The sequence below is a fragment of the Flavivirga sp. 57AJ16 genome (assembly GCF_028736925.1).
Lineage (GTDB): Bacteria > Bacteroidota > Bacteroidia > Flavobacteriales > Flavobacteriaceae > Flavivirga.
This window is the reverse complement of sequence record NZ_JAQZAT010000005.1, coordinates 173,015-287,072: the sequence shown is the minus strand read 5'-3', so window position 1 is coordinate 287,072 and position 114,058 is coordinate 173,015. Positions and strand designations below refer to the sequence as shown.

Sequence of the window (114,058 nt, the reverse complement as noted above, 5' to 3'; positions counted from 1 at the left end):
TCGTAATCTTCCTGAAGGGGAAAAAAGAGAAAGACGACCCTGTAAGTCAGAAATTCTTTGTACTTTCATAATTATCGAAGATAAAAACCCCGTTTTTGTGCCTTTTTGGCCTTTTTCGGGGTTTATTTATACATCAATATACAACAAAACCCTCGTTTTCACAAGGGCTTTCGTGTTTTGCGAATGTGCCCCGAAAAACAGATATTAAAAAATCCAATTCATAATTGAATTGGATTTTTTTATGAAATGAAGTGATTTAAGCTTTGTCAATAGGTTTTCTAAAAGTACAGCGTCTTTTATTAATAACGGGCTTAAAGTTTTTCCATATTTGTTGTATGGCAACGTTGTCATCCAATTCAGGGCCTCTTACACATAATTCAATACCCTTTTCTGTAAATGTTTTATGGAATTCATCAAAAATAATAGCAGTAACCCCTTTATTTTGATATTCAGGTAAAACACCAATTAGGTAAAAAGTCACTGTTTTGGCATGTTTCTTTGCGTGTAATAAATGCTTTAAGCCAAAAGGAAATAACTTGCCCTTCATTTTTTGTAAAGCTTTTGCGTAAGACGGGGTCACAATCCCAAAAGCAATTAGTTTATCATCTTTATCTAAGACAAATTTCACATATTCCGGATTAAGAAAACCAATAAATTTTTTCTTAAAATACTCCCGCTGTTCATCATTTATTTCAACAAATGTGGAAAGGACAGCATGTGATTTGGAAAAGACATCAAACATCTCATTGGTGTAAGGAAGAATATCTTTATTTTTAGTAAAGTTTAAAGCTCTTAGTTGGTAGCGCTTTTTTATTAACCCCTGCATTCTTGAGAAATATTCTGGGTGAATATTTTTAAACTCCATGATGTTCTCAGAATATGTTTTAGCAATATCGTAGCCTAATTTTTTAAAATGGGTCGCGTAATAGGGTAGGTTGTGCCATGTAATCATACTTCCAATTTGGTCAAAACCTTCTGTTACTACACCTACTTTATCAAGATTGGAAAAACCAACAGGGCCTTCGATAAATTCAAGATCGTTTTCCTTTCCAATTTCTATGACCTTATCAAGTAAGGCCTTTGAAACATTCACATCATCGATAACATCAAACCAACCAAAACGCATTTTTTTTAAAGTTTGCTCCTTGACTTCCAGCCAATTGATTATAGCGGCTATACGGCCAACAATTTCCCCGTTTTTATAAGCTAGGAATAATCTGGCTTCAGCATTATTAAATACCGGGTTTTCTTTTTTGTTAAAAGTTTTGATTTCTTCACTAATAATTGGGGGGACCCAATATTTGGAATTTTTATTAATCTTAAAAGGAAGTTTAACAAAAGCCTTTAAATCCTTCTTTTTATGTATTTCTTTGAGTGTTATCATATGTTATGATAGCTATTTTGATTCTTAATTGAAAAGTATTCCTAGAGGGGCTGTCTCGAAGAAAGTTCGTTTCAAGGAAATTATTTTAGTTGTTGTCAAAGTCTATATCGTTTCGTTTTCGCTTTTTATCTTCATCAGCAGTATTATTTTTGTTTTTATTGCGTCTGGATCTTCTTTTTCCTTCTTCTTTAGCCGAGGTACCATTATTTATATCTTTATCCTTGAGCTCTTTGTCTTTATGGAAATCCAATCTGTACGATACCCCAAAGTTTACACTAAAAACAGACGGGGTGTCCTTTGTGTTAAGGGTTAGTGCAGTATCTAATTGAAGATCTCGTTTCAATAAGTAAGCGCCCCCAAATCTAAAAAGATTATCAGCATAAAAATCACTTTGTATCCCTTGAGTTTCGCCAAATATAACCCACTTAGGGTTGAAAGAGTGTGTTAATGTTAAAATATATTGAAAATCTGATTGGTCGGATCCAATTCTGTCCTTTATGAAATTCATAACAAATACCCATCCTCCGGGGAAGTTGTTTTGGGTTGCGATCATAACTTTAGGGCTAAACCCTTCAATGCCCGGGGCTATATACGGATTGTCTTTTGTGTCAAAATTAGCCCCTAAATAAACTGAAACAGCAGGGATTAACGAACTCCATCTAAAGCGATGATTTGCTCTCCAACTGTACAGGTCAGGTTGCTTTTCTTCTGATTTTTTATAAGGATCGTACACCAGGTACTTCGCGCCCAATGTGAGCGTTTTAAAGTTAGAGCGTTTTTCTTCGATAGATGAATTTAAAGGGTACGTTTTTTTGTCGTTTTGGTAGGTGCCTTCAATATTTAATTCCAGTTCCTCGAATAATAGCCCATATCGCGCAGCAAAATCAACGCCAAACCCAGATATTTCATAGGCCGTAGCAGGCGTCCTTTTTTCTTTTGTAATATAGGGACCTATTTCAAATTGAGCTACATTGGTGCCTACGGAAAAAGCACTTCGGGACACACCGGGTCTGTTTGAGTTAATGACATCGGTATATTGGCTATAGGCCTGAATTGAAATTAGGGTTAGTATAAAACATAAGATAGATTTCATTGGGTTCATAATTAAGGTTTTAGTATACAACTAGTAATACATTGATAATGCACTGCTATTATTTTTAGGTTCAAAGACTTTTTCAAATATAGATATTTTATACTTTTTTTATCATTTTTGAGCGTTTTTTAAGCATATAGAATTGTATTTTTGTTAAAAATAATTTTTATGCTACAATTTGCATCTGTAACAGGTTTTGTTAGAATGATATTAATCATTCTTCTTATTTACTTTGGAATAAAAATTTTATCACGCTTATTTGCTCCGTTTATTTTTAAATACATTACTAAAAAAGCGGAACAGCGTTTTGGTGGCCAGTTTGGAAAACAGCAACAAGAAAAACCGAAAAAAGAAGGAGAAGTCATTATAGATAAAATACCAAAAACTAAAACTTCAAATAAAAATGTAGGTGATTATGTCGATTACGAAGAAATTGATTAATTTTCACAAACATTGTTCTTAATATACTTTCATGCAATTTTCAGTTAAAAGAATAGGTCCTCATTTATTAATTTTGGTAGGATTTGTAATGCTTTCATTGGCTTATTTTAGCCCTGTTTTAAAAGGGGAAAGGATATATCAAAGCGATATCGTGCAATACATAGGCATGAGCAAGCAGCAAAAGGATTTTAAAGCAGAAACTGGAAAAGAAACATATTGGACAAATAGTGCGTTTGCTGGGATGCCTACGTACCAGTTGGGAGCAAAGTACCCGCATAATTATATTAAAAAATTAGATTTGACCCTTAGGTTTTTGCCTCGACCAGCAGATTATCTGTTTTTATATCTGTTAAGTTTTTATATACTGATGTTGGTCTTAAAGGTCGACTTTAAACTAGCTGCGCTTGGAGCTATCGCTTTTGGGTTTTCAACTTATTTAATAATTATTTTAGGAGTAGGACACAATAGCAAGGCGCATGCTATAGCTTATATGCCGTTGGTTTTAAGTGGAATTTTCCTTGTTTTTCAAAAAAAATATATCCCAGGGTTCTTGTTAACTACTGTTGCTATGGGCTTGGAGCTTGTGGCTAATCATTTTCAGATGACTTATTATCTATTGCTATTGGTTATTGTTTTAGGTGTTGTATACCTAGTTGACGCCTATAGAAAAAAAATACTGCCTCATTATTTTAAATCTGTAGGGATCATGGTTGCCGCCGTCGTTCTATCCATAGCTTTGAACGCAACAAACGTCTTGGCAACACAAGAATATGTAAAAGAGAGCACCCGGGGAAAAAGCGAGTTAACTATAAACCCTGATGGTTCGCCAAAAACAATGACCTCTGGTTTGGATAGGGATTATATCACACAGTTTAGTTATGGCATTGTGGAAACTTTTAATCTTTATATTCCCAGATTTATGGGAGGAGGAAATGGTGAGAATGTAGGCAAGGATTCTTCAACTTATGAGGCTTACAGGAAATTGGGGGCTAGCACCACACAAGCATTAGAAGCGTCGAAGCGCGCCCCTATGTATTGGGGAGAACAGCCCATTGTTGAAGCACCGGCATATATTGGCGCCGTGGTTTTGTTTTTATTTGTTTTTGCACTATTTCTTGTGAAAGGACGGTTAAAATGGTGGCTCGTAGGAGGGACTTTATTGTCGCTATTATTGTCTTACGGGAAAAATTTAGGGTTTTTAACGGACTTCTTTATTGATTATGTGCCGCTTTACAACAAGTTTAGAGCGGTGAGTTCTATTCAGGTCATTTTAGAACTGTGTATTCCCGTATTGGCGATTTTCGGGTTGACAAGGTTGTTCAATGACTTTGAAAAGAAGGAAGATAAGTTTAAAGCTTTAAAATACACCAGTATCATCACAGGTGGTATTGCTGTGGTGTTTTTACTGTTTAAGTCGTCGTTATTTGATTTTGTCGGTGCTAATGATGGTCAATATATGCAGGCCTATGGACCGGATTTTATAAGAGCTATTAAAGAGGATAGAGAAGCTATTTTTACTCAGGATACATTGCGGACATTTGTTTTGGTCGTGTTATCTGCTGGTGCTATCTTTATGTTTTTGCGTGATAAACTAAAAGAAAAGTGGGTGATCGTGGTGTTTTGTGCGCTCGTTCTTTTTGATTTAGTTGGGGTTGATAGACGCTATGTGAATAATGCCGATTTTGTATCTGCAATTAGGATGGACAAACCGTTTCAGGCCAATGAGGTAGATCAGGAAATCTTAAAGGATACCACGCATTTTAAGGTGTTTGATTTAGTTTCGGGGCCATCAAAACCTTCGTACTTCCATAATTCGTTAAATGGTTATAATGCTGCAGAATTAAAGCGCTATAGGGAAGTGTTTGATTTTTATGTAACGAAAAACAATATCAATGTGCTTAATATGCTTAATACCAAGTATATTATAGCTCAGGATGAAAAAGACGGGATGTTCTCTTATAAAAATGACGAGGCCAATGGTAATGTCTGGTTTGTTCAGCGCTTGCAAAAAGTGGTGTCGGCAGATGAGGAAATGAAGCAGTTGGATAGCTTGCCCAATAAATCCATAGCTATTTATTCTACGCATAAAGCTTTGGAAAACTTAAAAAATGTGAAGCCAAACTATGAAGTAGATTCGTTGGCATCCATTAATTTGGTTGAAGTGAAACCGAATTACTTAAAGTATAAATCCAGAAACTCAAATGAAGGGTTTGCTGTTTTTTCAGAGGTGTATTATGGTAATGGGTGGAAAACTTTTATCGATGGAGAAGAGCGTTCCCATATACGTGTTAATTATACGTTGCGTGGTATGCAGGTACCAGCAGGAAACCATACCATAGAATTTAAGTTTGACCCAGATGTTGTTAAAACGGGTAGTCATATTGCTTTGGCTAGCTCGATTTTGTTTGGGGTATTGTTGCTGGGCGGACTGTTATACGAGTTTAAGAAAAAATAGTTTGCCATACCTGTATAAACAGGCGTTGTTATTAATCTAGTTTCAATTTTTAAGATTCCTGATGTAGTTTATCTTGAGCGAAGACGAAAGGCAGGAATGACAGAATGAAAAAAAAAGTACTTATTATAACTTATTATTGGCCTCCTGCAGGAGGGCCCGGAGTACAGCGCTGGTTGAAATTTGTTAAATATTTGCCGGAATTTAATATAGATCCTATTGTTTATATTCCGGATAACCCTAATTATCCTTTGCTGGACGAAAGTTTATCTTCTGAAGTTTCAGACGAGATCACCATTTTAAAGTACCCAATAAAAGAGCCTTATAAGTTAGCGGGGGTGTTTTCAAAAAAATCATCGAAAACCATAAGTAAAGGGATTATTTCAGATCATAAAAAACAAAGTTTTATCGAAAAAGTGATGCTCTATATTAGGGGGAACTTTTTTGTTCCCGATGCGAGAATAGCTTGGGTAAAACCTTCTGTAGGGTATCTTTCAAAATATATTTCGGAAAAAAATATTAAAACGATAATAACTACAGGGCCTCCGCATAGCTTGCATCTTATTGGCTTACGGTTAAAGGAAGAATTAGGGGTGAAGTGGTTGGCCGATTTTAGGGATCCATGGACAACCATTGGTTATCATAAACAATTAAAGTTAACAAAAGCTTCAAAAGAAAAACATATAACTTTAGAAAAGCAGGTTTTAAATACTGCCGATCAGGTCATTGTGACCAGTTTTACAACTAAAAAAGAGTTTTCAAAAATAACAAGCCGACCTATAGAGGTTATAACTAATGGCTATGATTACGAACCTGCTGGTGAGTTGGAGCTAGACTCCAAGTTTTCAATATCCCATATAGGCTCTTTATTGTCTAAACGAAATCCAGAAGTTTTATGGGACGTCCTAAGTGACCTAGTTAATGAAAACAATGGTTTTTCTAAAGATTTTCAACTTAACTTTATTGGGGCGATTAGTGAAAATGTATTAGGATCGATCAAGAACAAAGGGTTAAGTAATTATGTTAATAAAGTAGGTTATGTTTCGCATAAAGAAGCAGTTGTGTTTCAAAAAAAATCACAGGTATTGTTGTTGATTGAAATAGATTCTGAAGACACAAAATGCATTATACCTGGAAAACTATTTGAATATATGGTTTCAAACAGGCCCATTATCGCCATAGGTCCCAAAGATTCGGATGTTGGGAAAATCATTAAGGAGACGAATACGGGTAGCTACTTTAATTACGATGCTTATGAGTCACTAAAAACGACTATATTGGCATGCTATAAAGCATTTCGGAATAAGAATTTGCAATCGTTTCCAATTGGTTTGCAAAAGTATAGCAGAAAACAATTAACCCAACAGTTAATAGAGGTGATCGAGAAATGAAAATCCGAAAAGGTCTAAGCTCTAAATTATTTCAAAGAGTAACGTTTTTAGGATTTAATTATAAATATTTTAAGAATTAATGGGAATAGTCGCTTCGCAGTCTTTTAAAAATGTTATCTCAACATATTTGGGCTTTTTTATTGGAGCCATTAATACGTTATTTCTTTACACAGAATTCCTTAGTGATGAATTTTACGGCATGGTAGGGTATATGCTGTCTTTGGCATATGTAATTATGCCTTTGATGGCCTTTGGGGCACACAATACATTGGTTAAGTTTTACTCGTCCTTTAAAACGCGTATCTCATTAAACAGCTTTTTGACACTGATGCTGTTTTTGCCATTTATAATAGCCATTCCTTTATGTTTTTTTAGTTATGCGTGTTATGATGTGATTGGTGGTGTTTTGTCCAAAAAGAACGATATTATAAGAGGTTATTTGTGGCATACCATGATCATAGCTTTTGCACTCGCTTATTTTGAAATATTCTTTGCCTGGGCCAAGGTGCAAATGCAAACCGTATTTGGGAACTTTATGAAAGAAGTTTTTCATCGGATAGCAACTATGATACTGTTATTTTTATTGCACTTTAAAGTTGTTGATGTGGAGTGGTTTATGATAGGTTTGGTGTGCGTGTATGTTTTAAGAATGCTCATTATGAGTGTATATGCGTTTAGTATTAAGCTTCCTGTTGTTACATTTAAGAGAATTAATGGCTTAAAAAATATTTTTAAATATTCGTTTTTAATAATTATAGCGGGTTCCATAGCTACTGTTCTTTTAGATGTAGATAAAGTCATGCTGGGGCATTATATCCAGATCGAAGAAATAGCATATTACAATGTTGCTATTTTTATAGCAGCGGTTATTGCTGTGCCTCAACGATCTATGCATCAAATACTGTTGCCTTTATCGGCTAAGTTTTTGAACGAAAAAAAAATGGATGCTCTGGAAGACCTGTGCAAAAAGAGCTCGTTAAACTTGTTTATAATAAGCGGATTTATATTTCTTTTGATTGTCTTGAATATTAATCAGTTGTACCATATCATTCCAGAGGAGTTTGGTGGTGGGCTTTTTGTGGTACTCATAATTAGTGTCACCAAATTATATGATGCTTTTTTGGGAGCTAACAATGCTATTTTATTTAATAGCGATTACTATAGGGCCGTGTTGTTCTTAGGGGTAGTTTTGGTTATACTAATGATTATTTTAAACATGGTCTTTATTCCTCTGTACGGTATTAACGGTGCTGCTTTAGCAACTTCGCTGGCTATTTTCATGTATAACTCCGTAAAACTGCTTTTTGTATACATGAAGTTTAAGATCCATCCTTTTACGACTGATATATTTAGGATAGCGGGTTTCATATTTTTAAGTGTTTTGCTATTGTATTTTTGGGAATTTCCTTTTAATCCTATAGTCAATATTGCTTTAAAATCAACTTTAATTACGGTGCTGTATGTATTTGTAGTTTATAGGTTTAAGTTTTCTGAAGATATTTCAATACTTATTGAGCGTTATTTTGGGGTTAAATAAAAACCATAACGGGAAGGGTTATTTACTGTTTTGTACCTACCCTCGCTCCGCAAAGTCTCCCGACCTTCCGGAGAGAGGGATCAAAATTCATTTTTTTTAATGGTATTGTGCAACGGTAACCGTTGTCGGCAATAGTTATTCGATGCTTATTTGATTCCAAATTCCAGTTTCACTGGTTTTTTGAGCATATTCCGAAAATGTTTTTGCTTTTCTGCCCAGAACTCGTTCAATATCATTAACTACCAGTTGATTTTTTGGATTGGTTAAAACATGACTAAATAAATACTCAATTAACCACACAACATCATTAGGTATTTGCATTTGCTTCATACCATTTATATACTGCTCTAGCGTGATGTCGTAAAAATTCAAATTTCTTTTACTGGTCTTTGAAATGATGTTGACAATATCCTTAAAAGTGATTAGTTCTGGACCCGTTACCTCAATAATTTCACCATTATAAGCATCATCTATTAATACAGTTGCTGCTACTTCTGCAATATCATTTGCATCTACAAATGGAATTAAAACATCAGACATTGGTAATGCCACTTCTCCTGAAAGAATAGGGTCTAAAAAGAAACTTTCGCTCCAATTTTGGTTAAACCACGAGGCTCGAACGATTGTGTAATTTATGCCGGAATCCATAACAATTTTTTCGCAGGCTTCAGCTTCAGTTTCACCTTTTCCTGAAAGCAAAACCATTTTGTTTACCCCTAATTCTATAGCTAAATAAGTTAAACTCTCTATGGCTTCTTTAGCTCCTGGAACAGCTAGGTCAGGATAATAAGTAACATACATTTTTTCGATGCCGTTTAAGGCATCTACCCAAGTATCTTTATTGTCCCAATCAAAGCTTGGTGATGAATTTCTTGAACCAATTCTTGGCTCAATTCCTTTGTTTTGTAATTGCTCGACTACTCGGTGACCAGTTTTTCCGGTTCCTCCGATAACTAAAATGTTTGTTTTCATAATAAATGATTTTAAAATGTTTTTTGAATAAATATTGATATAAGTAATAGAATGAATGAAACCATGTTTGAAATGGTTCTTATACCATGGAAATGATTCCAAGCGCTTTCATAATAGGTTCTAAAATCCTTTAGCTCTATTAAGTTAAGCTTGGTAATATTTAATACTTCTAGTTCATTGTTTAAGGGGACATTTCCAAAGGCTGTAACTCCAAAAGTACCAATTAGATATATGATTGTTGACGCCAACACTAACACAAATACAGTTTTGTTGTTGAACTGTAAATAAGTAGTTATCACCAATGCAATTAAGCTTCCAAAGAACACAATGAAGAACACCGGATTCAAGATTTCTCTATTAATGTTTTGCATTGTTTCCAAATACGTTAAATGACCTGTTTTTTTTGTTCCCAATATGACTGAAATAGACCAAGCGAAGAAAAAACCTGTGGAAAGTGCATTCAATAAAACCGTTATAAAAAAAACAATAGTTTTCATGCTTTGATTTTTTTATTGTTTAAATGATTTCCGAAATAGAATACAATGAAGTAAAACTCAACTACAATTGTATAAAACATTGGATCTCCGAAAAATTCTGAATAGCTTCCTCCATTTGGAATTATAAATACTGGAACTGTGATTATTACATCTAGAAGCGTAGCTACAATAACGAATGTAAGCCCCAATGCAGATGGTTTTATGTAACTTTTCTTATAGAACAAATATGTTCCTAAACATGCGCTGGGTACGATGCCTAAAACCAATACGACATTAGATTGTAGTTCAGGATTATCTAAAATGGGGACATAAAATGATAAGAGGTAAAAGCTAACGCCTAAAATCCAAACGAACATGCCACATACAATGCTAAATAAACTTTTACTAATCATAATCTTTGCTTTTTGAATTATGATACAAATCTATAGCAGCTGTCTTCCAGCGACTTATTCCGAAAGAATTATGATTTATTCGAAAAGAATTTTACACTTGGCTAGGTCTGTAGCCAAACTTTTTTTCAAAAGCGTTAGAGAAAGAACCTAAACTATCGTAACCTACTGCCCAAGCGGCTTCTTGAATTGTTTTTTGTTCGTTTTTAATTAAACTGTAGGCTTTTTTTAAACGTTCGTTTTGTAAGTATTTGAAAACAGGAACGCCAAACTGCGCTTTAAATTCTATTTTAAGCTTATTAGTGTTGGTGCCAATTCTGTTGGCCAATTCTGTTAAGGAAGGTGGATTTTCTAAATTAGATAATAAAATTTCTTGAGCTAGATTGATTTTTTCTATTTGCGAAGTATCAAGTTTTGTGCTTTGTTGTTTTGCCAATTGTCCAAAATAATGAGAAAGTAAAGCTGTGATATGGCTTTTATAAAACATCATTTTAATTTCGCCCTCGTAAGTATTGCTAAAGAACTGTTCAACTAATTGAAACATTTCTGGGCTCATATTAAATACCGGACCTTCAACATAATGATCTTTTGGGTGAATTAATTGATATAAAAATTGTTCCAAGAATTGACCTTCACCATTAGGCAATTTGTCTATATTTCTTATTGTTGTAGCGATTACAAGGCATTGTAGCGATTTTAGTTTGGAAACATGGTGTTCAAACTCTACCATATTATCTGCATAAAATGATAGTACCATGCCTTTAGTGTGATGGAATTCTTTGGTTTTTCCATCGAATTTTACGTTAAGACCAACATCACCTGCACCATAAAAGGCGATAGCTATTACAGGCTCGTCAAAAAAGCATGAATCTATTAAATTATTATCGGTAGAAGCCTCTTCCAACAAGATTGTGTAATCATTTATATCTATTATTTCACGATTCATTCTTATGAGTTATATCAATCGAGTTTAATTATTGCTAATGTCTCGTATAAGAAACGTAGGGCAGGTGATAAGCGATACGTTTCGGGTTGGTACTAAGCCAAATATAAATATTTTGCTTTTATCTTTTTTCTTGTAAACACCAAATTTTATACTTGGCGACTTTGACAATAAACATATACCTTTCGATTAAGCCCAAAAGCCCTATGTTTTCTTATATCTTGTTGGCAACTGGCTTCTTTCACTATTGTTAAAACACATTAAACTCATTTAATCTATCACATAGTCTAATATGCTTATTCAATAAATCTTCATATGTTACTAAGCTCACATCTGTAAAATTGAAATCATTTTTTAATTCTTCTACAAGATTTTCATTATACCTTGCTTCTTCAGAAGAACCCATCAACAGGGTATATTCATATTGACTATAAGCTAAAAGTCGGATTATCTCGTGAAAAATCGTGAAATTCTTTTTCTAGATACTTTGCTGGCTTTGTTTGTCTTTTTCTATTAGGTTGTTGGTCAGGAAATCTTTTGCTTTTGATAAAGATTTAAAATGGTGAAAATCCTTTTCTTCTGTATATGGCTGAAATAACTTTAAGGCTTCTTCTTTTGTAAAATGAGTTTGATTTGAAATAAAAAGAATTGTCATTTAGTATTTCAGAGGTTATTTTTAGCTTGTTGCCAACATATGGATAACCGTATTCATACGGTCATACCACATATATTGATATGTGCTAATCTAGCGAATTTCCAATTAATTTTTTAGTTTTTTTAAATACCCGAAGGACATTGCAAAAAAACTCCATTCGGATAATGAATCTCAATAGAAACCTTATTAAAAAATGTTTTTTCTTGGAAAGGAGTAGAGGAGTAGAAGCTTCTACATAAATAAAAAACAGTTTTTTTTAAACCGTTTACTGGGCTTCGGAAAATCAACCCTAAACTGCCTATTAAAGTATCTCATAATCTTATAATTGCTACCATACTTAGACATATTCTTTTAAACTTAAAGAGCTTTTTACAGTTCTTTAAATAGAATACACTTTCTGGTGGTTGTTTCTTAATATAAACTAAAACTCAAATACAAGCAGAACAACATGCAGCTTATCGAACGCTTACTATTTAAATGTGGAAAAATATAAAAACAGAAACCCCTACGATGTTGCTTTGAGGCAAACATGTCGCAGGGGTTTCAAAACTAACCAACCAAAATTGTTATGATCGTCTTCTACTAGTCGATCTTATATTTTTATTACTAGATGTACTTCTGCTCTGTACAGCTCTTGGTTTGCTGCTTTGAGAAGACCTGTTAACTGTTTTTCGTTGTGTTACTCTAGGTTTACTTTGAGTAGTACGTGTTACCTGTCTTGTTTTTCTAGCATTATTATTGTCTCTATTATATGTACGCGTATTTTGCGTTCTTGGTTTTTGAGTAACTACATTTTTACGTTCACGGGTTACTTTATTTGTATTTACATTGTTATTGGATCTAGGTCTAACTGTTCTATTAACGCTTTCCCCAGTTCTTTTAGTATGATTAGCTGTTTGGGCATAATTTCTAGTGCTTCTGGTATCATTATTACGTGTAACGGTATTGTTGTTTCTTGTATTTATGTTTATATTAGAGGTGTTACGTCTAATCGTGTTTTTATTTCCTGTTGAATAGTTTCTTCCAGAATTTCTGTTAATAGTACTGTTGCGTTTTGTTATATTAGTTGTTTGAGCAACACTTCTTCTAGAGTTTGCATGTTTATTTATTCGTGTCACGTTTCTGCTGCTTCTATTTACGGTAGCATAGCTTCTATTTCTTGCTATAACGTTGCCACGTCTGCTTGCAATAGCTGTTCTAGGTCTGTAGTTATTATAAAACGGTCTGTTATAAACATAACGCACTGGCGTATAATGACGTCTGTAAGGTCTGTTATAGACTACACAATGGTCGTAAGACGGAATGCTGTAATAACGATGCCAAGGTCTGTAAACATACTGTCTGTTATACACATTTATAAAACCTGAGCAATGTGAAAAACGATTATATCTGTTATAATGAACGTATAGACCACCTACACGGTTTACATAACCAAAGCTGTTATAGTAGATATTGACATTACCTACCTGGCTAACACGACCATAGTAATCATAATATATAGGCGTATTTTCTATTTGAATGATGGCGCCGTATTCATCATATTGTACATAAGCATTGTAATCGTACCCTGAATTAAAGCTAAAATTAATATTAGGGGTTCCTATTGAGACATTTACATTGGTACCGCTATAGCGCTGTATGTTAAAATCAAATTGTCCGTCGCGGAATACTGAAAACTCTATGCCGTTTTCAACAAATATGAAAGAGTTGCCATAACCTCTGTTATAAGTTGTACTTGCTTCTGTATTGGTTGTGGTTGCGTTAACAGTAAAACCGGTAAGGATTAAACTAGCTACTAAGAATAAAAACTTTTTCATAATAATTTATTTTAATGGATGAATACAGTTTGATAATTACAAACAGCGTGCCAAAAAACAATAACAACCAGTAAGTTGTTGTAAATCAGTAAGTAAATAGTTTTTTTTATAAGCAAAAAAATACTAATTTAATCTGAGAGCGGGGAAACCTTTAATAGCAACTACTGTGAGTACACAAAAAAAGATTGGACACGAATGACACAAATTTTCACTAATTATTCTGTCTATTGACTGGTTTCAAGCCTATATAGTCTAGGGATTCTTATTCATGTTGTGTCCAATCTATTCCATAATGTATTGGATTCGTGTGAATTTGTACCATTCGTGTCTTTTTTAAAGATGCGTACTACGGTAGTTAATAAAAAGAGAGAGGCTTGTTGCTGAGTAATTATGTTGTAGAGCTCATTAAAGTTTTGGAATTATCGTAGAACTCATCTGGACTTTTACTATTTCCTAAAACCTGCCTGCGGTAGCTACGGTGTACCCCACAAATACAAATAATCACTCCATAGTTAATCTTTATTAGATTTATGGCATACAGAAAACCACCGCCTTAGGCGGTGGTTTTCTGTATGCAAAATGAAGCACTATTAATTAATTGTACTGGTCGTAAGTATGAATGGATTTCATTATTTCTTCGTAAAACAAAACAGCAGAGACCAAATTGCCTTTATCGGAATATGGTAAAATCACTTTTTGAAACTCGATGGTGTTTTTTACATAGCTATCTGTGTTTTCATGTTGAGCCTCAAGAGCTTTTCTGTTATCATTGCTATTCGGAATGCCAAGAGTAGACATAGTCGTACCGGGTTTTGTTGCAAATGCTATGTAGGGCAATATGTTAGTTAGAACTTCAATTCTTTCCACATATAAGTTTAATAATTGACCTTTTTGCATGTGTTCTAGCTCTTCACCATCGTGATACTTTTTTATGCCTACATGTTTGTTTATGATGCTTTTAGGCGTGTCCTTTTTTTGAGCAAAACTATAGGCGGTAATTAAAAAAAGGCAAATGCTCAATAGGGTAATTTTTATTTTCATGATTATGGGGTTAAATTTTTGCCTACTCTTTTAGCTTTTCGGCTTTCGCTGTTGTTTAATTGTTTTCAATTTGCGTGCCAAAAATGTAATTTACTGTATGTTAGTGTTTTATGTTTTTTATATCGGAAATATTGGCACCCCTGACTAATGAGGTTACATGATTTGAATAGGGAGATGCCTCAATGATGTGTTATGTATAGCTAAATCCATATAAAATAACATGGACCTTCAGAGTAAAAAACCGAATTTCTTCGTTATAAATACTCACTGTAACTAAGCTATGCCTACGCTTTTTACCTTGAACTTTAATTTTTTATTTCTAAATATTCTATGCCATTTTATGTCGACTTAACTAATAGGTAGTAGCTTCGGGTCTGATTTTACATTTTAAGTTATTTAGGATACGGAGAGAAATAACATAGTTCAACAAAAAAATCTTATTTTTATAAAAACCAATCATTTTAATGAAAACCGAACTGGAAATTTGTAAAAACTGTGAAAATAAGTTTGAACAAGCGTTTAGGTTTTGTCCGCATTGTGGGCAGCAAACCAAAGAAGAGCTCACTGTTGGTGTCTTGTTTTATAACACGATAAGTAATTATTTTTCTTTTGATGCGCGTTTTTTTAAAAGCTTTTTACCTTTACTGTTTAAGCCTGGGTATTTAGCTGAAAAATTTATAGAAGGCAAACGTTTACTGTATTTGCATCCTGCTCAATTGTATTTGTTTGTTTCGGTAGTCTTTTTCTTTTTATTGACCACCATAATAGTAAGGGATCAAATTCAGGGTTTAGATGCGACTCTTAAAAAAACACTCGACACACCTTTAATTTCTGATAGCACAAGAACGAAAGCACAACAAGCTTTGGATTCTATAAAACTAGATAGTATTTTGCTGCCTTTAAAGGAGAGTGGTATTCCTGGGATGAAAGCGGAACAGATTAAGGTTTTGGATTCTTTGGAAAAAGACAATGGCAAAAGAACGGTCAACAAGACATTAACTTTTGATTTTGATGAAAAAAAGGTGGATTCTTTAATGGCTATTAATGCTTCTGGGACAGAAATTTACAAAGCTATGGGGATGAGTGATGGTGCTGGTTATATTACAAGGAAATTTTACGCACAGGTACTTAAGTTTTATAAACAGCGCAATGGCGGACAAGTTTTACAAGCGGTCTATGATACAATCCCTATCTCGTTATTTGTTTTGTTGCCAATTTTCGCTTTTATATTAAAGCTGTTGTTCTATAAACGAGGTACCTATGCACATCATTTGGTTTTTAGCTTTTATTTTTTCTCATTTTTATTCACTCTTTTTAGTCTGATTTTAATAGTTAACAGCTTTTTTAAAGTTCCGGATTGGATAGATTGGTTGTTTGTCATATCAACTTTTTTCTATTTATTTGTCGCTATTAAGCGATTTTATAATCATGGATGGCTTTTAAGCTTTATAAAAACAGGAATTGCGAGTTTTATCTATTTAATGTTTGTAATCCCTATTGCAATTATAATAGTTGCCTTAATTGGTTTTTTCTTTTATTAATATAGATCGCCTAAACAATGCCTTTTTATTTCTTGTTTAAAATTATTACAAAGGAAAATAGGGAGCCCCTTTTGTAGAACGCTACCCTGTATACACGTTTTTAAGACATGAATGACAAAAATTCACATGAATCTAACATTTTACCGTAGTGTTGGGCAATACATGAATATGGATCCCTAACCTGTAAAGGCTTGAAACTTGAAATTTAGAGTTTGTCTTTTAAATATTTTCCCGTTTCTGATGCTTCGGTACTTGCAATATCTTCAGGAGTTCCTACAGCAACTAAGTTACCGCCTTTTTCTCCACCTTCAGGTCCTAGATCTATGACATAATCCGCACACTTAATGAGTTCTAGATTATGTTCTACAACTATAATGGAATGGTCATTTTCAATAAGCGCATTAAAGGATTTTAAAAGCTTTTGGATGTCATGAAAATGTAGTCCGGTGGTAGGTTCGTCAAAAATAAAAAGTGCTTTGTCCTTATTGTTGCCTTTCCCTAGAAAGGATGCTAATTTTATACGTTGAGCTTCACCTCCAGAAAGGGTAGAAGAGCTTTGTCCTAAAGTGACATATCCCAAGCCAACATCCTGTAAAGGTTGGAGTTTGTTTTTAATTTTAGTTTGCTTCTGGTTATCAAAAAATTCGATGGCATTATCTATCGTTAAGTTTAAGATATCATCAATATTTTTATCTCCAAATGTAACCTCTAGTACTTCTTTTTTAAAGCGTTTTCCTTTACAGGTTTCACATTCTAAATGTACATCGGCCATAAATTGCATTTCAATAGTAACTTCACCTTCACCTTTACAAGTTTCACAGCGTCCGCCATCTACATTAAAAGAAAAATGTTTTGCTTGGTAATTTCTTATGGTGCTTAATTTCTGTTTTGAAAATAGGGCTCTTATATCGTCATAAGCCTTTATATAAGTTACAGGATTGGAACGTGAAGACCGGCCGATGGGGTTTTGATCAACAAACTCAATCTGTTTAATATTGCTAAAATGACCTTCTAAACTTGTATACTGACCTGGTTTATCGCCAAAATCAGTCAGTTTTTTTTGTAACGAAGGGTATAGTATTTTTTTTATCAATGTGCTTTTTCCACTACCGGAAACTCCAGTGATAACAGTTAGCATACCAAGGGGGAAGCGAACGTCAATATTTTTTAGATTATTTTCACGAGCTCCTTTAATATCTACATAGTATTTTGAGGTTCTACGCTTTTTGGGCACCTCGATTTTCAGCGATTCATTTAAATATTGGGCTGTTAAGGAATTTGAAGCGAGAATATCTGCATAATTACCATTAGCAACTACATGGCCACCAAAGGTTCCTGCTTCAGGGCCAATATCTATAATACTATCGGCAGCAATCATGATATCTTCATCATGTTCGACTACAATGACCGTATTTCCCAAATCACGAAGTGATTTTAATACGGAAATTAATCGTTCAGTATCTTTAGGGTGTAAACCAATACTGGGCTCGTCTAAAATATACATAGAACCGACCAGGCTACTACCCAATGAGGTTGCCAGATTGATACGCTGACTTTCACCACCGGATAAGGTATTCGATTTTCTATTAAGTGTTAGATAGCTAAGGCCTACATTGGCAAGAAACGATAACCTATTATTGATTTCTTTTAAAAGTCTATTGGCAATTTGTGTGTCATAATCATTCAATTCTAACTGCTTAAAGAAGTTTGCTAGTTTATCCAAGGGCATTTCAACCAAATCTGTAATAGTAGCACCACCAATTTTTATGTAATTTGCTTCTATACGTAAACGTTTGCCGTTACATGCTTTACATTTGGTTTTTCCGCGATAACGTGATAACATAACGCGATTTTGGATTTTATACGCTTTGGATTCTAATTCTGAAAAGAAAGCATTCAATCCTTCAAAATATTGATTTCCATCCCAAATAAGTTGTTTTTGGGCAGCGCTTAACTCGAAATATGGTTTATGAATGGGGAAATCGAATTTATGGGAATTATTTACCAATTGATCCCTATACCAACTCATGGTATCTCCACGCCATGGAAAAATAGCGTTTTCATAAATAGAAAGCCCCGTGTTTGGAATCACTAAATCGTCATCAATGCCAATAATATCACCATAACCTTCACATTTTGGACAAGCACCGTATGGGTTGTTGAAGCTGAATAAGTGTACATTAGGTTCTAAGAAACTAATGCCATCCAATTCAAATTTATTGCTAAAAACCCGTTTTTTATTATCGCCTAAAACTTCTATGATACATTCCCCCTTGCCTTCGAAAAAAGCTGTTTGTATGGCATCGGCTAATCGGTTAAGGAAGTCTTCTTCGTTCTTAAAAATAATTCTGTCGACGACCAACAGTATGTCGTCTTCATTTGAAAGCTCTTTAATCTCATCCATACGGGTCACCGTATCGTTTATCTTGACCCTGGCATACCCTTGTTGCTGCAAGGCCTTGAGCTTATCCTGTATACTGCGGCCTTCTTCTAAATGAATAGGAGCGAGAAGCAGGAGCTTTTCTCTTTCTGGAAACGTTTTTAAATAGTTTAAAACATCTGTAACGGTGTCTTTTTTCACTTCGTTACCAGAAACAGGTGAGTAGGTTTTGCCAATTCTAGCAAATAATAATTTTAAATAATCGTAAATTTCTGTAGTGGTACCAACAGTTGAACGTGGGTTGGTTGAATTCACCTTTTGTTCAATAGCTATGGCAGGAGCAATGCCCTTTATGTAATCTACTTTTGGTTTGTTCAATCGACCTAAAAATTGACGTGCATAACTCGATAAGCTTTCCACATAACGTCTTTGCCCTTCAGCGTATAGGGTATCAAAGGCCAAACTGGACTTTCCGGATCCCGATAAACCTGTAATGACCACTAATTTGTTTCTCGGTATCACTACATCGATATTCTTCAAGTTATGCAATTTAGCACCTTTAATAATGATGTTTTCTTTGGGGCTTACTTCAGAAATATTAGTGTTCATTGGCTTTTGAAAGGAATAATTTAGCAAAGATACTACAACTATTTCAGCTTAAAAAATGCGTTGTAATACAAATAAATATTAAAAAAAATGATTAATTTTTGTTTTTTAGGAAGGATTGTTGTTATATTTGGATTCAATAAATCAACTCTCGCCTATAGCAAAACATTACTTTTAACATGTAACCCCAAGCAAAGAAGTCCTCTTCAATGCACTAAAAGTAATTATTATGCAATACGAAATTATATCTGATGCTAATCTGGTTAGCAATTATATTAAAGGAGAAGAAAGTGCTTTAGAAATTCTTATCACTAGGCACAAACAAAAAATTTATAGTTTTATTTATTCTAAAGTTTACGATAGGGATATTGCTGAAGATATCTTTCAGGATACCTTTATAAAAGTTATCCGAACGCTAAAGCGTGGCGCTTATAATGAAGAAGGAAAGTTTTTACCGTGGGTCATGCGTATTTCCCATAACCTGGTTATTGATTTTTTTAGGAAAAGCAAGAGGATGCCAAAATTTGATAATACAGGAGAGTTTAGTATTTTTTCTGTACTTAGTGACACTAGCTTAAATGCTGAAAAAAGTATCATTAAAGAGCAAGTTGAAACAGATGTAAGACGTTTGGTAGATGAGCTTCCAGAAGACCAAAAAGAAGTACTGTTAATGCGTATTTATAATGATATGAGTTTTAAAGAGATATCAGATAGGACAGGCGTTAGCATTAATACAGCTCTTGGCAGAATGCGTTATGCTCTAATCAATTTAAGAAAAATTATAGACAAGCATAATATCGTTTTAACAAATTGATGCAATAAAGTAAGTTTTGCTACGTTAATAATTCAATAATAACCCCTTAAATTGTTGAAATGGCAAAAATTTACTCTGAAAATTCTATTAAAAACTTAAACGAACAAGAACCGAAGGAAGAAACGGTTAATTTTCTTCTAAATTATTCTAAGGCTTTAAGTGTTATAAATTGTAATAAATTGAAGTTTGAAGCGCTTCTGAACTAAGTTTCCGAAAAGCCCTAATATTAATTAGGGCTTTTTAATTTATGGTATTCATTTATAACAGATTGTCGTCCAATTGTTTTTGTGATAATGTCTTTGTCTAGGTTCCAACCTCGTGCAGGGGAATATTCCCTGCCATACCAAATAATTTGAAGGTGTAAATCGTTCCATAATTCTTTTGGAAACAATCTTTTTGCATCTTTTTCTGTTTGAACAACATTTTTGCCATTACTTAAATTCCATCGGTACATCAATCTATGTATATGTGTGTCTACTGGGAAAGCAGGGATGCCAAAAGCCTGGGACATAACGACACTAGCTGTTTTGTGCCCGACGGCAGGCAATTTTTCCAGGTCTTCGAAGCTTACCGGTACTTTTCCATTGTGCTTTTCAATTAGAATTTGTGACAGTCCATGGATGCCTTTGCTTTTCATGGGTGATAATCCCACGGGTTTTATAATATCTCTTATTTCTTCTACAGAAAGTTTAACCATATCATATGGGTTATCTGCTTTTTCAAAGAGCAAAGGGGTTATTTTATTAACTCTAACATCGGTACTTTGAGCAGACATTAATACTGCTATCAATAAGGTGTACGGATCTTTATGATCTAATGGAATTGGTATTTCTGGATAAAGTTTATAAAGTGTATTAATAACAAAGTTTACTCTTTCTTGTTTGGTCATTAGGTCGTATTTTAGCGATAACAAAGTTATAAAATATGAACACATTAAAAGAAGGAAATAAGGTACCAAATTTTGAAGCTTTAGATGAGCAGGGAAACACTGTTAAATTGTCGGATTTTAAAGGTAAAAAGTTAGTGGTTTTCTTTTATCCAAAAGCAAATACCCCAACATGTACAGTAGAGGCATGCAATTTACGAGATGAATATGCTGTTTTACAGGAACAGGGTTACGAAATTTTAGGAGTTTCTGCAGATACCCAAAAAAAGCAATCGAACTTTAAAAAGAAATTTAATTTTCCATACCCTTTATTAGCTGATGTAGATAAAACCGTTATCAATGCTTTTGGTGTTTGGGGGGAGAAAAAATTTATGGGGCGTACTTTTGACGGTATTCACCGTATAACATTTGTAATTGATGAAGAAGGTGTTATTATAAAGGTAATAGATAAAGTAAAGGCCAAAATACACGCGGATCAAATTTTAGAGTCATAAAAAAGAATTCTAAAAAGTTCTCAAACGCTAGGAGTACAGTCGAGAACTTTTTGTTTTTTAGGACATCCTGACTTTACTTTTTGGCTCTTTTGTTTAAGGTTAAGGGCTTTAAAGGTTTTCTTGTGTATCCGAATAGGCGATAATCCTTGATTAAATCTGCGGTTCCTTCTGGTATCATATCTTCCCAGCCACGTTCACCCTCAGAAATCATTTGTAAAATTTCACGAGAGAATATATTCATTATACTAGTGTCGTAATCTTCAATATCGATTACTTTTCCGTTGTATTTAAAGAATTTATATAATTCTTTCATACGTGGATATACTTTTAAATTTTCACTATTGATCAATTCCCCAGTTTCTGGATCTAACATAGGGTACAGGTAAACTTTTAAATCTTTGAAGAATAATTTTCCAAATGCTTCAAGAATACCACCACTTATATGGCGATAGTATTTTTCATCAAAAATATCGACCAAATTGCTAACGCCCATAGCTAGTCCCATTCTGGCTTTTGTGTAATTTGAGAAATATTCAACAACTTTATAGTATTCCTGGAAATTGGAAATCATTACGGATTGCCCTAATGAGCACAATAAATCGGCTCTATCTATAAAATCTTGTTCATCAATCTCTCCCTCGGCTCTTAAATTAGATAATGTGATTTCAAAAACGACTACGGTTTTATCAGGATTAACCTTACTTTCCTTAATAAACATCTCATACGATTTCTCGTACATGGCCATGTTTACTTTAGTTACCGGTCTAAAGCTGCCTCGCAACGCCAATATGTTTTTTTTATAAAAAACCCTTGCAGGAAGTACATTGGTTCCATCTGGTCCAAATACGACGGCATCCGTCATGCCGTTTTTAACAAGTTGTAAACTCATTAATCGGTTATCTACATATTCAAAAGCAGGGCCAGAAAAGTTAATGGTGTCAATTTCTAGTTGATCCTTGTCTAAGTGGTCATATAAATAACGTAATAATTTTTTGGGTTCGTTATATTTATAAAATGCTCCATAAATAAGATTTGTCCCTAATACACCCAACGTTTCCTGCTGTAAACGTGCATCGGTTTCTTTAAATCGCAAGTGTAAAATAATTTCATTATAATCACCAGTAGCTTCTACTTGATATTTAATACCCACCCATCCATGGCCTTTAAATTGCTTGGCAAAGTCTATGGTAGCAACCGTATTGGCATAAGTGAAAAATATTTTATTAGGATGCTTTTCACGTGTTAACCTTGTTTCCATAAGGTCCATTTCATGACTAAGCATTTTTCTTAAACGAGCTTCTGTGACATAACGGCCATCATCTTCAGTACCATAAACGGCATCACTAAAATCTTTATCATAAGCAGACATTGCTTTCGCAATGGTACCTGAAGCACCTCCGGCTCTAAAAAAATGACGACAGGTTTCTTGTCCTGCTCCAATTTCGGCAAATGTTCCGTAAATATTTTCGTTTAGATTAATACGTAGTGCCTTTGATTTCAATGATGGAACATCATCAAATTCCTTATCGCCCTGTATGGTTATTTCCATATTGTTGAAATGCTTGTTTTGTCCTGCTACAAAGGTATTAAATATGTATAGTAAACAAAAAAATAACACTATTTTTGTGTAAAACTTAACAGGGTTTGAAAATAACTTTTCTTGGAACAGGAACATCGCAGGGCATTCCAATTATTGGAAGCAAACACCCTGTTTGTTTAAGCACAGACCCAAAAGATAAACGGTTACGGGTTTCTGTTTTGATAGCATGGGATAGTTACAAATATGTTATTGATTGCGGACCAGATTTTAGATATCAAATGTTAAGAGCGGGATGCGATAGCATTGATGGGATTGTCTTTACACATGAGCATGCCGATCATGTGATGGGATTGGATGATATAAGGCCTTTCTATTTTAAGCAAGGCGATATTCCTATTTATGCGCATAAAAGGGTGTTAAAGTCTTTACGTAAGCGGTTTGATTATATTTTATCGACTAAAAACAAATACCCGGGAGCACCAGCCGTTATTCCACATCGCATAAAAAACAAACCTTTTAAATTAAAAAACTTAGAAGTAATCCCCGTAAATGGTTTGCATGATGCGTTACAGGTTTTTGGATTTAGATTCGATGATTTGGCGTATTTAACGGATATGAAAACCGTTACCGACAAAGAGGTTGAAAAAATAAAAGGGGTAAAGGTTTTAGTGGTGAATGCATTGAGGATAGATTCGCATCGTTCGCATTTTAACTTAGAAGAGGCATTGCAATTTATTGATAAAGTCAATCCGGAAATAGCATACTTAACCCATATAAGTCATTTGCTTGGATTTCACGAGGAAGTAGAAAGGATATTGCCCGAGAATGTTTTTTTAGCTTATGATGGTTTAGAAATAACAATTTAAATTAAAGTCCATGAAACATCCATGATAAAAAGTGATACCCAAGGACCATGATTAAACGGATGTTACATCCCGCTTAAGGCTGGATAGGTGTGACAAATAAAAAAACAATTAAATGTAAACATATGAAACAAAGGATTTTTATGTATTTGTTCGTTTTTGCGGCCTTATTGATTTTATTTCAATATGTGAATTCAAAACGAGTATTTGAAGATATGAACAGTAAGTTGGCAGCTCAAAAAACAGCATTGGAAAAATACAAAGATTCCCTAGCAATTTTGCAAGATGATATTTTAGAAGCTTCTCATTTTAATCTGGAGAGGAACGAGGATGCTATTAGTTATTTTGAAGATGATGGTTATAACATATCAGAATTAATACCTTTTATAAAAGATGAGCTTTACAAATTAAATGAGGTTAAGGGCGAGCACCCCATAGTACCATATGCGGCCAGTGAGGGTAGAAAAATGCTGATTAATACTGTGAAAATGTTAAATCATAAATGGATAATTGCTGATTTTTCGGATGGAGAATATTGGGGAGAAATCTTTTTAACTTATGAAATAACAGAAGACAAACAACTTAAATTCAATTTAGTCGAGTATTTTTTATATCCGTTTGATTGAACCTATTTAATCTTATAAGCGATCCCCTTTTGTTTTTTTGTTTCACCTACATAAGAGTATTCAAAAGTATAAGAAGAATCTGTTGTGGTTAAAATTTTTAAATGAATATCTTTTTGTTCGGCCATGTTCTTAGGCTTAATTGTTTTAAAAACAACTTCGCAGTCATTGATCCAACGCAATTTGGACGAGTCGACCGTGTTATTGTAAACTTCCACCTGTAAACCTTCTGTTCTTTTGAATTTAGACGTAAATAATTCATCGTTAATAACGACTTCGCTATAAAACTCACCGGTTTTATAATCTTTGCAATTACGGGTTGTTTCGTAACAACTAACAAAGCTCAATAAAACTGCTAGAAAAAGAAATCTCATACTATAAATTTAGTTGCAAACTTACTAAAGAATTGTATCAATTCTGAAAGTTTTTAAAACTTCCGTCAGAATAAAAAATAACGATACGCTCAATTTCTTTTTCGTTTGATGTTTTCGGTTGCTGCTTTTCAGCTACAGAGAAAAGATCTGTTTCCTTTTTGGTTTCCTTAAATTTACCAGTGGATGGAAATTCCCCCTTGCCATTAAATAACCAATACAGGTCGACCTCAGGATAGGCCGAAAGAATTTTTAAGACAAAATCTAAACTAGGTTTATTTCTGCTAGATAGAATATGGGAAATGCTTGAACGCTGTACGCCAATTTTTTCTGCAAAAGAAGATGCGGATTCACCATAGTAATCCATGACCTCCTGCAACCTGATTACAAAATCCTCCATGTTTACCATTGTAAACAATTTAAAGTTAATAGTTTTACAAATGTAATGATATAATTGATAAATACCGATTATTAATGATTATTAACTCACTGTAATTTTAATTTACACTTTATATAAAGCAATTTAATATACTAATATATAGTATTTTAAGTGCAAATTAATTAGTATACAAACATTTAGTAAACAAATGTGAAATAACGACTAAAATACTGTTTATAAATGTAAACAATCTAATGATTTTATCTGTTTACATTTGTGAATTTGTAAATGTTTACATTTGTCACATAAAAAACTAACATGCATATAGAAGAAATAAAATCATTGTTTTTAAAGTATAAGGAAACCAACTTATTTCACCGTTATATAACCAATAAGCACATAGCCCCTCTTTTAAATAGATTGGGGGAAGGTGCCGTAATAGAAACTATAGGTGAATCCGTTTTAAGCAAACCTATTTATGGCATAAAAATCGGCAAAGGAAATAAACGCATTTTAATGTGGTCTCAAATGCACGGAAATGAATCTACCACCACTAAAGCGCTATTTGATCTTTTAAATACTTTTTTAGATAAAAATGAATATTCCGAGAATATTTTGAATGCTTGTACCTTATATATAATACCTATACTGAATCCGGATGGTGCTGAAGCCTATACTAGGGTAAACGCAAACAAAGTTGATTTGAATAGAGACGCCCAAAATTTGTCGCAACCAGAAAGTAAGGTGTTGAGAAGTATTTTTGAAGCCTTTAAACCTCATTTTTGTTATAACCTACATGGGCAACGTACTATTTTTAGTGCTGGCAAGACCAATAAACCTGCAACGGTATCATTTTTAGCGCCAGCCCAGGATGAAGCCTGTACGGTGACACCCAATAGAAAGATTGCCATGGCCATTATTGGAGTTATGAACGAAACCTTGCAGAAGATTATTCCTAAGCAGGTAGGCGTATATGACGACGCATTTAATTTAAATTGTGTTGGGGATACTTTTCAAAATGAGAACATTCCAACAATTTTATTTGAAGCAGGCCATTATGAGAACGACTATGGGCGTGAAGTAACACGAGAACTTATTTATACATCATATATATCTTCATTAAGCTACATTGCCAATAATAGTGTAACTGGCAGTAAATATGAAGCTTATTTTAAAATTCCAGAAAACGAAAAATGTTTTTATGATGTTATTATAAGAAATGCTAGGGTAGCAGCAAGTCATTCAAATGAAAAAATCAATGATATTGCAGTTCAATATCAAGAAAAATTAATTCATGGTCAAATAAAATTGATTCCTAAAATTGAGAAGATTGAGAAATTAGATGCTTTTTATGGGCACAAGGAAATTGATGCTAATGGTTTTGAAGTATTTGGTGTAGATAATCAATTGGTTGCTATTGATTACGAAAACGTTTTCGTAATAATAAATAATGATAAAATCGCATTATAGACGAAATAAAACATATCAATTATGCATAATTATTAGTAAAAATGTATTAATTTTGATTTTTATTTAAGAATAATTAATTATGGGGAAAATTAAATTAGACGAAATCGACCATCAAATTCTTGATATGTTAATTGATAACACAAGAATACCATTTACAGATATAGCAAAAAAATTATTAATCTCTGCAGGTACAGTTCATGTTCGTGTAAAAAAAATGGAAGAATCTGGAATTATAAAAGGTTCTTCATTAATGTTGGATTATAAAAAACTGGGTTATTCATTTATAGCATACGTAGGTGTGTATTTAAATAATACTTCTCAAACGAAGTTTGTTTTAGAACGCATTAATGAAATAGCATATGTTACTGTAGCCCATATTACTACTGGAAAGTTTAATATATTCTGTAAAATTAGAGCTAAAAGTACTGAACATGCTAAGGAGGTTATTTTTCTATTGGACGATATAGAAGGCGTTTATAGAACAGAAACCATGATCTCTTTAGAGGAAAGTATAAATGATAAAAAACGTTTGATGCATTCTATATTTAAAAATATGTAAAATCTATTCTTTAGGTTTAAATATAAAAGAAAGCCTTTGTTTAAGGCTTTTTTTTGTTCTCTACAATTCACTTTTACAGATGAAAGTTAATATTTTACCATTCAAAGAATAATTTTGATATTATAAACTACTTATAGCATATTTGGTTTTAAGTTTGCTTTAACCAAATACAAGAATGATACAAATATTTTATTAGTATGGTATTTAATTCTCTGGAATTTTTTATATTCCTTTTTATAGTTTTTAATCTTTATTGGCTTATACTTAAAAAAAGTGTTAAAGCACAAAATATACTTCTTCTTGTTTCTAGTTATGTGTTTTATGGCTGGTGGGATTGGAGATTTCTTTCATTAATTTTTTTAAGTACTACGGTAGATTACTTTGCGGGAATCATGATCGATTCTCACGATAAACCATTCAAAAGAAAATTATGGCTTTGGGTTAGTGTTCTGTTTAATGTAGGACTTTTGGGCTTTTTTAAGTATTACAACTTTTTTGTCGATTCATGGATAGACATGTTCTCCATGATGGGTTATAATATAAAAAGTACTTGGACATTAAAAGTAATTCTACCAGTTGGCATTTCGTTTTATACGTTTCAAACCATGTCTTATTCGTTTGATATATATTATAAAAAACTTAAGCCTACCAAGAATTTTTTGTCTTTTGCGGCCTTTGTAAGTTTTTTTCCTCAATTAGTTGCAGGGCCTATTGAACGAGCGTCTAATTTGCTTTCGCAAATCATTAATAAAAGAACATTTAGTTACGAACAATCCGTTAGTGGTTTAAAGCTAATATTATGGGGGCTATTTAAGAAAGTCGCCATAGCTGATGCACTAGGGCCTATTGTTGATGATATTTTTGCTAATTATGGTACCTATCCAGCATCTACACTAATTTTAGGGGTTACACTATTTAGTTTTCAGGTGTATGGGGATTTTAGTGGTTACTCCGATATAGCAATTGGTACAGCAAAATTATTTGGAATAGAACTCATGTCCAATTTTAGATTTCCTAATTTCTCTAGGAATGTAGCTGAATATTGGCAACGTTGGCACGTATCGCTTTCTACATGGTTTAGACACTATGTCTATATTCCTCTTGGCGGTTCGAGAGTTAGTAAATTAAAATCCGTTAGAAATATTATTATTATCTTTTTAGTGAGTGGTTTTTGGCATGGGGCTAATTGGACCTTTATTTTTTGGGGTGCTTTTCATGCTTTAGCTTTTATTCCGGTTTTTCTAATGGGGAGAAATACAATTTATAAAAATAGTGTAGTAGGGGAGAATTCCTTTTTTCCGTCATTGATTGAAATTGGTCAAGTGCTTTTAACTTTTGCTATTGTTACTTTTTCAAGAATATTTTTTAGATCAGAATCCATCACCGATGCTTTTGCTTTTATAAATAGAATAGTATCGAATTTCTCTTATGAGGCTTACAATCACCCTATGGGGTATAGAATGATTGATTATTATGTCCTTATAGGGTTATTTGTATTATATGAGTATTTAATAAGAAAGGATGAGCGATCGCCGTTTAAGTTTAAGTCCAGAATCGTCCGTTTTGTCCTATATACTATTGTGATTTTAAGTATGCTACTTTTTTATGATGATAACATAGATAGATCGTTTATTTATTTTCAGTTTTAAAGACGATACGGTCCTTTTGTTTATATGAAAATCTTCCTACTTTATATATAGACAAATGTGGTGGGAAGGCTATTCGGTTACAATAAATAGAAGAGAGGGCTTTTGTAAATTTAGTATAAACAGTTCTGTATATAATTCTTATTGAGAATTCACTCCAACGAAAGACAATATAGAACTTGCACTAGTAGGCGATCTATTTCTTTATAGAAGGTTTTTACCAACATTATTAAATTCTACAGAAAAAAATGGAAAAAGTAAACGAACTCGAAGTATATGAGTATTACGATTTGGTAATGTTAACGTAACTAAGTCATTAAATTGGGGAAGATGATATTTGGTATAAATAAAGAGAGAGTCGTTTTTTACTTAATAAAAGAAAAACAGATATGACACCTTATATAGTGGCCAAACCTTTTTGTGAGAAGTTTAATTTCCTAACAAAATAGCCAATTATAATGCCCCAATCTATTAAACAAAAACAAATTAATTGATACTCCGTAAATGAAATCCCCATTAATAAATTTATTGATAGATGAAAAAGAATAGCAGAGATTAGATATATATTTCTGTATTTAGAATTAATAAACATTATAAACCCTAGTACTTCAAATAAAATAGAACCAATAGAGAGTAAAATGGATAATAATTTATTTGAACCTATATAATCTGCTATCTTATTCCATGTTTTTGAAGTTTGAGTATTACTATATGTATGACCGATAAACCCAAATTTATCTTTCCATTTATCTTGATCTGTTATTTTATTATCCCCAATAATTAATTGTACACCACCAGCTTTATAATTATTTGTTCTTTCTTTTAAATAAAAACTTAAAGTTGAACCATCTAACCAATTAATACCATTGCCATATCTAAGTTTTGAAATACCAGCGGTAAGATAAGTTAGCATGACCAATAATAGAACCAGATTGATTCCCCATTTAGGGTTTTCGGAAAAGCTTAATACTTTAAATTTTTGTTTGTAATTATGTTTAAAATTAAGAATAAAATAATCTAAAGAAATTTTCATTGATCCAGGAACAAGAGCTAAAACTAAGATAATTTGACTTGGCAGTGAAAGTGCATGGTTAAATACTCCCATGCCTTCAACTGTGCCAAATAGAAAGAAACTTAAAAAAGATACTATTAATAGGTTTAACCTTCCAAGTAAACCAAGCGCAGCTCCAATTGTTGATACTATTATTATGTATTTGAGGGTAATAAACAACTCCGTGTCAAATATAAAAAGTGAATCGGGAAGCATATTAAGAAACCATGTTTTGGATAAAGAATATTGGGTGTTATTTGTTAATTTAAAAAGAGCTTTTAATGCTTCATATAATTGTTTTCCAACTAAAATGGAAAGAGAGAATCGTAAAAGACTTAAAGGTTGGGTTACAATTTTATGTATAAAAATAAGCAGGTTGGCTATTATTTTCATAATTTGGAATAATATTTTTTGTCTTTGATGTTAAAATAACCTATTGTTTCATAATCTGTTAAGCTATTTCTTTTATAATCAACTTTTTTTACCATGAGGTTGATTTTACTAAATGATAGGCTGTATTCGGCTAAAATAAATGAGTAGTAATGGTTAAAAAAAGCATTCATTCTATCATGAAAAGCTGTATTGCTTTCATATAACTGATTTGAAAAAGGTGAAATAGCTTCTGTGGAACCATAAACTTTACTAAAAAAATGTCTTATGAAAAGAGTTTCACGTTTACCGTAATATTTAACAAGATTTGTTTTTCCCAATGAGTTTTCTCCTTCAAATTTAAATAAATATAAATCTGTTTCATCATCAATATAATGACCAAACATGGGAGCGCAAGTTAATGGGAAACTTTCTATGCCAACTATTACAACAAATAAGTTTGGTAACAGAATTAAGCTAATTATTAAAGGCTTATATATCTTCTTTATTAATTTAAGTATCATTGATTTAAAAGCTTAACTTAATATTTTTTTTTGCAGGAATCATTATTAGTTAAAGACTGACTTGATTTATTCACAACACCAACATTTTTTTGCTTTATAATATCCCCTTCTATGAAGGTAGTCTAAAACCTTTTCTTTAAATTTTATACTGTATACTTCTGTTTTAGTATAACCAAAACTGCTTATGCTAATTGATGTCTCTAGCGATTTCACATAATGCCACCAATTTTGTGGAACATATAAAATGTCGCCAGGTTCGAGAACAACACTTTTAAACTGAACATCTTTAAATTTTGGAAACTTTTCAATGTCTACATTATTTATATCAATTTCACTAGCAACTCCTCCGTGCATGTATTTCTTACTCTTATACATTTTTCTGTTAAACTTGGGCGAAGCAATAATAAACATCTTTTTACCCATTATTTGAGCAAATACATTATTGGCTGTATCTGAATGAAATCCTGAGACCGTTCCTGCTGGACCAAGCCAGGCAAGTTCATCATTTATTTTGGTGGTGAGTTTGGTAAAAATCGAAAAGTCGGTATGATCTTTAAGATGAGGAAAAAAATGAAAAATGTCTAACGCTGGTAAGTGGTCTTCAGTTTTTTTATTACTAAGTTCACTGTCCTTTAATTTTTGGATGAATGTTTTAAAAGTCTCTTTTTTATAAATGTTATCTTCCTGAACATATTTTCCGGATAGTAAGTAAATATCCTTGTCTTTTTTTAAATTTAAGAAAAAATCTAAATCCCATTTTTTTAATGCCTCCCATTCTTTTGCGGCTCCTCGTATTACTACAGGTTGTTTTTTATCAAAATATAGTTTCTTAAAGGATTCAGAATCTATTGAACTTAATTTTTGAACTGGCGAACTTGAAGATAAAACATCTTCTAATATATCAATTCTTTTCATGGCATTCATTTATTTAGTATAAGTGTTTCTTCTTTTTGAACAGCAAACGTTTTTATTTTTCTTTTCGAGAAATTAAATGCTAACCCTTTATTGATATTCGAGATCCAACCTTTTTTATTATCTGTTTTTGAATAATTGAAAAACGCATGTACGTATCTTGAGTATCTTATTTCAACATTTTTATCATTCAACATGGTAAACATCTTAGCACTTGAAGTTTGAGAAAAACAATTCATAGCATCCGTTAATAGAGGTTGTTCACCATAAGGAATTAAAACAGAAAAAAAATTGTTATTGTTTTTCATAGGAAATCAACATCCAATTAAAAAAGTGGATTAGAAATGAGGGTTACATTTTAACTAAGAACCACAGCAGAAACAGTTTTTTGCGTATCCTTTAATCAAAACAGGGCTTTTCTTATCAAAATTGTTTTTTTTAAACGATTTAGAATCTATTGAGGATCTTTCTTCAAGAGGATTGCTTTTTGACAAAATTTCATTTACAATATTCATTTTTCTTATATATTACATTGAACTCATTTAAACTTTTTCAATTTGCTAAAAAATTGCTGTTTTCGGCTCTGTTTTTGTCTTTTTTTCCTTCCGTAGCTCTGCTATGCAACTCAAAAAAGACTTTCAACTGAAACAAAAACTTCTAATTTTCGCTTAAATCCAAAAAGTCTAAATGAGTTCATTATAAGATTAGGGTGGTATAGTAAAAAATTAATCATTTTTTTTTCTTATATAATCTGAAATCACATTTGCTATAATATTCCTTCCATGATTATTCCAATGTTGGTCATATATCAGGGTTGTTGGTGTTTTTGATCTTTCTAGATTAGATCCAAAATCAATATAATCATATCCCATCTGTTCACAATAATTTGTGAAAAGTTTGCTTGTTTTTTCCTTATCTAGTAAAAACACCGTTTTGTTTTTATCAAACCCATATGTTTCTATTAGTTTTTTGAAATTTTCTAAATATTCTTTACTCTCTTTTTCAGAAAGAATATGGCTGATTTCGTTTTCAGCTTTTGTTTTTTGTCCGAAAATTTTATTTTTTAGATTTCTAAAAGGCTCAAATATACCTATTCCATCTGCATATGCAATAAGTTTAACTTTATCTCTAATTTGAAATGAGGTCGAATATTGTAAATCAACTCTATATTGATTAGGTATGTATGTATCTCGTTTTAAATCGTTATGGAATTTGATATAAATAATTATGTGATCAATTAGCTCAAATTTTTCTTTATAAGCACTAATAAGATGTAGTTGATCTGCCAGATCATATCCAGAATACCCATATTCATATACTTCTGTACCGTCATCTAAACGGTTTTCAACTTTTCTGCCTATAGAATTGAAATAATCTTGATGAAGCCCTTCTATAAAAGAATCACCTATAAGTGCAATTTCATTGGTTTCTTTTGTAGGGGTAAATTCCCTGTATGAATTAAACCCAGAGCTATTAATATTAAATTTTGCAAAATTCATACGTCTATTTCCTGTAACATAATAGCCCTTTTGATTAGGGGTATTAACTTCTACATTCAAATCGTTTATTCTAGATGCAGGGTATTGTTGGTATAAATGAAAAATACGTGTTAACCCTTCTAGGAATACAAATATTAATAGGCTATATAGTAATGTTTTTGCTATAAAAATTTTCATAAACAACTGTTTATACTATAAAGATATATAGTATTGATCTAGTATTAAATTAAAAATCGATTAACGACTAATTACTTCGGCATTAACTATTTTATCATCAAATTTCTTTATAAAAAAATGATTTTTTGATATATGTTTTTATATGCTAACACATATTCTTTTTGAGGCTTGATTTCAAATATAGATATAGAGTTTATATGGATTTTTTGCTTGTAAATAAAATCGTAAACTGGTTTTTTTATGATAGAGTATATATTATTTTCACTATCTATGGTGTTTAGGTTTTTTGTGTTAAAAGAAGTAACATCTTCAATCTCAAAATCGACAAAGTCTTTCTGTGCTTCGTTTTTCTTTTTAATAGCCTTTTTTATATTTTTTATGAAGACATCTATGTTTTTTGATTTCAAAAAATTCTTGAATTTAATTAACCAAATTTCAAGGTTTGCTTTAAGCTTTAATCCTAAAGCATTTGTTTTATAAATAATATGATGTTCGAAACTATATATGTGATTACTCCATCTCCGCTTATATTCTAATTCACCGTACGCCATGTCTAACATGATATAGTTATTGTTTAAACTCCATTCTAGTAACTTGTATATAGAAATGTTGCCGAGTGCAAATTTTGCAAAATTGATATCATACGAGGGTATTGATACAAATAAGATATTATTAAAATGGTGATTAACACATATGTGTACGGGATTACTATCATGGTAAATAACGAAGAGGGATGCTTTTTTAGAATTAATTAACGAAAATGTTGATTCTAAATAATATTCCCAATTCTCCAGTATCTCATTCTTTTCATTGCGTTGAACAAATCTGGTAACAAGCATGTCGTGTAAAGTGGTCATCAAAAAAGAATATTCATCCTTTAAAATGTTGCCATAAATCATTTTGTAGCTTGCATTAAAGCAATACTCAAACCTATTTAAAAACCGTTTTATATTACTCCTGAATTTTTTGCTGAATTCATTTTTTAAAAAGGTTTCAATATTTTGTTTTGTTTCAATGTTTATAGCATATCCAATAATTTTATCTTGTGGAATTTTTTTTATTTTTAGCGTATTTGTATGTTTAAAAGTAGGGGATAGGTATGAAGGAAAAAGCCGTATTGAAGTAAGGATTTCATACAAAACGTCGTCTTCTTTATTTGATTTGTAAAAACTACTTTTAGTTAAATTATACTCTAATGCTTCGTAAGAGTTTAATACGTTGTGTTTTTCTGTAAGTGAAATATAGAAATCTTGTTTCTTTAACGATGCCATTTAATCAATTATTAATAGAAAGTTCATGAAGGCTGTTCTTTCCTTTTACAAGGAAAGAACTTGAGTTAATTTTTAAGAGTACAATATCATTTATATTTTCTCGATGAGCAAACAAATAATCATATAGTGGTTTTTTAAAATTTTTAAAGATTGGAGCGTTTACATTAATAGTAGGGAAATCTATATCTTTTGGGATTTTTTTTATTTCCTTTAGTGTATAATTAAGCTGCGTTGTGTTTTTTGAAATCCTTTTGTTTTTATTTAAAGCAAGTTTTAAACGTTTTAAATGATCGTCTACATGAAGTGTTTTTAAAATATTCTTTATTCTTATTTTAGTTATCTCCAAAGAGGCTATAAGATAGGGCAGTACTGACTTCTTTCTATAAAGTACATGTGTTTCAAGATTGTATGAATGATTACACCACCTTACTTTATATTCTAAATCACCGTTTCCCATGTCCAAATAGTCATAATCATTTTTTATGCACCAGTCTAATTGCTTATATATAGCAATATTACCAAGTCCGAATTTTGAGTAATCAACATCAAAAGCAGGTATTACAGCGAAAAACATCTTGTTAAAATGAAAGTTAATAGATATTTGAATAGGAGTATCTCCATCATAGATTACTAAAATAGATGCTTTTTTTAAGCGCAATAATGGTAAGATGCTTTTATAGTAAGTATCCCATTTTTTAAGAAAAAAATTAGTCTCATTTAATAGCTCAAACCTCTTTAAAATCATTTTATGCGAACAATCCATTATGAAATCATATTCCTCATGGGTCATTTCACCAAAAAACATTTTATAACCAATATCAAAGCAAGACTCTAACCGTTTCATTTTTTTGATAATAGGCGTTCTGGAACTTTTACTAAAATGGGCTCGCAGATGATCATCTGTGCTTTTGTATTTTTTATCAATAATAATTCCGAACGATTCTTGTTTTCTTTGTGTTATTTTTTTAGCTCGAATTAGATTTTGATCAATAAATGTTGGATACAAAAATTGAGGGAAAGCGATTAAAGATGCTACGTGATTATTTTCTATAACAGGAGAAGTGCTTTCTGGGGCATTGTAAACAGTATGCTTTTTGTTGAAAGCATATTGTAACGATTTATAATAATTTAAGATTAAATTTTTCTCAATTATTGTTAAAAAAAAATTTTCCTTTTTTAGAAAAGACATTTTAAATCTAATTAACAGTTATTTTATTGGTGTTATTTTTCCCTATAAATAAAAATGACTTTTTATCTTCTAAAGTTTTATATATAGTGACCATGCTAATATGTTCTTGAAAGGTATATAAAAAATCAAATAGCGGTTTTCTTAGAAAGAAAAAATTGTTATCATCGATGTTCAATTGCTCATATCCGTTAGGACTAGAATCTATTATATGCGCTATAGTTTGCGATTTAAATTCTAATGGCATATAATTTATTTTATTGGGATTTCCTTTAATAAAATGTTTTACATTATTATAATATACATTCACTTTCTTAGAAATTAAATAATTAATAAGCTTATACTTAGATTTAAAAATAATTCCTAAAAGTGGTCCTAAAACATTTTTTGGATGATAAACTATGTTATGATTGAAATCATAGATTAAATTACTCCATCGCCGCTTATAATCAAAATCTCCATACCCCATATCAAATACCTTGAAATTGTTATTTATGCACCATTCCAGTTGTTTATAAATTTCAACATTGCCTAGGCCGTATTTAGAATAATCTAAGTTATATGATGAGATGTGACTATAAATTATAGAATCAAAATGATAATTAAGAGAGATCTCTATGGGCTCTTTATTATTAAAGATAACAAATAAGGATGCTTTTTTATTATTTATTAAGTTAAAGGAATTATTTAAGTAAAAGCCCCAATCATTTAATACGTCATTATTATCATTGCGTTGTTGAAACCTTTTTATTAGCATGGTGTGTAAGGTCTCCATTAAATATTGATAGTTCTCACTGGAGATGTCTCCAAAATACATTTTGTAACTTATGTCCAAACATCCTTCGAGTCTTTTAATCGAACGTTTTAGGGTCTTTTTTAAGCTAGTACTACAATTCGTTTTAATATAGTCGTTTACGTTATCACAATCATTTAAATGAATTGCAAATCCTGGTTTTTGAAATATTTTTCTACAAACAAAGTTGTTTTTAATGGTTGGTTCTAAATAGCTAGGGAATAGGCTATGGGAGTAAACATCTAAAGTTTCATGGTTTGTTTTTTCTGAATTTTTGTAAATATTAGATTTATTCCATGCTGTATCTATATGAGAATAAATTGTTGAAATGGTATTTTTCAAAAATAAACTGAAATGAAAATTGTCTTTATGTAAAAACTTTAAATTCATATATTTCAAGTTACTAGATAATTAATTATGGTTATAGTTTGCTTAAATTAATCTTGCCAGTTTCAGTTGGGCCTTTAATTAAATAGTTGTTTTCTTCTGTTTTGATACTATAAATATTGATGCTATTTAGATGTTGCTTGCTCGTATATAAAAAGTCATAAACGGGTTTTCTTAAACTGGAAAATATATTTTCATTTAAATTGATTGTTTCAAGAGAAGTCATTGGAATTATCTCAGAACCATCGACTTTGGAAATCTTAAAACCTAAATCGGGACTATTGTTATTCGTCTTAATAAAATTGTTTTTAAGTTTTTGTATATAAGGTCCTTCCTTAAGAATTTTGATATAATTCTTTATATCAATTTTCATGATTTCTATGTAGGCGACAATCCTAGCAATAATAGACTTCTTTTTAAAGACTAGATGATATTCATAATCGTATACTGTATTGGACCAGGTTCTTTTATAATTGGACTCGCCATTGCCCATATCAAATAGTAAATAGTTGTTTTTTAACACCCAATCTAACTGCTTATATATAAGTAAGTTACCTACTGCAAATTTCGAATAATCAATATCGTATGTCATAATGGTTCCATAAAATAACTTATCTACATGATAATTCAAGGAAATACCTATTGGTTTAGTAGTATTATAGACCACAAATAAAGAAGCTTTTTTATCTTTTATTAAGTGATAGGTTGCATTTTTATAATCTGAAAAATCACTAAGTATTTCATTTTTCATATTTTTTTGCTCAAACCTAGCGATTAGCATTTCACGCAATTCATTCATAATAGACGCATGCTCATCTTTTGATATACTGCCATAAAACATTTTGTATTGAATATCAAAACAAGAGTCTACTCTCTTAATCCGCTTCCTTAAACTACTTCTAGTTGAAGATTTTAATTTTTTTAAGTAATCTTCTGCATCTTCATAGCCTTCATTAATAATAGCGACACTAGAAAGCCCTACATGGCGTTTTCTTTTAAAATGGAACAAATTTTCATTACTGATTAATGGTTCAAAAAGAGATGGAAATAAACTAACATAAGTAGTATCGGCTTTTATCCCTTCATTACCATTAGCATAAGGAAGCTTATAGTTTTTAGATTTAAATAATATTTCGTTATAGCAGGAAGGCGTTTTATTTTCTTTTATAAAATTCCAAATAAACTGCTCTCTCTTTAAAAATGACATAATACTCAATTTAAAATATGATTTTTAAATGCTGAATCATAATAAGTTTATAATTGATCTGAATTTTAATTCGTTTTTTGTTTTAAGTTAGGCTCTTGCTAACTGACTAATAACAATTGACTCTTTTTTTTATTTTTTAAGAGAATTAATTTTCGATGGTCATGTTTTACTTGGTAAATCTTTAAGTTATTTAGATGTTCATTTGTAATAAATAGAAAATCGAAAATGTTTTTCTTCAAATACGATAAATCATTGTTTAGGTTAAGCGCTATGAGCATGTTGTCTTTAATATCAATTTCAGATTCACTTATTTCACTAATTATTCTATTTTGGGTTTCCTTTTTTCTTATAAGATAGGTGAACTCATGAAGTTTTTTATTCATTTCCATATCTCTTAAATATTGTTTTGCCCTAAAAAACCAAGCTAATGAATTTGCTAATATAATAGCCTTAATAGACTTAGCGTCATAATACAAATGATATTCAAAATCATACTTTAAATCACTCCATTTTTCCTTATAATCGAAGTAGCCCTTTGAGAAATCAAAGATTTTATAATTATTTTCAAAAGCCCATTCCAATATCTTTATTATGGAGATTTTCCCAATATGGAACTTGTTATAATCAATGTCAAAGACTGTGATTGCATCAAAGATAATATCTTCGGAATAATAATTTAATCGGATTGCTATGGGAGTGTTGTCATTATATGTTACAAATAAACTTGCTTTTCTTTCTAAAATTAAAGGGTATACAACATCATAATAAAAATTCCATTCTTTAGGATTTAGGTTATTATTGGTAATTTGTTTATCATCAAACCGCTTAGTTAAAAGATGTTTAAAAGAATTAAAAATGGAGTCATATTCTTGCTTGTCAATGTTTCCTATGTACATTTTATGCGTAATGTTAAAACATTTTTCAAGACGGTTTTTATATCTTCTAAACTTTTGGATGCTACTTTTGCTAAATGTAGCTGAGAAGTAGTTATTAAAATTTTTATGTTTCTCTAAATCGATTAAAAACCCAGGATATTGCTTTATTTTTAGGGACTTTAAACCCTTTTGAGTATTACCGGCTTTAATATTAAAAAAAGCAGGTACATCATAGAGCAGACATACTTTTTTTTTAAAATCTTTTAGACTGCTTTGAGCATTTAGCGAATAAGAAATGCCCTTGGTTAAGTTTCTGCCAACATTAATGTAAATGGGAAATATTGAAAGCTTATAAAAATTAATATTATTTATAAAATTAAATAAAAAAAGTGTTTGCTTTTTTACAAAGTGTTTATACCAAATATTTGTAAATGTATCAGATGTAAAGGGATTATTCTTTATCACGGGTTAATATTTATATCATCGGGAGATCTGTAAAGAGGGAAGTAATTGTTTTCTTTATTTTTTCTTCCTCTCTGTAATACTAGTTCACCATATACTTTTTCATCAATGATCCATTTCCATAAATTGAATTGTTTAAAATCCTTTGAAAAAGACGCTTTAAAGTCGAATAATGAATCATTATCTCGACCACCTAGGCCACCACCTAAATTAAAACAAACCAAGCCTTTTTCGGAAGCTATCAAACGCATTTCATCAATTAATAGTTTGGTAGGTGTTAAATGTAAGAAATCCTTCTTTGTACCAGATAAATGATACTGAACTATGGAGTTCGTAATTATGAATTGACTTGCAGCAATGGTCTTGCCAGTGTTATTATCTATTGCTAATAATATTTGAGAATCAAAACTATCTGAGTTATTCATGTTTTCAAAATAGGCTTTATCAAAATAATAAGATTCTTTTGCAGAAACACGATTCATGTTTTCATAATAAATATCAATGAAATCCTGAAGGTCCTTATTGGTAGTAGCTTTTTTTACAGAACAAAGTCTACGTGCCCTGTTTATATGAGTTTTTAGTCTTCTTCGGAAATTTCTCCTTTGCAAATCAGTGTCTAACATCAGGTCTATATTAACAACGTTTCCTTGTGGACAAATAGTTCCTATATTGGATAATATGGAACATTGTTTAGGTATATATGGATTTAATCTAGAAAATACAGAGATAAAATTATTGGCAAAGTATTCTGTTATTTTCTTTTGAAAATTGCTATTATCAAAATTTGCTGGTAAACCTTTGCTTATAGGACCAGCATATCCGTATACCGAAGTGGCATCTTTATAATTAGTGTTTGCAATGGATCTAATTAACAAAGGTATTCCTATAATTATATCATTCTCTACATATTTTAATAATACAGGGGTCTCATTTTTAGATTTTGATAACGCATGATAATCATAAGTATGATAAAAATCATATTTCCCTATGTCATGAAGTATTGAATCCCATTTATTTTTCTCATAAACCTCTTCTAAACTACATTCGTTACTAACCTGCTGTTTTAATTTAGGCTTGTTTATTTGATACCCTGAATTATAATGTTTTTCAACATCTAAATCCCTTAATTTTTTTGCTGGAACTCCAGCTACAATTATATTATCCTCAACATTTTTAATAACAACGGCACCACAACCAATAACAGAGTTTTCTCCAATTACTTCTACACCAGTCATTATAGTTGAACTTATACCTAAAAAAGATTTCGATTTTAAAACAATGTTAGCACCAACATTGACTCCTGTTGAAACAAATACACCATTTTCAAGAATGGTATGATGGGCTATTTTACTGCCCATACTAATAATCACAAAATCTTCAATTGATGTATGTGGCATAATAATAACTCCTGGAAGTAAGTAAACACCTTTACCAAGAACAACATCTTTATTCAGAATTACTGATGAATGAATAAAATTAGGAGTTTTATAACCATAATCGTTTAATTGACTGAGATAACTTGTTCGTATGTCATTATTACCAATTGGACAAAACACTTCATCAATTTTGTTTTTAAATTCAGGAGTTAGCAAATCATTAAATGATCCTAAAACTTTTACTCCATGGATTTCCTTGCCTATATTGTTTAGGTTACCATCAAAAAAACCTATTATATTATGACCAGCTTCAGTTAAATACGTTAAGAATACTTCACCGTAAGTTCCTGATCCTAATATTATTCCATTCTTTTTTTGCATTGCGTATATAATGAAATTAATTTATTATCGATATCAATAGCTATCACTTCCAGTAAAAGGAGGCATATTAAGGTTGGTTTCACTGTTAACATCTTTTTTTAATAATACCTTCTTTATGGTTAATAATAGTATTTTCACATCGAGTAAGAATGAAAGGTGCTCTACATACCAAACATCGTATTCGAATTTTTGTTTCCAACTAATGGCATTTCTACCATTAACCTGAGCCCATCCAGTGATACCTGGTTTTACATTGTGGCGTTTTTTTTGTTCTTTACTATATAGTGGTAAATAATCTATTAATAAAGGTCTAGGTCCAACCAAACTCATATCTCCAATAAAAACATTAAACAATTGAGGGATTTCATCTAGTGAATATTTTCGTATGAAAGCACCAGTCTTTGTAACTCTTTGCTCAAAAGGTAAAAACTTCCCGTTTTCATCTTTTTTATCATTCATAGATTTTAGTTTTATAATCGTAAATATATTTCCATATTTACCAGGTCTTTTTTGGTAAAAAAAGGGTTTTCCATTATTTGAAATACTTAGAACGATTATTAATATTAACAAAATAGGAGATAGTATTAATAAACCAATTAAACTGGTTACTATATCTATTAGTCTTTTAATTAGTGTTTTATACATTTTAATTTTAAGCTTCTTTTAAAATTTCTTTAAATAGCGGATGTTTAAGGTAGCCCCCGTATGCAATATCTGATAAAAAAATTGAGTTGTTGTCGTTACCTTCAATTAGCACGGGGCCTGTTTCTGTTATGGCTATATCCCAGCCTATAATTCTATCTGGGATATAATCGACAGCTTTTAAGACCAATCTGCAAGCTTCATCGAAATAAGGAATTTTAAATCCTCCAAAAACATACTTTGAATCTGGGTGCTCTGTAACTTGTTTTCCTCCATATTTCATAAGTTGTTTACCTACAAGGTCTAACGAACCGTTATTTAAATCTATTTTAACATAGAATCCGCCAGAACTTGCATTATCAACAAAATTATTACCCGCGCCAAATCTCATAAGTGCAGATAAAATATGGCTCTTATTATGCTTGTCAATATATGTATCGAACCTGATAGAATTAATACAACTAGGATTTATTTTACTAATTTCCGAATGTTGTTTTATTAATTCTTGATGTATATAGTTTTGGTTAGTTAGTTCTGTATAATGTTGCTGTACTTGATTTGATAGTGTTTCTCTTTTTAATAGAATACAACCAGATCCACCCATATCACCTGTTGGTTTTAAAAATACGGTGTTTTGTTTGCTTTCAATAAAAATATCTTCAAAATAGACTATTAAATCGTTTACAGTATTTATTTTAATTAACCTACCATTGTAAAAAAAAGAATTACTTAAATTATAACTTAAAAGTTTTGGGATGGCTAAATTATTTTCTTGGCAATAAAGGGAGAAGGTCAGTTTGTTTCTTAACATAGAGGCATATTCAAATTTGTTGAATTTTTTTGATAATGCAATCGCATCTGTTTCTTTCATGCTCAAATAATCCCTAAAATTTGTAACACTTTTTCTGTATAAGAATTTGCCAAAATAATAATGAGGTAGTTCATGTTTTACAAACATGTAAATAATGGCTTCTTTTAAAATTAAAAAGACGCTTTTTTTATTGGGGTCTTTTAATATTACACTTAAACGCATGAACAAATTATCTTTAATACTTATTTATGGCAGAAAACAAGATGTTATTTAATATTTTAAAACAGCACTTGAATAATTCATTGATAAACAAACTCTTTATTTTGGTTGGGCAATGTAGTTTTTTTGAATTTATAATTCTATAAAATTCGCTTATCATCAAATAATCTAGATAACTAGTTTTATATTTTTCCTCATAAAAGGGGTTGCAAAAATTATTATTACAATTTCACATTTTATTTTAACCTTGCTGGTATAAAAAGGCTAAGATAGAATATTATCCATATACTTGTTTAATTCATATTTAAGTCCAGTTCCCAAACACATTTGCCAGTGTGTTTTGTCCCAATTATGATTACCTTCTAATAGAAAAGCACCTTGATTGGTAAGCACAACATCCCAACCAACTGTTCTTACTTCAGGAATATGTAAAGAAGCTTTTTTGACTAGTGTAGTGGCTTCTTCCCAATAAGGTAATTGAATACCAACAATTTTATTATTGTTTACAGGATGATTTTTATAAAATGTAGTATCTAAGGGAGTTTTATAAATCACTGGCCCTTCTATAACTCCAGTTTCTATATTCACTTTGGCCGAAACACCGCCTGCGTCAAAATTGTCAATATATTTACCAGCACCCATCCTTAAAATAGCACCTATTATATGGACGTTGTTTTCTTTATCTATAATGGTAATGACTCTCAGGGTATTAAGAGACTCTGGGTATATATCATTTAAAACATCGTGTTGTTCAATACAAACCTCTATCAGGTCTAAATTTATTAAGCTTATGTAGTCTAAAAATTCGGAAACACTCATTTTATTTAATAAAAAGCTTTTTTCTTTTATAGTAACTTCAAATTTCTCGATACCAGATCCAACTTGCCCTTTACTGTTTTTAACTATAATGGATTTCGGACTCTTGATTTTAAGCCATTCTTTAAATGCTTCAGGCGTATTTTTATGAGGTAAGAAATGACCATGGCAAACGAATTTTTCAAACTTGTCATAGAATAGTTTTTTATCATAGAAATATTTTATAAAAAGCTTACCGTTAAGCTTTTTCTGAAATTTATACATGAAAATGGTGCTTGCGTAGGTTTTTTTCTCCTGTTTTGACCTATTAAAAAACTCTAGATAAAAATAATCTAAAAAAGTCATATTATACCTTAAAAAGTCGGTAAACATATTCAATATTACCCGTAAAGAGCTAGTTTTCTTTAGGTTGCTAACGTGTTTAATGTAGGTGTTTAATTTTTTATAATCTGTGTTTTTTAAAACATACAGTAAGTAGAGTAATTTCATTCGAATTTTTTAGTTTTAATTAAGAAAGGTTCTCTAAGGCATTATATTCCTTTAGTATTTGTTGCCAAACAAATTTTTGTTCAAATCTAGAAATAATTAGTTTTCTAGATTTTTTCCCCATAGCAATTAGGTCGTCTTTCTTTATACTACCCATATATTTCATTGAATTATAAATTGCCTGCGTATCCTTTACAGGTATAATTATGCCATTATTATTGTTTTCTATAATTTCATTACAACCATTAATATTACTCACTATGCAAGGCAGTTCCATAGCCCCAGCTTGTAATACTACATTAGGGAAACCTTCTCTATAACTAGGAAATACAAGGGCGTCTGATATTGAAAAAAATGGACGAACATCATTTTGCCACCCTGCAACGATAATATTTTTATGAGTATCTATTTCGGTTAAAGTCTTAGGTAATAAGGGATCAATATAACTCTCATAGGGACCAACCAATAATAATTTTGAATTCTTAAACTCTAAATTCAACTTTTTAAAGGCTTCAACTAGCTCATTAATACCTTTATCCGTAACCAGTCTTCCAACAAATACAAATACAAAATCATGAGGTTTAATACCTAACTCTTCTCGTAGTGATAAATCATGTTGCTCGTCAAATAAATCTGGATTATAATGGTTAGTATCTATTCCATTTGAACTCCCGTTACCAATTACTTTTAATTTTTCATTTGTTGTAAATTTCTGATCTAAAATAATATCCCTTAAACCAAATGAATTCGGGTAAATTATTGTAGCACAGGAATAAGTGATTTTTTCTACAAAATTTAAAAGAGACCTTTTTGCACCTGTAGACTCGACCAACGGCAAGCCTGCTATTGTATGGAGCCTATGAGGAACCCCTGCAAGCTTAGCTGCAATCATACCTAGTGTTCCAGCTTTAGGAGTGTGAGTATGAACGATATACGGTTTTTCGATTTTGATTATTTTATAAAGTTTATAAACAGATATTAAATCTTTGAAAGGCGTAATTTTTCTAGTCATTTCAACAGGAATAGTTTTTACGTTTTCAGAGCTTTCCATTTCTTTTAAAATCCCTCCTCCATTCGATGAAATACCAATTAGGTCATAATGCAGGGACATAAATTTTAGTTGACCTTTAAGAAGACCAAGAAGCGATGCAGGTACAGTGGTGATTCGAATAATTTTTTTCTTCATTTATTTTAATAGTGAGTGTTTATTTACAAAAAGCCAAGTGGTTGATAAACAAGTTATTAACAAATGGATTAATTTATTAACAAATTTAGTACAATTATACAGAATGATATTATTTTCGCACTCATTTATGTGGTATAAAAAATCCAAGAATACATTTTGTGCGTATATATGGCTATGTTACGAATTAATTAACTCTTTATCGGTGATATATGTTTTTAATCGATGTTTTTTAAGAAACCACTTACATTTCGTCGAAAAAAAGCATCTTTTTGTCGATGTTTTTTATTAATTTTCTAATATTGATTAGTTGAAGTAAACCCCAAATCTAAAAATTTTATGAAAGAGATAAGTAAATTTATGTTTTTGTTACTAGTTTTAATGTCATTAGTAACAAATTCATGCAATAATGAAGCGATATTTGAAGAAGAAATAGCTGAAGTAGTAGATCCACCTAAAGAAGAAGAAGACAATGATGATAATGATGATAATGATGATATAGATGTTACGGAACCTTGTGATTTTACTTTAGAAGGATTGGAAGCTAACTCTACGGTCGTCATAGACTGTATTTTAGATTTAGATGGAAAAACAATTAATCTTCCTAATAATGTAACAATTGAATACGAAGGAGGAGACATTATTAATGGTACCATTAACTTTGACGGAGGAATCATTGATGGAAACCTATTAAATTCTACCTTAATAATTGGAGGGACAAAACCACAATTAAAAGATCCAGTCTTTAACTTTAACCCAGAAAGATGGGGTATTGTTCAAGGGGAAACTACATCCGAAATCGCCCAAAGAAATAATAATATACTTGAGGATTTAATGAATGAATCCAAAAACATGGGTGTAAATACTTTTAAAATAGATGAATTAGATGCTTATTTTGAAGTTGGTAAAGTTACCAGCAAAACTTCAAACCAGAATTTTTATGCTACTGTAGAAGCTATTAATGTTCCTTCTGATTTCAATTTAGTAATGACGGAGAATACGCACCTAAGAGTATTTCCAAATGATGCACCAAAATATTGTTTATTGGCATTAAGAGATGTTGATAATGTAACCGTAACTGGAGGTAATTTATACGGTGATAGGGATGAGCACGATTACTCAAGTGGAGGTACTCACGAATGGGGAAATGTAATGCAGTTACATGCCGCTACTAATAGTACTATAAGCAATGTGCGTATGTTAAATGGATCTGGAGACGGTATGAAAATTAGTAGTCTACGATTTACTTTTCAAGAAAATTATGCACCTTCACATGACATACTAGTACAAAACTGTACGTTTGATAGTAATAGGAGAAATAATATTTCCGTAACTGATGGTTTTGACATTACAATTGAGAATAATTTATTATTAAATGCCGGTGTAGATACATCAAAGTCGACAGGGACTCCTCCAAAATTTGGAATTGATGTTGAGGCTGTAAGAACCTCTGATGGTAATGGTGGTTATATCCATTATGAAAGAGCTGAAGATATTTTTATTAGAAATAATACAGAACGAGGAAGTGCAGCAGGAGCTATTACTGTACATATTGGTTATAAGGTTATAATTGAAGGAAATACAACAGAAAATAGTCTTAGTTATACTTATACTTACGGAACAAAAATTATTAACAATACTGTAAATGGTAATGGTGGTACGGGAATAAAAGGAGGGAAAAATTTAGAAACGGCTGACTCAATTTATGATAATGAAATTTCCGGAAATACTATAACTGGATTTAATACCGGTATTAATGTACAAAACAGAGATGTCTTAGTATATGATAATATTATAAATGATTTTTCAACGGGTATTTCTCCTATTAACTTAAAAAATTCTAGAATTTATAATAATACTATGGTCAGTAGTAGAGATGATAGTAGAGGTTTTTTCATTAACAGAACAACCTTAGATGGTGTTGTTATAGAAAATAATGATATTACCTCTAAAGCTAATGCTATTAAGATTTCTACCTGTAATTTTGAGCCAGAGGCGGCAAATTATAGTGTTACTTTTGATAATAATACCTTTAAGTCATCTGCATATTCACAAATTAAAGATGCAAGAGGCGTTATTTTCAAAAACAATTCATTTAATCATGGTGTTGAGATTTATGATTCTCAGAATATAGATTTCAATGGAAATAATATTAGTACCCAAAGTCACGATGGTATATATTTAAGAGATATTAATCAAGATATCGATCTTATATCGAATTCGATTGATGTTGCTTCAAATAGAGATTGTGTGAGAATTGATTCCACAACGAGCTCTAGCGAAGTAAACGATTCTAATAATGATTGTTTGTAATCAGGATCAAAGTAATTAAAAGTTAATAAAAAAGAGGCTGTCTGAAAAGTCAAGACAACCTCTTTTTTATTTAATGAGAAAGGCACATTCATAAAACGCAAAACCCTTGTACAGGGGCCGCATCGCCCTGATGTTCTTAAAGCACTATGCGGGCTGTTCGGACCGAAAGCTCATCGAGCAGCTCAACGGTAATCTCGACTACCAATTTTTCTGCGATACCCTTTTGGGCCACAAGCGCATTACCAATTACAGGATAGTAAGCCAGATACGGGGCGAACTGGCATCCCAATTAAATATAAACGATCTGGAGAAGCACCCCTACAACCATTGGGCCTGTTATATATCCCGCCCAGAGCAGGCCACCACCGATGCCACCTGCTACGAGAGCGAACTGCGCTACCCGACCAACCAAAAGCTGCTTTGGGAAGCGGTAAGCTGGCTGTACAACCAACTAAGGCGCACCTGCAAGGCATTGGGCATAAAAATGGTACGCAGCAAATACAACAAATGGAAAAAGCGCTACCGTGGCTTTAGTAAAATGCGGCGCAAGACAAAATCCAAGCGCAAGGCACTGACCAGGGCGTTGCTGTTACTGCTCGAGAAGTTCATTGCCCTTAACCAAACTATTACAGACGTATGGCCACTATAAGGACGGTCTGCAAACAACAGGCCCTGCATTTTAAAACGGGCAAAAAAATAGAGAACCGCATCGTAAGCATTTCCAAGCCCTACCTACGCCCCATAGTCAGGGGCAAGAAGGTCAGGCCCGTGGAGTTCGGGGCCAAGGTAAACAAGCTCCAAATAGACGGCATCAACTTTATAGGGCACATCAGCTTTGATGCCTTTAATGAAGGTACGCGATTGCGATCCACCATTTACAGGGCCCAAAGCCTTACCCACAGAAAGCTACAGGTACTGGGGGCTGATGCCATTTATGCGACCAACAAAAACCGCAGCTATGTGACCAGGCACAATATTAAAACAGACTTTAAGCGCAAAGGCCCAAAACCTAAAGGCTACAAAGAGGAAAGGGCCCTTAAGGCCGTGATAACAAAAGAACGTGCCACCAGATTGGAGGGGAGTTTTGGCAAGGAAAAGGAGCATTACCTCCTCAAAAAGGTAAAGGCAAGGACCAAGGCCAACGAGATACTGTGGATATTCTTTGGGATCCACACCGCCAATGCCCTGGAAATTGGTAAGCGCATGCAAAAGGCCGAACAAAAACAGGCGGCATAAGACAAGAAAATATCGTCCTCTATGGGATAGGTGTGTCCTTTTGTCACAAAACCCCACAAAAAACATGGAAAAACAAAAGAACACTAAAAATCCAATCTGGATTTTTAGTGTTCTTCTTAATTGATTAAATTTTATAGACTATTTTCTGAAAGTGCCGAGAAAACAGAGAATTTACCTAACGATAGTTGTGTATTATGATTTAATAGAACTCCTCAAATTATCGATAAGGGCTTTTGTGTCCTCTTTATTAATCCCTAATTGATTTCCTCCTAAACTTCTTATTCTTTTTATGATTTTACTGTAGAACAATTCATAATTTTGAAAGTAAACACTATTGTCAATTATATAATGTTGTTTTTTCCTTTTCTTCTTTTTTCTTTTAACAACAAATTTTTTTTTAACAATATATTTTAAGTGCGATTTCTCTAACTCATCATGTTTACTATCTGATTCAAGTCTTTTCCAATTACCTGGCCATCCTTCAGTTCTTTCGGTAAGTCGATCGAATAATATATCTGTATTACAATCGATAAAAACAAATAGTTGTTTAATCTTTCCCCATCGTTTTCTTTTTAGAATTTTAAAAAATCTTTTAAGTTTTGATGAACTGCATTTCTTCATACACATAGATGAAATATGAAGGAGCCCTTCATCTAAGATAAAAACACACTTATTATCACACTCTTTTTTAATGTCATCTATTATTCTATAATTTAAAAGAATATCCAGTAAATACATAACTCTTTTTCGTTTTACCTTAAAAGAATGACTCGGGGCTAAAAGTATATTAATTATGTAGCCTAATGTATGGAAATCAATTACTTTTACCATATTTGATAGTATGCACAACCTAATTAGAAGCCTATTATCACTTACTGCTAATAGGTTCATTCTTTTCCTTTCATTAATATCATCACGATTAAATATGCTAATACCTATGTTGCTCATTTCGTTTTTTAAATGATCAAAAAGCTTTTCGGCAAAATGTGATTTGCCTGATCCTGGAACTGCAATAAATTCAATTATCATATATTCATTCTTTTTTAATTGTAATCTTATTATTTAAGCTAAAAAAAATATAGTTCTGTTCTATACTTAATAAACTGTAATATAGACTACAACTGAGTTCTTCTTTTAAAAAATAGCACTAATTACACGTATAAAAGGGATTTTGATTAAAGGTAATAATATAAATACTAATAAATAAAACATGGCGTATTTGGTTAGTTTATTTGGTTTGGTTGCTTGAATAAAACCAAGTGTTGCTAAGATAATAGCAAAACCATATACAGTTGCGATAGGATAAGTTGTTAATATGAAGGCAATTAAAAACACATTTCTGTATTTTGATAATAGGGTAGTAGCAGGAAGGCAAAATGTGATGGCTATCATACCTTCAATAAAAATGGTCCAATATGATATTATTAAACCAATTGTCGATAAACCTTCAGCGCCATTTACATCAAAGAAAAGCTCAGTGTTATTAGTGCTTAAAAGGTTTTGCATGTTTATCTCATTTTCTTTTAAAAGTAATGGATCTACATCTGCAACAAAAGAAGTAAATCCATAAAACCTTGGGTCTATAGTGTTTGTGAATTTAAAAAAAGAACCATCTACAAATTCAGGAGCGAGAAACTTACCAGCAACAGCAAATAAAAAACAAAGACCAATAATATATTTCGCTTGAACTCTTAAATTGTTGAGGATGCTGTTTTTTTCTGAAAAAAACAACATTAATGTAATTGCTAAAATCACATATGCAAAAATATGTTTATGGTTAGGGACATAGCCTACTAAATCTAATATCAAGTATGGGATCACGCTAAATAATGACAATAATAACCAAAAATACTTGTTAGAGGCTATTCTATTAAATAATAATCCAGGCACTACAATTACTGGAACTAGAATAGCCAATACTGTATTATCTTTCATTAAGATCAGTAATATTATTAATACCATTTTTAGCACTAATAATAACAGGTCTTTTTCGTTAATTGAGAACCCTTCTTTTAATTTTTCTAAAGTCGATTTTATATTATAAGTTTTCAACATCGTTTATTAGTTCTAGTTTTATTCTATTTTTCTCATTATTGTAATGAACTCTATAAACTTGCATGTTTTTTATGTTTTCCGATTTTACTTCCTCTGAACAGGCTTTATCAGATTTGATTGTAATAGCATCCATTTCTTCATTATAGCACCAGGTATAGCTTTTAATATCTTTTAAAATACTTTCTAATCTATGCTCACTGGGAAGTATTTTACTTTCTACATAAATATCTTCTAATGCTTCTATATTTCTAAGGTTTACAAAATAGATTTTATTATTATGCTCTACTGTAAAACCAGATACACGATATAGCATTTTATCTATTTTTCCAAACATACGCATACCTCCACCCATCCAACTATCTAAATGGTGCGTTTCAACTAGGATAATGTTTCTTACAAAAAAGAAAAGCATTATAAATGGAACCAAGTATTTAATAATTGTGCGTTTATATTTCATAATTATCTATAAAAATTGTTTTCTTTCATTTTCTGTGGGCAGTCTACATGTTTCCTTTTTTCCTAAAAACCTATATCTGTTTTTTGCTACCAAATTATAACAAGCATCTCGAATAAATTTAGGAATTAAAAGGAGTATTTTTGCTGCTACCTTATGAAAAACCGATAATTCTAAAAAGATACGTAAGACTGCTGATGACTTACTGTATACTTTATTACCTGTATAGTAGTAAATAGTATTGTAATTAGATTCTAACACTATGTTGTCGTATTCCTTGAGTTTTTCTATGGCTATATCTGATTGAAGTGCTGCATAATAAATCGAGTTGTTCTTATTTCTATTAATTACATAATCAATAAAACCATTACATAGATTACAAACCCCGTCAAAAAAAATTATTTTTTTATCTGTCATTTCAATTAGTATTTAATGCTCTTTTTAATAGTTGCGCCGGCCTGAACAAGAAAAAATTTTTTAACATTACTTTTCTAAAAAGTTCTTTCTTCTTAATGGCAACTGGGTATTTAATGTAAAAAAGTTTTTTCTCTTTTAATGTTTTTTTATACTTGTTAATTTCATTGAAGGAATAATTATTCTTAAACATTAAATAAAACGCATTTATGTTTACCATAGTTAATCGTTCATTAAAAAACGAGCTAACAGATTCACTTTGATTAGTATGCGAATAACGATCCCTGAAATCTCTTATGCTTGATAAAATATGAGTAAAATCGATTAAATACTTGTCTTTTTTTGCTCTGTCGTTATTTCTGGTAATTGAGTTTGAAGACTGTAAAAAAGCAGCACATACATTTTCTACTGCTAATATTCTTTTTGCAAAAAATAAAGCGCGCGTATTAAACTCAAAATCTTCACCAAAAATTTTCTCTAAAAATAATAAGTTATTAGTTTGAAGAAATGCTCTTGAATATAACTTGTTGCAAGCAGATCCAGCGTATTTAATGGTGTTATAATATTCAATACCATTATATATGATTTCATTACTACTTCGAGATATGGTATTAACAGTTTCTCCACTTTCGGCAACAAGATGGGCTCCAAATTCAAGTATATCTAATTTATGTTTATCAGAAATTTTAATAATATTTTCTACGCTATTTGATATGAGCCAATCATCTGCATCTAAAAATATTATATAATCCCCTTTGGCGTTTTGTATACCAGTATTTCTGGCACCACCTAAACCTTTGTTCTTTTGTGATATAATACTAATAAAATTATATTGTTTGGATAGGTTAGTGGCAATCTCTAAACTATTATCTGGAGAATCATCATTTATCATGATTACTTCAAATGTTCCAGGTTTTAAATTTTGAGCAATAATAGATTTTACACACTTGTCCAAATACTGTGCTACATTGTACATGGGTATTATAATACTTGCCTTTATCATAATTAAAATAAATCTGAGTAATAAATTGTATACATGAAAAATGTAAAAGAAAAATAAAATAAAACAACCCGGCCTAAAACCAGATGTTGATTTCTGTAAAAACGTTCCTTTAAAAAGGGATATACAATAATGATAGACATTAAAAACCAAGATAGGTATGCAAACCTATTTGAGAAATTAGCCCTGATGACTAATATCCAAAATCCGTTGGCTATTAGATACGTATTAAATAATTGTAAGTAGAGTTTATCATTAAACTGTTTTTTAAATATAAAATACCATCCTGCAAATACAGCAAAAGCACTATAGAATAAAAAATCGTAACGAAAACCACCCCTTGCTTGTTGTGCTCCTTCGGCAGCTAAATAACCACTTAAACGTTCGTCTGCAAAGCCTAAGGAGGCAAACAGCGATTCCCAGAAGCCACCAAGGGCAATTGATAAGGGAATAGCAGATAACCAGCAGAATAAATAAAACTTGGGTTTATTATAAAAAAACGTTACTGCAAAAGCAAATATTGGCAATAACAGTGTTTTATGAAATAGAGTAGCTATAAAGCATAAAGCGATCATTTTAGCCTTATTATTATGGTAGGACAAACCCCAGAGGAATAAAGAAGTGGCAATACCATTTCTTATACCATTAACTCCATAAGACCAAAAAGAAAAAGATACTATAAATAGTAAAAAAGAGTAATACCAATATTCTTTGAACAAAGTTTTAGAGACTCTATACATAGGGTAGATGTACAATACAGCACATAATAAAAAGAAAGTATGGAGAGATAAAAAAGTGGCACAGAATTTCATAAAAATTTGAAAAACTAAATCTTTATCTGTTCTAAGTTCTCCACCAAATGCGTAAGCATTAAAATTATTTGCATATGTACGCATGTCTGTAAAGTACCTACCACTTACGGGTCTTAAACCAATATAAAAAATGAGAAAGACTAATAGTGTAAACCCCATAACTTTAATAAAAGAAATATTCTTTTTATCATCCATGGATAATATCCAGGTATGAACCATTGTAAACAATACAATGGCCAAAGCTGTATATATATAGACCGCATAGTAATATTTTAAAGGAAAAAAATCTATCACTTTTTTATATCTAAATGATTAATATATTACTGGTTTTCTTCTAAGTATTTATTTGCTACAAAGTCTAAATCAAATTTAGAGAGCAACTTGTCCTTTGCTTCTTTCAGATTTGTTTCAAATTGAGTGTTTTCCAATACTTGAACTAATGCGTTAGAAAATTTTTCTTCTTCTTTAATTATTATTTTCTCTTCTGGAATTCCTAAAGCTCCCTTAAATAAGTTTGGAGTAACGATTCCAGATTCTAAAATAATGTTTTCTGGCTGTTCTTCATAATTTTTCAAGCTCATTAATTCTATGATGCCTTTGGTACAATATGAACTAACTATTGGAGTTTCTGTTGCTATAGATTCCACTATAACATTTGGGGTGCCTTCATAATGAGAAGAGAGTGCTAAAACATTAGCGGCCGCTAGGTATTTATATGGATTGCTTTTTCTTCCTAATAAAAATACATTATTTTGTAAACCAGCTTCTTTTATAAGCCCCTCTATGTATCTAATTACTTTAATGTCTCCATCACCAATGATAACCAAATTAACGTCCTCTATGATTTTCTTAACCATACTGAAAGCATTTATTAAATGCCATGGTGATTTTTGAATGGATAATCTTCCTAAAAATACGATTGTTTTTTTTGAAAAGATCTCTTTTTCCTTTTCTTCAGTTATAGGTTCGCTACTTAAACGAATAACATCTTTTACATTATGAGGGTTATAAACTATTTCTAAGTTAGGAAACTTATAATTGTAATTATTTATAAGGTCATTTTTTATGGCTTGGCTTATGCATACTACTTTGTTAATGTATTTATACGAGGTTTTATAGCTAAGCTTGAAAACACTATTAAAAAAGGTTTTGTTAACAAATTCGACACTTTTTAAAGCATGAATACTTCCAATTTTAAACTCATTTGTAAAAGTTAAAGAGCTAAACAAATTAGCCATATCCCCAAAAGCTATAGAATGGGTTGTTTTATTTTCCTTAATAATTTTTCTGAGCATAAGAGGTGCTTTTAAATAAAAGGCCATGCGCTCAAAAGGACTCATTTCATTAAAATCATAAGGTTTAAAAAATAATTCGTCCTCTCCAAAATTTATAATATCAGAGTTTAGTTTAATGAATTTTAATGCTTTTACTTGATAACCCTCTTTTTTATAATGATTATAAAATGTAAGTGCTAGACGTTCCATTCCTCCAACACTTCCATAAGGCATTATTAATAAAATATTTTTCATAAATTCATTACTTAATTAAGCTTTTAAATAATACATCCCACTTGGGAACAATGACATCTGGAAAATATTGAGTTGCTTTTTCTCTGGCATTAACACCCATTTTTAACCTTAAATCTTGATTTTCTATAAGCTTTTCAACTTGTTCTGCAAAAAGTTTAATATTTCCATTTTCTACTAAAAATCCATCTTTTTCATTCGAAATAATCTCTTGAGGGCCACAAGGGCAATTATAAGAGACACATGGAACACCGTAGGACATGGCTTCAATTAAGACCATTCCAAAACCTTCAAACCTTGATGACATTACATAAATAGAAGATTCTTTATATACATCGCCTATGTTTTTCACTGGTTTATAAAATGTTACACTATCACTAATCCCTAAACGAGTCGCTAATTCTTTATAAGGCTCACCTTCTTCAAATTTCCCATATATTTCTAAACTCCAATCTGGATGTTTTTTAGAAATGATCTCCCAACTTTTAAGCAATCGATCGTATCCCTTTTGGAAACATTGTCTACCGACCGCTAGTACTTTTTTATTGGTTAGTTTTGATGTAACCTTTGGATAAAAGGATAATGGGTTGCTTATAACTTCTATGTTTGGTAAGTTCCACTCTTTAAGATTATCTTTAGTTAGAACAATAAACTTATCATACTTTTTTGCTGCAATGCCCATTATTGAATAAACAATATTGGTTTTTATTTTATGAAGGAAAGATACCTGATCAGTTTGGGTTTGAATGTTCTTAGATACATGTCTTTCATAAATCATAGGGCATTTTTTACATAATATATGTGGTAAAAAAAAGGCTTTTAGACCATCGTCACAAACAGAAATGATATCAGGGTTAATTTCCTTTACTTTAGCTTTAATTTTAGAGATGTAATTATTTATATATTTTATAAAATTCCCTTTTACGGTAATATCATGATAGACTAACTTATCACTAAACGTATAAAATAAAGGTTGTTGATTTTGGTTTAGTGTAAGAATATGTACTTTATAATTTAATTTATCTGCAAGGTAGCTTGCCTTTAGAGACAATACTCTTTCTAGTCCCGCAGCTCCGCATATTTGGTTTGTTATATAAAGTAAAGTCATTACTATTTCACTATGGGTTTTTAGAAATAAAGCTTTTACACTTTTCCTTTAAAGGTTCTGCTAATGCATGATGCAGGCCTAAGTTAGTTACCATAGTGTCCTTTGTAATTTTACCATCTAGGCCAAAGTTATTAGTAAAACTACCATCATCTGCAATATCTATGCGATTAAACAATTCAATGATACCGTCAAACCTACAAGTATCTACAAAGGTGTTAAAAGAGTTTAAAAATATTACTGGTGTTCCCATAGCTAAGCAGGGTAGGGCACAATGTATTCTCGATGTAATTACTAGTTTGGCTTTAGCATATTTTTTAAGGCATTCTTCGGCATAAGCAAATTTTTCTTCATCAGTCTGCTTACCAACAGGTAAAATTTGAGTCACATAGTTAGCCGATTCTAGTAAATCTTTATCAACAACTTTTTTTAGCTGTTTTTTTATCTTACCAAGATTGAGTGCATCACCCTTTAAAATACCTCTAACAAAATGTTTAGGGGTTAAGAAAAGTTTTTCCTGCGTTGGATAATTGTAAAAAGGATCTACAATATAAATATCATCACCTCTTAGAGAATCGTCTACCTTGTAGTTATCCAAAGTCAAAGTTAAACAACCTGTAAAATAAGCATCTATCCCTTTTTCTTTTAATAGTTTCACGGTAAATTTATCTCTACAACCAATAGGTTCATGTGATTTAAGGTAATCAATACCCTTTTCAGTTAACATGAAAGGAGCTGCTGTAGAATTCATGTGGAATGATACAAATAAAGGGGCTATTTCTTTTGCAGGAACCCAATGATGAATGTTGTGTGTAAACCAACCATTCATTATTAATTTAATGGTTTCTCCATCATATGCTCCCAACTTTTCCCTATTCATGAATTGATCGGTTTGAGGAAGAAATTGTCTAGCGGCTAAACTCTGTACATAATCTCCAACATTGTACTTTTCTTTACCTTCTTGATAAGTTAATAATCCGTAGTGCATTTTTTTACTTATTTTTTAAGTTTTTTATATATATTATATATCATTGGGAATTTTTGACGTAGCAAAAAGTTCCTTTTTTTCTTTTGTTTTACTTTTTCTTCATTTTTATTTACAATGCTGTCTAAATCTAAGTTAGCAAAACGTTGTATAGCTTCCCTTTCTTTTTCTTCATTGTTTAATACGAAAAAGGTATCTACTTCTAATGCCTTGTCTTGAATACAGGTCCATTGATACTTTATGCCTTTGGTCATAATACAGTCTTCTCCAAAGTTCATAAAAATTAATTCATAAAAATTTTTAGGTAAATTAAATCCATAATCGTTGGGGTTTGCCCCAGCTAAGATTAAACTTAAAGCAGTACGTTGGCATTTATGACAAACGTTACAGTTATAACCTTTCCGCTCATCGGCATAACATACCCTAAGTTTAATATTAAACTCCGTGTTGTTTACGAATTTGACGACATTATCCGTTTTGTCTGTCCTTTTGAATTGATAACCATCATGCGTTACAGTTGTATTTGCCCACTTCATGTTTTCATCAATATAGGGGGAAGATCCCCAACTATACGTGATTTCGTTTGTAGCAGACGCTGCTATATTTATATCTGTAATACCATATTTATAGCTTAAAGGGGATAATACACCTATTAATGCCATACCATGTTGAACGGCTCCCCACCAACCTAGGTGATCGACTAACAAATCTACTTTGTAAGTATAGAACTCTCTTAGGTTAGACTCTATATAAAACAATCTGGAGAGATCCAGTATATCTTCTTCAGAATTAAACTTTTTAAATTCGTTCCACCTAACTGTGTCTTTTATTTCAACATCGGCTCCATGAATTGATATTAAATAGGGTTTTTTGTCATAATGACGTGTCAAAGAATCAAAAGAATCCAGACCGCCACTAAAAAGTAAGGATGTATTTGTGCCTTCAATTTTATTTTTTACAATCTTGTTGTAATGCAGAGTGCCCTGAATGTTTTTGTTTGGATGAAATTTCACAAACTGCTTTTTCAATTCTAGTAATGAGTTATAAAAGGTTTCATCTATTTCATCAATATAAACATCGAAACCCACAAACCATGAAATTGGCATTATATTGGAAAGCAACGGAATAATAGCTAAGCTTAATGGAGTTTTACTTATATCCTGGTCATATAAAACGTAAAAAGGTTTGTTAAGAGCAAAATAACTTTTAGCATGGCCTTCAATATCATAGGAATATGATATTTTTTTTCCGTCATTTTCGAAGGTTAAGTTGTTTAATTTAAGCATTATAGTTTTAACTTTTTTAATACTGGTGAAAGTGTACTCTTAAATAATTGTTTTTCAAACCCGATAATTCCAATAGTATACATAAAAAACATGTAAACAATAGAGTAGGAAATAGACTTTATAATAAAATTAATCCAACCGCTTCCGGGTATGTAGTTAATAAAGTAGCCAATTAGAATGATTAATAATATAGCAAAAAGTGTTTTATGGAATAGCTCTTTAAAAAATCTTATAATATTTAAACCAATAACTTTATGATAATAGAAATTCATGACATTTTGCACAATAAACCACCCAGCTACAGTTCCGTAAATCATACCAATGGCACCTTGAGATTTGGCCAAATAGGCACCAAAAGCAGCTCCTGTAATTACAAATGTAAGATATAAAATGGCTTTAAAAGATAATTTGCTTTTGGCTTCTAATATTGAGTTTCCAAAGCCTTGAACTAATGGTAACGTATAAGCACACATTATAAGCATAGCTATAAACCAAGACTCATGGCTACCGTTTTCGCCTAGCTCTTTACCAACCCATAAGAATACAAATTGATTTCCATACAGCAAAAAGGCTCCAAAAATATACATAAGTATTATAAAAGAAATTCGCCCAATTTTAATCATCATGGAAGTTAACTCTTCGCCAGTAGCATTTCCTACGGCCATTTTAGTAGCTCGTGGTAAAAACACACTTGAAATGGCTGTAGAAAAAGCACCATAGTATGTGCCTAATACAATACCAATACCATATATGGTTAAAACACTGGGTAAAGCTATCCTGCCTAGAATCCAATGTCCGGCTTTCCATTGGAAAATACCGACCAATGAAAACACAAAAATCCAAGTTGAATAACTAAAAATCTCTTTGATGAATTTTTTAGTCAAGTTATGCAATTTGAACCTTACTTTTAATTTAAAGTATACAAAATACCAATTGATAAAAATTATAATAATATTGAATATCGTATCGAGAATAACTAAGGCAATGGCCCTACCACCAAATAACAAAACAGCCACCACAACAAGTGATCTTATAATGTAACGGAAAATATTTAGTGCTTTTGGAAATACAAAAGATTCATAGCCATAGCAAATACCTTTAAAACTACCACCAGGAAACCCAATAGCCAAATTAAAAATCAATAGCGCGAAAATGGTCTTTGCTATACGAATTTCATCGGCATTCATTTTTGTGAAATAAGATTCAATATACCCATAAAAACCAAAGCCGATAAGAATTATAACAGCCGAAATAGCAAAATAGATAAGCATTGTCGTGGCCAAAAAATTCTCTTCTCCTTTTCTGTCTTCTTCAGCACGATATTTGGCTACAAAACGAACGATTGTATTAGTGAGCCCTAAATCTAATATAGACATAGTACCAACTAGCGCCCCTATAGTAGTATAAACGCCATACTCTGCTTTTCCAAGGTAATTTAAAATAAAAGGTGTTAGAACTAAACCAACTACATTAGTTAGAAAAATTGTAACATAATTTAAAAAAGCTCCTTTTTTTATTTGGCTCAAAATGAAGGTGGTTTTAGTTTGAAATGATTAGTGTACGAATTTTTAAAAATCACAATCTGCCACTTATATTTCCTTTTAGAATACCTTTAACATCATATAAAACCCCATTTGTTTTTAATAATGATTCCAAGTCTTCTTGAAGAAATTCTGTATGAGCCACTGTTAAAACAACAGCATCAAATGTGCCTTCAGGTAATTGTTTTACGGTTTGTAAATTGTATTCATGCTTTACTTCTTCTGGGTTTGCCCATGGATCGTATACCGTTACTTGTGTGCCATAGCTTTTCAACTGATTAATGACATCAACGGCTTTAGTATTCCTAACGTCTGGACAATTTTCTTTAAATGTAATACCTAAAGCCAATATGTTAGCCCCTTTTATACGTATATCGTTTTTTACCATTAATTTGATAACTTCAGAAGCCACATATTGTCCCATACTATCATTAACACGACGACCTGCCAATATAATTTCTGGATGGTATCCCACTTCCTGGGCTTTTTGTGCTAAATAATAGGGGTCTACACCAATACAATGTCCGCCAACTAATCCTGGTTTAAATGGTAGAAAATTCCATTTAGTTCCAGCAGCTTCCAATACAGAATGTGTATCAATATTCATTAAATTGAAAATTTTGGCCAATTCATTAACAAAAGCAATATTTATATCGCGCTGGGAGTTTTCAATGACTTTAGCAGCTTCAGCAACTTTAATGGTAGGTGCTAAATGGGTACCAGCTGTTATAACACTAGCGTATAAAGCATCTACTTTTTTACCAATCTCTGGGGTTGAACCAGCTGTCACTTTAAGTATTTTATCTACAGTATGGAGTTTGTCTCCCGGATTGATTCTTTCAGGGGAATAGCCTGCATAAAAATCTTCATTGAACTTTAGTCCACTTATTTTTTCTAATACCGGGATACATTCATCTTCGGTAACGCCTGGATATACAGTAGATTCGTAAATAACAATATCATTCTTTTTAAGAACTTTAGCAACCGTTTCACTAGATTTATATAAAGGTGTTAAATCTGGACGATTGTTTTTATCGATAGGAGTAGGGACAGTAACTATATAATAGTTACAATCTTTAATATCTTCAAGATTTGAAGAACAAAATAAACCTATACCGTCATTTGAATTATGTTTTAGAACAGATGTTAAAACACTGGATTCAACTTCTAAAGTTGCGTCGTTTCCTTGTTTTAATTCATCTATTCTTTCTTGATTAATATCAAAGCCTATAACATCATATTTTGTTGCGAAAAGCCTAGCCAAAGGAAGACCTACGTAGCCTAAACCTATAATAGCAATTTTTATATCCTTCATTATTTTTATTTGATAATATAACTAACTTATTTTAAATTTTTCCAATACCAGTTAACAGCTTCTTTCAAGCCACTACTAATATTATACTTAGGGTTATAATTCAATAATTGTTTTGCTTTATCAATAGAAGCTAAAGAGTGAGGGATATCTCCAATTCTATTATCTCTGTGTTTTATTTCAATATTACCTATAACGCTATCAAATTCAGATAAATATTCTTTTAATAGAGTCGCTAATTCAATTAGAGTAGTTCGTTCTCCATAAGCGACATTGTAAACCGTATTTAATGCTTCTTTATTATCAACAGTTAATGCATTAATATTCATTTGTACTACATTGTCAATGTATGTAAAATCTCTAGAATAGCTTCCATCACCATTAATAACAGGAGACTCATGACTAACAAATTGTTGAACAAATTTTGGTATGACTGCTGCATAAGCACCGTTAGGATCTTGTCTTTTTCCGAAAACATTAAAATAACGGAGTCCAATAGTGTCCAATTTATATGTGCTATAAAAAATATCGGCATATAATTCATTCACATATTTAGTAATAGCATAAGGAGACAATGGTTTTCCAATGGTATCCTCTACTTTTGGTAAAGCTTTATGGTCTCCATAAGTGGAAGAACTTGCAGCATAAATAAATCTTTTCACACCTGCATCCCTTGCCGCAACCAGCATATTTAAAAAGCCAGATACATTCACATCATTTGTAGTGATAGGGTCGTTAATAGATCTAGGTACAGAACCTAAAGCGGCTTGGTGCAATACATAGTCAATATCAACGCATGCTTTATGACAATCATCAAGATTTCTAATATCACCTTCAATTAACTTAAAATTGTCATTATTTAAAAAAGGCGCTATGTTGGTTTGCTTTCCTGTTGAGAAATTATCTAAGCAAACGATCTTTATGTTATGGTTTAATAAAACCTCACAAAGGTTAGAGCCAATAAAGCCAGCACCGCCTGTAACAAGTATCTTTTTTCCTAGTAGAATTTTTAGTTGTTGTTCTGTCATTTTTAGATTCGGGATTTATTTTTATTTCGGCACAAATATGAAAAAAATAAACGTAACAGGTTAACTAATTACATCAAGGTTCCATTTTTTCCGATGAAATTCATTTATGTGTCAATATAACCGACCAAACAATGCTTTTTATAAAAATAATGAGTGTATCTATAACAATAACAAAACTGGTCTAGCTCTCATTATTTGTATGTAAATTTTTACATTTATTAAAGCCCTAAATAAATTATTCAGTCCAAAATTGAAATTACTTAATCGACGATATGCATACTTTTACTTTTAACTAAAAAGACAAATGTATTTAACCGATTTTAATCACTCTTTTAGCGAATTAAGTTAAATCTAATCTTGTTGCTTTAAAACAATTACTAAATTTACACCGTAAAACACAAATTGAATTGATTAATAGCCTATTAATTTAATTGTATTAAAATGATAAGTAAAAATATTTTCAAAACCTCTCAATCATTAAGTCTGTAAATAAAGAGTATAGATTAATATTAAATAAATATTTTAAAAATCACTTAATACTAAAAATCAATTTAAGCTATAAATATTAATTAATTTTTGTTTTATGAATAAAGAGGGAAATCATTCAGATAAACATGCGTATTTAAATTATATAATTATAAAAATTATATGGTTATGTTATGCAGTAAACTGAAATCACAAAATTTATAAATGTTGACCAAAACCAAAATATATTTATCATCTCCTCACATGGGAGGGTCGGAGCAAAAATTTGTAAAGGAAGCTTTCGATACTAATTGGATTGCTCCATTAGGTCCTCATGTTGATGGTTTTGAAAATGATTTAAGAAATTATTTAGGTGAAGATAAGCATGTTGCTGCCTTAAGTTCAGGCACCGCTGCTATTCACCTAGCACTTCAATTACTTAATGTATCCAAAGGCGATGAAGTTTTATGTCAAAGTTTTACTTTTTCAGCTTCAGCAAATCCTATACTGTATCAAGGAGCCACACCTGTTTTTATAGATAGTGAGCCCGATACTTGGAATATGTCTCCAGAGTTGTTGGAAATAGCTATTAAAGATAGAATTGAAAAAAACAGAAAGCCAAAAGCCATCATAGCGGTTCACTTATATGGTATGCCATATAAAGCAAATGAAATTAATGCCATTGCCAAAAAATATGAAATCCCTGTAATAGAAGATAGTGCAGAGGCTTTAGGGAGCACATATTTTGATAAAAAATGTGCAACGCTTTCAGATATCGGGATATTATCTTTTAATGGTAATAAAATAATTACCACTTCAGGCGGAGGCGCTTTGATTGTAAAGAATCAAGACTTAAAAGAAAAAGCCGTTTTTCTATCAACACAAGCAAGGGATAATGCTCCTCATTATGAACATTCATCTATAGGTTATAATTATAGAATGAGCAATGTCCTAGCAGGTATAGGAAGAGGGCAAATGGAAGTGATCGATGAAAGGGTTAAGGCCAGAAGGCAAAATTTTGAGTTTTATAAAAAGAATTTATCTCAAATTAATGCTATCGAATTTTTAGAGGAACCTCAAGGATTCTTTTCAAATAGATGGATTACTTGTATTAAAACAGATTCTTTTGAGACCCGTGAACAGATAAGGCTCACATTGTTGAATGATGACATAGAGTCAAGACCATTATGGAAGCCCATGCATATGCAGCCAATCTTTAAAGATTGCCTTCATTTTACAAATGGTGTTTCAGAAGATCTTTTTGACAAGGGACTTTGTTTACCGAGCGGATCTAATTTAAGTCAGGATGATTTAAATAGAATCCTTAATAATATTTTAAAAACCCCCACTTATGATAAATAATTACTTTACCTATTTCTCTCAAAAATACGCATCAAAATGGTTGGTTTTGGCTATAGATTTGGCAATTGTTCTGTCAACATTTTTCATGGCGTATTTAATTAGGTTTAATTTTACCTTAAATTTCGATTTAAAACAGTTTTTAATTCAATTGCCTTTTTTAACGGTAGTAGCTACTTTTAGTTTTTTATTAATTGGATCTTTTAAAAGTGTGATTAGACATACCGGATTTAACGATGTCGTAAACTTGTTTAAATCTGTTAGTATCATGTCGTTTATATGTATAGCTACAGTATTAGTTAACAGAATGTTTGAAGTATTTCCTGAATTTACAATACCACTCTCTATTGTAGTCATGCATGCCTTGCTAAGCTTTGTTGTGCTAAGTGCGAGTAGGTTACTTTTTAAAATGGCCTATAAGTATTTGAAGTGTAAACTAATGTCTTCAAAAAGAGTTTTGATTTATGGAACTGGAGACTCGGGAATTGTTACCTACAATGCTTTAATCAGTAACGTTGCTACAAAATTTCAAGTAGTCGGGTTTATTGATGATAATTCAAAAAAGAAAGGTAAATCAATAAATGGCATTTCTATATTTTCAAAAGAAAAAATTAATAATGATTATATTAAATCCAATCAAATAGATGAACTAATTATTGCTTCTAAAAATATAGAAAAGGAAAATTTAATTGATTTGGTCAATCTCAATATAAAAATAACCAAAATTCCACCTATTGAAAATTGGATTAACGGAGAATTAAACGTTAAACAAATCAAACAAGTGCAAATTGAGGACTTGTTAGGAAGACCTCCTATTGAAATTAATAATCCAAATTTAATAAACGAATTTACAGGAGAGACCATTATTATTACTGGTGCAGCTGGATCTATAGGAAGCGAGTTGGTTAAACAGCTTTCTAATTTTGATGTTAAAAACTTAGTGTTGGTCGATCAGGCCGAATCTGCACTTTATGATGTACAACAGGATTTAAAGCAAAATGGCAAACATAATTTTATTGCTATTGTAGCCGATATTCGAGATGGTTTAAGAATAGATACCATTTTTCAAAAATACAAGCCTACCATGGTATTTCATGCGGCAGCATATAAACATGTGCCCTTAATGGAAGAATCGCCATACGAAGCTATTAAGATTAATGTTAATGGTACTAAACTGTTGGCAGATACGGCGTCCCGATATAATGTGAAAAAATTTGTTTTCGTGTCTACTGATAAAGCCGTTAACCCAACAAGTGTTATGGGGGCGACAAAACGAATGGCAGAAATGTATATTAGTTGCCTTCAAAAAGAGAGTAAGACAAAATTTATAACGACGCGATTTGGTAATGTATTAGGTTCAAACGGATCTGTTATTCCGCTGTTTAAAAAGCAAATTGAGAATGGCACACCGCTTACTTTAACACATAAGGATATTACCAGATATTTTATGACCATTCCCGAAGCATCTCAATTAGTATTAGAGGCAGGAACGATGGGTAAAGGAGGAGAGATTTTTATATTTGACATGGGTAAATCTGTTAAGATATATGATTTGGCTAAAAATATGATAAAACTTTCCGGTCTTAGATTCCCTGAAGATATTGATATAAAAATCACAGGTTTACGACCAGGTGAAAAATTATATGAAGAATTATTAGCCAATGGCGAAAACACATTATCTACATACCACAAAAAGATAATGATTAGTAAAACCAGAGAATTAGATTACGACAAGGTTAAAACACAAATAGAGGAATTATGTATTACCAATCGTTTTCAAAATAATAATATTGTTATGAAAATGAAACGCCTGATTCCAGAATACAAATCTAACAATTCTGATTATGAGCGATTTGATAAAAGAGTTCAGATTTATAAGAAAGCCAAAGAAATGTCAGAAAATAGAGCTGATAAAAATTATGTAAACCTATAATTGTAATTTAAATTTACTATTTTCCCCCAAATAATTTAGAAATGAGCATATTACTTATAAAGAGAAAACTATTAATTACGGGCACAATAATTAGTATGTTTTTAACTTCATGTGCTACAAAGCAAGATATTGTTTATTTTCAGAATGCCAAAAGTTTTGAAACCATTGTAGATACGGATACTTTTAAAGCTAAACTAAAAATTGGAGATGTAGTAAGTATTTATGTTTCCACACTGGATCCAACAGTTACACAACCTTATAATGTAATGAAATCTACTGGTTCACAGGGAGGAGAATTAATAGATTACTTAATTGATGTTGAAGGAAACATAGATTATCCTGTGTTAGGTAAAATTAAATTAGTAGGACTTACTGTTGAAGAAGCAAAAAATTTATTTAAGAAAAAATTTTCAGAAGGTGAATTACTAAAAGATCCTGTCGTTATTTTTCGTGTTCTTAACTTTAGAGTGACAGTTGCTGGAGAAGTTCGTAACCCTGGTGTTTATCCTGTAACAGGAGAAAGAATATCTATTTTAGAAGCACTTGGTATGGCTGGAGATTTAACAATAAAAGGAAGAAGGGACAATGTATTGGTAGTTAGAGACTTTAACGGTACAAAAACCTATACAAGGATAGATTTAACAAACAAAGAAGTTTTTAACTCTCCTGTGTATTATTTAACACAAAATGATTATGTGTATGTTGAACCGAACAAATCGGCAATAAGCGGTGCTTCTGGTGATGCAAGAATTGGTACTATCATATCGGTTGCATCGTTTCTTATAACTACCACACTCTTATTAATTACTCGAAACTAGAAATAAGTATGGCTTTAGTTGACAATAAAAACTTATCTGATAATACATCTGAAGATTTTAATCTAAAGAAAACACTTTCTTTATATTCTAAGCAATGGAAATGGTTTGTGTTAAGTTGTGCTATATGTTTTGGTATCGCTTACCTTAATTTAAGATATACCACTCCTGAGTATTTGGCTACTGCTAAAATAATGCTCTTAGACGATAGGGAATCGGCTTCTGCAGGTGCACTAAATGACTTGTCACTTTTTTCCGAAAAAGAAGATGCTATGGTTGAAGATGAAATACAGGTCATTCAATCTAGAAGTTTTTTAAGGAATATTGTAAAAAGATTACATTTAAATATTAAATATTTTATAAAAGGAAGAGTTAATGAGTTTGAACTTTATAAAAATTCTCCAATAGTTGTAAACTTTATTGAATCTGATTCAATTATTAATAAAACGAGATTCAATTTTTATACTGAAATTCTTTCCGCTACCCATTTTAACTTCAGAATTAAAGAAGAAGATGCTCCTAAAAAATATACTTTTGGAGAAACAATCCCTACATCTTTTGGAGGTATCATAGTGACTCCTAGGAATAAAAAACTAGAAGGTTATATAGGAAATAATATTAGAGTAAAAATATCTCCCTTAGAAACTTTATCTGAATCTCTTAAGAATAGAATCTCAATACACCCTTCGAAAAAGTCATCTAAAGTTATTGAAGTTAGTATAAAAGATCCCGTTATACAAAAAGCTAAGGATATTGTAAATACTTTGATCAATGAATATAATGTTTCCACGGTTCAGAAGAAAAATGAAATATCAAAGAATACGGCAGATTTCATCAATAACCGTGTTGAATTAATAGCTTCAGATTTAGTTAATGTTGATGATAGTATTGTAAAATTTAAAACAGGGAATAAGATAACAGATGTCGCTTCCGAGACCGGTCAGTTCTTAAGTTCAAGCGCATTAAACGAGCAGCAAATTGATGCTACTAGAATGCAGCTGAATCAATTAAATTACATGAAAGAATCCTTGGAAGATACAGCTTCTAAATATGCTCCGATACCATCTAACCTAGGTATGGGAGACGCAGCAATTAGTCAACTTTCATCTAGGTATAATGAATTACTTGAAAGAAGAAAAACACTTTTAAAAAGTGCTGGTGAACAAAACCCCGTTGTTGTGGAATTAGACCAAACATTGGGAGGAATACGACAAAACCTTCAGCAAAGTATTAGTAATTCTAGCAAATCACTTAGAATTCAAATGGGGAGTTTAGAAAGCCAATCACAAAGAATAAACTCTAAAATATTCTCTGTACCAGGTCAGCAAAATAAACTACGATCTATTGAAAGAAAACAAGGTGTAAAAGAAGCTCTTTATTTATACTTACTAGAAAAAAGAGAAGAAGCAACTATATCTTTAACAGCTACATCTCCTAGTGCAAAAATAATTGACGAAGCCTATGATGGTGCTGGAGGGCCTGTATCTCCCAATAAACAAATCACATATATTGCAGCATTATTTTTTGGTCTTATAATTCCCTTTTTAATTATATATGTAAGAGATTTATTGGATACAAAGATCCATAATAAAGAAGATTTAGAGAAAGAAATTAAAAACATAACAGTTCTAGGGGAGGTTCCAAGAGTTAAGGGCAGTGATAAAACTTTAGTAGAGCGTAATGATAGGTCTATACTATCTGAGTCATTTAGAATTATAAGAACAAATTTTGATTACGTAAAAAGAGGTCGGGAAGTTAAAAATTACAATAATGTCATTTTTGTAACATCGACTATTAATGGAGAAGGAAAATCTTTTTTTAGTTTAAACATGGCCCTTACGCTATCAAACACAGGAAAAAGAGTTTTACTTCTTGGTGCAGATATTAGAAATCCTCAAATTTTTTCTACGTTAAAAAACAAAAAAGAAAAAGGGCAATCAAAGATTGGGCTTACAGATTTCTTAGTCGATAAATCTATCATAGTAGGAGAAACTATTAATACATACGATATTAATGGAATAAGTGTTGATATTTTACTTTCTGGAAAAGTGCCGCCAAATCCAGCCGAACTCCTAATGAACGATAGAATGAAAGAGCTATTCGATTCTGTCTCTAAACAGTACGATTATGTTATTGTTGATACAGCACCTTCCATGCTGGTTACAGATACATTATTGATAAGCCAATATGCTGGTCATACTATCTATTTAACTAGAGCAGATTATACCGAAAAGCGCATATTGAATTTTACTAAAGAGCTGCATGTTGAAAAGAAACTTAATGGGATGATGTTAGTTGTGAACGATGTAAACCAATCGAACTTTGGATATGGTGCTAAATATGGTTATTATGGGGCACCTCAAAAGAAAGGCTTTTTTAGAAGAAAAGCTTAAATCACTGAAAAGGTTCGATTAGTATGATTAATTATTTCTTTTAGATCTTCGTGCTTTCTTTTGTTTAACACTAAGTTTGATAACTTACTTATATGTTTCTCGTTATGAATGTCTGTGCCAACAAAATCAATCAATTTTTCGTTCATTAAATAACTGGCCGTTTTTTCAACATTTTTCCCATAATGATCACTTAACGAAAGTAAGTTAAGTTGAAAAATGCAGCCCAACTGTTTTAATCTTTCGTAGTATTCTAGGTGGTTATGGTAAAAGGAATAGCGCTCTGGGTGTGCCAAAACAGGTATATATCCTTGCGTTTTAATTTTAAAAATAATGTCCTCTAAATTTATTGGAGCCTGAAAATATGACATTTCAACCAACACATAATTTTTTTTTAAAGTAAATAAATTTCTACTTTCCAACAAGCTTTCAAAATGACTGTCCATCATATATTCTGCAGCTGGATTCAATGTAATGCTGGCAAGTAATTTTGAATCCAAAGCACCCAATAAAACTTGATAGGCATCTCCAATAGTTTCATCTGTATTGGGATAAAAATCCTGCATAACATGAGGCGTAGGTATAAACTGTTTTATCCCCAATGCTTTCATTTTTTTTATTAAACGCAAAGAGTCTTCTATATTTTTTGCACCATCATCAATACCAGGAAGAATGTGATTATGAATATCTACAAAATCTTCCAGTAAATCTTTTAAGAATAGTTTTTTAGAAAAAAAGTGAAACATTTATAAAGTTATAAATTATATTAGTCCACGCACATTGCATGGCAGGAAAACTTAATTTTGAAAAATAGCGAAACCATATATTCAAAATTGATAGTTGAACACATCTTAGCTGGAGCAGGCTCATCCCATTTCGTGTGCTGAACATGTTTTAGTATCTAGCGGGATCTTTGGATTTTATACCTTAAACCTTACTTCGAGGTAAGTTTATTAGTTATCATAAAAATGAAAAGCATCTACTATTATTCTGTCTTCAACCAAGCAATCTATTTTGGGATTACCTATCGATTCTAAAAGGACAAAATTAATATTGCCATGATTGTTCTTTTTGTCATATTTAAGCAATTCAATGATAGCAGGATATTCATCTTCATTGATTTTAACCTTGCCATAATAATTAATGAATAAGCTCTTAATATCTAAAGTCATTTGCTTAGGGAACCCTACCAATTCTGTAGAGATATAGCAAGCCAAAATCATTCCTACTATAATAGCTTCTCCATGTAACAATGTTATTTTGTTAGGATTGCTTAAAAAATAGGATTCTATGGCATGACCAAGTGTATGACCAAAATTTAAAGTTTTACGTAAATTATCTTCATATGGATCCTTTTCAATGACATTCTTTTTTATCAATACAGATTCATAAATTAAAACGTCTAGGTCGTTTAAAGTCAATTTTGACAACTCCTTAAATTTATTCCAGTAAATGGCATCACTAATTAAACCATGTTTTAGCATTTCGGCCAAGCCCGAGCGCATTTGGTTTTGTGGTAGGGTGTTCAGGAACTTAGAGTCTATTAGTACCAGATTAGGATTGCTAATAACCCCTATTTGATTTTTTAAATGTCCTAGATCGACTCCTGTTTTTCCACCAACCGATGCATCGACCATAGATAATAGGGTAGTAGGAACATTAATATAAGCGATACCTCTTTTAAAAGTACAGGCAACAAAACCTCCTAAATCTGTAATAACGCCACCTCCAATATTTATAAGCAAACTTTTTCTATCCGCATCTAAATCAGAAAGTGTATTCCAAATGCCAACACAAGTATCTATTGTTTTATTAATTTCTCCAGATTCAATTTCTATAATTTCAACGACTACATCGGTTTCCAGTTTTTCTAAAAAATAAGGAAGGCAATGCTGATGTGTATTTTCATCAACTAAAATAAAAATTTTAGAAAAGTTTTTGCTCTTAATGTGTTTATTTAAAGAAACATAGCAAGCATCATTAAAATGAATGGCGCATTCGTTTGTAATAATAGAATCCATAAAATAATTATTATTTTTAAATGGTGTGAAATTAAGGAGATTTTACATAAAATGACATATAGATATAATTATATTTGCACAAATTTTTGCAAGAGTATGAATCGAATATTTGATAACACAGAGATCGCATTCTCATTAAAGAGTGATTCTGAATTAGAGCGCGCTTATTTTTTGTTTAAAATGATATCTATTGAGCCCTTAGTTAGGATAGGGACAGCCGCTACGAACCTTGCTATTAAGGCTAATTTGCCCATTGAAGGCTTAATTCGTTCTACCGTATTTGATCATTTTTGCGGTGGTGTTAATGAAGAGGATTGCTTGCCGGTAATAAATAAAATGTTCTTAAATGGTGTGAGCTCGGTTTTAGATTATTCTGTTGAAGGAAAAGAAAGCGAAGGCGAGTTTGATTCTGCTGTAAATACGATACTTAATATTATTGATTTTGCTAAAGATATTGAGGCTATTCCAATTGCTGTTTTTAAACCAACAGGATTTGGCAGGTTAGCTTTATATGAAAAAGTTGGTAGTGGTACGGCACTAAACCAAAAAGAACAGGAAGAATGGGCTAATATTGTAAATAGGTTTGATATAGTTTGTAAAAAAGCTAAAGAAAACGATGTGGCAGTTCTTATTGATGCTGAAGAAAGTTGGATGCAAGATGCAGCAGATGATTTGGTAACGGCCATGATGCAAAAATATAATACAGAAAAGCCCATAGTATATAATACATTGCAAATGTATAGACATGATCGATTGGCATTTTTAAAGAACGAGCATCAAAAAGCTAATGAAGGTAATTATTATCTTGGTTATAAATTGGTTCGTGGTGCTTATATGGAAAAAGAAAATGATAGGGCCAAAGAAAAAGGCTATATTTCTCCTATCTGTATAAGTAAATTCGCTACCGACGAAAATTTCGACAAGGCTTTACTTTATATGATCGACAACTTAGATAGGATGTCTTTATTTGCTGGGACCCATAATGAGAATAGCTCTTATTTGTTGATGGAATTAATGGCCAATAAAAATTTAAAGAATAACGATAGTCGTATTTGGTTCGGACAATTATATGGCATGAGCGATCATATTAGTTTTAATCTGGCAGATAAAGGTTACAATGTTGCTAAATATATACCTTTTGGCCCTGTAAAGGATGTGATGCCTTATTTAATTAGAAGAGCAGAAGAGAATACTTCTGTTGCTGGGCAAACGGGTAGAGAGCTATCACTTTTAAGTAAAGAAAAGAAACGTCGGAAAGCACTAACTTAAACATATTTTTTTAAAATAGATTTAATTTCTAAATGGGGTATATTAGGCGTAATATTTGCCAGTTCGGTAAAGTCAATTTGCTTAGGTTCAAAATTGTTTTTCGATTTAACTAATAGAATATTTTTGTTATCGGTTGGTATTAATGTTTCATGTTTTGAAACGATATGCTCATGAAGTTTTTCCCCTGGACGTAATTCTGTCATCTTAATATCAATTTTTTTACCAATATTGCTATATAATAATACCAGCCTTTCTGCTAAGTCAATTATTTTAATAGATTCGCCCATATTAAAAGTAAAAATATTGTTTTCCTTGCTATGAAAAGTAGCAACCCGTAATATTAAAGTACAGGCTTTGCTCTTACTAATAAAATAACGGGACATACTTTTATTTGTAACCGTAAGTGGCATACTCGATTCTATTTGCTTTTTAAAAAGAGTCAAAACAGACCCGTTGGAACCCAGTATATTACCAAATCGAGTGATGGAAAATCGCGTTTTTGATTTAATCGATAAATAATTCAGGTAGTTTTCTGCAATACGTTTAGACATTCCCATGACGCTTATTGGGTTTACTGCTTTGTCTGTAGAAATAAAGACAAACTTTTTTGTACCATATTCTACAGATAAGTCGGCTAATAACTTCGTTCCAAAAATATTCAGTTCGATGGCTTCATATGGATTATCTTCCAGTAAAGGCACATGTTTGTATGCAGCAGCATGAAAAACGAGCGTTGGTTTGTAAGTTTCAAAAAGCTGTCTTAGAGATTGTTTTTTTGTGATGTTTAGGAGCGAAAAATGAACCTTACTAGTATCTTCAAACTCCATATCTTTTATAAGATCATAAAGCGGGGATTCTGCAATATCAATAAGAATAAGTTTTTTAAAGCTACATCTCAACAATTGTTTTGAAAGCTCATTTCCTATAGAACCAGCAGCTCCCGTAATTAGGATAATCTCATTAGAAAAATTAAAATTGTTTAATAGTTTTTTGGATGTTTTTTTACCGGGAAATAATCCGGAATCAATTAATAATCGATCTATATTACTAGGAGTAGATTTATTCATATTTGAATTTAGCTTTGCCGCTTATACCGATTGAATACATATTTTGCTGTGACGCACAAAGTATGAATAATAATATTTTATGCCAAATACAACAGAAAAAAGCAGAAATACATCGTTCAGGTCCTAACTTAGAAAATCCATTAGCCTATAAAGCTATTACAGGTACGGCGCTTCTCTACCTATTTGGTGATAACTTTAATTATCGTAATAGCTATAATCTTCAAATCAAAAAAGAAATTTCTTTTTCTAATATATGCTTTGTTGTATTTTAATTTATCTGGAATAATGGTGTTAATGAAAAAATCTTCTGGATTTTTAGCTGCTTTCAAAAGCTCTACTTCATTTCTGTATTTTAAAGATGCTAGTCCTGTAATACCTGGTCTAACAGTAAAGATTTCCATATCACTCTCACTGTAAAAATTCACATAATATCTTAATTCTGGTCTTGGTCCCACAAAACTCATATCACCTTTTAAAATATTTATAAGCTGGGGAAATTCATCAATTTTATAGCGTCTTAAAAAATAGCCCATTTTAGTTATTCTGGAATCGTTATTTCCTAGGGTAAGGAGCCCTTTACCTTGAGATTGCACACGCATGGTACGGAACTTAAAAATATTGAAATCTATATTGTTTTTGCCAACACGTCCTTGAACAAAAAGAACAGGTCCTTTGGAATCCAGTTTAATCAAAAGGGCAATTAATATTAAAAATGGAAACAGCATAAATAACCCTATTATAGAAAAAACAACATCGAAACTCCGTTTAAGCATTTATTAAGTTATAAAATTATTTAGTCTACACTTGTTGAGCGGTAGGCTAATCCGACTTCATGTGCTGAACTTATTTTCAGTATCATGCAGGGCCTCAGGTTTAACATTCTCGTGAGCATGCACTATTCTATTTCTAAATGGGTTATAGTAGCTATACTATCACAATTTTCAACAGTTAAAATGATTTCTTTTTTTTCAAATTCACCTACAATATTGTATAGACCGCATGGTTCTAGTCTTGCTTTACTTTTAGAAAAATCAATACTTCCTTTTTTTAAAATATGATTTATAGCTATAGAGTCTAGGTTATAATGCTGTAAATGAGCTTGAATATGGTTACCGTAGATAATTTTTTTTAGCCTAATATTCTTTAAAACCCTAGCATCTGGACCATAGCTGCAAGATGTTTTTTTTCCATTTAAAAAGAAAGCTAAAATTATTAATCCGATAGAAAAACCACCAAGATAATAACCAATGCGCTGAATAAGTTTCATTTAATGTGTTTAGTGAAATAAATCAGAATTGTGTGTGATCAATCAAAAAATAAGCAAATTAACATCGCTAAAATCTAAATCGAACCAATCACCTACAGATTTACTAGTTAAAATTCCGTGGTAAAAATACAATCCATTTTTCAAACCCTTATCAAATCTTAAAGAATTTTCTATACCGCCCTCTTCAGCAATTTTTAATAAATAAGGTGTAAAAAAGTTACTTAAGGAAACAGATGCAGTACGTGAATACCTAGCTAGAATATTGGGAACACAATAATGTACCACATCATGCTTAATAAATATGGGGCTTTTATGTGTCGTTATTTCGCTAGTTTCAATACAACCTCCCATATCTATACTTACATCTATGATGATGGCACCTTTTTTCATGGATCGTACCATATCCTCTGAAACTATTATTGGAGCTCTATTCGTTCCTCGTACCGCTCCAATAACAACATTACAGCGCTTAAGAGCTTTTGTTAAACTTTTTGGCGTGATTGTAGATGTAAAGAAAGGCCGACCTAAGTTGGTTTGTATACGTCTTAATTTTGTGATAGAATTATCAAAAACTTTTACATTTGCACCCAATCCAATCGAGCTTCTTGCTGCAAATTCCCCAACGGTACCAGCCCCCAATATAACGACCTCTATAGGGGGAACTCCGCTAATATTTCCAAACATTATACCATTACCGTTTTTAGTATCAGACAATAACTCTGATGCTATTAAGACAGACGCCGTTCCTGCAATTTCACTTAATGATCTTACTGCAGGGTATGCACCATCGGCATCACGAATAAACTCAAAAGCCAATGCCGTGATTCGCTTTGAGGCCAATGCTTCAAAATATTTTTTAGATTGGGTCTTTATCTGTAGCGCCGATATTAATATCGTTTGCGGATTAATAAGTTTAATCTGTTCTATACTAGGTGGCTCAACTTTAAGAATCATAGGGCATGCAAATACTTTTGCCGTATCCTTTGTGATTTCAGCACCAGCTTCACTATAATCCTTATCACTAAAACTGGCACCGTTTCCTGCTCCAGATTCAAGCAGTACTTTATGTCCGTTACTTACCAAAGCAAATACAGCATCTGGTGTTAAACAGATACGTTTTTCTTGAAAAGCAATCTCTTTAGGTATCCCTATAAACAATTCTCCCTTACGCTTTCGTAATTCAAGGGTTTCTTCTTGAGGTAAAAGTTGCTCCTTAGTAAAAGGAGAAAGTGATTTCGACATGGCTAGCTCTATTAGTAAACTACCTCGATGCAAGCATACGAGGCATTCAATAAGAAATATTTTTTATGTTCCGAAGCAAGCTTCGAGATATTATATCTAAAGATCCCGCTAAAAAAGCGGGATTAGTTCAACTACCAATTTTGGAAATATTGCTTCGCAACTTTTCTAAATAGAGTTTCACTAATAAAAAATCAAATTACAAATAAATTTTCTATTGTTAATACAAATAAAAATAATTATTTGAGTTTTTTAAAAGCCAACAAGATTAATATTTTGATTTAAATTTATGTAAGAAAATAAATATTATTTTTAAGGCCCATCTACAAAATGTTTTAAATTAATATTTATAAGTTTGCACTATCAAATACATTTATGCTTAAAAATTTATTTTATCATTTTATTCTGCTGTTTCCCCTAGTATCTTTTTCTCAAGAATATAGGCTAAATGGTTATGTTAAAGATGATGATGCTCATTCAATAGCATATGCTAATGTGTTGATTACAAGTTTAGAAAATCTAAAAATCACACACGGTACTACTACAGATGAAAAAGGGTATTTTATAATTGAAAACCTAAAAGCGGGTGATTATATATTTAAGGTTAGCTTCCTTGGCTTTAAAGCATATTCTACTAGAGTTGAACTTGACAGAAATATTCATTTTGACACGATTGTACTTGAAGAAAGTCTGGAAATGCTTGATGGGGTAATGGTGGTTGCAAAAAGACCAACAATTAATCGCATGGTGGATCGTCTGGTATTTAATGTAGAGAACTCTACATTATCAAATAATAATGTTTTGGATGTTTTAAGGCATACACCTGGGGTTTTAGTTCATGATGGTGCTATAACCATAAAACAATCAACACCCACGATATATATAAATGATAGAAAAGTGTATTTGTCTTCAAGTGAGATCCGGCAACTTTTAGAGGGCACCTCTGCTACGAATGTAAAATCGATTGAAGTCATAACAAACCCACCTGCGAAGTATGAAGCAGAAGGTGGTGCCGTACTTAACATTGTGACTGGCAAAAACATCATAGCTGGCTATCATGGAAGTGCTTTTGGAAATTATAGACAAGGCTCGGAATTTCCCAAATATTCGTTTGGAACAAGTCATTTTTTTAAAGCTAAAAAACTAAACACCTATATTAACTACACCATAAGTCCCAGAAAAGACTTTAGACATAATAATGAATCTATAAATTTTATAAATAATAACAATCAAAATACATCAAGTTGGGAAACAGATTATAAAAGAATACGGGAAACTTCTAACCAAAACATAAATGCTAATATTGATTATGATATAGACAGCCATAATAGTCTGGGTTTTTCTACAAGTATGCTCATCGTTCCTAGGAATCAGACCAAGACTTCCATTAACTCGCTAACAAAAGTTTTTAATTCAAGTAAATTATTGGATTCTACCTTTAATACTTTAAACCGCAAAGTGGATGAAACCTTTAATTTGGCTTTTACGCTTGATTATGTTCATAAATTTAAAAAGGAAGGGGAGAAGCTCTCTATAAGCACCCATCATACCAACTATGATTTTTCGAGTTTCCAAAATGTAGATACCGATTATCGTTTTCCTGATAATGCACTTATACGAAGTAATAGGTTTCAAACCTTTTCGAGCCAGGTCATAAAATTATATACAAGTCAAGTAGATTATGAGTTACCAATAAATAGTACAGCACAATTTGAAGCAGGGAGCAAGGTCTCTAATATTAATTCTAAGAATGTTTTAAATCAATTTATTTTTGAAAATGACATAAAAATAGAGGATTTACAAAATTCAGATACTTTTTTATATGATGAAACTAATTATGCAGCTTATATAAGTTATTCCAAAAATTGGGACCATTGGAGTTTTAAATCTGGAGTAAGAGGCGAATACACCGATATTAAAGGGAACTCTTTATCAGCTAATCAAAAAAGTAATAATAATTATTTAAAGTTGTTTCCCTCATTTTACTTGCTACATAGGCTAAACAAAAAAAACGAACTGTATTTTAACTATAACAGACGTATTCATCGACCTAGGTATAGCCAATTAAACCCTTTCAAATATTTCTTAAATGATAATGCCTATGTAACAGGAGATCCAAACTTAAAACCTCAAATAGATGATATATTTACGTTTGGATATACACTAAACAATACATATACTTTAGAACTTTACTATCGCAATGAAAATAACCCGACATTAGAAATCGTATTTCAGGATAATGATGCTGCTGTCTTAAAATATATTAATACCAATATTGATAGAAGCATCTCGTACGGATTAGACTTTACAACTTATACTAAGCTTACCGATCATTGGTCTCTATACGTACTATCCTCCCTTTTCTATTATGACAATCAGTTTTTTGCTTTAGAAAGTAATAATGAAATAACAACTAATGATAAATGGTCTTTGTATGGACAAATAATTAACTATTTTTCCTTTTTAAAGGATAAGAGCTTAACCGCAGATCTATCCTTTTTATATATTTCACCTTTAGCAGAAGGCCCCTCTATAATAAGCAACAGATCCGGACTGGATATTAATTTAAGAAAGACATTTTGGAATAATAGGGCATCTTTGAGCATTGGCGTTAAAGATATTTTTAACACGCAAAACTTTACGCAAACGACTAAATATTTAAATCAAGATGTATTTTTAAATTCCAGAATGGAGAATAGGTTGCTTACATTTGGGTTTAACTATAAATTTGGAAACTTTAGATTAAACACTAATAAAAAAGAAATTGATTTACAGGAAAGAGATCGATTAAATTAAAAATACTCCTTGACTTTCCCCCAAAAGTTTTTAGGCGATAATTTAAATTCTTCTTCCAATTCTTCTAGAGATTTATTTGCTTCATTTATTTTATTGAAAATACGAGCTCTAATCAAATAAATTGACGGGATCATTATGGCCATAACAGGTAATAAATAAATAATCTGATTTTCTTCAGCAAACCTCAAGTCATCGTTAAGCACTTCTATTATTTGAAAAATGTACATAGCAATAGGTACTAAAATAATATGATACCACCAATGTCTACATGTGAAAATCCAAATGAACAATAATAAAAGAGGAATAATTTTCCCAAGTAAGGTCCAAGATAAAATTTGGACATCTTCATAATAATTACTTGCATATGTACCAAAAAAAGTGTCCCAAGTCTTTTGACTAGGGACACTTTCCCATAATGTAAATAAATAAGGGGTAATAGCTATACAAGTAGCTATTACGCTCCCTATTATAAACTCTTTTTTGTTATTGACCTGGGATTTTAACTTTGGTTTTGTCAATTTTTGCTGTTTGTTGTCCATCTTGGTTAAAAGCGTCAGCAGCTTGAGCCATAAACAACATTCCTCCGAAGATTGCAATTGCAATCAAATACTTTTTAGTTTTCATTTTTAAAGGGATTTATTAATTAATATACCCAAATGTAACTAAAGACTATTTTGAAGTTTTTCTTGAAATGTTAAAAAAATGTTAAAATCAAGCTTTTTAAAAATTTACGATGTGGTTTTACCGTAAAACTTCAAAATTCGAAGCATTTTTCATGTTATTTATTTGTATAAGCTAATAATTTATGTTATTATTTTTCCAATAAATTTAATCTTAAAATTCTGTTATTGGAACCTAATTCCAAATCAATACTATCAAATTGGTCAGTAAGTATTGGCTTGATTTTTTCTGGCCATTCAATTAATTTCCAATTATCAGAGTCAATGTAATCTTCTATTCCAAAATTATACGCTTCTTCTAAATCATTGATCCGATATAAATCAAAATGGTATACTTTGTCATTATTTAATTGATACTCATTTACAATAGAAAATGTTGGGCTGCTTACTTCATCGACACTACCTAAAACTTTTACTATGGCTTTTATCAATGTTGTTTTACCAACTCCCATATCTCCATAAAATAATAATGTTTTAGTTTTTACATTTTCAATGAGCTGTTTTGCAACGTTTTCAACATCATTTAGGCTAAAATCAATTTCCAATTTCACTAAATTTTATACGCAAGTATAACCATAAAAATGCAGAAAAGCAATAAAAAATACGTATTTTATCGATGTTTTTTGCTTTTAATAGGTTATTTTGGGTTAAATACTACAAAAGGGATAATCATTTCCTCAAGAGAAACACCACCATGCTGATAGGTGTTTCTAAAGTAACTTACATAATGGTTATAATTATTTGGATATGCAAAAAACAAGTCGCTTTTTGCAAAAATGTAAGAGCTACTCATTTTTATGGATGGTAGATGAGCATCTTTTGGGTTTTTAAAGACCAGGACATCTTTATCATCATAAGTTAAGCTCCTTCCGGTTTTATAACGAAGGTTTAAGCTTGTATCTCTATCTCCAATTACTTTTGACGGGTTTTTAACATTAATGGTGCCGTGGTCTGTTGTTAAAATAAGCTTAAACCCTAATTGTTGGGCCTGTTGTATCATCTCCAAAAGAGGTGAGTTTTTAAACCAACTTAAAGCTAAAGACCGATATGCCTTATCGTTAGAAGCCAATTCTTTAACCACCTCCATCTCTGTTTTGGAATGTGATAACATATCGACAAAATTATATACAATAACTGTTAAGTCATTGCTTTTGAGCGATTTAAAATTATCAGCCAATTTCTTGCCATTTTTCAGGTTTGTTATTTTGTGATAATCATAATTAAAATGGGTTAGCCCTAATCGCTTCATTTGTGTATTTAAAAAAGCTGCTTCATGCAAATTCTTACCACCATCATCGGTATCGTTTTTCCAATACTCTGGAAACAATTTTTCCATTTCACTAGGCATTAACCCAGAAAAAATAGCATTGCGGGCATATTGAGTAGCAGTTGGTAGAATGCTAAAAAAAGCGTCTTCTTTAATTTTTTTATAATAGTTGTTAATTATAGGTTCAAAAACTTTCCATTGGTCATAACGTAAATTATCAATAACAATTAAAACCGTTGGTTGGTCTTTACTGATCTCAGGAGCAATTTTTTCTTTAAAAAGCATGTGCGACATGATGGGCGATTCTGAGTTTGGCTTAAACCAATCGGCATAATTCTTTTCTATAAACTTACCAAACTGAATATTGGCCTCATTTTTTTGAGACTCTAAAATTCCAAACATCCCGGCGTCTTCAATATCTTCAAGCTGAATTTCCCAATAGATAAGTTTCTGATATAAATTAACCCACTCTTCATAAGAATTAATCATAGATAAATCCATTGAGATTTTCCTAAATTCTTGCTGGTAGTTTGAAGTCGTTTTTTCTGAAACTAATCGGGAATGATCCAGGTTCTTCTTTAAGCTTAATAAAATTTGATTTGGATTTACAGGCTTAATAAGGTAATCTGCTATTTTATTGCCAATAGCTTCTTCCATGATATATTCTTCTTCACTTTTGGTAATCATGACAACAGGAAGGCTATCCCGCTTTTCCTTTATTTCATTTAAAGTTTCAAGGCCTGTGAGTCCGGGCATATTCTCGTCTAAGAATACGATGTCAAAATTTTTATCATCTATCGCATCAATAGCTTCACTGCCACTTTTGCATGTTGTCACTTTATAATGGCGTTTTTCCAGAAATAGTATATGGGGTTTTAGTAGATCAATTTCATCATCTACCCAAAGTATTTGTATTGTATTCATTTAAATGTATTTATTAATCATTTATCGGTAATAATTTTAATTGTCCATTAGGAGTGATAAAAAAAGTTTAAACCACTTCTATAATATTATAGACTACATATAATTATATTTGTGTCTATTAAACATTAACCTTTTCAAGTTTGAACAAACTTAAAATATTAAACGACCCAATTTACGGATTTATTACTATTCCAAATTCGCTTATTTTCGATTTAATTCAGCATAAATATTTTCAACGGCTGCGTAGAATTACCCAAATGGGTATGTCTTATTTGGTTTATCCTGGGGCGCACCACACGAGGTTTCATCATGCTATAGGCTGTGTGCATTTAATGCAACAAGCTGTCAATGTACTTCGTTTTAAAGGGGTTACGATTTCCAATGAAGAGGAAAAAGGGCTATACGTAGCTATTCTATTGCATGATATAGGCCATGGACCTTTCTCTCATGCTATGGAACATAGTATTGTAGATAATGTATCGCACGAAGACATTTCTTTACTTTTTATGGAGCGATTAAATAAAGAATTTAACGGAAGTTTAACGCTTGCTATTCAAATTTTCAAAGGTAAATACTATAGAAAGTTTATGTGCCAACTTATTTCTGGGCAATTGGACATGGATCGGGCCGATTATTTAAAAAGAGACAGTTTTTATACTGGAGTAGCAGAAGGCAATATAAATAGCGAGAGATTAATCACCATGCTTAATGTCGTTAATGACGAATTAGTAGTTGAGGAAAAAGGCATTTATAGTGTTGAGAAATTTTTAGTAGCCAGACGTCTCATGTATTGGCAAGTTTACTTGCATAAAACGGGGTTGGTAGCAGAACAATTGTTAATTCGGGTTTTAAAACGTGCTAAGGAACTGCATAACAAAGGGGTTAAGTTAGAAGCTAGTAAAGCTTTGCTGTTCTTTTTAGAGAATAAAATAGTGATCGACAATTTCGACAACGATACACTTGAGATCTTTTCCCAGTTAGATGATTATGATATTATTTCGGCTATGAAACACTGGCAACATCATGATGATTTTGTGCTTAGACATTTAAGCGAAATGATAATAAACAGAGATTTATTAAAAATAAAAATGAAGAAAAAAGCCATTAAAAAGCAAAATCTTGAAAAACATATTAAAGATTTAATTACGACACACAAGATAAGCGAAAAAGAAGCAAAATATTTTGTGTTTACAGGAGAAATCTCGAATCAAGCTTATCAATTAAAGCACCAAGGGATCAATATTTTACATAAAACAGGAAAAATTGAGGATATCGTTAAAGCTTCAGATCAGCTTAATCTCAAAGCTTTATCAAAACCAGTGACCAAATATTATATATGTTATCCTAAAAGAAACGATATAGTTAATTTTTGCAAATAAAAAAAATAAAATGCGACATGTGCCTCTAAAAACAATAAGCATCGGCACATGAAAAACTTTAGCACATTTTTCCTATTTTTGCGTCAGTCAAACAAAAAACCACAAACTTTTCAGTGTGAAATTTACAGCACAACAAATAGCAGGAATATTAGAAGGTGATATTGTTGGTGATCCAGATGTAGAAGTTTCAAAATTATCTAAAATTGAAGAAGGTGTCCAGGGCTCTCTAACTTTTCTATCCAATCCAAAATACACACAATATATATATTCTACAAGAGCGTCGGTGACCATAGTTAATAAAAGCTTTGTCCCTGAAAACGATATAGGCACAACACTAATCAAAGTTGAAGATGCCTATGCCTCCTTTACTAAATTACTTGAGTATTATAATATTGCAAAACTTAACAAAGTAGGAATTGAGGAGCCTTCGCACATATCAAAATCCACAAAGTTTGGTGATAATATTTATTTAGGAGCATTTTCATATTTAGGAGACAATACCAAAATAGGGAATAATGTTAAAATATTTCCAAATGTATATATAGGAGACAATGTTGCTATTGGAGAGGACACTATTGTTTTTTCGGGTGCCAAAATTTATTCAGATACCATTATAGGCAATTCCTGTGTTATAAACTCTGGAGTTATCATTGGGGCAGATGGTTTTGGTTTTGCGCCAAATCCAGATGGTAGTTACAAGAAAATACCTCAAATAGGAAATGTTATTTTAGAAGATAACGTTGATGTAGGAGCTGGAACTACTATAGATAGAGCAACGATGGGTTCTACCGTAATAAGGAATGGGGTGAAGTTAGATAATCAAATTCAAATTGCCCATAACGTAGAAATAGGCCAACATACAGTCATCGCAGCACAATCTGGTGTTGCCGGCTCCACTAAAATTGGCGAATATTGTCAAATTGGAGGACAAGTAGGTATTGCTGGACATATTACTATTGGTAACAACGTAAAAATTCAAGCACAATCGGGTATAGCCAGAAATGTTAAGGACAATGAAATCCTTCAAGGGTCTCCTGCACTAGCTTTGAATGATTATAACAAGTCCTATGTGCACTTTAAAAACCTGCCTAAAATTGTAAAAAATATTAATGATTTAGAAAAAAATAAATGGGAATAGTTAATACTGAAATAAAGCAAAAAACTATTAAAAATGAAATCTCTTTAACCGGTGTTGGCCTACATACAGGAAAAGATGTTACTTTAACTTTCAAACCAGCAAGTGCTAATTTCGGATTGGCATTTAAACGTGCTGATTTAGAAGGCACGCCTATTATTGAAGCTGATGCCAATTATGTTACCAATACGCAACGAGGTACCTGTTTAGAAAAAAATGGCGTAACCATTCAAACATCAGAACACGTGCTTGCTGCATTGGTTGGATTAGATGTCGATAATGTTATTATCGAGTTGGATGATTCAGAGCCGCCTATTATGGATGGTTCTTCCAAGTTTTTTGTTGATGCCATAGAAAAAGCAGGTATTGTAGAGCTTGATGCCTATAGGGAAGAGTTTGTCATTACAGATATTGTTTCTTATACAGATGAAGAAACGGGTAGTGAAATTTTAGTGATGCCTTCCAAAGAATACCAAATAACCACTATGGTAGATTTTGGTACTAAAGTTCTCGGTACCCAAAATGCTACATTAAATAAAATTTCAGATTTTAAAAAGGATATTTCAAATTCCCGCACATTTAGTTTTTTACATGAAATTGAAATGCTGCTAGAGCATGGATTAATCAAAGGAGGGGATCTAAATAACGCCATTGTTTATGTTGACAAGGCTTTATCTCCAGAAACTATGGAAAAGCTGAGAGTGGCCTTTAAAAAGGATTCCATAGCTGTAAAGCCAAATGGTATTTTAGATAATTTAACGTTGCACCACCCAAATGAAGCAGCAAGACATAAGTTGCTGGATGTTTTAGGAGATTTAGCGCTTATAGGAACAAGAATTCGTGGCAAGGTCATAGCAAATAAACCTGGTCACTTTGTGAACACACAATTTGCCAAAAAATTGGCCAAGATAATAAAAAATGAACGTCGCAACAATGTGCCAAATATAGATTTGAACCAACCACCATTAATGGATGTTAATCAAATTATGGGCATGCTCCCTCACAGACAACCATTCCTATTAATAGATAAAGTTTTTGAACTTACGGATAATCATGTTACAGCTATAAAAAATGTAACAATGAACGAGCCATTTTTTGCTGGGCACTTTCCTGGAGCCCCTGTAATGCCCGGTGTTTTAATTGTAGAAGCTATGGCACAAACAGGAGGTATTTTAGTGCTTAACACCGTTCCGGATCCAGAAAATTATCTGACCTTCTTTATGAAAATGGATAAAGTTAAGTTTAAACAAAAAGTAATGCCCGGAGATACGTTAATATTTAAATGTACGTTAATAACTCCTATTCGCCGCGGTATTTGCCACATGCAAGGTTATGCTTATGCCAATGGTAAGCTTTGTGCAGAAGCAGAATTAATGGCTCAAATCTCTAAAGTAAAATAAATATGAACCAACCACTAGCATACGTTCACCCAGGTGCCAAGATTGCTAAAAATGTCGTAATAGAACCTTTCACGACTATTAATAACAATGTAAAAATAGGAGAGGGGACCTGGATAGGTAGTAACGTAACCATTATGGAAGGTGCACGTATTGGTAAAAACTGTAATATTTTTCCAGGCTCGGTTATTTCTGCCGTTCCTCAGGATTTAAAATATAATGACGAAGATACCACTGTAGAAATTGGAGACAACGTTACCATAAGGGAATGTGTTACTATTAACAGAGGGACAGCAGATAGAATGAAAACGGTTATCGGTGATAACTGCTTAATCATGGCTTACTGCCATATTGCACACGACTGTATTGTTGGAAATAATTGTATTTTCTCTAATAATAGTACACTGGCAGGACATATAACAATAGGGGACTATGTTGTTTTGGCAGGAATGACAGCAGTTCATCAATTTGTATCCGTAGGGAGCCATGCTTTTGTTACTGGTGGGTCTTTGGTTAGAAAGGATGTACCCCCTTATGTAAAAGCAGCTCGTGAACCTTTATCATATGTTGGGATAAATTCGGTGGGACTGAGAAGACGCGGATTTACAACAGAAAAAATACGAGAGATTCAAAATATTTTCAGAATACTCTATCAAAAAAATTATAATAATACACAAGCTTCGGAAATTATCGAGGCAGAAATGGAAGCAACACCAGAACGTGATGAAATTCTTCAATTCATAAAAAATTCACATCGCGGCATCATGAAAGGGTATTTCAAATCAAATTAATTAAAATAACGACTATTATAAAAAAGAATTTATGGCAACTACAAGTGACATTAGAAACGGATTGTGCATTAGATACAATCATGATATTTATAAAATCATTGAATTTTTACATGTTAAACCAGGAAAAGGTCCTGCATTTGTAAGAACAAAGTTGAAAAGTGTTACTACAGGAAAAGTTATAGACAATACATTTTCAGCAGGTCATAAATTGGAAGATGTACGTGTTGAAACCCATAAGTTCCAGTTTTTATACAATGACGGAGACTATTATCACTTTATGAATACCGAAGATTATTCGCAAATTCAATTAGTTGAAGCAGCTTTAGATAGCCCAGATTTAATGAAAGAAGGTGAAGTTGTAACGGTTATTATTAATTCTGAGGACAATATGCCGCTCTCGGTTGAAATGCCTGCAAGTGTTATATTGGAAGTTACTGCTACCGAGCCTGGAGTAAAAGGGAATACTGCTACCAATGCAACTAAACCTGCCACTGTTGAAACAGGAGCAACTGTAAATGTACCTTTGTTTATTAATGAAGGCGACAAGATAAAAGTTGAAACTGAAAAAGGGACTTATAAAGAACGTGTTAAGGAATAATAAACCAGTCCGCAGTTGTCAGTATTCAGTAAGCAGCACTTACTCATATACTGAAGACTGTATGCTGTATACTGAATACTGAGTTATGAAATTTCCACAACCACACACTTTAAAAGATATTGCTCAATTAATTGATTGTACGTTTATTGGTGATGATCATTTTCCTGTTCTCGGAATGAATGAAATTCATGTCGTAGAGCCTGGCGATATTGTTTTTGTCGATCATCCTAAATATTATGACAAAGCACTCAGTTCTGCAGCGACCATTATACTTATTAATAAAGAAGTAGCCTGCCCTTCTGGGAAAGCATTATTAATTAGTGATGATCCTTTTAGGGACTTCAATAAGCTAACAAATCATTTCAAGCCATTTAAGCCTGCTAATAGCCAAATAGCAAGCACTGCAGTTATAGGCAGTAATACAGTGGTACAACCTAATAGTTTTATTGGTCATAATGTCGTTATCGGTGACCATTGTGTTATTCATTCCAATGTAAGTATTTATGATGATATTGTTATAGGGAACCATGTGACCATTCACGCTGGATCCGTATTGGGAAGTAATGCCTTTTATTATAAGAATAGACCTGAAGGCTATGATCGCTTAAAGTCCAGTGGCCGTGTTGTTTTAGAAGATCATGTAGACATCGGAGCGGGATGCACTATAGATAGGGGCGTTACAGGAGATACCACAATTAAAGCAGGTACAAAAATTGATAATTTAGTACAAGTAGGGCATGATACTGTTATAGGCAAGAAATGTTTAATTGCCTCCCAAGTAGGGATTGCAGGTTGTGTTGTTATTGAAGATGAAGTTACTATATGGGGGCAAGTTGGAATTGCTAGTGCTATTACCATTGGAAAAAAAGCCGTTATATCGGCAAAATCAGGTGTTAGTAAATCTTTAGAAGGCGGCAAAAGTTATTTCGGAATTCCAGCAGATGATTCTCGCTCAAAATATAAAGAAATGGTATCCTTAAAAAAGATTCCTGAAATACTTGAAAAACTAAAGGAACAAAATATTAAGCAGCATTAGCTTTTATTAAGATTTTGCAGACAATTATAAAAGTTCTAATCGCTTTTAAAATAAAAAGTACATTTTTACTTTAGAATTTTAATACAAAAAATTACATTTGCTCAATTAAATTAATAAAAAAGACAAATAATCACCTATGAGTGTTTTAGTAAATAAAGATTCAAAAATTATAGTTCAAGGATTTACAGGTAGTGAAGGAACATTCCACGCTAGTCAAATGATTGAGTACGGAACCAATGTGGTTGGAGGTGTTACACCAGGAAAAGGTGGGCAAACACATTTAGATAAGCCCGTTTTTAATACCGTTTTAGATGCTGTTAATAAAGTTGGAGCAGATACTACCATAATTTTTGTTCCACCCGCTTTTGCTGCAGATGCTATTATGGAGGCTGCAGATGCCGGGATAAAAGTCATTATTACAATAACAGAAGGTATTCCCGTTGCAGATATGATTACTGCATCTAACTATATAAAAGATAAAGATTGCCGCTTAATTGGCCCTAACTGTCCAGGAGTTATTACTCCAGAAGAAGCTAAAGTTGGGATTATGCCCGGTTTTGTTTTCAAAAAAGGTAAAGTAGGTATTGTTTCCAAATCTGGAACACTTACGTATGAAGCGGCCGATCAAGTGGTAAAGCAAGGATTGGGAATTACTACGGCCATTGGTATTGGTGGCGATCCAATTATTGGGACAACCACTAAAGAAGCTGTTGAATTATTGATTAATGATCCAGAAACAGAAGCTGTTGTTATGATCGGGGAAATAGGTGGCCAATTAGAAGCAGACGCTGCAAACTGGTATAAAGATAGTGGAAGTAAAAAACCAATTGTAGGTTTTATAGCTGGAGAAACAGCTCCTGCAGGACGTACTATGGGACATGCTGGTGCTATTGTAGGAGGCAGTGATGACACAGCCCAGGCCAAAAAGAAAATTATGAGAGCTTGTGGTATTCATGTGGTCGATTCTCCTGCAGAAATAGGAAAGAAAGTAGCTGAAGTATTAGGGTAAACCTCTAACAGTTCTTTAAAATATTAATCCGTTAACTTTTATTGGTTAACGGATTTTTTTTGTGCCATAGGGTAACAAAAATAAGGTCTTGTTTATATACTAGTATAAAAACTAGAAATCATGAAAGCACAAAAATTAATTTGGGGAATAATATTAATGGGGATATTATTTAATAGTTGTTCAAAAAATGATGATGACATGGAAATTATAGAAGCTGCACCACAATACCCCATGAAGTCATTGATAGAAAGTGGGCATATGCAGGTGAACTACCAAAAAGTTGATGGGCCTAACACCTTCGAGATTGGCTATAAATTTAAATCATTTAAAGATGGTAAGATCACGGCATTAGGGATTAGAGTGCCAAATAATGATATATATCGAGTAACGTTATGGAATGTAGAGACAGAAACCGTTTTGGCAACTGCTATGGTCACTTCAAGTTCGGGACTTTTATCTTTTGAAGATATAGAACCTATAACTGTAGATTCTGGAACAGCATACTTCGTTTCGGTTAATACTAACGATTATTACCAGTTTACCAATGGTGTAAGTGACTTATTTCCTGTAGAAATGGGAGATCTATTAATTTCTGGTTACGGCTCCAACTTTGGTACCAGTCAAACCTTGCCTGCAACGTTTTCCAAAATATCATATCTTGGAATGGTTGATATTAAATTTGTTGCAAATAATTAGAATTAATCCATTATAAATTTCTTAAAAACCTCATAAAATCTTGTGAGGTTTTTTTATTTGGTGCAACTTGTATTTGTTATATTTGAATTGAAAATAATTAACAATTTTACTTACGAATCGTATAAGGTAAAATTTGTGCATTCATAACATTAATAAATATATACACATGAAACATCCATAACTAAAAGTTCAATATTCAAGGACAATGATTATATGGATGCTACATGTGACAAATAAAAAACAATAAATATATACACATGAAACATCCATAACTAAAAGTTCAATATTCAAGGACAATGATTATATGGATGCTACATGTGACAAATAAAAAACAATAAATATATACACATGAAACATCCATAACTAAAAGTTCAATATTCAAGGACAATGATTATATGGATGCTACATGTGACAAATAAAAAACAATAAATATATACACATGAAACATCCATAACTAAAAGTTCAATATTCAAGGACAATGATTATATGGATGCTACATGTGACAAATAAAAAACAATAAATATATACACATGAAACTGTTAGAAGGAAAAACAGCCATAGTTACTGGAGCAAGTCGTGGAATTGGTAAGGGTATTGCAAAAGTATTTGCAGAACAAGGCGCCAATGTGGCATTTACATACAGTGCTTCTGTAGAAGCTGCAAACGCATTAGAAGCAGAGTTGAATGCACTGGGCGTAAAAGCAAAAGGATATCAAAGTAATGCCGCTAGTTTTGACGACGCTCAAAAATTGGCAGATGAAGTTGTTTCCGAATTTGGAAGCATCGATATTTTGGTGAACAATGCAGGTATAACAAAGGATAATTTATTAATGCGTATTAGCGAAGAAGACTTTGATACGGTTATAGAAGTAAACCTAAAGTCGGTTTTTAATATGACAAAAGCTGTGCAGCGCACCATGCTAAAACAGCGTAAAGGCTCTATTATAAATATGAGTTCGGTGGTTGGTGTTAAAGGAAATGCCGGACAAACTAATTATGCAGCCTCAAAAGCTGGGATTATTGGGTTTTCAAAATCAGTAGCCTTAGAATTAGGTTCCAGAAATATAAGAAGCAACGTCGTTGCACCTGGTTTTATAGAAACAGAAATGACAGCAAAACTTGACGAGGAAACTGTGAAAGGATGGCGTGCCGCAATTCCTTTAAAACGTGGTGGTACCCCAGAAGATATTGCGAATGTTTGCGTGTTTTTAGCTAGTGATATGAGTGCTTATGTCACCGGGCAAACACTTCATGTTGATGGCGGTATGCTGACTTAATTTTAGATTTACGAATCACGATTTTTGAATTCAAGAATCGGCAATCAAAAAAATCGGCCATCTAAAATGCAAACAGAAACGATTATTTATATCATACTTGCTGGAATTACAGCCCTGTTTTTAGCGCTTTTTCAGTATTATACTAAAAAGAAAAGCATGTCCAGATTGAGCATGCTTTTTTCTTTTTTAAGGTTTCTCAGCATTTTTTCTATGCTCTTATTACTTATAAATCCGAAGTTTGAACAAGTTAAACTTTCCGTAGAAAAACCAAATTTGGTCGTAGCTATAGATAACTCAAGTTCTATAAAGCATCTCAATCAAGATAAGCAAGTTCTTAATTTAGTTGAAAGACTGTCTAATGATGATCATTTAAATGATAAATTCAATATAGACCTCTATACATTTGGCGCATCGTTTAAAGCATCGGATTCCATTACTTTTTCAGGGAATCAGACAAATATTAACCATGCTTTTAAGCAATTATCCCAAATATATAGACAAACAACAGCACCTACCTTATTGATTTCAGACGGTAACCAAACCTATGGTGATGATTATCAGTTCGCCACATCGACATACAAACAAAACATTTATCCAGTTATATTAGGAGATACGGTAACATACACCGATTTAAAAATTCAGCAACTCAATGTAAACAAGTATGCCTATTTGAAAAACAGATTTCCTGTAGAAACCATTTTAGTTTATAATGGAAATAGCACCATAAATTCCCGTTTTCTAGTAACAAGGGGGCATACAACCGTCTATTCTGAATCGATTCGCTTATCAAAAGAAAACAACTCGAAGGTTCTTAACTTTACATTACCGGCAAATGGTGTTGGTGTAAGTAGTTATAAAGCAACGATTGTTCCTATCGATAATGAAAAAAACAAGATTAATAATTCTAAAAACTTTGCGGTAGAAGTCATCGATCAGAAAACAAAAATTGCTATAGTTAGTGATTTTTTACACCCAGATTTAGGAGCCCTAAAAAAGAGTATTGAAAGTAATGAACAGCGCTCTGTTGAATTTTTTAATTCAAAAGATATAATAAATAAAATAAATGATTTTCAATTAGTTATAATAAATCAACCAAACTATAAGTTTAAAGAATTATTTAAGGTTTTAGAAAAAGAAAACAAGAATTGTTTTACCATTATAGGAACTAAAACCGATTTAAATTTCTTAAATAACAACAAGCTTGATTTTTTAAGTGAAATCACAAACCAGACCGAAACGTATCAAGCAGAATTAAACACCGGTTATGCACCATTTATAGTTGATAATATCGACTTTGAATCATTCCCGCCTCTAAATTCAAATTATGGATCAGTCTCTTTTACTACGCCATTCGAATCCATTTTAAACAAGCGCATTAATGGTATCTCAACAAATGAGCCTTTATTGGTGACTTTTGAGACTAATGGTAGGAGAGAAGGGGCGTTATTTGGGGAAAACATTTGGCAATGGAGAGCACAAAGCTATACGAATAACAAATCATTTAATCCATTTGATGATTTTATAGGAAAGCTTGTTCAGTATTTAGCCTCAAGTAAAAGAAAAGATCGATTAAATGTTGATTATGAGTCTTTCTACAACGCCAGTAGTCATATTATAATCAAAGCCGAGTTTTTTGACAAAAATTATGTTTTTGATTCGCGTGAAACACTCAATATCTCTGTAACAGATAATATTTCAGAAGAAAATAAAACATTCCCGCTTATTCTTAAAAACAATAATTTTCAAGTAGATTTGAGTAGTTTACCCCCTTCAGAATATAGTTTTACCGTAAAGGCAACCCATGCTAATGTCGCCAAATCAGGGAGCTTTCAGATTTTAGAGTATCATGTTGAGCAGCAATTTTTAAATGCCAATGTAACAAAGCTGCAACAATTAGCTACTAACAGTAAAGGCAAAAGTTATTTTATTGACAATACAAAGGATTTAGTAAACGACTTATTAAACGATAATCGTTATGCATCTATCCAAAAAAGCAATAAAAATATTATACCTTTGATAGATTGGAAATATCTACTTATCATAATCGCCTTAAGCTTAGGTCTGGAATGGTTTATTAGAAAATATAACGGATTAATTTAAATTAAAATAATAATGGAAAAATTACCAAAAATTGCACTACCAGTAATTATTGCTGCAATCATACTTGTTATAGTATTAGCGAAATCTGCTGTAACAATAGATTCTGGTGAAGCAGGCGTATTGTTTAAAACCTTTGGAGAAGGGGTTGTTATCGATGAACCACCAATGGGAGAAGGGTTCCATGTAGTAGCACCTTGGAATAAAGTATTTGTTTATGAAGTACGCCAACAAGAACTTTTTGAAAAAATGAAAGTACTATCTTCAAATGGACTAGAGATCCAAATTGATGCTTCAGCTTGGTATGAGCCAGTATATAAAGACTTGGGGAATTTACACCAATCTCTTGGACAAAACTATTTACAACGTGTTATACAGCCCGCTATTCGCAGTGCAGCTCGTAGTGTTGTAGGTCGTTATACGCCAGAACAATTATATTCCAGTAAGCGTGATGCCATTCAAGATGAAATTTTTATCGAAACCAAAAAGATTCTCGATAAACAATATGTACAATTAAACGAGGTCTTGGTAAGGGATGTTACCTTGCCAAACACTATAAAAGAAGCTATTGAACGCAAACTAAGGCAAGAACAAGAATCTTTAGAATACGAATTTAGACTGGTAACTGCTGCAAAAGAAGCAGAAAAAGTAATTATTGAAGCACAGGGTAAAGCAGATGCTAACCGTATTTTAAGTGCTTCTTTAACAGATAAAATTCTTCAAGATAAAGGCATAGAAGCAACTATTAAGCTATCAGAATCACCAAATAGTAAAGTTGTTGTTATTGGTTCTGGAGATAGTGGCATGCCTATTATTTTAGGAAACTAATAAATAATAGTAATAAGTTTCTAAAAGAAGTGTCATTCAGAATATTACCGAGAAACAAAATATATTTTGTTTAGAAGGTAGCAGCGAAGCTGTGAAGAATCTCTTTATACTATAATGTTTTGATTTGTACAAACTAAAGATTCTTCGCTATAGCCTGTACTGAGCGTAGTCGAAGTACTCTGAATGACAAAATATAATGCTTTTTAGCCTGCCTTCTTAGATGTCTCAAGTTTGGGATTCAGCAATTTTTCAAGCGCTTTTATTTAAGTGTAAATTTTTTAGAAATCACAGCCAATTCTTTATCGTTTAAATTTGTAGTATTCTTTAATATCCTAACAAATTCAGCAACTTCTTTTTTACTGGCAGGGCAGCCTATATTTTGCTTATCGGAATCAAAAGAATCTTCCATAAGCTTGCCATCGCTATTAAAAATTAAAAAAAACGGAATCCCGGTCTGTTTGCCACCTGTGTATTGCTTAAACATATCCTCTGCACCAGGATTTTCTAAATGATTTTTTGCATCTGGTTCCATAATCACTAAATGTTCGGTCACGAAACTCTTGTCGAATAAATCTTTACAAACAAGGTCATTCATATTAGCATCCATTTTTTTACACCAACCACACCAAGAAGCATGAAAAATAATAAGCACATTTTTATTTTCTTTTTTAGCTTTTTCTTGAGCTTTTTCCATAATCACCATAGCACTTTTCTGAGCAAAAACAGCACTTTGAAATGAAAAAAGAATAATAAAACAATAGACTGGATATTTCATAATTTATTAATATTTAAGCTTATTCTTTAAAAATAGATAAATTTTAAAAGCAAAAAAACAGGTTTTATTTAATTTTATTAAATCTTTAACTATAATTTGGAATTATAAATATAAATTACAGATATTTGCATAAATAAATCAAGACATGAACTTTATTCAATTTCATCATCATTTTCATATTTGCTCTCAAGCGAACTGAAAATGTATTGAATAAAAGCAACATATTTTTAAACCCGTTTGAGACAATCAAACGGGTTTTTTTGATTTTTAACTCCAAATGATTGTTTCAAACTCATAAAAAAAACAAAATGAGTAAACTAAGAATTGCAGTACAAAAGTCGGGGCGTTTAAACGAAGACTCGATGAAAATTTTAAAAGACATCGGTATTTCTATCGATAATGGAAAGGATCAATTAAAAGCAGCAGCCAGAAATTTTCCAGTAGAGGTATTTTACTTAAGAAATGGGGACATCCCGCAATACCTTAAAGATGGCGTAGTAGACGCAGCGATTATAGGTGAAAATGTTCTGATCGAAAAAGGTAATGACATTAGCGTAGCCGAAAAATTGGGCTTTTCTACCTGTAGGGTTTGTATCGCTGTACCAAAATCGGTTGATTACAAAGGCATTCAGGACTTAGAAGGAAAACGTATTGCGACATCCTATCCAAATACCGTTAAAAGTTATTTGAAAAAGAATCATATTTCTGCGAACCTTCACATTATTAATGGTTCTGTGGAAATAGCGCCAAACATAGGCTTAGCAGATGCCATTTGTGATATCGTTTCTAGCGGAAGTACCTTGTTTAAAAATAACTTAAAAGAAGTAGAAACCATTCTTAAATCCGAAGCTGTGTTAGCTGTTTCTCCGCTTCTTAGTGCAGATAAACAGGCCATTCTTGATAAAATTCAGTTTAGAATTCAATCCGTATTAAAAGGACGTCAATCAAAGTATATTTTATTGAATGCCCCTAACGAGAAAATCCAGGCCATTATTAATGTATTACCGGGCATGAAAAGCCCAACGGTTTTACCTTTAGCACAAGAAGGCTGGAGTTCTGTTCACTCTGTTATAAGCAAAAATGAGTTTTGGGATGTTATTGATGAATTAAAAGCTAATGGTGCACAAGGCATTTTGGTCTGTCCTATTGAAAAAATGGTGCTTTAATACTGAACTCTTGTACTGAGCGGAATCGAAGTACGTTTCAGTATCCTTTAAAATGATACGAATATGCAAATCATAGATAATCCAAATAAAGAAAGTTGGTCGCAGGTTTTAAAACGACCAACGCAAACCATTGATGACATGGAAAGTACGGTAAGCACCATTTTTAATGATGTTGTTAAAAATGGTGATACCGCTATAAATAAATACACAGCACGTTTTGATGGGATCGATTTACAATCCCATATCGTTACAGAAGCAGCTGTTCAAAAGGCTCTAGAAAGTGTTCCGGAAAAACTTCAAAACGCTATTAAAAAAGCCAAGCAAAACATTGAAGCATTTCATTTGGCACAAAGAACATCTAAAGTAGACATTGAAACTACAAACGGGGTACAGTGCTGGCAAGAAAAGCGACCCATTGAAAAAATAGGACTCTACATCCCTGGTGGTACTGCACCTTTGTTTTCGACCGTTTTAATGTTAGCCATTCCAGCACAGATTGCAGGTTGTAAAGAGATTGTATTATGCTCACCTCCTAATAAAGCAGGAGAACTAGCGCCAGAAATTCTTTTTGCAGCACAACTTTGTGGCGTTACAAAAATCATTAAAGTTGGTGGCATTCAAGCTATAGCTGGTCTAACGTTTGGAACGGAGACCATCCCGCAAGTTTATAAAATTTTCGGACCGGGAAACCAATTTGTAACCGTGGCAAAACAACTTGCTACAAAATTTGGGGTAGCCATTGATATGCCAGCAGGACCAAGTGAATTATTGGTCGTTGCCGATGATGGCGCCAACGCATCTTATATTGCTTCAGATTTATTAAGTCAAGCAGAGCACGGTGCCGATAGCCAGGTTATTTTAGTATCGACATCTAAAAAATTAATCAACTTGGTTTCTGAAGAGATTGAAAGGCAAATTAAAGCATTACCAAGACAGGCTATTGCTAAAAAAGCTATTGCTAACTCTAAGCTAATCTATATGGAAAATGATGGGTCTGCACTTGATTTGATTAATGAATATGGTCCAGAACATTTTATTATCTGTACTAAAAATGAAGAATTCTATATAAATGGCATAGCAAACGCAGGTTCTGTTTTTATAGGGGATTATACGCCCGAAAGTGCAGGAGATTATGCTTCAGGAACAAATCATACCTTACCTACCAATGGATTTTCAAAAGCCTATTCTGGAGTAAACTTAGATAGTTTTTTAAAAAGCATGACCTTCCAAAAAATATCAAAAGAAGGTTTGTTGAATATAGGAGAAACCATAGAATTAATGGCAGAAGCAGAGGGTTTACAAGCGCACAAAAATGCTGTATCCATTAGGTTAAAAGATATCATTCCTGCGAAAGCAGGAATCTCATAAATTTAGCCCTAAAAATGAAAATGAAAACAAATTTCAACATAGACAGCCTAGTAAGGCCAACCATAAAAACATTAAAGCCTTATTCATCCGCAAGAGATGAGTTTAAAGGCACTAACGGTGCTATGGTGTTTTTGGACGCCAATGAAAACCCGTTCGACAATGGGGTGAACCGTTATCCAGACCCTCAACAAGGAGGCGTAAAAGCGATACTTTCCGAAATCAAAAATGTGAGTTCGAAAAACATGCTTTTGGGCAATGGAAGTGATGAAGTATTGGATCTTATCTTTAGGGTCTTTTGCGAGCCAAACAACGACAATATCATCATATTACCTCCAACGTATGGTATGTATAGTGTTTTGGCTAATATTAACGCTATAGGCATCAAAGAAGTGCAATTATCAAACAGTTTTCAACCACAAGTTGAAGCTATATTAAATGCAGTAGATCATAACAGTAAAATCCTTTTCCTATGTTCGCCAAATAATCCGACGGGCAACAGTTTTTCAAGTCGATCCATTGAAGAATTATTAAATAAATTTAAAGGCATTGTTGTCATTGATGAAGCCTATATTGATTTTTCAACAGAAAGAAGTTGGATAGATCGCTTAGAAGAATTCCCTAATTTAATAGTCACTCAAACCCTATCTAAAGCGTATGGCATGGCAGGGATTAGACTAGGCGTCTGTTATGCATCAACCGAGATTATTTCATTATTAAACAGCATAAAGCCACCGTATAATGTTAATGAGCTAACGCAACTAAAAGCTATTCAACAATTGAGCATAAAGAATTTAGCAGCAAGTCAAATCGATACTATTTTAAAAGAACGTGCCCTTTTAATTTCAAAGCTGGATACTATTGGTTTTATTTCAAAAATTTACCCGTCTGATGCCAACTTTGTTTTAGTGAAAGTAGATGATGCAACAAAACGTTACGATCAACTTATAGATCAAGGTATTGTTATAAGAAACAGAACCACACAACCAGGTTGTGAAAATTGTTTAAGATTGACTGTTGGGACAAAAGAGGAGAATGAGATATTGATAAAGGAACTTTTATCCATATCGAAATCCTGAACTAGTTTCAGGAGCTTTTAAATAGAATAGAAAGTAGATTGTCTTTCCTGCGAAGGCAGGAATCCACTATAGAAAATTTAAGTTTAAATTAAAAAGATTCCTGCCTTCGCAGGAATAAAAAACATGAAAAAAGTACTATTTATAGATCGCGACGGAACCATTATCAAAGAGCCTGCAGATGAGCAAATCGATTCGCTTGAAAAATTAGAGTTTTACCCTAAAGTGTTTCAATATCTAGGTAAAATAGCTAAAGAACTGGATTATGAAATTGTGATGGTCACTAATCAAGATGGCTTGGGAACAGAAGCATTTCCAGAAAGTGATTTTTGGCCTATCCATAATTTTATTATTAAATGTTTTGAAGATCAAGGCATTGTTTTTAAAGAACAATTTATCGACAGAACTTTTGCAAAGGACAATGCGCCAACAAGAAAACCGAATACGGGCCTACTAACAAAATATTTTTCTGATAATTACGACTTAGAAAATTCATTTGTAATAGGGGATAGGCTTACAGACATTGAGTTAGCAAAAAACTTAGGGGCCAAAGGTATTTTTATAAACGATGAGACCCATTTGGGAACCGATGAAATCACTGTAAAAAGAGAACTCTTGGATGCATATATTGCCTTAGAGAGCAATGATTGGGAAGCGATCTATACCTTTTTAAAAACAAATGCCCGTACAGGGGAAATTATTAGAAACACTAATGAGACAAAGATTGCCATAAAAGTGAACCTAGATGGCACAGGAAAAAGCAATATCGATACTGGTCTTGCTTTTTTTGACCATATGTTAGATCAAATTGCCCGCCACGGACAATTGGATTTAAATATAAAAGTAGAAGGCGATTTAGAAGTCGATGAACACCATACTATTGAGGATACAGCTATTGCCCTAGGAGAATTGTTTAATACGGCTTTGGGCAATAAATTAGGAATAGAACGCTATGGGTTTTGCTTGCCTATGGACGATTGCTATGCACAAGCTGCTATTGATTTTGGCGGAAGAAATTGGCTTGTTTGGGAAGCTGACTTTAAACGGGAGATGATTGGAAAAATGCCAACCGAAATGTTTTATCATTTCTTTAAATCGTTTACAGACGGTGCTAAATGTAATTTAAACATTAAAGCAGAAGGACAAAACGAGCATCATAAAATCGAGGCTATTTTTAAAGCATTTGCAAAAGCTATAAAGATGGCTATAAAGCGAGATGTTGAGAAAATGATCTTGCCAAGCACAAAAGGAATGTTATGAAATTTAGGAATTCAGGGTTACGATTTACAAATTCACAGATCGTAATTCGTAAATCATAATTCAAAAATCTAAACATTAAAGCAGAAGGACAAAACGAACATCATAAAATCGAGGCTATTTTTAAAGCATTTGCAAAAGCTATAAAGATGGCTGTAAAGCGAGATGTTGAGAAAATGATCTTGCCAAGTACAAAAGGAATATTATGAAATTTAGGAATTCAGGGTTACGATTTACAAATTCACAAATCGTAATTCGTAAATCATAATTCAAAAATCAAATGAAGTTAGTAATTATAAATTACGGCGCTGGGAACATTAAAAGTATTCAATTTGCTTTTAAACGACTAGGAATTGATGCTGTTCTATCAAATAATCCAGAAGAAATTATAGCGGCAGACAAAATTATTTTCCCAGGGGTGGGAGAAGCAAGTACGGCCATGACCATGCTAAAAAGTAGCGGATTGGATAAGCTCATCCCCACTTTAAAACAACCCGTATTAGGGATCTGTTTGGGGATGCAATTACTATGCGAATCCACCGAAGAGGGAAACACCAAAGGGCTTGGTATATTTAAAACAAAGGTAAAGCGTTTTGCCAACGATGTAAAAGTACCACAAATGGGATGGAATGTTATAAAAGACTTAAAATCCGATTTATTTTCTGGAATTAAAGAAAGTGAATATATGTATTTGGTACATAGCTACTATGCCGAACACTGTGATGAAACCATAGCAAAAACAGATTATGGTATTAATTATGCCTCGGCATTACAACACAATAATTTTTATGGTGTGCAATTTCACCCAGAAAAGAGTAGTTTAGCAGGCGCTAAGATATTAGAGAACTTTTTAAAGTTAGAAGTGAAAAATTAAATATTAAAAGTTGTAGTATGAAAAATGAATTATTGAATAGAACAAAAAAGTTTGCATTAGATTGCTGGCATTTTTGTTTTAAAATACCTAAATCTACAGCAGATTTTATAAACAAATTAAAAATAGTAGAGGAAGAAGCAGATGAAAGTGTTTATTGGTTAGAAATATTTGAAGAAATACTCTCAGATCAATCAGAAGAAATAATAAAATTGAAACAAGAAGGAAAAGAATTGTTAGCTATTACAGTTGCAATCAATTAATACAGCAAAGCGCAATAGGAAATAACTTTTAACTTTTTTAATATTTAATATTTAACTTTTAATATTTAACTCTTAAGATGAGAATAATACCAGCCATAGATATCATCGACGGAAAATGCGTTCGATTGACCAAAGGAGATTATGATACCAAGAAAGTGTATAATGAAAACCCTTTAGAAATTGCCAAAATGTTTGAGGGGTCTGGCATTGAATACTTACATTTAGTTGATTTAGATGGAGCCAAAGCCAAACATATTGTAAATTATAAAGTACTGGAACAAATAGCGTCCAAAACCAATCTTAAAATAGATTTTGGTGGTGGGCTGAAAACAAATGAAGATTTACATATTGCCTTTAATTCTGGAGCAAAACAGATCACTGGAGGAAGTATAGCCATTAAAGACCCTGGCACTTTTGAAGGCTGGATCAATAGATATGGCTCTGAAAAAATTATTTTAGGCGCAGATAGCGACCATGAAAAAGTTGCTATAAGTGGTTGGATGGAACAAAGTGAGGAAGATGTTGTTCCGTTTATTAAATCTTATCAAAAGAAAAGAATTAAATATGTTATCTGTACAGATATTTCAAAAGATGGGATGCTTGAAGGGCCATCGGTAGAACTGTATAAAAAAATCATTTCAGAATGCTCTAATAGTAGCAACAACCAATCCATTAAGCTAATAGCTTCTGGGGGTATTTCATCCATTGATGAGTTACCAATTTTAAAAGAAATTGGCTGCGAAGGGGTCATTATTGGAAAAGCTATTTACGAAAATAGAATAAGCCTGTTCGAATTAGAAAAATTTGTATAATTAATTATTTTGTCATGAGATTCCCGTCTTCACGGGAATAAAAATAAAGAGTTTTAAATGTTAACAAAAAGAATCATACCCTGTTTGGACATTAAAAATGGGAGAACCGTTAAAGGTGTTAATTTTATTGATTTACGTGATGCTGGTGATCCTGTTGAATTAGCAAAACAATATGCAGATATTGGGGCAGACGAATTAGTTTTTCTTGATATTTCTGCAACATTGGAAGGACGTGCAACTACTTTGGACATGGTATTGCATGTCGCAGAACAAGTAAACATTCCATTCACTGTTGGAGGCGGGATCTCTTCTATCGAAGATGTAGATGCCCTGTTAAAATGCGGCGCAGATAAAGTATCCATAAACTCATCGGCAGTTAAAAGGCCCGAGCTTATTAATGAATTATCCAATAAATTTGGAAGCCAGTGCATTGTTGTTGCCATAGACGCAAAAGAAATTGATGGGCAGTGGAAAGTACATTTGGCAGGTGGTAGTATTCCAACCAAAATTGATTTATTTGAATGGGCAAAAGAAGTTGAAATGCGCGGTGCTGGCGAAATTTTATTTACATCCATGAATCATGACGGTACCAAAAATGGATTTGCCAATAAAGCTTTGGCCAGACTATCTGAAGCATTGAATATCCCTATTATAGCCTCGGGCGGTGCTGGAAACGTTCAGCATTTTATAGACACTTTTAAAGAAGGGAAATCGGATGCCGCTTTAGCAGCAAGTGTGTTTCATTTTGGAGAAATTCCCATCCCAGACTTAAAAAAAGAATTAAAAGCTAATAATATAGAAGTGCGACTTTAGTCGTTTAATTGGGAATGTCTCCCTGAGCGCAGTCGAAGGGCCTTTTTCAATATTCAATAACAAAAATTATGACGATAAAATACGATAACAACGGACTTGTACCTGCCATTATACAAGATGCCAGAACAAAGCAGGTGTTAATGTTGGGGTATATGAACGAAGAAGCCTATAAAAAAACAATCGAAACCAAGCAGGTTACCTTTTTTAGTAGAAGCAAACAGCGCTTATGGACCAAAGGTGAAGAAAGTGGAAACTTTCTAAACTTAGTCGATATAAAAAATGACTGCGATAATGATACACTTTTAATTCAGGTAAACCCTATAGGCCCTACATGCCACAAAGGAACAGATACCTGTTGGCAAACCGAAAATAAACCTACATACGGTTTTTTCTCAACTTTAGAGGAAGTCATTGCTGAACGCATTTCAAATAAAGACACGAAGAAATCATATGTAGCAAGCTTATTTGAAAAAGGCATTAATAAAATAGCCCAAAAAGTAGGAGAGGAGGCTGTAGAAACAGTTATTGAGGCCATGGATGATAACGATGAACTGTTTTTATACGAATCGGCAGACCTATTATTTCACTATTTAATGCTTTTGCAGGCAAAAGGGTTCACATTAAAAGATATTGAGGAAGAATTAAAAGGAAGACATAAATAAAAGAATTTCTTGAAACGGACTATATACAAAGACAAAGCCATGCTTTCTGAGTATAGACTTTGATTTTTTTTGTCAAAAAACCGAAATTTTATTATTTAGATTCCCGTCTTCACGGGAATGACAATTTCAACGGAAACTCCGAAGCAAAGCCTTGGAGAGTTCTTTTTCGATTAAATTTCATTATATTTACTTTATAATTTAAACTATTACCCCCATGAATCTACAAAAAACTATCATGTCGTTATTGTTTTTTATAATCACGTCATCGGCCGTATTTGCTCAACAAGACATTGATGATCAGATAAATGATTTAATCAAAGAGGATAATGTTATGTTAACAGAAACAGATAAATCCTTAAAACTTTCAGAAGAGCAAGAAGCTAAGTTTCGGGAAATTTACAGATCGCTTATTGTTTTCAAAACGGAAACGTCCAAATCAAAGAAAAAGAAAGAAGCTTATAAAAATGCCTTGATGTCCAAACTAAAGGAAACAATGACTTCCAAAAAAAGTTTATTGACCCAAAAACAGTTGGCTGCTTATAATGCTTACGGAGCGAAGTAAATACCCCTTCAAATAATTTAAAAGAGGGTGAATTCTAAGTTAAAAACCAAAGAATTCACCCGTTTTTTAGTTTTTATACCAAATAAACTTCAAAATAACTGGTTAAACCCGTTTCTATTTCCTTTAGAAGAAAATATAATTCAAATTTATTTCCAATCATTTTAAAATTCATTTGGTATAATTCATGAAATCCATCCTTTTGCCTGGGATTTCCTGGAAAACCATAGAAAAATAAAGGCAAAAACAATAATCATGACGGTCATCCACAAATGTGTTATCTGTTCATTAATAAAACCATATCCCATTTGGATAATAACCGCAATTAATGAAATAACCCAAAAAATAGTGGCCCATTTTTTTCTTAATAAAAGCCCAATAGCGCCAGTAACACCGGCAAAAACGGCAATAGCAAAAGTAGCCGTTATCCATGAAGGCATATTTGCAGCCATTTCAAGTTCTTCGGCAGAGAAAGCGCTACGGTACCTTTCCGTATTATAGGCCTGTCCCAAGTAACCGTCTACCCCAAGTCCGTTCCAAACAAGAGCTATAACACTTACTATCCAAAACCAAATAGGGGGTTTGTTTGTTGATGTTTCAGTCATAATGATTAGTTTTTAGTTAGTATTCCAAATTATTGATCTGGAATACAAGGTATAAATTTTTTTGTCACAATTAATAAAGAACGTATTTTGCCCCACCCAGAATTGCAAAAAAATAGCAATTCTAACCTCTTCTTTGGAGAGGTAGACCCTTTTGGGGCGGAGAACTTTTAAATGAAAAAATGAAAAAATATTTTTACGTTTTCACCATTCAATACTTAGGCTATCGTTTTCATGGTTGGCAAAAACAACCCCATGTAAAAACGCTTCATTTGATGGTAGATAGAACTCTAAATTTTATTCTTGAAGGCAAACGGTTTAAAAGCTTAAGTTCTGGTAGGACCGATGCTATGGTGTCTGCCGAAAATGCGGCTTTTGAGTTGTTTTTATTCGAGCCTATTGAAGACAAAAAAGCCTTTCTGGAATTATTTAACCATAATCTTCCACAGGACATTAGAGCAAAAAGTATACGTGAAGTCAACGCGGATTTTAATATCATAAACCACTCAAAAATTAAAGAGTACCTATATTTATTTACCTACGGGGAAAAATGCCATCCGTTTTGCGCGCCCATTATGACGACCATCCTTGATGATCTAGATATAGATCTTATGAAACAAGGAGCTAAACTTTTTGAAGGAGAGCACTATTTTAAATCGTTTTGCTATAAACCTTCAGAAAATGGCATTTACCATCGAGAGATCCTGTTATGCGAATTAGTAGAGAACACCATTTATTCGGCAAATTATTTCCCTAAAAGAACCTATATATTAAGAGTAAAAGGCAAGGGGTTTATGAGAAATCAAATAAGATTGATGATGGGGACATTGATCGATTTGGGAAAGGGGAACCTGTCTTTAGAAGACATAAAAACGAGCCTATTACCGGATAGTGATATCAAAATGGCGTACATCGCTCCAGCATCGGGACTCATCCTTAACAATATTGAGTTTGAATAATAAAGTGATTTTTGTAATTTACCTCACCTTATTCAGGCTATAAACCTAATTAAACATCAATTTCAAAAAACACAATAAACATGGGAGTAAGAGTTCCAAAAGAAGCGCTAGATTTTTTTAAAAAGTTGGAAAAAAACAATAATAGAGATTGGTTTAACGAACGGAAAAAAGAATTTAAAGCTATAGAAGCGGAAGTTAAGCAAGTTTATAATTTAGTTTACGAAACTTTAAATACACACGACGAGATAGATAAGCTAAAAATGTTTAGAATCTATAGGGATGTTCGTTTTTCAAAAAATAAAGATCCTTATAAAACACATTTTGGCGGTTCGTTTCACAGGGCAAAACCTAGGCTAAGAGGCGGATATTACCTGCATCTTCAACCCCATAATGAAAGTTTTATTGCGACAGGCTTTTGGGAACCGGCACCTGCCGATTTATTACGGATTAGGAAAGAGTTTGAAATGGACGATGGTGAAATTCGTGATATTCTGGCAAATAAAAAGTTTAACAGTGTTTGGGGGGACCATTTTGTTGGAGACGAAGTAAAAACAGCACCAAAAGGCTTTAGTAAAGAGCATAAAGCCATTGATTTGATAAAAAAGAAGCAATACATATTTACTAAGAAGTATACGGACAAAGAAGTGCTGGATGCTAATTTCATAAAAGATGTGAATGATTCTTTTAAAGCTGTTAGACCCTATTTTAATTATATGAGTGACGTGCTTACTACAGACCTAAACGGTGTGTCTTTAATTTAGGTCCTCATTTTTATGAGGAACGGCATTACTTAACTCAACGTTAAAAGAAGGGATCAATCCCAAAAGTTGTGTGCGATGTGTGGTATGGAATCATTTATAACATGTGGGGTAATATTAAAAACTGTACCCGAAAATACAAATCGGACTTGCTCCTCCATTTTCAAAACTACCGTGAGTACACATCTATAAAAAAGACACGAATGGCACAAATTCACACGAATCCAATACTTTATGGTATTGGTTGGACTCTGCATGAATATGAATCCCTAGTCTATATAGGCTTGAAATCCTGTCAATAGTCTGAATAATTAGTGAAAATTTGTGCCATTCGTGTCCAATCTTTTTTTTGTGCTTTTTTTGTGTATTCACGGTAGTTTTCAAAAGAGAGGATAATTTCGACTAAGTCGAAATTTAGGAGGGTTAAACCTGGATAGGTCAATAACAGACCTTTTTTTCAAATCGACCAAAACTTTTACCTTAATACAACTTTTGAGCATGATTCAAAAGACGCCCAATAAATAGCTGCTTGTTCACTCCTACGGAAACAGGAATCCATATAAGAAAATGGATTTCGCATCAAGCGCGGAATATTGGAATTATGGTAAAATGTTTACAGAAACTAAAGTAGCTACAATGAAGTTGCAGAGTTTAATTAAACAGCAGCCAGTAAATCCGGTTTTTCTAAAAGTTGGATATTACTTAGCAATTCCTCTTTAACGATATGCATCATCCGCTTATTTAAAGCAGATGAATTTTTTATATACAATAGATATTCTTCAACGGTAAACTGCCCAATAATCATACCTTTTAAAGAGTTTCTAAATTTCATATCCCTTTGAATGGCATTTTCGATATAGACTAAGCGTTTCTCAATAGATAAATCATAAAAAACCGATTTATGTTTAATAACATAATTTTTAAAAACAGCTACCAACAAATCACTTTGTAACTTTGTAATAGGCCTTAACACTAAATTTTGAAAACGCTCATCACTACTCATCGTATCATTTATAGTTGTAGAAGGCACTTCTGGACGAATACTTTTTAGGTTAAATTGTCTTGTATTCATAATATTGATTTTTATAAAAGTATAGATTATTATGCCCCAAAAATTGTCGTGAACTCCTTAATTGTTAACGAATTTATTAACAAAAACATTTAAGATGCTAATTTTTTTGACTTCTAAATAAAATGAAAGACTATATAAAAGTATTTGAAACTAAAAGTTGCCCACGAACCTCTTATAATACTTTTATATAGCCTCATGATTTTTACTTAAATCTGACTTAAACCACCATCTACTTCCAATTCAACACCATTTATATAAGAAGCATCTTCTGAAGCTAAAAATAAAGCGGTTTTTGCTATTTCATCAGCAGAGCCAAAACGTCCTAAAGGTACCATCGCCGCAAACTCTTTACCTGTTTCTTCCAACACGTCTTCCGGTAAACCCATTTTTCCAAAAATAGGCGTATCTATAGGCCCGGGAGCAATCGTATTTACACGTATGCCTCTAGATTTTACTTCAGAAGCTAATACTTTTGAAAAAGAACGTAAAGCGCCCTTGCTCGCAGAGTATACACCAAAACCATCAAATGCTTTTTTATTTACGATGGAGCTCGTAAATAATATGGTACCACCGTCGTTAATATGTGGTAAAGCAGCCTTAATGGCTAAAATTGGTCCTTTAACATTGATATTAAAAGTATCATCATAATGATTTTCATCAATTTCTGTAACAGGGGCAATAGGGGCGATTCCTGCATTTAAGAATAATATATCAATATTTCCATAAGCATTCGTGGCTTCTTTTATAAGCTTAATATTATCTTCTGGTTTTGAAACGTCTGCTAGAACAGTAATAAAATGGCCCTCTAGGCTTTTTGCTACTTCGTCCAGGGCTTCTTGGCGTCTTCCCGAAAGAACAACCTTAGCACCTTCTTTTAAGAACAATTTGGCCGTTGCTAAGCCAATTCCACTGTTTGCGCCAGTTATTATAGCGACTTTGTTTTTCAATTTACTCATAATTTGCGTATGTTTATTTGAAACAATCGTTCCAAATAGAATTAAAAAAAATTAAATTAATGTTTGTATAATAGTCTTTACAATAGTTTGTAAGTCTTTTTTATTAGATATCAAGATCCCGGTCGTTCTAAAACCTTGTATGGATGAAAACAAATACAAAGCATATTCCTTGGAGGTTCTATGGCGATTAATGGTAGATTCTTTCTGGCCTTTCTTTACCAATTCTTCTAATAGTTCCATAAAAAAACGCTGATTGGAGCTCAAAAAATTTATTATAGATGTTTCTTGATTGGCCATTTCTGAGATACAATTGGTAATCAAGCAGCCTTTATCTTCATTATCACTAAGAATTTCATTTAAATAAAATTCAAAAAGAAGCTCTATAGCATGTAAAGCATGATCTGCCTTATCCATAGTCTCAGAAATTTTTATAATATATAGGTCCTGATAAGACTTCAAGCATTCTAAAAATAAATCCAGTTTACTTCCAAAAGAATTATAAATACTCGATCTGTTAAGGGCAGTAGCATCTACCAAATCTTGCATAGATGTGGCGTTATAGCCTTTTTCATGAAAGACATCAGTAGCCTTTTTTAAGACTAGCACTTTATCGAATGTTTCTACTTTCGGCATATTTATTTGAAATGAACGTTCCAAATATATAAAAATATTCCAAACACCACTGTTAAATTTTTGTTATTACGACAAAAGCACTAAAAATACTTTTAAAATTTTTACTTTTGATCACGAATTTATTTCGGTATCCAGAATATTAAATAATAATGAAAAGCTGAACTTTTTTGAATGCCATCCTTCATAACTTTTTCCACGTAATAAAATGTGGCTAATGAAACGATAACCATATGAAATTTGGAAGTGTAGAAACCCCAGAAATAATAGACTTTACTTTACCGAAAGATCATATAGGAACCCATAAAGTATTAAATAAAATAAAAGATGGTAACATGCCTGAAATTTATGTGGGTTGTGCCAAGTGGAATAGGGCAGACCTTAAAGGGTTTTACCCAAGAGGTACCAAAGATGAGCTGGCATATTATTCAAGACAATTCAACGCCATCGAATTAAATGCCACTTTTTATAGAATTTTTTCGGCAGAACAATTTGCCACTTGGTATAACAAAACACCTTCAGGATTTAAATTCTTTCCTAAGTTAAATCAGGAAATAAGCCATTGGAAACGATTACATGAAACCCAAGCTATTGTTGAGGATTATTTATACAGCGCATCCCATCTAAAAGAAAAATTAGGCACCATCTTTTTACAAATGCACAGTAATTTTGCGCCCAAAGATTTTAATAAGGTCATTACTTTTGTGGAAAATTGGCCTAAGGAAGTCCCTTTGGCTATTGAATTTAGACATACCAACTGGTATAACGATGCTTCTGTAGCTAAAGAACTGTACCAGTTATTAGAAGAAAATAACATCTCTAATGTTATTGTAGATACTGCGGGCAGACGCGATTTAATGCATATGCGTTTAACGAATGCTACTGCTTTTATTCGCTATGTTGGTACCAACCATCCAACGGACTATTCCCGCTTGGATGATTGGGTAGAGCGATTAAAATTTTGGAAAGATTCTGGAATTAAGGAAATTGACTTTTTTATCCATCAAAATATAGAAAAAGAGTCCCCTTTGTTATCGGCATATTTTATTAGAAAAATCAATCAAGAATTGGGGTATTCTTTGTCCATCCCAAATGAGGATAAACAACAAAAATTATTATAAAAATAAAACCACATGAGATTTCATACGCGAAAATGGGTAAAACCGGAAGATTTAAATCCTAACGGAACATTATTTGGAGGTAGATTATTAGAATGGATAGACGAGGAGGCTGCTTTGTATGCCATTATTCAACTCGAAAACCAAAAAATTGTAACCAAATATATGAGTGAAATAGATTTTAAGGCTTCGGCCAAACAAGGCGATATTGTAGAAATTGGCATTGAAGTTGTTAAATTTGGAAATGCGTCTCTGGTGTTGAGCAGTGAAGTTAGAAATAAAATGACCAGGGAAACTATTATTACGATCTCTAATATTGTCATGGTAAACCTTGGAGAAGATGGCAGAACGAAGCCCCACGGAAAAACACGAATAGAATATGTGGCGGATAGACTGAAATAGATGTAGGTGAGGATGCATGATTTTAATACTAACATTATGCCTTTTAAACTTTTAATTGCTGACAGTCCTTTTTTAGCTTATTAATAGTCGAAGACCAATTGGAGTTCTAGTTTTTATTAGCATTTCGACTTCGCTAGATAAACTATAGTCGAAGTACCCAATGTGACAAATAAAGAACAAATTACATTAACTTAATGACATTGAACTAGGCTATACCTACGCTTTTTACCTTGAACTTCAATTTTTTATTTCTAAATATTCTATGCCATTTTATAGAGACTTAGCTATACAAAAATTGATGTTTTGGAAATTATAATCAATTTTGATGTTTTATTGCATTTAATTTAAAGAATAGACTGTTTGTTGGGGATTTTATAAAAATTTAATAGCAAAGTATCTTCTACACTAAAAAGACTGCAAAAAAAAGTAGTTTTTTATAAATTTGCTTACTAAATATACAAGAACCCATCTTGACTTTTTGTGTTTAACCGAACTGCCACAGGCAGGTTTTAGGAAATAGTAATAAAGGTCAAGAAGCGTTCAATACATTAAATTTTAAATATTTTATGAGCAAATCATTATTTGACAAAGTGTGGGATTCGCATGTTGTAAAAAAGATTGAAGGCGGACCAGATGTATTCTTTATTGATCGCCATTTTATACACGAAGTAACAAGTCCTGTGGCTTTTTTAGGTTTAAAGAATAGAGGTCTAAGCGTACTGTACCCAGAGCGTACATTTGCTACGGCCGATCATAATACACCTACTATTAACCAACATTTACCCGTTGAAGATCCGTTATCGGCAAATCAATTAAAAGCTTTGGAAGATAACTCTAACGAATATGGTATTAGCCATTGGGGACTTGGTCATAAAAAAAATGGGATTGTACACGTCGTAGGTCCCGAAAACGGTATTACCTTTCCCGGAGCCACCATTGTTTGTGGTGATTCACATACATCTACTCACGGAGCATTTGGTGCCATCGCCTTTGGTATTGGAACCTCTGAAGTTGAAATGGTATTGTCTACACAATGTATCATGCAGCCAAAACCTAAAAAAATGCGCATTAATGTCAATGGGCAATTAGGAAAAGGCGTGACACCTAAAGATGTAGCGCTTTACATCATTTCAAAATTAACAACTTCCGGTGCTACAGGGTATTTTGTAGAATATGCAGGTGATGTTTTTGAAAATATGACCATGGAAGGTCGTATGACGGTGTGTAACTTATCTATTGAGATGGGTGCCCGCGGTGGTATGATTGCTCCAGATGAAACGACCTTCGAATATTTAAAGGACAAACCGCTATCTCCAAAAGGAGACGCTTGGGATCAAGCAGTCGCTTATTGGAAAACCTTAAAAACTGAGGACGATGCCATTTTCGATAAAGAATTAACTTTCTTGGCTAGCGACATAGAACCTATGATTACCTATGGAACGAACCCAGGTATGGGAATTGGTATTTCCAATAATATTCCTAATGCCGATGCTGTTGAAGGTGGTGTTGCTACTTATAAAAAGTCTTTAAACTATATGGGGTATGAGGAAAATGACTCTATGATCGGTAAAAAGATCGATTATGTTTTTCTGGGAAGTTGTACTAACGGTAGGATTGAGGATTTTAGGGCGTTTGCTTCTATAGTTAAAGGAAAACGAAAAGCAGACCATGTTACGGCCTGGTTAGTGCCTGGTTCTCATGAAGTAGAAGACAAAATTAAAGAAGAGGGGATTTTGGATGTGATTACTGAAGCTGGATTTGTATTAAGACAACCTGGTTGTTCTGCATGTTTAGCCATGAATGATGATAAAGTACCTGCTGGAAAATATGCGGTAAGTACTTCTAATAGAAACTTTGAAGGACGTCAAGGCCCTGGTTCCAGAACGTTGCTTGCCAGTCCATTAGTGGCAGCAGCAGCGGCAATTACAGGTATAGTAACCGATCCAAGAGACTTATTATAATCCCCTAAATCCCCAAAGGGGACTTTTGAAAGGGATATTTATGAAAAACAATTATAATAAAACTGCCAATTAAATACTGGCAACAGAATACTAAAAAACATGGCTTACGATAAATTTAATATACTAACAAGCACAGCAGTTCCATTGCCACTAGAAAATGTCGATACGGATCAAATTATACCTGCAAGGTTCTTAAAAGCTACAGAACGCAAAGGATTTGGAGATAATTTATTTAGGGATTGGAGATATAATAATGACAATACCCCAAAGCAGGACTTTGTATTGAACAACCCTATTTATAGTGGTAAGATTTTAGTAGGAGGAAAGAATTTTGGTTCTGGTTCCTCTAGGGAACATGCAGCGTGGGCGGTTTATGATTATGGATTTCGCTGTGTAGTATCTAGCTTTTTTGCAGATATATTTAAAAACAACTGTTTAAACATAGGTGTTTTACCTGTACAAGTGAGCCCTGAGTTTTCAGAGCAGATCTTCAATGCCATATATGAAGATGCCAATACTGAGATCGAAGTAAATTTACCAGAGCAAACCATTACGATTAAGTCTACTGGAGCTCAAGAGTCTTTCGATATTAACACCTATAAAAAAGACAACATGCTTAATGGTTTTGATGATATTGATTATTTACAAAACATAAAAGGAGAGATAGAAACATTTGCTAATGGTTTGATGCTATAAATGGCAATGAAGAGGATAGAAATAATGGATACGACATTGCGCGATGGTGAACAAACCTCGAGCGTGTCGTTTTCTGCTTCAGAAAAACTAACCATTGCTAAGCTTTTATTGGAAGAGCTAAAGGTAGACCGTATAGAAATAGCTTCAGCTAGAGTCTCCGAGGGCGAACTTCAAGCAGTAAAAGACGTCACTAATTGGGCAAAGAAAAATGATTATTTACATGCCGTTGAAGTCCTTACTTTTGTTGATAAGGGCGTCTCCATAGATTGGATGATCGAAGCGGGAGCTAAGGTACAAAACTTACTTACTAAAGGTTCATTAAATCATTTAACCCATCAACTAAAAAAGACTTCAGGTCAGCATTTTAAAGAAATATCAGAAGCTGTTTTATTAGCTAATAAAAAAGGTATTGAAACCAATATTTATTTAGAGGATTGGAGTAATGGCATGCGCAATTCCAAAACGTATGTTTTTGAGTTTTTAGAGTTTCTTTCAACACAGCCTATTAAACGTATTATGCTTCCCGATACTTTAGGAATTATCACCCCTAAGGAATCTTACGATTTTGTAAAGGAAATCAAGGATACTTACCCGAATTTGCATTTCGATTTTCATGCACATAATGATTATGATCTAGGTGTCGCCAATGTTATGGAAGCACTCAAAGCTGGTGCAGACGGACTCCACTTAACCATTAACGGTATGGGTGAAAGGGCTGGTAATGCCCCTATGGCAAGTACTATTGCCGTTATTAATGATTTTATGCCCGAAGTAGAAGTTGGGGTAAACGAAAAAATGTTGTATTCGGTCAGTAAGCTGGTCGAAACATTTTCGGGTGTTATGATTCCAGCTAACAAACCTGTGATTGGAGCCAATGTATTTACGCAAACCGCAGGCATACATGCCGATGGGGACAATAAAAAGAATTTATATTTTAGTGATTTATTACCAGAGCGCTTTGGCAGAACCCGTAAATATGCACTCGGGAAATCATCTGGAAAAGCTAATATTCAGAAAAATTTACAAGAATTAGGACTTCAGTTAAACGATGATGATTTAAGGAAAGTCACCC

108 protein-coding genes and 1 pseudogene (1 of these 109 only partly in view) are annotated in these 114,058 nt (G+C 32.3%); 51 read left to right on the top strand and 58 right to left on the bottom strand.

The annotated features are described in order from the left end of the window. Positions 1 to 256: 256 nt before the first annotated feature. Both PQO00_RS07685 and PQO00_RS07680 read right to left on the bottom strand, forming a co-directional pair. A complete protein-coding gene (locus PQO00_RS07685) occupies positions 257 to 1,384 on the bottom strand; it encodes a GTP cyclohydrolase (RefSeq protein ID WP_274184254.1) in 1,128 nt (375 codons plus the stop codon). Positions 1,385 to 1,469: 85 nt separating this feature from the next. Beyond that, positions 1,470 to 2,486: a transporter gene (locus tag PQO00_RS07680; protein ID WP_274184253.1), complete on the bottom strand. Its 1,017-nt coding sequence runs from the start codon at positions 2,484 to 2,486 to the stop codon at positions 1,470 to 1,472. 159 nt (positions 2,487 to 2,645) lie between these two features. Between PQO00_RS07680 and PQO00_RS07675 the strand changes: the two genes are divergently transcribed. The 4 genes from PQO00_RS07675 to PQO00_RS07660 all read left to right on the top strand — a co-directional run bounded on the left by PQO00_RS07675 (position 2,646) and on the right by PQO00_RS07660 (position 8,298). After that, positions 2,646 to 2,918, top strand: a complete 273-nt coding sequence (locus tag PQO00_RS07675) for a DUF4834 family protein (protein ID WP_274184252.1) — start codon at positions 2,646 to 2,648, stop codon at positions 2,916 to 2,918. 31 nt (positions 2,919 to 2,949) lie between these two features. Next, a complete protein-coding gene (locus PQO00_RS07670) occupies positions 2,950 to 5,373 on the top strand; it encodes a YfhO family protein (RefSeq protein WP_274184251.1) in 2,424 nt (807 codons plus the stop codon). A gap of 104 nt (positions 5,374 to 5,477) precedes the next feature. Further along, on the top strand, positions 5,478 to 6,761 hold the full coding sequence (locus PQO00_RS07665) for a glycosyltransferase family 4 protein (protein WP_274184250.1): 1,284 nt from the start codon (positions 5,478 to 5,480) through the stop codon (positions 6,759 to 6,761). 79 nt (positions 6,762 to 6,840) lie between these two features. Continuing rightward, positions 6,841 to 8,298, top strand: a complete 1,458-nt coding sequence (locus PQO00_RS07660) for a lipopolysaccharide biosynthesis protein (RefSeq protein WP_274184249.1) — start codon at positions 6,841 to 6,843, stop codon at positions 8,296 to 8,298. Between the two features lie 135 nt (positions 8,299 to 8,433). Here PQO00_RS07660 and PQO00_RS07655 read toward each other — a convergent pair whose 3' ends face one another. The 8 genes from PQO00_RS07655 to PQO00_RS07620 all read right to left on the bottom strand — a co-directional run bounded on the left by PQO00_RS07655 (position 8,434) and on the right by PQO00_RS07620 (position 14,612). Continuing rightward, positions 8,434 to 9,270 (bottom strand): NmrA family NAD(P)-binding protein, encoded by an 837-nt coding sequence (locus PQO00_RS07655; RefSeq protein ID WP_274184248.1) that lies wholly within the window; start codon positions 9,268 to 9,270, stop codon positions 8,434 to 8,436. An 11-nt stretch (positions 9,271 to 9,281) separates the two neighbouring features. Further along, positions 9,282 to 9,767 carry a DUF1772 domain-containing protein gene (locus PQO00_RS07650; RefSeq protein WP_274184247.1) on the bottom strand — a complete coding sequence of 162 codons (486 nt, stop codon included), beginning with the start codon at positions 9,765 to 9,767 and terminating at the stop codon, positions 9,282 to 9,284. Further along, entirely contained in the window at positions 9,764 to 10,159 is a 396-nt protein-coding gene (locus tag PQO00_RS07645) for a DUF5367 family protein (protein WP_274184246.1), read from the bottom strand. The genes PQO00_RS07650 and PQO00_RS07645 overlap by 4 nt, the downstream gene beginning before the upstream one ends. A 91-nt stretch (positions 10,160 to 10,250) precedes the next feature. Continuing rightward, positions 10,251 to 11,102, bottom strand: a complete 852-nt coding sequence (locus tag PQO00_RS07640; RefSeq protein WP_274184245.1) for an AraC family transcriptional regulator — start codon at positions 11,100 to 11,102, stop codon at positions 10,251 to 10,253. A gap of 247 nt (positions 11,103 to 11,349) precedes the next feature. Beyond that, a complete protein-coding gene (locus PQO00_RS07635; protein ID WP_274184244.1) occupies positions 11,350 to 11,505 on the bottom strand; it encodes a hypothetical protein in 156 nt (51 codons plus the stop codon). Between the two features lie 72 nt (positions 11,506 to 11,577). Further along, positions 11,578 to 11,754, bottom strand: coding sequence for a hypothetical protein (locus PQO00_RS07630; protein ID WP_274184243.1), 177 nt, complete (start codon positions 11,752 to 11,754; stop codon positions 11,578 to 11,580). Between the two features lie 566 nt (positions 11,755 to 12,320). Beyond that, the gene (locus PQO00_RS07625) at positions 12,321 to 13,571 is read right to left on the bottom strand and encodes a hypothetical protein (RefSeq protein ID WP_274184242.1); all 1,251 of its coding nucleotides are present in this window, start codon (positions 13,569 to 13,571) and stop codon (positions 12,321 to 12,323) included. Between the two features lie 594 nt (positions 13,572 to 14,165). After that, on the bottom strand, positions 14,166 to 14,612 hold the full coding sequence (locus PQO00_RS07620) for a hypothetical protein (protein WP_274184241.1): 447 nt from the start codon (positions 14,610 to 14,612) through the stop codon (positions 14,166 to 14,168). A gap of 464 nt (positions 14,613 to 15,076) precedes the next feature. Between PQO00_RS07620 and PQO00_RS07615 the strand changes: the two genes are divergently transcribed. After that, positions 15,077 to 16,153: a DUF3667 domain-containing protein gene (locus tag PQO00_RS07615; RefSeq protein WP_274184240.1), complete on the top strand. Its 1,077-nt coding sequence runs from the start codon at positions 15,077 to 15,079 to the stop codon at positions 16,151 to 16,153. A 205-nt stretch (positions 16,154 to 16,358) separates the two neighbouring features. On the opposite strand, the gene uvrA is transcribed toward PQO00_RS07615, so the two are convergent. Next, complete coding sequence (uvrA, locus tag PQO00_RS07610; protein ID WP_274184239.1) at positions 16,359 to 19,142, bottom strand: excinuclease ABC subunit UvrA; 2,784 nt, start codon at positions 19,140 to 19,142, stop codon at positions 16,359 to 16,361. Positions 19,143 to 19,368: 226 nt separating this feature from the next. On the opposite strand from uvrA, the gene PQO00_RS07605 reads away from it, so the two are divergent. Then, entirely contained in the window at positions 19,369 to 19,953 is a 585-nt protein-coding gene (locus PQO00_RS07605; protein ID WP_274184238.1) for an RNA polymerase sigma factor, read from the top strand. 59 nt (positions 19,954 to 20,012) lie between these two features. Then, positions 20,013 to 20,159, top strand: coding sequence for a hypothetical protein (locus PQO00_RS07600; protein ID WP_274184237.1), 147 nt, complete (start codon positions 20,013 to 20,015; stop codon positions 20,157 to 20,159). Positions 20,160 to 20,179: 20 nt separating this feature from the next. Here PQO00_RS07600 and nth read toward each other — a convergent pair whose 3' ends face one another. Continuing rightward, positions 20,180 to 20,842, bottom strand: coding sequence for an endonuclease III (gene nth, locus PQO00_RS07595; RefSeq protein WP_274184236.1), 663 nt, complete (start codon positions 20,840 to 20,842; stop codon positions 20,180 to 20,182). 35 nt (positions 20,843 to 20,877) lie between these two features. Here nth and bcp point away from each other — a divergent pair, with 35 nt between their 5' ends. Continuing rightward, the gene (gene bcp / locus PQO00_RS07590) at positions 20,878 to 21,333 is read left to right on the top strand and encodes a thioredoxin-dependent thiol peroxidase (protein ID WP_274184235.1); all 456 of its coding nucleotides are present in this window, start codon (positions 20,878 to 20,880) and stop codon (positions 21,331 to 21,333) included. 73 nt (positions 21,334 to 21,406) lie between these two features. On the opposite strand, the gene PQO00_RS07585 is transcribed toward bcp, so the two are convergent. Continuing rightward, entirely contained in the window at positions 21,407 to 22,882 is a 1,476-nt protein-coding gene (locus tag PQO00_RS07585; RefSeq protein WP_274184234.1) for a TonB-dependent receptor, read from the bottom strand. A 95-nt stretch (positions 22,883 to 22,977) separates the two neighbouring features. Here PQO00_RS07585 and PQO00_RS07580 point away from each other — a divergent pair, with 95 nt between their 5' ends. Both PQO00_RS07580 and PQO00_RS07575 read left to right on the top strand, forming a co-directional pair. After that, on the top strand, positions 22,978 to 23,739 hold the full coding sequence (locus PQO00_RS07580) for an MBL fold metallo-hydrolase (RefSeq protein ID WP_274184233.1): 762 nt from the start codon (positions 22,978 to 22,980) through the stop codon (positions 23,737 to 23,739). Between the two features lie 122 nt (positions 23,740 to 23,861). Further along, positions 23,862 to 24,362 (top strand): hydrolase, encoded by a 501-nt coding sequence (locus PQO00_RS07575; protein WP_274184232.1) that lies wholly within the window; start codon positions 23,862 to 23,864, stop codon positions 24,360 to 24,362. Positions 24,363 to 24,364: 2 nt separating this feature from the next. On the opposite strand, the gene PQO00_RS07570 is transcribed toward PQO00_RS07575, so the two are convergent. After that, positions 24,365 to 24,733 (bottom strand): DNA topoisomerase IV, encoded by a 369-nt coding sequence (locus PQO00_RS07570; RefSeq protein ID WP_274184231.1) that lies wholly within the window; start codon positions 24,731 to 24,733, stop codon positions 24,365 to 24,367. A gap of 37 nt (positions 24,734 to 24,770) precedes the next feature. Continuing rightward, entirely contained in the window at positions 24,771 to 25,139 is a 369-nt protein-coding gene (locus PQO00_RS07565) for a helix-turn-helix domain-containing protein (protein ID WP_274184230.1), read from the bottom strand. A gap of 288 nt (positions 25,140 to 25,427) precedes the next feature. On the opposite strand from PQO00_RS07565, the gene PQO00_RS07560 reads away from it, so the two are divergent. From PQO00_RS07560 to PQO00_RS07550, 3 genes are all read left to right on the top strand, one after another. Next, positions 25,428 to 26,579, top strand: coding sequence for a M14 metallopeptidase family protein (locus PQO00_RS07560; RefSeq protein WP_274184229.1), 1,152 nt, complete (start codon positions 25,428 to 25,430; stop codon positions 26,577 to 26,579). Positions 26,580 to 26,658: 79 nt separating this feature from the next. Then, entirely contained in the window at positions 26,659 to 27,138 is a 480-nt protein-coding gene (locus tag PQO00_RS07555) for an Lrp/AsnC family transcriptional regulator (protein ID WP_135875648.1), read from the top strand. A 197-nt stretch (positions 27,139 to 27,335) separates the two neighbouring features. Continuing rightward, complete coding sequence (locus PQO00_RS07550; protein ID WP_274184228.1) at positions 27,336 to 28,787, top strand: MBOAT family protein; 1,452 nt, start codon at positions 27,336 to 27,338, stop codon at positions 28,785 to 28,787. A 394-nt stretch (positions 28,788 to 29,181) separates the two neighbouring features. Here the strand turns inward: PQO00_RS07550 and PQO00_RS07545 are convergent, their stop codons facing one another. The 15 genes from PQO00_RS07545 to PQO00_RS07475 form a co-directional block, all read right to left on the bottom strand. Beyond that, positions 29,182 to 30,228, bottom strand: a complete 1,047-nt coding sequence (locus tag PQO00_RS07545; RefSeq protein ID WP_274184227.1) for a hypothetical protein — start codon at positions 30,226 to 30,228, stop codon at positions 29,182 to 29,184. Continuing rightward, positions 30,225 to 30,728 (bottom strand): hypothetical protein, encoded by a 504-nt coding sequence (locus tag PQO00_RS07540; RefSeq protein ID WP_274184226.1) that lies wholly within the window; start codon positions 30,726 to 30,728, stop codon positions 30,225 to 30,227. Before PQO00_RS07540 ends, PQO00_RS07545 begins: the two co-directional genes overlap by 4 nt. A gap of 66 nt (positions 30,729 to 30,794) precedes the next feature. Beyond that, complete coding sequence (locus tag PQO00_RS07535; protein WP_274184225.1) at positions 30,795 to 31,643, bottom strand: cupin-like domain-containing protein; 849 nt, start codon at positions 31,641 to 31,643, stop codon at positions 30,795 to 30,797. 5 nt (positions 31,644 to 31,648) lie between these two features. Beyond that, positions 31,649 to 31,948 (bottom strand): hypothetical protein, encoded by a 300-nt coding sequence (locus tag PQO00_RS07530; RefSeq protein WP_274184224.1) that lies wholly within the window; start codon positions 31,946 to 31,948, stop codon positions 31,649 to 31,651. A 417-nt stretch (positions 31,949 to 32,365) separates the two neighbouring features. Further along, on the bottom strand, positions 32,366 to 33,316 hold the full coding sequence (locus PQO00_RS07525; RefSeq protein ID WP_274184223.1) for a hypothetical protein: 951 nt from the start codon (positions 33,314 to 33,316) through the stop codon (positions 32,366 to 32,368). Between the two features lie 107 nt (positions 33,317 to 33,423). Further along, entirely contained in the window at positions 33,424 to 34,587 is a 1,164-nt protein-coding gene (locus tag PQO00_RS07520) for a GNAT family N-acetyltransferase (RefSeq protein ID WP_274184222.1), read from the bottom strand. Between the two features lie 4 nt (positions 34,588 to 34,591). Continuing rightward, positions 34,592 to 35,776 (bottom strand): GNAT family N-acetyltransferase, encoded by a 1,185-nt coding sequence (locus PQO00_RS07515; protein ID WP_274184221.1) that lies wholly within the window; start codon positions 35,774 to 35,776, stop codon positions 34,592 to 34,594. Between the two features lie 7 nt (positions 35,777 to 35,783). After that, positions 35,784 to 36,956, bottom strand: coding sequence for a GNAT family N-acetyltransferase (locus PQO00_RS07510; protein ID WP_274184220.1), 1,173 nt, complete (start codon positions 36,954 to 36,956; stop codon positions 35,784 to 35,786). A gap of 31 nt (positions 36,957 to 36,987) precedes the next feature. Beyond that, complete coding sequence (locus tag PQO00_RS07505) at positions 36,988 to 38,160, bottom strand: GNAT family N-acetyltransferase (protein ID WP_274184219.1); 1,173 nt, start codon at positions 38,158 to 38,160, stop codon at positions 36,988 to 36,990. A 98-nt stretch (positions 38,161 to 38,258) separates the two neighbouring features. Beyond that, complete coding sequence (locus PQO00_RS07500) at positions 38,259 to 39,500, bottom strand: GNAT family N-acetyltransferase (protein WP_274184218.1); 1,242 nt, start codon at positions 39,498 to 39,500, stop codon at positions 38,259 to 38,261. After that, positions 39,497 to 41,254 (bottom strand): NeuD/PglB/VioB family sugar acetyltransferase, encoded by a 1,758-nt coding sequence (locus PQO00_RS07495; RefSeq protein WP_274184217.1) that lies wholly within the window; start codon positions 41,252 to 41,254, stop codon positions 39,497 to 39,499. Before PQO00_RS07495 ends, PQO00_RS07500 begins: the two co-directional genes overlap by 4 nt. Positions 41,255 to 41,287: 33 nt before the next feature. Beyond that, positions 41,288 to 41,899 (bottom strand): sugar transferase, encoded by a 612-nt coding sequence (locus tag PQO00_RS07490; RefSeq protein WP_274184216.1) that lies wholly within the window; start codon positions 41,897 to 41,899, stop codon positions 41,288 to 41,290. 7 nt (positions 41,900 to 41,906) lie between these two features. Beyond that, positions 41,907 to 42,929 (bottom strand): sugar-transfer associated ATP-grasp domain-containing protein, encoded by a 1,023-nt coding sequence (locus tag PQO00_RS07485; protein WP_274184215.1) that lies wholly within the window; start codon positions 42,927 to 42,929, stop codon positions 41,907 to 41,909. Positions 42,930 to 43,190: 261 nt separating this feature from the next. Continuing rightward, positions 43,191 to 44,231: a sugar-transfer associated ATP-grasp domain-containing protein gene (locus tag PQO00_RS07480; protein ID WP_274184214.1), complete on the bottom strand. Its 1,041-nt coding sequence runs from the start codon at positions 44,229 to 44,231 to the stop codon at positions 43,191 to 43,193. A 19-nt stretch (positions 44,232 to 44,250) separates the two neighbouring features. Further along, positions 44,251 to 45,414 (bottom strand): glycosyltransferase family 4 protein, encoded by a 1,164-nt coding sequence (locus tag PQO00_RS07475; protein ID WP_274184213.1) that lies wholly within the window; start codon positions 45,412 to 45,414, stop codon positions 44,251 to 44,253. A 336-nt stretch (positions 45,415 to 45,750) separates the two neighbouring features. On the opposite strand from PQO00_RS07475, the gene PQO00_RS07470 reads away from it, so the two are divergent. The 3 genes from PQO00_RS07470 (at position 45,751) to PQO00_RS07460 (ending at position 48,960) form a co-directional block, all read left to right on the top strand. After that, a complete protein-coding gene (locus tag PQO00_RS07470; RefSeq protein WP_274184212.1) occupies positions 45,751 to 47,724 on the top strand; it encodes a right-handed parallel beta-helix repeat-containing protein in 1,974 nt (657 codons plus the stop codon). A 106-nt stretch (positions 47,725 to 47,830) separates the two neighbouring features. Beyond that, a complete protein-coding gene (locus PQO00_RS07465) occupies positions 47,831 to 48,373 on the top strand; it encodes a transposase (protein WP_274184211.1) in 543 nt (180 codons plus the stop codon). After that, a complete protein-coding gene (locus PQO00_RS07460; RefSeq protein ID WP_274184210.1) occupies positions 48,361 to 48,960 on the top strand; it encodes a transposase in 600 nt (199 codons plus the stop codon). The genes PQO00_RS07465 and PQO00_RS07460 overlap by 13 nt, the downstream gene beginning before the upstream one ends. 192 nt (positions 48,961 to 49,152) lie before the next feature. Here the strand turns inward: PQO00_RS07460 and PQO00_RS07455 are convergent, their stop codons facing one another. The 13 genes from PQO00_RS07455 to PQO00_RS07395 all read right to left on the bottom strand — a co-directional run bounded on the left by PQO00_RS07455 (position 49,153) and on the right by PQO00_RS07395 (position 62,478). After that, a complete protein-coding gene (locus PQO00_RS07455; RefSeq protein WP_274184209.1) occupies positions 49,153 to 49,989 on the bottom strand; it encodes a hypothetical protein in 837 nt (278 codons plus the stop codon). 105 nt (positions 49,990 to 50,094) lie between these two features. Continuing rightward, positions 50,095 to 51,015: a hypothetical protein gene (locus PQO00_RS07450; protein WP_274184208.1), complete on the bottom strand. Its 921-nt coding sequence runs from the start codon at positions 51,013 to 51,015 to the stop codon at positions 50,095 to 50,097. Next, complete coding sequence (locus tag PQO00_RS07445; protein ID WP_274184207.1) at positions 50,999 to 51,472, bottom strand: hypothetical protein; 474 nt, start codon at positions 51,470 to 51,472, stop codon at positions 50,999 to 51,001. The genes PQO00_RS07450 and PQO00_RS07445 overlap by 17 nt, the downstream gene beginning before the upstream one ends. 6 nt (positions 51,473 to 51,478) lie before the next feature. After that, positions 51,479 to 51,886 (bottom strand): thiol-disulfide oxidoreductase DCC family protein, encoded by a 408-nt coding sequence (locus PQO00_RS07440; RefSeq protein WP_274184206.1) that lies wholly within the window; start codon positions 51,884 to 51,886, stop codon positions 51,479 to 51,481. A 1-nt stretch (position 51,887) separates the two neighbouring features. Beyond that, positions 51,888 to 52,886 (bottom strand): glycosyltransferase family 2 protein, encoded by a 999-nt coding sequence (locus PQO00_RS07435; protein WP_274184205.1) that lies wholly within the window; start codon positions 52,884 to 52,886, stop codon positions 51,888 to 51,890. A 2-nt stretch (positions 52,887 to 52,888) separates the two neighbouring features. Then, positions 52,889 to 53,989: an EpsG family protein gene (locus tag PQO00_RS07430; RefSeq protein WP_274184204.1), complete on the bottom strand. Its 1,101-nt coding sequence runs from the start codon at positions 53,987 to 53,989 to the stop codon at positions 52,889 to 52,891. A gap of 26 nt (positions 53,990 to 54,015) precedes the next feature. Next, on the bottom strand, positions 54,016 to 55,224 hold the full coding sequence (locus PQO00_RS07425) for a glycosyltransferase (protein WP_274184203.1): 1,209 nt from the start codon (positions 55,222 to 55,224) through the stop codon (positions 54,016 to 54,018). A 7-nt stretch (positions 55,225 to 55,231) separates the two neighbouring features. After that, positions 55,232 to 56,329: a glycosyltransferase family 4 protein gene (locus PQO00_RS07420; RefSeq protein ID WP_274184202.1), complete on the bottom strand. Its 1,098-nt coding sequence runs from the start codon at positions 56,327 to 56,329 to the stop codon at positions 55,232 to 55,234. A 10-nt stretch (positions 56,330 to 56,339) separates the two neighbouring features. Beyond that, positions 56,340 to 57,314: a polysaccharide pyruvyl transferase family protein gene (locus PQO00_RS07415; RefSeq protein WP_274184201.1), complete on the bottom strand. Its 975-nt coding sequence runs from the start codon at positions 57,312 to 57,314 to the stop codon at positions 56,340 to 56,342. 8 nt (positions 57,315 to 57,322) lie between these two features. Then, entirely contained in the window at positions 57,323 to 58,597 is a 1,275-nt protein-coding gene (locus PQO00_RS07410) for a hypothetical protein (RefSeq protein ID WP_274184200.1), read from the bottom strand. Then, positions 58,597 to 60,123, bottom strand: coding sequence for a lipopolysaccharide biosynthesis protein (locus tag PQO00_RS07405; protein ID WP_274184199.1), 1,527 nt, complete (start codon positions 60,121 to 60,123; stop codon positions 58,597 to 58,599). The genes PQO00_RS07410 and PQO00_RS07405 overlap by 1 nt, the downstream gene beginning before the upstream one ends. A gap of 49 nt (positions 60,124 to 60,172) precedes the next feature. Further along, positions 60,173 to 61,453: a nucleotide sugar dehydrogenase gene (locus PQO00_RS07400; RefSeq protein ID WP_274184198.1), complete on the bottom strand. Its 1,281-nt coding sequence runs from the start codon at positions 61,451 to 61,453 to the stop codon at positions 60,173 to 60,175. Positions 61,454 to 61,479: 26 nt separating this feature from the next. After that, complete coding sequence (locus tag PQO00_RS07395) at positions 61,480 to 62,478, bottom strand: SDR family oxidoreductase (protein ID WP_274184197.1); 999 nt, start codon at positions 62,476 to 62,478, stop codon at positions 61,480 to 61,482. 690 nt (positions 62,479 to 63,168) lie between these two features. On the opposite strand from PQO00_RS07395, the gene PQO00_RS07390 reads away from it, so the two are divergent. From PQO00_RS07390 to PQO00_RS07375, 4 genes are read left to right on the top strand one after another with little or no spacing between them, the layout of a single operon-like run. Then, positions 63,169 to 64,305, top strand: a complete 1,137-nt coding sequence (locus PQO00_RS07390; protein ID WP_274184196.1) for a DegT/DnrJ/EryC1/StrS aminotransferase family protein — start codon at positions 63,169 to 63,171, stop codon at positions 64,303 to 64,305. Continuing rightward, a complete protein-coding gene (locus PQO00_RS07385) occupies positions 64,295 to 66,235 on the top strand; it encodes a nucleoside-diphosphate sugar epimerase/dehydratase (protein ID WP_274184195.1) in 1,941 nt (646 codons plus the stop codon). Before PQO00_RS07390 ends, PQO00_RS07385 begins: the two co-directional genes overlap by 11 nt. 41 nt (positions 66,236 to 66,276) lie before the next feature. After that, positions 66,277 to 67,053: a polysaccharide biosynthesis/export family protein gene (locus PQO00_RS07380; protein ID WP_274184194.1), complete on the top strand. Its 777-nt coding sequence runs from the start codon at positions 66,277 to 66,279 to the stop codon at positions 67,051 to 67,053. Positions 67,054 to 67,061: 8 nt separating this feature from the next. Beyond that, positions 67,062 to 69,443 carry a polysaccharide biosynthesis tyrosine autokinase gene (locus PQO00_RS07375; protein ID WP_274184193.1) on the top strand — a complete coding sequence of 794 codons (2,382 nt, stop codon included), beginning with the start codon at positions 67,062 to 67,064 and terminating at the stop codon, positions 69,441 to 69,443. Here the strand turns inward: PQO00_RS07375 and PQO00_RS07370 are convergent. Then, positions 69,440 to 70,186 (bottom strand): tyrosine-protein phosphatase, encoded by a 747-nt coding sequence (locus PQO00_RS07370; RefSeq protein WP_274184192.1) that lies wholly within the window; start codon positions 70,184 to 70,186, stop codon positions 69,440 to 69,442. The two genes, PQO00_RS07375 and PQO00_RS07370, sit on opposite strands and share 4 nt — an antisense overlap. 207 nt (positions 70,187 to 70,393) lie before the next feature. Next, the gene (aroB, locus tag PQO00_RS07365; protein WP_274184191.1) at positions 70,394 to 71,461 is read right to left on the bottom strand and encodes a 3-dehydroquinate synthase; all 1,068 of its coding nucleotides are present in this window, start codon (positions 71,459 to 71,461) and stop codon (positions 70,394 to 70,396) included. A 96-nt stretch (positions 71,462 to 71,557) separates the two neighbouring features. Here aroB and PQO00_RS07360 point away from each other — a divergent pair, with 96 nt between their 5' ends. Then, a complete protein-coding gene (locus tag PQO00_RS07360; RefSeq protein WP_274184190.1) occupies positions 71,558 to 72,730 on the top strand; it encodes a proline dehydrogenase family protein in 1,173 nt (390 codons plus the stop codon). Here PQO00_RS07360 and PQO00_RS07355 read toward each other — a convergent pair. The 4 genes from PQO00_RS07355 to PQO00_RS07340 form a co-directional block, all read right to left on the bottom strand. Next, positions 72,727 to 73,797 (bottom strand): SDR family NAD(P)-dependent oxidoreductase, encoded by a 1,071-nt coding sequence (locus PQO00_RS07355; RefSeq protein ID WP_274184189.1) that lies wholly within the window; start codon positions 73,795 to 73,797, stop codon positions 72,727 to 72,729. The genes PQO00_RS07360 and PQO00_RS07355 overlap by 4 nt on opposite strands. Positions 73,798 to 73,976: 179 nt before the next feature. Next, complete coding sequence (locus PQO00_RS07350; RefSeq protein WP_274184188.1) at positions 73,977 to 74,570, bottom strand: sugar transferase; 594 nt, start codon at positions 74,568 to 74,570, stop codon at positions 73,977 to 73,979. A gap of 122 nt (positions 74,571 to 74,692) precedes the next feature. Further along, positions 74,693 to 75,064: a hypothetical protein gene (locus tag PQO00_RS07345; RefSeq protein WP_274184187.1), complete on the bottom strand. Its 372-nt coding sequence runs from the start codon at positions 75,062 to 75,064 to the stop codon at positions 74,693 to 74,695. 42 nt (positions 75,065 to 75,106) lie between these two features. Beyond that, positions 75,107 to 76,306 (bottom strand): alanine dehydrogenase, encoded by a 1,200-nt coding sequence (locus tag PQO00_RS07340; RefSeq protein ID WP_274184186.1) that lies wholly within the window; start codon positions 76,304 to 76,306, stop codon positions 75,107 to 75,109. 372 nt (positions 76,307 to 76,678) lie between these two features. Here PQO00_RS07340 and PQO00_RS07335 point away from each other — a divergent pair, with 372 nt between their 5' ends. After that, complete coding sequence (locus PQO00_RS07335) at positions 76,679 to 79,099, top strand: outer membrane beta-barrel protein (RefSeq protein WP_274184185.1); 2,421 nt, start codon at positions 76,679 to 76,681, stop codon at positions 79,097 to 79,099. Here PQO00_RS07335 and PQO00_RS07330 read toward each other — a convergent pair. The 4 genes from PQO00_RS07330 to PQO00_RS07315 all read right to left on the bottom strand — a co-directional run bounded on the left by PQO00_RS07330 (position 79,096) and on the right by PQO00_RS07315 (position 81,970). Continuing rightward, positions 79,096 to 79,617: a hypothetical protein gene (locus PQO00_RS07330; protein ID WP_274184184.1), complete on the bottom strand. Its 522-nt coding sequence runs from the start codon at positions 79,615 to 79,617 to the stop codon at positions 79,096 to 79,098. The genes PQO00_RS07335 and PQO00_RS07330 overlap by 4 nt on opposite strands. Further along, positions 79,583 to 79,723, bottom strand: coding sequence for a hypothetical protein (locus PQO00_RS07325; RefSeq protein WP_274184183.1), 141 nt, complete (start codon positions 79,721 to 79,723; stop codon positions 79,583 to 79,585). The genes PQO00_RS07330 and PQO00_RS07325 overlap by 35 nt, the downstream gene beginning before the upstream one ends. 187 nt (positions 79,724 to 79,910) lie before the next feature. Then, a complete protein-coding gene (gene tsaE, locus PQO00_RS07320; RefSeq protein WP_337992829.1) occupies positions 79,911 to 80,330 on the bottom strand; it encodes a tRNA (adenosine(37)-N6)-threonylcarbamoyltransferase complex ATPase subunit type 1 TsaE in 420 nt (139 codons plus the stop codon). Positions 80,331 to 80,416: 86 nt separating this feature from the next. After that, complete coding sequence (locus PQO00_RS07315; protein WP_274184182.1) at positions 80,417 to 81,970, bottom strand: bifunctional response regulator/alkaline phosphatase family protein; 1,554 nt, start codon at positions 81,968 to 81,970, stop codon at positions 80,417 to 80,419. 140 nt (positions 81,971 to 82,110) lie between these two features. Between PQO00_RS07315 and PQO00_RS07310 the strand changes: the two genes are divergently transcribed. From PQO00_RS07310 to PQO00_RS07260, 11 genes are all read left to right on the top strand, one after another. After that, entirely contained in the window at positions 82,111 to 83,349 is a 1,239-nt protein-coding gene (locus tag PQO00_RS07310; protein ID WP_274184181.1) for an HD domain-containing protein, read from the top strand. 115 nt (positions 83,350 to 83,464) lie between these two features. Continuing rightward, positions 83,465 to 84,487 (top strand): UDP-3-O-(3-hydroxymyristoyl)glucosamine N-acyltransferase, encoded by a 1,023-nt coding sequence (gene lpxD / locus PQO00_RS07305; RefSeq protein WP_274184180.1) that lies wholly within the window; start codon positions 83,465 to 83,467, stop codon positions 84,485 to 84,487. Continuing rightward, positions 84,478 to 85,884 (top strand): bifunctional UDP-3-O-[3-hydroxymyristoyl] N-acetylglucosamine deacetylase/3-hydroxyacyl-ACP dehydratase, encoded by a 1,407-nt coding sequence (locus PQO00_RS07300; RefSeq protein WP_274184179.1) that lies wholly within the window; start codon positions 84,478 to 84,480, stop codon positions 85,882 to 85,884. Before lpxD ends, PQO00_RS07300 begins: the two co-directional genes overlap by 10 nt. 2 nt (positions 85,885 to 85,886) lie before the next feature. Continuing rightward, positions 85,887 to 86,672: an acyl-ACP--UDP-N-acetylglucosamine O-acyltransferase gene (gene lpxA, locus PQO00_RS07295; protein ID WP_274184178.1), complete on the top strand. Its 786-nt coding sequence runs from the start codon at positions 85,887 to 85,889 to the stop codon at positions 86,670 to 86,672. 31 nt (positions 86,673 to 86,703) lie between these two features. Then, positions 86,704 to 87,270 carry an elongation factor P gene (gene efp, locus PQO00_RS07290; protein WP_274184177.1) on the top strand — a complete coding sequence of 189 codons (567 nt, stop codon included), beginning with the start codon at positions 86,704 to 86,706 and terminating at the stop codon, positions 87,268 to 87,270. A gap of 85 nt (positions 87,271 to 87,355) precedes the next feature. Beyond that, the gene (locus PQO00_RS07285; RefSeq protein WP_274184176.1) at positions 87,356 to 88,306 is read left to right on the top strand and encodes a UDP-3-O-(3-hydroxymyristoyl)glucosamine N-acyltransferase; all 951 of its coding nucleotides are present in this window, start codon (positions 87,356 to 87,358) and stop codon (positions 88,304 to 88,306) included. Positions 88,307 to 88,442: 136 nt separating this feature from the next. Continuing rightward, positions 88,443 to 89,315 carry a succinate--CoA ligase subunit alpha gene (gene sucD / locus PQO00_RS07280; RefSeq protein WP_274184175.1) on the top strand — a complete coding sequence of 291 codons (873 nt, stop codon included), beginning with the start codon at positions 88,443 to 88,445 and terminating at the stop codon, positions 89,313 to 89,315. A 120-nt stretch (positions 89,316 to 89,435) separates the two neighbouring features. After that, positions 89,436 to 90,011, top strand: coding sequence for a DUF4082 domain-containing protein (locus tag PQO00_RS07275; protein WP_274184174.1), 576 nt, complete (start codon positions 89,436 to 89,438; stop codon positions 90,009 to 90,011). Positions 90,012 to 90,541: 530 nt separating this feature from the next. Beyond that, positions 90,542 to 91,288: a 3-oxoacyl-[acyl-carrier-protein] reductase gene (gene fabG / locus PQO00_RS07270; RefSeq protein WP_274184173.1), complete on the top strand. Its 747-nt coding sequence runs from the start codon at positions 90,542 to 90,544 to the stop codon at positions 91,286 to 91,288. Between the two features lie 66 nt (positions 91,289 to 91,354). Next, entirely contained in the window at positions 91,355 to 93,388 is a 2,034-nt protein-coding gene (locus tag PQO00_RS07265) for a VWA domain-containing protein (protein WP_274184172.1), read from the top strand. A 12-nt stretch (positions 93,389 to 93,400) separates the two neighbouring features. Continuing rightward, positions 93,401 to 94,213, top strand: a complete 813-nt coding sequence (locus tag PQO00_RS07260; protein ID WP_274184171.1) for a prohibitin family protein — start codon at positions 93,401 to 93,403, stop codon at positions 94,211 to 94,213. Between the two features lie 259 nt (positions 94,214 to 94,472). On the opposite strand, the gene PQO00_RS07255 is transcribed toward PQO00_RS07260, so the two are convergent. Further along, positions 94,473 to 94,988 (bottom strand): thioredoxin family protein, encoded by a 516-nt coding sequence (locus PQO00_RS07255; protein ID WP_274184170.1) that lies wholly within the window; start codon positions 94,986 to 94,988, stop codon positions 94,473 to 94,475. A gap of 308 nt (positions 94,989 to 95,296) precedes the next feature. On the opposite strand from PQO00_RS07255, the gene hisG reads away from it, so the two are divergent. The 11 genes and pseudogenes from hisG to PQO00_RS07200 all read left to right on the top strand — a co-directional run bounded on the left by hisG (position 95,297) and on the right by PQO00_RS07200 (position 103,835). Then, positions 95,297 to 96,154, top strand: coding sequence for an ATP phosphoribosyltransferase (gene hisG / locus PQO00_RS07250; protein WP_274184169.1), 858 nt, complete (start codon positions 95,297 to 95,299; stop codon positions 96,152 to 96,154). Positions 96,155 to 96,217: 63 nt separating this feature from the next. Then, positions 96,218 to 97,522 (top strand): histidinol dehydrogenase, encoded by a 1,305-nt coding sequence (gene hisD / locus PQO00_RS07245; RefSeq protein WP_274184168.1) that lies wholly within the window; start codon positions 96,218 to 96,220, stop codon positions 97,520 to 97,522. Positions 97,523 to 97,542: 20 nt separating this feature from the next. Next, positions 97,543 to 98,598, top strand: coding sequence for a histidinol-phosphate transaminase (hisC, locus tag PQO00_RS07240; RefSeq protein WP_274184167.1), 1,056 nt, complete (start codon positions 97,543 to 97,545; stop codon positions 98,596 to 98,598). A 123-nt stretch (positions 98,599 to 98,721) separates the two neighbouring features. Beyond that, positions 98,722 to 99,855 carry a bifunctional histidinol-phosphatase/imidazoleglycerol-phosphate dehydratase HisB gene (hisB, locus tag PQO00_RS07235; RefSeq protein ID WP_274184166.1) on the top strand — a complete coding sequence of 378 codons (1,134 nt, stop codon included), beginning with the start codon at positions 98,722 to 98,724 and terminating at the stop codon, positions 99,853 to 99,855. Positions 99,856 to 99,920: 65 nt separating this feature from the next. Further along, positions 99,921 to 100,061: pseudogene (locus PQO00_RS07230) on the top strand (bifunctional histidinol-phosphatase/imidazoleglycerol-phosphate dehydratase); the annotation flags it as partial. A 71-nt stretch (positions 100,062 to 100,132) separates the two neighbouring features. Further along, a complete protein-coding gene (gene hisH / locus PQO00_RS07225; protein WP_274184165.1) occupies positions 100,133 to 100,726 on the top strand; it encodes an imidazole glycerol phosphate synthase subunit HisH in 594 nt (197 codons plus the stop codon). 17 nt (positions 100,727 to 100,743) lie between these two features. Beyond that, complete coding sequence (locus tag PQO00_RS07220) at positions 100,744 to 100,986, top strand: four helix bundle protein (protein ID WP_274184164.1); 243 nt, start codon at positions 100,744 to 100,746, stop codon at positions 100,984 to 100,986. Positions 100,987 to 101,063: 77 nt separating this feature from the next. Further along, a complete protein-coding gene (gene hisA, locus PQO00_RS07215) occupies positions 101,064 to 101,798 on the top strand; it encodes a 1-(5-phosphoribosyl)-5-[(5-phosphoribosylamino)methylideneamino]imidazole-4-carboxamide isomerase (RefSeq protein ID WP_274184163.1) in 735 nt (244 codons plus the stop codon). A 57-nt stretch (positions 101,799 to 101,855) separates the two neighbouring features. Then, positions 101,856 to 102,611, top strand: a complete 756-nt coding sequence (gene hisF, locus PQO00_RS07210) for an imidazole glycerol phosphate synthase subunit HisF (RefSeq protein ID WP_274184162.1) — start codon at positions 101,856 to 101,858, stop codon at positions 102,609 to 102,611. Between the two features lie 68 nt (positions 102,612 to 102,679). Beyond that, positions 102,680 to 103,273 carry a bifunctional phosphoribosyl-AMP cyclohydrolase/phosphoribosyl-ATP diphosphatase HisIE gene (gene hisIE, locus PQO00_RS07205; RefSeq protein ID WP_274184161.1) on the top strand — a complete coding sequence of 198 codons (594 nt, stop codon included), beginning with the start codon at positions 102,680 to 102,682 and terminating at the stop codon, positions 103,271 to 103,273. 214 nt (positions 103,274 to 103,487) lie between these two features. Continuing rightward, entirely contained in the window at positions 103,488 to 103,835 is a 348-nt protein-coding gene (locus tag PQO00_RS07200; RefSeq protein WP_274184160.1) for a hypothetical protein, read from the top strand. Positions 103,836 to 104,017: 182 nt separating this feature from the next. On the opposite strand, the gene PQO00_RS07195 is transcribed toward PQO00_RS07200, so the two are convergent. Continuing rightward, the gene (locus tag PQO00_RS07195; protein ID WP_274184159.1) at positions 104,018 to 104,437 is read right to left on the bottom strand and encodes a hypothetical protein; all 420 of its coding nucleotides are present in this window, start codon (positions 104,435 to 104,437) and stop codon (positions 104,018 to 104,020) included. A gap of 179 nt (positions 104,438 to 104,616) precedes the next feature. On the opposite strand from PQO00_RS07195, the gene PQO00_RS07190 reads away from it, so the two are divergent. Together PQO00_RS07190 and PQO00_RS07185 are read left to right on the top strand one after the other, a co-directional pair. Further along, positions 104,617 to 105,393, top strand: coding sequence for a tRNA pseudouridine(38-40) synthase TruA (locus PQO00_RS07190; RefSeq protein ID WP_274184158.1), 777 nt, complete (start codon positions 104,617 to 104,619; stop codon positions 105,391 to 105,393). 80 nt (positions 105,394 to 105,473) lie between these two features. Beyond that, a complete protein-coding gene (locus tag PQO00_RS07185; RefSeq protein ID WP_274184157.1) occupies positions 105,474 to 106,154 on the top strand; it encodes a DUF2461 domain-containing protein in 681 nt (226 codons plus the stop codon). A gap of 652 nt (positions 106,155 to 106,806) precedes the next feature. Here PQO00_RS07185 and PQO00_RS07180 read toward each other — a convergent pair. The 3 genes from PQO00_RS07180 to PQO00_RS07170 form a co-directional block, all read right to left on the bottom strand. Continuing rightward, the gene (locus tag PQO00_RS07180) at positions 106,807 to 107,223 is read right to left on the bottom strand and encodes a glyoxalase (protein WP_274184156.1); all 417 of its coding nucleotides are present in this window, start codon (positions 107,221 to 107,223) and stop codon (positions 106,807 to 106,809) included. Positions 107,224 to 107,429: 206 nt separating this feature from the next. After that, positions 107,430 to 108,179: an SDR family NAD(P)-dependent oxidoreductase gene (locus tag PQO00_RS07175; RefSeq protein ID WP_274184155.1), complete on the bottom strand. Its 750-nt coding sequence runs from the start codon at positions 108,177 to 108,179 to the stop codon at positions 107,430 to 107,432. 51 nt (positions 108,180 to 108,230) lie between these two features. Next, the gene (locus tag PQO00_RS07170) at positions 108,231 to 108,812 is read right to left on the bottom strand and encodes a TetR/AcrR family transcriptional regulator (protein ID WP_274184154.1); all 582 of its coding nucleotides are present in this window, start codon (positions 108,810 to 108,812) and stop codon (positions 108,231 to 108,233) included. Between the two features lie 230 nt (positions 108,813 to 109,042). Between PQO00_RS07170 and PQO00_RS07165 the strand changes: the two genes are divergently transcribed. From PQO00_RS07165 to PQO00_RS07145, 5 genes are all read left to right on the top strand, one after another. After that, on the top strand, positions 109,043 to 109,930 hold the full coding sequence (locus tag PQO00_RS07165; RefSeq protein WP_274184153.1) for a DUF72 domain-containing protein: 888 nt from the start codon (positions 109,043 to 109,045) through the stop codon (positions 109,928 to 109,930). Between the two features lie 12 nt (positions 109,931 to 109,942). Beyond that, positions 109,943 to 110,329, top strand: a complete 387-nt coding sequence (locus tag PQO00_RS07160) for an acyl-CoA thioesterase (protein ID WP_274184152.1) — start codon at positions 109,943 to 109,945, stop codon at positions 110,327 to 110,329. Between the two features lie 566 nt (positions 110,330 to 110,895). Further along, positions 110,896 to 112,290 carry a 3-isopropylmalate dehydratase large subunit gene (gene leuC, locus PQO00_RS07155; RefSeq protein ID WP_274184151.1) on the top strand — a complete coding sequence of 465 codons (1,395 nt, stop codon included), beginning with the start codon at positions 110,896 to 110,898 and terminating at the stop codon, positions 112,288 to 112,290. Between the two features lie 99 nt (positions 112,291 to 112,389). Continuing rightward, entirely contained in the window at positions 112,390 to 112,986 is a 597-nt protein-coding gene (leuD, locus tag PQO00_RS07150; protein WP_274184150.1) for a 3-isopropylmalate dehydratase small subunit, read from the top strand. Beyond that, positions 112,987 to 114,058: the 5' portion of an alpha-isopropylmalate synthase regulatory domain-containing protein gene (locus PQO00_RS07145; protein ID WP_274184149.1), read on the top strand. It continues 449 nt past the right edge of the window; only the first 1,072 of its 1,521 coding nucleotides appear in the window; the start codon lies at positions 112,987 to 112,989; its stop codon lies off the right edge, out of view.

What these genes read in the sequence shown, in the direction of transcription:
- PQO00_RS07685 (WP_274184254.1), bottom strand. Translation starts at nt 1,384, where the DNA reads ATGATAACACTCAAAGAAATACATAAAAAGAAGGATTTAAAGGCTTTT.
- PQO00_RS07680 (WP_274184253.1), bottom strand. Translation starts at nt 2,486, where the DNA reads ATGAACCCAATGAAATCTATCTTATGTTTTATACTAACCCTAATTTCA.
- PQO00_RS07675 (WP_274184252.1), top strand. Translation starts at nt 2,646, where the DNA reads ATGCTACAATTTGCATCTGTAACAGGTTTTGTTAGAATGATATTAATC.
- PQO00_RS07670 (WP_274184251.1), top strand. Translation starts at nt 2,950, where the DNA reads ATGCAATTTTCAGTTAAAAGAATAGGTCCTCATTTATTAATTTTGGTA.
- PQO00_RS07665 (WP_274184250.1), top strand. Translation starts at nt 5,478, where the DNA reads ATGAAAAAAAAAGTACTTATTATAACTTATTATTGGCCTCCTGCAGGA.
- PQO00_RS07660 (WP_274184249.1), top strand. Translation starts at nt 6,841, where the DNA reads ATGGGAATAGTCGCTTCGCAGTCTTTTAAAAATGTTATCTCAACATAT.
- PQO00_RS07655 (WP_274184248.1), bottom strand. Translation starts at nt 9,270, where the DNA reads ATGAAAACAAACATTTTAGTTATCGGAGGAACCGGAAAAACTGGTCAC.
- PQO00_RS07650 (WP_274184247.1), bottom strand. Translation starts at nt 9,767, where the DNA reads ATGAAAACTATTGTTTTTTTTATAACGGTTTTATTGAATGCACTTTCC.
- PQO00_RS07645 (WP_274184246.1), bottom strand. Translation starts at nt 10,159, where the DNA reads ATGATTAGTAAAAGTTTATTTAGCATTGTATGTGGCATGTTCGTTTGG.
- PQO00_RS07640 (WP_274184245.1), bottom strand. Translation starts at nt 11,102, where the DNA reads ATGAATCGTGAAATAATAGATATAAATGATTACACAATCTTGTTGGAA.
- PQO00_RS07635 (WP_274184244.1), bottom strand. Translation starts at nt 11,505, where the DNA reads ATGGGTTCTTCTGAAGAAGCAAGGTATAATGAAAATCTTGTAGAAGAA.
- PQO00_RS07630 (WP_274184243.1), bottom strand. Translation starts at nt 11,754, where the DNA reads ATGACAATTCTTTTTATTTCAAATCAAACTCATTTTACAAAAGAAGAA.
- PQO00_RS07625 (WP_274184242.1), bottom strand. Translation starts at nt 13,571, where the DNA reads ATGAAAAAGTTTTTATTCTTAGTAGCTAGTTTAATCCTTACCGGTTTT.
- PQO00_RS07620 (WP_274184241.1), bottom strand. Translation starts at nt 14,612, where the DNA reads ATGAAAATAAAAATTACCCTATTGAGCATTTGCCTTTTTTTAATTACC.
- PQO00_RS07615 (WP_274184240.1), top strand. Translation starts at nt 15,077, where the DNA reads ATGAAAACCGAACTGGAAATTTGTAAAAACTGTGAAAATAAGTTTGAA.
- uvrA (WP_274184239.1), bottom strand. Translation starts at nt 19,142, where the DNA reads ATGAACACTAATATTTCTGAAGTAAGCCCCAAAGAAAACATCATTATT.
- PQO00_RS07605 (WP_274184238.1), top strand. Translation starts at nt 19,369, where the DNA reads ATGCAATACGAAATTATATCTGATGCTAATCTGGTTAGCAATTATATT.
- PQO00_RS07600 (WP_274184237.1), top strand. Translation starts at nt 20,013, where the DNA reads ATGGCAAAAATTTACTCTGAAAATTCTATTAAAAACTTAAACGAACAA.
- nth (WP_274184236.1), bottom strand. Translation starts at nt 20,842, where the DNA reads ATGACCAAACAAGAAAGAGTAAACTTTGTTATTAATACACTTTATAAA.
- bcp (WP_274184235.1), top strand. Translation starts at nt 20,878, where the DNA reads ATGAACACATTAAAAGAAGGAAATAAGGTACCAAATTTTGAAGCTTTA.
- PQO00_RS07585 (WP_274184234.1), bottom strand. Translation starts at nt 22,882, where the DNA reads ATGGAAATAACCATACAGGGCGATAAGGAATTTGATGATGTTCCATCA.
- PQO00_RS07575 (WP_274184232.1), top strand. Translation starts at nt 23,862, where the DNA reads ATGAAACAAAGGATTTTTATGTATTTGTTCGTTTTTGCGGCCTTATTG.
- PQO00_RS07570 (WP_274184231.1), bottom strand. Translation starts at nt 24,733, where the DNA reads ATGAGATTTCTTTTTCTAGCAGTTTTATTGAGCTTTGTTAGTTGTTAC.
- PQO00_RS07565 (WP_274184230.1), bottom strand. Translation starts at nt 25,139, where the DNA reads ATGGTAAACATGGAGGATTTTGTAATCAGGTTGCAGGAGGTCATGGAT.
- PQO00_RS07560 (WP_274184229.1), top strand. Translation starts at nt 25,428, where the DNA reads ATGCATATAGAAGAAATAAAATCATTGTTTTTAAAGTATAAGGAAACC.
- PQO00_RS07555 (WP_135875648.1), top strand. Translation starts at nt 26,659, where the DNA reads ATGGGGAAAATTAAATTAGACGAAATCGACCATCAAATTCTTGATATG.
- PQO00_RS07550 (WP_274184228.1), top strand. Translation starts at nt 27,336, where the DNA reads ATGGTATTTAATTCTCTGGAATTTTTTATATTCCTTTTTATAGTTTTT.
- PQO00_RS07545 (WP_274184227.1), bottom strand. Translation starts at nt 30,228, where the DNA reads ATGAAAATAATAGCCAACCTGCTTATTTTTATACATAAAATTGTAACC.
- PQO00_RS07540 (WP_274184226.1), bottom strand. Translation starts at nt 30,728, where the DNA reads ATGATACTTAAATTAATAAAGAAGATATATAAGCCTTTAATAATTAGC.
- PQO00_RS07535 (WP_274184225.1), bottom strand. Translation starts at nt 31,643, where the DNA reads ATGAAAAGAATTGATATATTAGAAGATGTTTTATCTTCAAGTTCGCCA.
- PQO00_RS07530 (WP_274184224.1), bottom strand. Translation starts at nt 31,948, where the DNA reads ATGAAAAACAATAACAATTTTTTTTCTGTTTTAATTCCTTATGGTGAA.
- PQO00_RS07525 (WP_274184223.1), bottom strand. Translation starts at nt 33,316, where the DNA reads ATGAAAATTTTTATAGCAAAAACATTACTATATAGCCTATTAATATTT.
- PQO00_RS07520 (WP_274184222.1), bottom strand. Translation starts at nt 34,587, where the DNA reads ATGGCATCGTTAAAGAAACAAGATTTCTATATTTCACTTACAGAAAAA.
- PQO00_RS07515 (WP_274184221.1), bottom strand. Translation starts at nt 35,776, where the DNA reads ATGTCTTTTCTAAAAAAGGAAAATTTTTTTTTAACAATAATTGAGAAA.
- PQO00_RS07510 (WP_274184220.1), bottom strand. Translation starts at nt 36,956, where the DNA reads ATGAATTTAAAGTTTTTACATAAAGACAATTTTCATTTCAGTTTATTT.
- PQO00_RS07505 (WP_274184219.1), bottom strand. Translation starts at nt 38,160, where the DNA reads ATGTCATTTTTAAAGAGAGAGCAGTTTATTTGGAATTTTATAAAAGAA.
- PQO00_RS07495 (WP_274184217.1), bottom strand. Translation starts at nt 41,254, where the DNA reads ATGCAAAAAAAGAATGGAATAATATTAGGATCAGGAACTTACGGTGAA.
- PQO00_RS07490 (WP_274184216.1), bottom strand. Translation starts at nt 41,899, where the DNA reads ATGTATAAAACACTAATTAAAAGACTAATAGATATAGTAACCAGTTTA.
- PQO00_RS07485 (WP_274184215.1), bottom strand. Translation starts at nt 42,929, where the DNA reads ATGCGTTTAAGTGTAATATTAAAAGACCCCAATAAAAAAAGCGTCTTT.
- PQO00_RS07480 (WP_274184214.1), bottom strand. Translation starts at nt 44,231, where the DNA reads ATGAAATTACTCTACTTACTGTATGTTTTAAAAAACACAGATTATAAA.
- PQO00_RS07475 (WP_274184213.1), bottom strand. Translation starts at nt 45,414, where the DNA reads ATGAAGAAAAAAATTATTCGAATCACCACTGTACCTGCATCGCTTCTT.
- PQO00_RS07470 (WP_274184212.1), top strand. Translation starts at nt 45,751, where the DNA reads ATGAAAGAGATAAGTAAATTTATGTTTTTGTTACTAGTTTTAATGTCA.
- PQO00_RS07460 (WP_274184210.1), top strand. Translation starts at nt 48,361, where the DNA reads ATGGCCACTATAAGGACGGTCTGCAAACAACAGGCCCTGCATTTTAAA.
- PQO00_RS07455 (WP_274184209.1), bottom strand. Translation starts at nt 49,989, where the DNA reads ATGATAATTGAATTTATTGCAGTTCCAGGATCAGGCAAATCACATTTT.
- PQO00_RS07450 (WP_274184208.1), bottom strand. Translation starts at nt 51,015, where the DNA reads ATGTTGAAAACTTATAATATAAAATCGACTTTAGAAAAATTAAAAGAA.
- PQO00_RS07445 (WP_274184207.1), bottom strand. Translation starts at nt 51,472, where the DNA reads ATGAAATATAAACGCACAATTATTAAATACTTGGTTCCATTTATAATG.
- PQO00_RS07440 (WP_274184206.1), bottom strand. Translation starts at nt 51,886, where the DNA reads ATGACAGATAAAAAAATAATTTTTTTTGACGGGGTTTGTAATCTATGT.
- PQO00_RS07435 (WP_274184205.1), bottom strand. Translation starts at nt 52,886, where the DNA reads ATGATAAAGGCAAGTATTATAATACCCATGTACAATGTAGCACAGTAT.
- PQO00_RS07425 (WP_274184203.1), bottom strand. Translation starts at nt 55,224, where the DNA reads ATGAAAAATATTTTATTAATAATGCCTTATGGAAGTGTTGGAGGAATG.
- PQO00_RS07420 (WP_274184202.1), bottom strand. Translation starts at nt 56,329, where the DNA reads ATGACTTTACTTTATATAACAAACCAAATATGCGGAGCTGCGGGACTA.
- PQO00_RS07415 (WP_274184201.1), bottom strand. Translation starts at nt 57,314, where the DNA reads ATGCACTACGGATTATTAACTTATCAAGAAGGTAAAGAAAAGTACAAT.
- PQO00_RS07410 (WP_274184200.1), bottom strand. Translation starts at nt 58,597, where the DNA reads ATGCTTAAATTAAACAACTTAACCTTCGAAAATGACGGAAAAAAAATA.
- PQO00_RS07400 (WP_274184198.1), bottom strand. Translation starts at nt 61,453, where the DNA reads ATGAAGGATATAAAAATTGCTATTATAGGTTTAGGCTACGTAGGTCTT.
- PQO00_RS07395 (WP_274184197.1), bottom strand. Translation starts at nt 62,478, where the DNA reads ATGACAGAACAACAACTAAAAATTCTACTAGGAAAAAAGATACTTGTT.
- PQO00_RS07390 (WP_274184196.1), top strand. Translation starts at nt 63,169, where the DNA reads ATGTTGACCAAAACCAAAATATATTTATCATCTCCTCACATGGGAGGG.
- PQO00_RS07385 (WP_274184195.1), top strand. Translation starts at nt 64,295, where the DNA reads ATGATAAATAATTACTTTACCTATTTCTCTCAAAAATACGCATCAAAA.
- PQO00_RS07380 (WP_274184194.1), top strand. Translation starts at nt 66,277, where the DNA reads ATGAGCATATTACTTATAAAGAGAAAACTATTAATTACGGGCACAATA.
- PQO00_RS07375 (WP_274184193.1), top strand. Translation starts at nt 67,062, where the DNA reads ATGGCTTTAGTTGACAATAAAAACTTATCTGATAATACATCTGAAGAT.
- PQO00_RS07370 (WP_274184192.1), bottom strand. Translation starts at nt 70,186, where the DNA reads ATGTTTCACTTTTTTTCTAAAAAACTATTCTTAAAAGATTTACTGGAA.
- aroB (WP_274184191.1), bottom strand. Translation starts at nt 71,461, where the DNA reads ATGGATTCTATTATTACAAACGAATGCGCCATTCATTTTAATGATGCT.
- PQO00_RS07360 (WP_274184190.1), top strand. Translation starts at nt 71,558, where the DNA reads ATGAATCGAATATTTGATAACACAGAGATCGCATTCTCATTAAAGAGT.
- PQO00_RS07355 (WP_274184189.1), bottom strand. Translation starts at nt 73,797, where the DNA reads ATGAATAAATCTACTCCTAGTAATATAGATCGATTATTAATTGATTCC.
- PQO00_RS07350 (WP_274184188.1), bottom strand. Translation starts at nt 74,570, where the DNA reads ATGCTTAAACGGAGTTTCGATGTTGTTTTTTCTATAATAGGGTTATTT.
- PQO00_RS07345 (WP_274184187.1), bottom strand. Translation starts at nt 75,064, where the DNA reads ATGAAACTTATTCAGCGCATTGGTTATTATCTTGGTGGTTTTTCTATC.
- PQO00_RS07340 (WP_274184186.1), bottom strand. Translation starts at nt 76,306, where the DNA reads ATGTCGAAATCACTTTCTCCTTTTACTAAGGAGCAACTTTTACCTCAA.
- PQO00_RS07335 (WP_274184185.1), top strand. Translation starts at nt 76,679, where the DNA reads ATGCTTAAAAATTTATTTTATCATTTTATTCTGCTGTTTCCCCTAGTA.
- PQO00_RS07325 (WP_274184183.1), bottom strand. Translation starts at nt 79,723, where the DNA reads ATGAAAACTAAAAAGTATTTGATTGCAATTGCAATCTTCGGAGGAATG.
- PQO00_RS07315 (WP_274184182.1), bottom strand. Translation starts at nt 81,970, where the DNA reads ATGAATACAATACAAATACTTTGGGTAGATGATGAAATTGATCTACTA.
- PQO00_RS07300 (WP_274184179.1), top strand. Translation starts at nt 84,478, where the DNA reads ATGGGAATAGTTAATACTGAAATAAAGCAAAAAACTATTAAAAATGAA.
- lpxA (WP_274184178.1), top strand. Translation starts at nt 85,887, where the DNA reads ATGAACCAACCACTAGCATACGTTCACCCAGGTGCCAAGATTGCTAAA.
- efp (WP_274184177.1), top strand. Translation starts at nt 86,704, where the DNA reads ATGGCAACTACAAGTGACATTAGAAACGGATTGTGCATTAGATACAAT.
- PQO00_RS07285 (WP_274184176.1), top strand. Translation starts at nt 87,356, where the DNA reads ATGAAATTTCCACAACCACACACTTTAAAAGATATTGCTCAATTAATT.
- sucD (WP_274184175.1), top strand. Translation starts at nt 88,443, where the DNA reads ATGAGTGTTTTAGTAAATAAAGATTCAAAAATTATAGTTCAAGGATTT.
- PQO00_RS07275 (WP_274184174.1), top strand. Translation starts at nt 89,436, where the DNA reads ATGAAAGCACAAAAATTAATTTGGGGAATAATATTAATGGGGATATTA.
- fabG (WP_274184173.1), top strand. Translation starts at nt 90,542, where the DNA reads ATGAAACTGTTAGAAGGAAAAACAGCCATAGTTACTGGAGCAAGTCGT.
- PQO00_RS07265 (WP_274184172.1), top strand. Translation starts at nt 91,355, where the DNA reads ATGCAAACAGAAACGATTATTTATATCATACTTGCTGGAATTACAGCC.
- PQO00_RS07260 (WP_274184171.1), top strand. Translation starts at nt 93,401, where the DNA reads ATGGAAAAATTACCAAAAATTGCACTACCAGTAATTATTGCTGCAATC.
- PQO00_RS07255 (WP_274184170.1), bottom strand. Translation starts at nt 94,988, where the DNA reads ATGAAATATCCAGTCTATTGTTTTATTATTCTTTTTTCATTTCAAAGT.
- hisG (WP_274184169.1), top strand. Translation starts at nt 95,297, where the DNA reads ATGAGTAAACTAAGAATTGCAGTACAAAAGTCGGGGCGTTTAAACGAA.
- hisD (WP_274184168.1), top strand. Translation starts at nt 96,218, where the DNA reads ATGCAAATCATAGATAATCCAAATAAAGAAAGTTGGTCGCAGGTTTTA.
- hisC (WP_274184167.1), top strand. Translation starts at nt 97,543, where the DNA reads ATGAAAACAAATTTCAACATAGACAGCCTAGTAAGGCCAACCATAAAA.
- hisB (WP_274184166.1), top strand. Translation starts at nt 98,722, where the DNA reads ATGAAAAAAGTACTATTTATAGATCGCGACGGAACCATTATCAAAGAG.
- hisH (WP_274184165.1), top strand. Translation starts at nt 100,133, where the DNA reads ATGAAGTTAGTAATTATAAATTACGGCGCTGGGAACATTAAAAGTATT.
- PQO00_RS07220 (WP_274184164.1), top strand. Translation starts at nt 100,744, where the DNA reads ATGAAAAATGAATTATTGAATAGAACAAAAAAGTTTGCATTAGATTGC.
- hisA (WP_274184163.1), top strand. Translation starts at nt 101,064, where the DNA reads ATGAGAATAATACCAGCCATAGATATCATCGACGGAAAATGCGTTCGA.
- hisF (WP_274184162.1), top strand. Translation starts at nt 101,856, where the DNA reads ATGTTAACAAAAAGAATCATACCCTGTTTGGACATTAAAAATGGGAGA.
- hisIE (WP_274184161.1), top strand. Translation starts at nt 102,680, where the DNA reads ATGACGATAAAATACGATAACAACGGACTTGTACCTGCCATTATACAA.
- PQO00_RS07200 (WP_274184160.1), top strand. Translation starts at nt 103,488, where the DNA reads ATGAATCTACAAAAAACTATCATGTCGTTATTGTTTTTTATAATCACG.
- PQO00_RS07195 (WP_274184159.1), bottom strand. Translation starts at nt 104,437, where the DNA reads ATGACTGAAACATCAACAAACAAACCCCCTATTTGGTTTTGGATAGTA.
- PQO00_RS07190 (WP_274184158.1), top strand. Translation starts at nt 104,617, where the DNA reads ATGAAAAAATATTTTTACGTTTTCACCATTCAATACTTAGGCTATCGT.
- PQO00_RS07185 (WP_274184157.1), top strand. Translation starts at nt 105,474, where the DNA reads ATGGGAGTAAGAGTTCCAAAAGAAGCGCTAGATTTTTTTAAAAAGTTG.
- PQO00_RS07180 (WP_274184156.1), bottom strand. Translation starts at nt 107,223, where the DNA reads ATGAATACAAGACAATTTAACCTAAAAAGTATTCGTCCAGAAGTGCCT.
- PQO00_RS07175 (WP_274184155.1), bottom strand. Translation starts at nt 108,179, where the DNA reads ATGAGTAAATTGAAAAACAAAGTCGCTATAATAACTGGCGCAAACAGT.
- PQO00_RS07170 (WP_274184154.1), bottom strand. Translation starts at nt 108,812, where the DNA reads ATGCCGAAAGTAGAAACATTCGATAAAGTGCTAGTCTTAAAAAAGGCT.
- PQO00_RS07165 (WP_274184153.1), top strand. Translation starts at nt 109,043, where the DNA reads ATGAAATTTGGAAGTGTAGAAACCCCAGAAATAATAGACTTTACTTTA.
- PQO00_RS07160 (WP_274184152.1), top strand. Translation starts at nt 109,943, where the DNA reads ATGAGATTTCATACGCGAAAATGGGTAAAACCGGAAGATTTAAATCCT.
- leuC (WP_274184151.1), top strand. Translation starts at nt 110,896, where the DNA reads ATGAGCAAATCATTATTTGACAAAGTGTGGGATTCGCATGTTGTAAAA.
- leuD (WP_274184150.1), top strand. Translation starts at nt 112,390, where the DNA reads ATGGCTTACGATAAATTTAATATACTAACAAGCACAGCAGTTCCATTG.